Origin of the sequence: Bacillus sp. FSL E2-0195, assembly GCF_038003645.1 — a bacterium.
In the GTDB taxonomy this organism is placed as follows: Bacteria; Bacillota; Bacilli; order Bacillales; family Bacillaceae_G; genus Bacillus_A; species Bacillus_A mycoides.
On sequence record NZ_JBBOPN010000002.1, the window covers coordinates 461371 to 576713 of the forward strand.

General features: G+C 34.9%; 71 protein-coding genes and 12 pseudogenes (1 of these 83 running past the window's edge). 20 read left to right on the top strand and 63 right to left on the bottom strand.

Translation table 11 applies throughout. The features are described from left to right. The 9 genes and pseudogenes from MHH59_RS29715 to MHH59_RS29750 form a co-directional block, all read right to left on the bottom strand. On the bottom strand, window positions 1-404 hold the 5' portion of the coding sequence (locus MHH59_RS29715) for a cysteine synthase family protein (protein ID WP_340853585.1). Its footprint begins 649 nt before the window's first position; 404 of the gene's 1053 nt are visible here — the first part of the coding sequence; its start codon is at window positions 402-404; its stop codon lies off the left edge, out of view. A gap of 19 nt (window positions 405-423) precedes the next feature. Continuing rightward, on the bottom strand, window positions 424-1329 hold the full coding sequence (locus tag MHH59_RS29720; protein WP_340853586.1) for a GHMP family kinase ATP-binding protein: 906 nt from the start codon (window positions 1327-1329) through the stop codon (window positions 424-426). A gap of 6 nt (window positions 1330-1335) precedes the next feature. Next, window positions 1336-2844 carry an argininosuccinate lyase gene (locus MHH59_RS29725; RefSeq protein ID WP_340853588.1) on the bottom strand — a complete coding sequence of 503 codons (1509 nt, stop codon included), beginning with the start codon at window positions 2842-2844 and terminating at the stop codon, window positions 1336-1338. A gap of 69 nt (window positions 2845-2913) precedes the next feature. After that, window positions 2914-6972 carry a non-ribosomal peptide synthetase gene (locus MHH59_RS29730; RefSeq protein ID WP_340853589.1) on the bottom strand — a complete coding sequence of 1353 codons (4059 nt, stop codon included), beginning with the start codon at window positions 6970-6972 and terminating at the stop codon, window positions 2914-2916. Further along, a complete protein-coding gene (locus MHH59_RS30950) occupies window positions 6969-8897 on the bottom strand; it encodes a non-ribosomal peptide synthetase (RefSeq protein WP_445290628.1) in 1929 nt (642 codons plus the stop codon). The genes MHH59_RS29730 and MHH59_RS30950 overlap by 4 nt, the downstream gene beginning before the upstream one ends. A gap of 66 nt (window positions 8898-8963) precedes the next feature. After that, window positions 8964-13969 (bottom strand): annotated as a pseudogene (locus MHH59_RS30955) (amino acid adenylation domain-containing protein); the annotation flags it as partial. Between the two features lie 36 nt (window positions 13970-14005). Next, window positions 14006-20071 (bottom strand): annotated as a pseudogene (locus MHH59_RS29740) (amino acid adenylation domain-containing protein); the annotation flags it as partial. 19 nt (window positions 20072-20090) lie between these two features. Then, a pseudogene (locus tag MHH59_RS29745) lies at window positions 20091-26297 on the bottom strand (amino acid adenylation domain-containing protein); the annotation flags it as partial. A 1282-nt stretch (window positions 26298-27579) separates the two neighbouring features. Continuing rightward, complete coding sequence (locus tag MHH59_RS29750; protein ID WP_340853596.1) at window positions 27580-28275, bottom strand: thioesterase II family protein; 696 nt, start codon at window positions 28273-28275, stop codon at window positions 27580-27582. Between the two features lie 247 nt (window positions 28276-28522). Between MHH59_RS29750 and MHH59_RS29755 the strand changes: the two are divergent. Continuing rightward, window positions 28523-28660: pseudogene (locus tag MHH59_RS29755) on the top strand (transcriptional regulator); the annotation flags it as partial. A 92-nt stretch (window positions 28661-28752) separates the two neighbouring features. Next, window positions 28753-29460 (top strand): IS6 family transposase, encoded by a 708-nt coding sequence (locus tag MHH59_RS29760; protein WP_340853598.1) that lies wholly within the window; start codon window positions 28753-28755, stop codon window positions 29458-29460. A gap of 103 nt (window positions 29461-29563) precedes the next feature. Here MHH59_RS29760 and MHH59_RS29765 read toward each other — a convergent pair whose 3' ends face one another. The 9 genes from MHH59_RS29765 to MHH59_RS29805 all read right to left on the bottom strand — a co-directional run bounded on the left by MHH59_RS29765 (window position 29564) and on the right by MHH59_RS29805 (window position 34679). Next, the gene (locus MHH59_RS29765) at window positions 29564-29746 is read right to left on the bottom strand and encodes a hypothetical protein (protein ID WP_340853600.1); all 183 of its coding nucleotides are present in this window, start codon (window positions 29744-29746) and stop codon (window positions 29564-29566) included. Between the two features lie 220 nt (window positions 29747-29966). Further along, window positions 29967-30242 carry a hypothetical protein gene (locus MHH59_RS29770; protein ID WP_340853602.1) on the bottom strand — a complete coding sequence of 92 codons (276 nt, stop codon included), beginning with the start codon at window positions 30240-30242 and terminating at the stop codon, window positions 29967-29969. A 375-nt stretch (window positions 30243-30617) separates the two neighbouring features. Next, window positions 30618-31571, bottom strand: coding sequence for a nucleoside 2-deoxyribosyltransferase (locus MHH59_RS29775; RefSeq protein WP_016093785.1), 954 nt, complete (start codon window positions 31569-31571; stop codon window positions 30618-30620). Between the two features lie 362 nt (window positions 31572-31933). Then, the gene (locus MHH59_RS29780) at window positions 31934-32401 is read right to left on the bottom strand and encodes a GNAT family N-acetyltransferase (protein ID WP_340853604.1); all 468 of its coding nucleotides are present in this window, start codon (window positions 32399-32401) and stop codon (window positions 31934-31936) included. 38 nt (window positions 32402-32439) lie between these two features. Beyond that, the gene (locus MHH59_RS29785) at window positions 32440-32904 is read right to left on the bottom strand and encodes a VOC family protein (protein WP_340853606.1); all 465 of its coding nucleotides are present in this window, start codon (window positions 32902-32904) and stop codon (window positions 32440-32442) included. Between the two features lie 316 nt (window positions 32905-33220). Next, window positions 33221-33763, bottom strand: coding sequence for a site-specific integrase (locus tag MHH59_RS29790; protein ID WP_149191216.1), 543 nt, complete (start codon window positions 33761-33763; stop codon window positions 33221-33223). Then, window positions 33763-34245, bottom strand: a complete 483-nt coding sequence (locus MHH59_RS29795; protein WP_033729031.1) for an ArpU family phage packaging/lysis transcriptional regulator — start codon at window positions 34243-34245, stop codon at window positions 33763-33765. Before MHH59_RS29795 ends, MHH59_RS29790 begins: the two co-directional genes overlap by 1 nt. 27 nt (window positions 34246-34272) lie before the next feature. Then, window positions 34273-34443 (bottom strand): hypothetical protein, encoded by a 171-nt coding sequence (locus MHH59_RS29800; RefSeq protein WP_033729033.1) that lies wholly within the window; start codon window positions 34441-34443, stop codon window positions 34273-34275. Window positions 34444-34556: 113 nt separating this feature from the next. After that, a complete protein-coding gene (locus MHH59_RS29805) occupies window positions 34557-34679 on the bottom strand; it encodes a DUF3983 domain-containing protein (protein ID WP_085960919.1) in 123 nt (40 codons plus the stop codon). A gap of 252 nt (window positions 34680-34931) precedes the next feature. Between MHH59_RS29805 and MHH59_RS29810 the strand changes: the two are divergent. Together MHH59_RS29810 and MHH59_RS29815 are read left to right on the top strand one after the other, a co-directional pair. Further along, window positions 34932-35217: pseudogene (locus tag MHH59_RS29810) on the top strand (hypothetical protein). A gap of 422 nt (window positions 35218-35639) precedes the next feature. Further along, entirely contained in the window at window positions 35640-35855 is a 216-nt protein-coding gene (locus MHH59_RS29815) for a spore germination protein (protein ID WP_033729037.1), read from the top strand. A gap of 936 nt (window positions 35856-36791) precedes the next feature. Here the strand turns inward: MHH59_RS29815 and MHH59_RS30960 are convergent. Further along, a pseudogene (locus MHH59_RS30960) lies at window positions 36792-36980 on the bottom strand (hypothetical protein); the annotation flags it as partial. 1501 nt (window positions 36981-38481) lie between these two features. On the opposite strand from MHH59_RS30960, the pseudogene MHH59_RS29825 reads away from it, so the two are divergent. Beyond that, window positions 38482-38637: pseudogene (locus tag MHH59_RS29825) on the top strand (spore germination protein); the annotation flags it as partial. 87 nt (window positions 38638-38724) lie between these two features. Here the strand turns inward: MHH59_RS29825 and MHH59_RS29830 are convergent. The 9 genes from MHH59_RS29830 to MHH59_RS30965 all read right to left on the bottom strand — a co-directional run bounded on the left by MHH59_RS29830 (window position 38725) and on the right by MHH59_RS30965 (window position 69212). After that, on the bottom strand, window positions 38725-39003 hold the full coding sequence (locus MHH59_RS29830; protein WP_215553215.1) for an AbrB/MazE/SpoVT family DNA-binding domain-containing protein: 279 nt from the start codon (window positions 39001-39003) through the stop codon (window positions 38725-38727). Between the two features lie 607 nt (window positions 39004-39610). Then, window positions 39611-39985, bottom strand: coding sequence for a putative mucin/carbohydrate-binding domain-containing protein (locus MHH59_RS29835; RefSeq protein ID WP_258550635.1), 375 nt, complete (start codon window positions 39983-39985; stop codon window positions 39611-39613). Between the two features lie 30 nt (window positions 39986-40015). Next, window positions 40016-40738, bottom strand: a complete 723-nt coding sequence (locus MHH59_RS29840) for a thioesterase II family protein (RefSeq protein WP_144513558.1) — start codon at window positions 40736-40738, stop codon at window positions 40016-40018. A 16-nt stretch (window positions 40739-40754) separates the two neighbouring features. After that, complete coding sequence (locus MHH59_RS29845) at window positions 40755-41429, bottom strand: 4'-phosphopantetheinyl transferase family protein (RefSeq protein ID WP_003192751.1); 675 nt, start codon at window positions 41427-41429, stop codon at window positions 40755-40757. Between the two features lie 416 nt (window positions 41430-41845). Then, window positions 41846-56755, bottom strand: a complete 14910-nt coding sequence (locus MHH59_RS29850) for a non-ribosomal peptide synthetase (RefSeq protein WP_340853616.1) — start codon at window positions 56753-56755, stop codon at window positions 41846-41848. Continuing rightward, window positions 56752-63222: an amino acid adenylation domain-containing protein gene (locus MHH59_RS29855; protein WP_340853618.1), complete on the bottom strand. Its 6471-nt coding sequence runs from the start codon at window positions 63220-63222 to the stop codon at window positions 56752-56754. The genes MHH59_RS29850 and MHH59_RS29855 overlap by 4 nt, the downstream gene beginning before the upstream one ends. Before the next feature lie 2 nt (window positions 63223-63224). Further along, window positions 63225-67781, bottom strand: coding sequence for an amino acid adenylation domain-containing protein (locus MHH59_RS29860; protein WP_340853619.1), 4557 nt, complete (start codon window positions 67779-67781; stop codon window positions 63225-63227). Window positions 67782-67795: 14 nt separating this feature from the next. Further along, window positions 67796-69058: an MFS transporter gene (locus tag MHH59_RS29865; RefSeq protein ID WP_078204138.1), complete on the bottom strand. Its 1263-nt coding sequence runs from the start codon at window positions 69056-69058 to the stop codon at window positions 67796-67798. Window positions 69059-69080: 22 nt separating this feature from the next. Further along, window positions 69081-69212: a DnaB-like helicase N-terminal domain-containing protein gene (locus tag MHH59_RS30965; RefSeq protein WP_003192741.1), complete on the bottom strand. Its 132-nt coding sequence runs from the start codon at window positions 69210-69212 to the stop codon at window positions 69081-69083. 555 nt (window positions 69213-69767) lie between these two features. Here MHH59_RS30965 and MHH59_RS29870 point away from each other — a divergent pair. Beyond that, window positions 69768-70928, top strand: coding sequence for a serine hydrolase domain-containing protein (locus tag MHH59_RS29870; protein ID WP_340853622.1), 1161 nt, complete (start codon window positions 69768-69770; stop codon window positions 70926-70928). A 649-nt stretch (window positions 70929-71577) separates the two neighbouring features. Here MHH59_RS29870 and MHH59_RS29875 read toward each other — a convergent pair. Next, window positions 71578-71847: pseudogene (locus tag MHH59_RS29875) on the bottom strand (serine hydrolase); the annotation flags it as partial. Here MHH59_RS29875 and MHH59_RS29880 point away from each other — a divergent pair. Next, window positions 71771-72250, top strand: coding sequence for a TetR family transcriptional regulator (locus MHH59_RS29880; protein ID WP_308027096.1), 480 nt, complete (start codon window positions 71771-71773; stop codon window positions 72248-72250). The pseudogene MHH59_RS29875 and the gene MHH59_RS29880 overlap by 77 nt on opposite strands. Before the next feature lie 253 nt (window positions 72251-72503). On the opposite strand, the gene MHH59_RS29885 is transcribed toward MHH59_RS29880, so the two are convergent. From MHH59_RS29885 to MHH59_RS29920, 8 genes are all read right to left on the bottom strand, one after another. Further along, window positions 72504-72626 (bottom strand): hypothetical protein, encoded by a 123-nt coding sequence (locus MHH59_RS29885; protein ID WP_003192791.1) that lies wholly within the window; start codon window positions 72624-72626, stop codon window positions 72504-72506. Window positions 72627-72920: 294 nt separating this feature from the next. Beyond that, window positions 72921-73964: a methyltransferase gene (locus MHH59_RS29890; RefSeq protein WP_002203968.1), complete on the bottom strand. Its 1044-nt coding sequence runs from the start codon at window positions 73962-73964 to the stop codon at window positions 72921-72923. A 68-nt stretch (window positions 73965-74032) separates the two neighbouring features. Beyond that, on the bottom strand, window positions 74033-75253 hold the full coding sequence (locus MHH59_RS29895) for a hypothetical protein (protein ID WP_002203967.1): 1221 nt from the start codon (window positions 75251-75253) through the stop codon (window positions 74033-74035). Between the two features lie 376 nt (window positions 75254-75629). Further along, window positions 75630-75836: a hypothetical protein gene (locus MHH59_RS29900; protein ID WP_033713875.1), complete on the bottom strand. Its 207-nt coding sequence runs from the start codon at window positions 75834-75836 to the stop codon at window positions 75630-75632. A gap of 174 nt (window positions 75837-76010) precedes the next feature. Next, on the bottom strand, window positions 76011-76127 hold the full coding sequence (locus MHH59_RS29905) for a DNA topoisomerase I (RefSeq protein WP_002203966.1): 117 nt from the start codon (window positions 76125-76127) through the stop codon (window positions 76011-76013). A gap of 1068 nt (window positions 76128-77195) precedes the next feature. Next, window positions 77196-79442 (bottom strand): putative mucin/carbohydrate-binding domain-containing protein, encoded by a 2247-nt coding sequence (locus tag MHH59_RS29910; protein ID WP_340853624.1) that lies wholly within the window; start codon window positions 79440-79442, stop codon window positions 77196-77198. Between the two features lie 238 nt (window positions 79443-79680). Continuing rightward, a complete protein-coding gene (locus tag MHH59_RS29915) occupies window positions 79681-81672 on the bottom strand; it encodes a DUF3472 domain-containing protein (RefSeq protein WP_340853626.1) in 1992 nt (663 codons plus the stop codon). A gap of 140 nt (window positions 81673-81812) precedes the next feature. Beyond that, window positions 81813-84059: a M60 family metallopeptidase gene (locus tag MHH59_RS29920; RefSeq protein ID WP_340853628.1), complete on the bottom strand. Its 2247-nt coding sequence runs from the start codon at window positions 84057-84059 to the stop codon at window positions 81813-81815. Between the two features lie 487 nt (window positions 84060-84546). Between MHH59_RS29920 and tnpA the strand changes: the two genes are divergently transcribed. Both tnpA and MHH59_RS29930 read left to right on the top strand, forming a co-directional pair. After that, window positions 84547-84945, top strand: a complete 399-nt coding sequence (gene tnpA, locus MHH59_RS29925; RefSeq protein WP_201054944.1) for an IS200/IS605 family transposase — start codon at window positions 84547-84549, stop codon at window positions 84943-84945. An 11-nt stretch (window positions 84946-84956) separates the two neighbouring features. Further along, on the top strand, window positions 84957-86069 hold the full coding sequence (locus MHH59_RS29930) for an RNA-guided endonuclease TnpB family protein (protein WP_340853630.1): 1113 nt from the start codon (window positions 84957-84959) through the stop codon (window positions 86067-86069). Window positions 86070-86688: 619 nt separating this feature from the next. Here the strand turns inward: MHH59_RS29930 and hfq are convergent. The 7 genes and pseudogenes from hfq to MHH59_RS29965 all read right to left on the bottom strand — a co-directional run bounded on the left by hfq (window position 86689) and on the right by MHH59_RS29965 (window position 91970). Continuing rightward, the gene (gene hfq, locus MHH59_RS29935) at window positions 86689-86877 is read right to left on the bottom strand and encodes an RNA chaperone Hfq (protein WP_002203963.1); all 189 of its coding nucleotides are present in this window, start codon (window positions 86875-86877) and stop codon (window positions 86689-86691) included. A gap of 39 nt (window positions 86878-86916) precedes the next feature. Then, on the bottom strand, window positions 86917-87240 hold the full coding sequence (locus tag MHH59_RS29940) for a hypothetical protein (protein ID WP_033729070.1): 324 nt from the start codon (window positions 87238-87240) through the stop codon (window positions 86917-86919). Between the two features lie 248 nt (window positions 87241-87488). Next, window positions 87489-87767, bottom strand: a complete 279-nt coding sequence (locus tag MHH59_RS29945; protein ID WP_033729075.1) for an AbrB/MazE/SpoVT family DNA-binding domain-containing protein — start codon at window positions 87765-87767, stop codon at window positions 87489-87491. A 190-nt stretch (window positions 87768-87957) separates the two neighbouring features. Beyond that, window positions 87958-88356 (bottom strand): annotated as a pseudogene (locus MHH59_RS29950) (alpha/beta fold hydrolase); the annotation flags it as partial. Between the two features lie 440 nt (window positions 88357-88796). Next, window positions 88797-89540, bottom strand: coding sequence for a type I methionyl aminopeptidase (gene map / locus MHH59_RS29955; protein ID WP_201054948.1), 744 nt, complete (start codon window positions 89538-89540; stop codon window positions 88797-88799). A 613-nt stretch (window positions 89541-90153) separates the two neighbouring features. Then, a complete protein-coding gene (locus MHH59_RS29960; RefSeq protein ID WP_340853634.1) occupies window positions 90154-91518 on the bottom strand; it encodes a collagen-like repeat preface domain-containing protein in 1365 nt (454 codons plus the stop codon). Window positions 91519-91739: 221 nt separating this feature from the next. Then, window positions 91740-91970, bottom strand: coding sequence for a CGEA protein (locus MHH59_RS29965; RefSeq protein WP_201054950.1), 231 nt, complete (start codon window positions 91968-91970; stop codon window positions 91740-91742). A 212-nt stretch (window positions 91971-92182) separates the two neighbouring features. Here MHH59_RS29965 and MHH59_RS29970 point away from each other — a divergent pair. Beyond that, window positions 92183-92391 (top strand): annotated as a pseudogene (locus tag MHH59_RS29970) (dUTP diphosphatase); the annotation flags it as partial. Window position 92392: 1 nt separating this feature from the next. Further along, the gene (locus tag MHH59_RS29975) at window positions 92393-92590 is read left to right on the top strand and encodes a hypothetical protein (protein ID WP_330548270.1); all 198 of its coding nucleotides are present in this window, start codon (window positions 92393-92395) and stop codon (window positions 92588-92590) included. Between the two features lie 65 nt (window positions 92591-92655). Here MHH59_RS29975 and MHH59_RS29980 read toward each other — a convergent pair. After that, window positions 92656-93064: pseudogene (locus MHH59_RS29980) on the bottom strand (DUF4870 domain-containing protein). Between the two features lie 647 nt (window positions 93065-93711). On the opposite strand from MHH59_RS29980, the gene MHH59_RS29985 reads away from it, so the two are divergent. Then, complete coding sequence (locus MHH59_RS29985; protein WP_201054954.1) at window positions 93712-93882, top strand: hypothetical protein; 171 nt, start codon at window positions 93712-93714, stop codon at window positions 93880-93882. A 638-nt stretch (window positions 93883-94520) separates the two neighbouring features. Here the strand turns inward: MHH59_RS29985 and MHH59_RS29990 are convergent. Continuing rightward, window positions 94521-94808, bottom strand: coding sequence for a DUF4183 domain-containing protein (locus MHH59_RS29990; RefSeq protein WP_016079318.1), 288 nt, complete (start codon window positions 94806-94808; stop codon window positions 94521-94523). A gap of 402 nt (window positions 94809-95210) precedes the next feature. On the opposite strand from MHH59_RS29990, the gene MHH59_RS29995 reads away from it, so the two are divergent. Next, the gene (locus MHH59_RS29995; RefSeq protein WP_340853641.1) at window positions 95211-96095 is read left to right on the top strand and encodes a DUF4183 domain-containing protein; all 885 of its coding nucleotides are present in this window, start codon (window positions 95211-95213) and stop codon (window positions 96093-96095) included. Between the two features lie 53 nt (window positions 96096-96148). On the opposite strand, the gene MHH59_RS30000 is transcribed toward MHH59_RS29995, so the two are convergent. Both MHH59_RS30000 and MHH59_RS30005 read right to left on the bottom strand, forming a co-directional pair. Continuing rightward, window positions 96149-96340, bottom strand: coding sequence for a hypothetical protein (locus tag MHH59_RS30000; protein WP_252195855.1), 192 nt, complete (start codon window positions 96338-96340; stop codon window positions 96149-96151). Window positions 96341-96570: 230 nt separating this feature from the next. Continuing rightward, window positions 96571-97674, bottom strand: a complete 1104-nt coding sequence (locus tag MHH59_RS30005) for a BclA C-terminal domain-containing protein (RefSeq protein ID WP_340853643.1) — start codon at window positions 97672-97674, stop codon at window positions 96571-96573. 716 nt (window positions 97675-98390) lie between these two features. On the opposite strand from MHH59_RS30005, the gene MHH59_RS30010 reads away from it, so the two are divergent. The 3 genes from MHH59_RS30010 to MHH59_RS30020 all read left to right on the top strand — a co-directional run bounded on the left by MHH59_RS30010 (window position 98391) and on the right by MHH59_RS30020 (window position 99910). Further along, a complete protein-coding gene (locus MHH59_RS30010) occupies window positions 98391-98696 on the top strand; it encodes a PEP/pyruvate-binding domain-containing protein (RefSeq protein ID WP_340853645.1) in 306 nt (101 codons plus the stop codon). Between the two features lie 182 nt (window positions 98697-98878). Beyond that, window positions 98879-99313, top strand: coding sequence for a hypothetical protein (locus MHH59_RS30015; protein ID WP_340853647.1), 435 nt, complete (start codon window positions 98879-98881; stop codon window positions 99311-99313). A 213-nt stretch (window positions 99314-99526) separates the two neighbouring features. After that, window positions 99527-99910 carry an S-Ena type endospore appendage gene (locus tag MHH59_RS30020; RefSeq protein WP_252195854.1) on the top strand — a complete coding sequence of 128 codons (384 nt, stop codon included), beginning with the start codon at window positions 99527-99529 and terminating at the stop codon, window positions 99908-99910. Here MHH59_RS30020 and MHH59_RS30025 read toward each other — a convergent pair. The 3 genes and pseudogenes from MHH59_RS30025 to MHH59_RS30035 all read right to left on the bottom strand — a co-directional run. Continuing rightward, window positions 99895-100239, bottom strand: a complete 345-nt coding sequence (locus tag MHH59_RS30025) for a DUF3992 domain-containing protein (RefSeq protein WP_201055261.1) — start codon at window positions 100237-100239, stop codon at window positions 99895-99897. The two genes, MHH59_RS30020 and MHH59_RS30025, sit on opposite strands and share 16 nt — an antisense overlap. Window positions 100240-100253: 14 nt before the next feature. Beyond that, window positions 100254-100622, bottom strand: coding sequence for a DUF3992 domain-containing protein (locus MHH59_RS30030; protein WP_201054963.1), 369 nt, complete (start codon window positions 100620-100622; stop codon window positions 100254-100256). 164 nt (window positions 100623-100786) lie between these two features. Continuing rightward, window positions 100787-101127: pseudogene (locus MHH59_RS30035) on the bottom strand (DDE-type integrase/transposase/recombinase); the annotation flags it as partial. A gap of 137 nt (window positions 101128-101264) precedes the next feature. On the opposite strand from MHH59_RS30035, the gene opuD reads away from it, so the two are divergent. Then, window positions 101265-102815: a glycine betaine transporter OpuD gene (opuD, locus tag MHH59_RS30040; RefSeq protein ID WP_016096749.1), complete on the top strand. Its 1551-nt coding sequence runs from the start codon at window positions 101265-101267 to the stop codon at window positions 102813-102815. A gap of 285 nt (window positions 102816-103100) precedes the next feature. Here opuD and MHH59_RS30045 read toward each other — a convergent pair whose 3' ends face one another. The 8 genes from MHH59_RS30045 to MHH59_RS30080 all read right to left on the bottom strand — a co-directional run bounded on the left by MHH59_RS30045 (window position 103101) and on the right by MHH59_RS30080 (window position 109540). Then, a complete protein-coding gene (locus tag MHH59_RS30045) occupies window positions 103101-104531 on the bottom strand; it encodes an IS4 family transposase (protein ID WP_340853648.1) in 1431 nt (476 codons plus the stop codon). Window positions 104532-104644: 113 nt separating this feature from the next. Further along, window positions 104645-104863, bottom strand: coding sequence for a hypothetical protein (locus MHH59_RS30050; protein ID WP_002090568.1), 219 nt, complete (start codon window positions 104861-104863; stop codon window positions 104645-104647). Between the two features lie 238 nt (window positions 104864-105101). Beyond that, the gene (locus MHH59_RS30055) at window positions 105102-105350 is read right to left on the bottom strand and encodes a DUF4318 domain-containing protein (RefSeq protein ID WP_445290625.1); all 249 of its coding nucleotides are present in this window, start codon (window positions 105348-105350) and stop codon (window positions 105102-105104) included. 344 nt (window positions 105351-105694) lie between these two features. After that, window positions 105695-106021, bottom strand: coding sequence for a hypothetical protein (locus MHH59_RS30060; protein ID WP_340853650.1), 327 nt, complete (start codon window positions 106019-106021; stop codon window positions 105695-105697). A 26-nt stretch (window positions 106022-106047) separates the two neighbouring features. Further along, entirely contained in the window at window positions 106048-106245 is a 198-nt protein-coding gene (locus MHH59_RS30065) for a helix-turn-helix transcriptional regulator (RefSeq protein WP_002204018.1), read from the bottom strand. A gap of 337 nt (window positions 106246-106582) precedes the next feature. Then, window positions 106583-107149, bottom strand: coding sequence for a DUF2812 domain-containing protein (locus MHH59_RS30070; RefSeq protein ID WP_340853653.1), 567 nt, complete (start codon window positions 107147-107149; stop codon window positions 106583-106585). Further along, window positions 107136-107453, bottom strand: a complete 318-nt coding sequence (locus tag MHH59_RS30075; RefSeq protein ID WP_340853655.1) for a PadR family transcriptional regulator — start codon at window positions 107451-107453, stop codon at window positions 107136-107138. Before MHH59_RS30075 ends, MHH59_RS30070 begins: the two co-directional genes overlap by 14 nt. 203 nt (window positions 107454-107656) lie before the next feature. Continuing rightward, window positions 107657-109540 (bottom strand): zinc-ribbon domain-containing protein, encoded by a 1884-nt coding sequence (locus MHH59_RS30080; RefSeq protein WP_340853657.1) that lies wholly within the window; start codon window positions 109538-109540, stop codon window positions 107657-107659. A gap of 260 nt (window positions 109541-109800) precedes the next feature. On the opposite strand from MHH59_RS30080, the gene MHH59_RS30085 reads away from it, so the two are divergent. Both MHH59_RS30085 and MHH59_RS30090 read left to right on the top strand, forming a co-directional pair. Beyond that, window positions 109801-110745: a tyrosine-type recombinase/integrase gene (locus MHH59_RS30085; RefSeq protein ID WP_340853660.1), complete on the top strand. Its 945-nt coding sequence runs from the start codon at window positions 109801-109803 to the stop codon at window positions 110743-110745. Between the two features lie 20 nt (window positions 110746-110765). After that, window positions 110766-110945: a hypothetical protein gene (locus MHH59_RS30090; protein ID WP_340853662.1), complete on the top strand. Its 180-nt coding sequence runs from the start codon at window positions 110766-110768 to the stop codon at window positions 110943-110945. 71 nt (window positions 110946-111016) lie between these two features. On the opposite strand, the gene MHH59_RS30095 is transcribed toward MHH59_RS30090, so the two are convergent. The 4 genes from MHH59_RS30095 to MHH59_RS30110 form a co-directional block, all read right to left on the bottom strand. Further along, on the bottom strand, window positions 111017-111424 hold the full coding sequence (locus MHH59_RS30095) for a hypothetical protein (RefSeq protein ID WP_340853664.1): 408 nt from the start codon (window positions 111422-111424) through the stop codon (window positions 111017-111019). Window positions 111425-112715: 1291 nt separating this feature from the next. Then, the gene (locus MHH59_RS30100) at window positions 112716-113024 is read right to left on the bottom strand and encodes a carboxymuconolactone decarboxylase family protein (protein WP_340853666.1); all 309 of its coding nucleotides are present in this window, start codon (window positions 113022-113024) and stop codon (window positions 112716-112718) included. Then, a complete protein-coding gene (locus MHH59_RS30105; RefSeq protein WP_340853668.1) occupies window positions 113024-113437 on the bottom strand; it encodes a tautomerase family protein in 414 nt (137 codons plus the stop codon). The genes MHH59_RS30100 and MHH59_RS30105 overlap by 1 nt, the downstream gene beginning before the upstream one ends. Window positions 113438-113481: 44 nt before the next feature. After that, complete coding sequence (locus tag MHH59_RS30110; RefSeq protein ID WP_340853669.1) at window positions 113482-114030, bottom strand: DUF4865 family protein; 549 nt, start codon at window positions 114028-114030, stop codon at window positions 113482-113484. A gap of 235 nt (window positions 114031-114265) precedes the next feature. Between MHH59_RS30110 and MHH59_RS30115 the strand changes: the two genes are divergently transcribed. Then, complete coding sequence (locus MHH59_RS30115; protein WP_016093926.1) at window positions 114266-115090, top strand: MBL fold metallo-hydrolase; 825 nt, start codon at window positions 114266-114268, stop codon at window positions 115088-115090. Window positions 115091-115343: the final 253 nt, after the last annotated feature.

A 115343-nucleotide genomic window follows, 5' to 3' on the forward strand; every position in this document is an offset into this window, starting at 1 on the left:
TCTTTCATGAGTTCTTTTAATTTTTCTAAACGGGCACTTTGCCAGCCTTGACTGGTCATTTTTTCTACAATATGTACCTTACACCCCATTGCATTTAATTTCGATAAAGTAATTGGATCAATACGTGGGTCAGTAACAATATGAACTGGATGACCTAAATATGTACCAACTAAAGCAACCCCCAGCGCCATCGTTCCCGAAGAACTTTCAATAATAGGGACACCATCAGGTAATATCCCTTGTTTTTTTGCCTTAATGATTATTTGTTTTGCAACACGATCCTTCATTCCAAATGGATTCATCGACTCAAGTTTGGCATATACTGATCCTATCGAGTCTTGATCTAATTGAAGTTTAACTAACGGTGTCTTACCAATTGCTTGAATAATATTTTCAGCTAGCATACTTTTACCTTCCCTTCTCTTAGTTCCACGATTGGTAAATTGTGAATTTTTTAAATCTTTTACTTATACGTTCAGAAACAGTGTGCAACTGCTCTTTGTACTTCTCATTATCCGGTGAAAGCAGTATCCCTAAGCACGTTCCACTATGTGCCACAACAACTCCAAGGCCACCAACTTCTTCACATATGGAAATCAATTCATTAAGGGACTGTTTAGGTCTGAGTTTTTGATTAAGTATGGCACTTCGAGAAGCTACCTCACCAATAGTAAAGACATCTTGATTTTGAATTGCAGTAGAAATTGTACTTAATAATTCACGATATTCCATTTTATCTTCTGCTGTAAAAGGCTTAACAATTTTATTAAATTCTATAGTGTCTACTTCTCCCCCCTCATCAGTACTTACAATCGTCAGCGGTGGTAAGTTACCAAGGAATTTATGTAACTGTACTTTTTTATGATAAAAAGAAACTGTACCTTCATACATCACACCATCCGATGGTTCAATTTCAGACATAAATATTTGAAGTTGAGCAATAGGAATTTTAATGTCATAACAATCCTCTATTGCTCTAGCAACTGCTACAAGATCAGCTGAAGAGCTTGCTAGCCCTTTACCAGAAGGTATCTCGCAATTAATTACTAAAGTTCCACCCTTGGGAAGGTTATAATAATCAAGAATTCGATTAGCTAACTTCTTAGCCTTAATTTTAAATACAGGAAAAACCTCTATTGTCGATTCCTTTGTTCGAACTGTAAATTTAGCATAAGAAAAGCGAGAAATAGGGAGTGTGACAAGAAAATCTACATCCCCCTCGGGAAGAACACCTTGAAGCAATTCACCAAATGTTCCAAAGGCTATCCCCTCTCCACTTAGGACAGTTTTTATTGTTTTTTCAAGATTATCGCAGACTTTAACAGCCATCACTTCTCACCCTTTACTACAAAAATAGGAATCAATTCTTTCATACGCTTCCTTAATTTGTTTCTGTTGTAGACACCATTGTTTACGTATTTGTTTAATTTGTTCTTCTTGTACTTTAATTAATTTCATGACTTCCTTTGGACTAGTTGCCCCAGCTGTATTCTTTCCAATTAAATTTTGTTGAGGATCGAACGCCTCTCTTATTAAATTTTCAGGAATACCAATCTTATAACCTTGCTCCTGACAAACTTGCTCAAGCAGTTTATAGTTTACTTCTGATGGTTTCAATTGCTCATCCATAACCAGTACAATATAACGCCCCACTATAGCCTGTGCTTCTCGATAAGGAATTCCCTCATGTAGTGTTAAACAATTAGCTAGAGCAAAACCGCCAAAGTAATCATTTATACAAATTTCTTTCATTCGTTCTTCTTTGAATTCTATATTTTCCATTACTGTGGTAAAAATCTTTAATATTGAACGTGTTGTTTTAAATAATGTAATTAGATTACTATTAGCCTCTTTAGAGACTTCGACTAAGTTTGTAAAAGCCGTATTCCTTTGTCCCATAATTAAATCTAAGTAATAAGTAGAAATATGAGCAGTTTTACCACGTATTCTTTCCAGAATAGTGAAATTTTTCTTTTGAGGCATTGCTGATGATATGCCCGAAAGCTGATCCGGAAGATCAATAAATCCATATTCTCCACTGCCCCATTGAATTAAATCTGTTACAAACCTGCTTAAAAAAACACTAAATGTGGAGAGTTCTCCCGCTATTCGTAGGGCCCACTCTCTTGAAGCAACTGATATCAATGCATGATTTTGTATATTATCAAAACCTAGCATTTTGGCCATAGTTTGGCGATCCCAATCAAGTTCTAATCCGGACATCGCACCAGTTCCTAGCGGACTCTTGTTAATTCTATTGTAAATAAATAAGAGATTCTTTAATAATTCAATAACTTGTTCAGTGACTGCCGAAAGATAGAATCCCGGGCTAATTATTTGAGCAGCTTGATAATGAGTATAACCTGGCATTAACATTGAGCTGGTAAGCTCCGATACGTGATGCACAACATCTATAAATTCAAATAAATCTTCAATAATTAAAAATACTTGTTCTCGTGCAAACATTAACTGAGCACATGCCTGAAAATCATTACGACTACGATCCATATGCCAAGCTGGCACTGGTTCTGATATCCTTTGGTTTACAAATTGTTCTATAGCAAATGCTATATCAGACATATTATTAGTTAAATCTGCACATAATGTCTCCTGATTGATTTGATTCAGTAAAGTAAATATTTCATCCACAGATTTTTTTTTTATTAATTTCATACGTTGATATTCTAGCAGCATTACTTTTTCAATTAGTATATATCCATTTAAAAAGTAGTTAATTTCGTAATTAAATTGAGGCTCTAGAATTTCCTTATGTAACAACATACTTGGGTTGCTTTTTATTCTACCTGTAAAGGTATTTTTTTTAAAATTCTCTTGCATCTGCATATCTACCAACCTTCCTAAAATTAATTGAGACCGATATAAGAATTAGCTGCTGTAAGACCATATCGCGAATTACACCGTTAAGTAATTTAATGCTTTCTTTATACTTTCTGCTAAGGTAATAACATGTGGTGGAGTATTTAAATTATGATGGTTTCCTGTTATTTCAAATACATGTAACTTACCTAATGTACGATTAGACCAATCTTGCGATTTAACCAAAGGAAGTGGATCTACAGATGAAGTCTCTGATACCTTATATAAACAAATATCAGAATGTATTTTTCCGATATAAGTATAATTGTCCTTTGCATATGCATTAGATACTGCAACTTGCATCTTTCTTTGAAACGTGATTGGATTCTCTCCTCTTGGTAATTGATTAAGCTCCTGAGCTCGATTCAAAATTAGAGATAATAGTTTTTCTTCATCATAATTTTGAGATACTACATCTTCCAATCCAATTGATGATGCTACCTGACTCAAAACTCGGATATGTGGTGGTTTATTACTAGTACTTATAGTAGTTGGAATAGTATCAATCAAACCTAAAAACTCAACTTTTTCTCCTATCATTTCAAGCTGTCGAGTCATTTCATATGCTACATTACCACCAAATGACCAGCCCGCTAATCGATATGGCCCATGCGGAACAACTTTTTTGATTTCTTTAATATAATGTGTTGCCATAGTTTCAATGCTTTGTAATGGTGTTTCATCAGATTCGTATCCTACTGACTGTAAACCATAAACTTTTTCTTTTTCCCCTAAAGATTTTACCAAGTGAAAATAACCGAATATGCCACCTCCACCGGGATGTATTAGGAAAAGCGGTCTACTTCCCTCTTGTCCCTCTTGAATTGGAACCATACAACTACTATGCGCTATTACTGTTTTACCTCTAAGAAAATCGCATAGCTCTATCACAGTAGGTTTTTTGAATAATATAGCTAGTGGTAAATCAATATCAAAATACTCATTAAATGTAGCTAATAATTCTAAAGCTTTTAAAGAATGTCCACCAAGCTCAAAAAAATTATCAAATATACCTATATTTTTTCTCTGTAATATTTCTTCCCACAGATTAACCATTTTTAACTCTACCTGATCTCGTGGAGCTGCGTAACTATCATTAAGTTCTAGTTTATTGATATTAGTCTTTTTTAATAATCCTCTATCTATTTTCCCATTTATAGTGAGTGGCATAGTATCCAGTTTTTCGAATACAGAAGGTATCATATACTCCGGTAAATATCCCCTTAAATATTCACGCAGCTCATTACTTGATAACACTTGATTTTCTTTAAATGTTATATATGCCACTAAACGTTTATCTTTCGTTTTATCTTCTTGAATTAATACCGCTGTTGAATCTACTACAGGATGTTGAGACAATAATGTCTCAATTTCTCCTAATTCTATTCGATACCCTCTAACCTTAACTTGATCATCCATTCGGCCTAAAAATTCTATATTTCCATCTCCTAAATAACGACCTAAATCTCCTGTTTTATATAACCTTGCTCCTTGTCTTCCACTAAAAGAATCTATAATAAATTTTTCTGTAGTCAATTCAGGCTGATTCAAATATCCACGTGCTACTCCTTCTCCTCCAATATAAATCTCACCTTTTACACCAACTGGTACTTGTTGTAGGTTTTTATCTAATATATAAATTTGCGCATTAGATATAGGACGTCCTATTGGAACTTGTCCACTTATAGACGTATCCGATGAAACTTCGTATGTAGAACATCCAACTACAGTTTCTGTTGGACCATACTCATTTATTAATCGGGTGTTAGGTGCATACTTTCTCCATAATGCAGTATTCTCTTCAAAAAGTGGCTCGCCACCAATTACAATTGTATGTGCCTTTCCAGCAAACTCTTCTGGCTTAAGTTGCTGACTTAAAAGTTTTAAATGTGCTGGTGTTATTTTAAGTAAACTCAAGGACTTACTCCCCTTAATAATTTCACCAAATGCTTCAATATCAGCTGATTCTGGTATTAACATAACCTCTTTCCCTACTAATAATGATGGGAATATACTTGTGATGGTTAAATCAAAGCTAAGAGAAGAATGAACAATCGTTCCTACGCCATGTGTGACGTCATATTCTTTAATACACCAAACAAGATAGTTAGTGAGACTATAGTGTTGTATCATGACACCTTTCGGTCTTCCCGTTGAGCCAGAAGTATAAATAACATATGCCAAATTATTAGATGTTACTCTACTTACAAAGTTATTTTTACTTTCTTGTGAAATTTCTTCCCACTGTCTGTCTAAACAAATTACATTTTCATTCAATTGAGAAAATAAGGGAATTAACTTTTGTTGCGTTAATAAAAGTGACACTTGAGAATCCTTAAGCATATAGGCAATCCGATCCTTCGGATAAGTAGGATCAATTGGGACATACGCTCCACCTACTTTATGAATACCTAAAATCCCAATAATCATCTCACAAGAACGCTCTAAACAAATTCCAACTAAAACTTCAGGACCAATCCCCTGTTTCTTTAAATAATGAGCTAACTGATTAGCACGGTTATTTAACTCTCTATATGTCAATTTTTCCTCTTCAAAAGACACGGCAATTGCATCTGGAGTCTTCTCTACTTGTTCCTCAAATAATTCATGGAAACATTTTTCTTTTGGATATGGTGTCAAAGTATTATTCCAATTAAGTAAAGTATCATTTTCATGCTCACTCAATAAAGATAATTTAGCAATTAGTTGGTCTGGGTTATTTACTATCCCTAATAGTAGAATACAAAAATGTTCTATCATTCGTTCAATGGTTTTCAGATCAAATAAATCCATATTGTATTCAAGATACCCGATTAAACTATCAGTCTCTTCTTCATCCATAAAAGTTAGAGTTAAATCAAATTTTGCCGCCTCTCTATAAATAGATATCGATTCAACTGTTAAATCTGACATCGTTGCAGGTTTTATTGGTGCATTTTGATACTGAAACATTACTCTAAATAATGGAGATTGACTCATTCCCCTATCAGGCTTTAGCTCTTCAACTAACCTATCAAAAGGGTAATCCTGATGAGTGTAGGATTCTAATGCCGCTTCACGAACTTGCCTTAACAGCTGTCGAAAAGTAAGATTTCCTGAAAAATTTGTTCTTAATACTAGGGTGTTTACAAAAAATCCAATTAAATTCTCAACTTCTTCTCTATCTCGATTTGCAATTGGCGTTCCTACTAGAATATCATCCTGCCCAGAATAACGATGAAGAAGGACATTATATGCTGCAAGTAATAACATATACAAAGTGCTACCTTCTTCTTTACATAATGACTTCAACTTTTCATTCAAATCTTTTGGGATTTTAAATTCGTATAAAGACCCCCTAAGGGATGGGCTATTAGATGGCGGTCGATCTGTTGGTAGTTCTAAAATCGGCAAGTCTCCTCCCAATTTCCCCTTCCAATATGCACCTTGTTTCTCTAATACTTCACCTTCTAGCCACTCACGTTGCCAAACTGCAAAATCTGTATATTGGATCGGGAGTTTAGGTAAAGGAGAATTTAGTCCCTTATTAATCGCTTCATATAATACGGTGAGTTCTTTTATTAATACCCCCATTGACCATCCATCTGAAATAATATGATGCGTGTTGACTACTAAGATGTGCTCAAGTGGATTTAATTTGATTAAAGTAAATCTAATCAACGGTCCCTTTGATAACATAAATGGTTTCTGAACTTCCTGTTTAGCTTTTTCAATTGCTAGATTTTCTCGTTCATCTTCCATTAAATCTGACAAATCAATTATTGGAATAGTTAACTTTTTATATGGATTAACATTTTGAACAGCTTTTCCTTTTTCACTGGAAATGGAGATTCGTAGAATATCATGTCGACGTAAAATCTCATTGAGACTTTTCTCTAAAACTTTAACATTCAGTAAACCGCATAACCGTAAAACAAGGGGGTAATTATACACAGGACTTCCCGGCATAAATTGTTCTAAAAACCACAATCTTTGTTGAGAAAAAGAAAGAGGGAAAGTGTTAAATCCCTCTGATTCATTTAGCAGTATCTTCTCTAAAAGCTTTCTACGCTCATCATGTGAAAGAGAGTCAATATTATTATCAATGCTACTCATTTTTTGTCTCCTTTGTTTGCTAATAAATTTTGTAATAAAATCGTTACTTCTTCATCAGACATATTATCAATTTTTTTTAACATATGCCCATTTCTTTTTGGGATAATGTTTTCTATAGAATCTATTCTTTTCTCTTGATCTTTTTTCTCAATAACTAATTTTGCTAAACCTGCAATTGTAGGTTCTTCAAATAGGCTCCTTACAGATAGTTCAATATTAAAACTTTTACGTAATCGAGAAATTACTTGCGTACCCAACAATGAATGACCTCCCAATTCAAAGAAGTTACTATGAATTCCGATCTCATTTAGCTCAAGAATTTCACACCAAATCTTAGAAATTCTCTCTTCTACTTTATTACGAGGCGCTTCATACTCTTCTACTTCCTTACTTATTGACGGTAACTGCGGTAACTGCTTCCGATTTACTTTTCCATTTGGAGTCAATGGTAAATGTTCTAAATAGGTAATGTGTGTAGGAATCATTACAGCAGGTAAAAACTTAGATATATAATTTTTTAATTCTTTTTTTGAAACTAAATTATCTTTCACAGGTACAACATACGCAGCTATGTTATCGTCTTTTTTATCATTTTTAAGATTAATTACTACACTAGACTTTACAGATGGATGTTGAGATATAATCGCATTTATTTCGTTTAAATCAATACGTACACCACGTATCTTGATTTGATCATCGTTTCTACCAATAATCTGAAGATTGTTATCCCATCGATAGTATCCTCTATCCCCCGTATAATACAGCAAATCTTCTTGATCATCCCTAAAGATATTTTTAATAAATCTTTTATTATTTCCTTCTATATCATTAATGTATCCCAACGTACGGAATGGCGTACGAATTACAATCTCACCCGGTTCATTTATACCGCAATTCATTCCATTTTCTGATAAAACGAGCACCTGAGTTTCAGGCATTGGTATACCAATCGGCTGAATACCAGGTAAAGGATTTTTAGGAACTATATAAAAACATTTTGCTAAGGTTGTTTCTGTTGGACCGTATAAATTCACAATATTACCGATTTTATCTGATGAATTGCGCAATCTTTTTACAAGAACATCGCTCAATGGTTCTCCTGCAAAAAATATCCATCGTAAAACATGCAAGCCTATATTGAAATCTGAATCTAAAAGCCATGATTGTGCTAACGATGGTACAGTATGAAGTATTGTTATTTTTTCACGTTCTAACCATGGCAATATATAGTCTGAACCCAAATCGTCAATTTTATCAGGTAAACAAAGAGTTGCACCTGATGTTAACGGTAAGAGAATATCTCTTAGTACTACATCAAAAGATAAATTAGTCAATTGAGCAATTCGATCCCTTGGCACAATATTAAACGTATGCATTTGCCAGTTTAGAAAATGACTTAGCCCTTTATGATTACCTAATACACCTTTAGGAATACCTGTTGTCCCAGAAGTGAAAAATATGTAAGCTGTATCTGTAGCGGATAATTTAGGAAGCTGAACTTTTTTATAGTCACATTTAATCTCTGTACCTATAAATTCATCCATTCCAGTTTTAATACTTATTACATTTAAACTTGGAATAAATTTCTCGAATTCCTCCGTATATTCAGATTGATTTACATTCAAAATGGTTTGACATTTCGCTTTTTTCATCATACTTAATTTACGATTCATAGGTAGATTTTTATCGATAAGGAGTAATACTCCTCCACTCATAAAAACTCCCAGTATAGATGCAACCACCTCAAAACTCCGTGAACCAACTACTCCTACTACTTCTCCTCGTTTAACTCCTTGTTCCACCAGTTTTTTTGCAATTAATATTGCCCTTGAATTTAGATTCTTATAAGTTAACACCTGTTTTCCCTGTGATAAAGCAGTGTGTTCTGGTTTTTTTTCTGCCCAAGATTGAAAATATTCCGACACCAATGGATAAGTTTCCTCTGGTAAACATTGTGTAATATCAGAACGAATTGATTCCGATTGTGATGTTATAAGTGAATAATTAATTATAGATTTTTCGGCATTTTCAACAAATTGTTTTATTAGATATTCCAGTTGCTTTAACATAATATTGATGAGTTCTTCTGAAAACAAATCCTCTTGATATACTAAATCGAATCGTACTCTATCTTGTTCTTCACCTATGTAAAGTGTAATTGGAAATTTAGCTAATGGCTTCTCCTCTTCAAGATAGCCTAGTATTAAATCTGAATTTCTCCATGAATTTTGCTCTATATGTGAAAAATTATTATAATTAACTATTATTTCAAACATTGAATTTCGATTTATCATTCGATCTGGATGTATTTCTTCCACTAATTTCTCGAATGGGACATCCTGATGAGCGTAAGCTTCTAAAGAAGTTTCTCGTATAAGCTTTAAAACCTCTCTAAATGTCTTATCTCCTGATAACTTCGTACGTAAAGGTAATGTATTGACAAAAAAACCTACTAAACCTTCAATTTCACTTCTATTACGGTTTGCTATTGGTGAACCAACTATGATATCCTCTTGTCCTGTATATCGATAAAGCAGCGTTTTAAATGCGGCTAGTAAGGTCATAAATAATGTTGTGCCTTCCTGTTTGCTTAAACTTCTTACTTTCTGAGTAAGTTGTTTCGAAAGGACGAGCTGTTGAACTGACCCTTGATATGTTTGTTTTACTGTCCTAGGACGATCGATCGGTAAATTTAGTACGGGAAGTTCCCCACTTAGCTGTTCTTTCCAATAAGCAAGCTGTTTTTCCAAAGTCCCTGCCTGTAACCAATCACGTTGCCATACCGCGAAGTCTGCGTATTGAATTGATAATTCTGATAAAGATGAAGGTCCTCCAGAACAAAAATCTTCATATAGTGTTGATAGTTCTTTTATAATTACATCCATTGACCAGCCATCTGAAATAATATGATGCATATTTAACATCAATATATGTTCTAATTCATCCATCTTTATTAGACATTCACGGATTAACGGGCCTTTATTTAAATCAAACGCCCGATGGGTTTCTTTCTTTATCAATTCATTTTTTTGGTATTCCTTTTTCTCTTTTACTAATTTTGTTAGATCAATGACCTCAATATTTTTTTGTTGAAATGGCGTAACCACTTGAACTGGTTTGCCTTCAACCTCCTTAAATACAGTTCTAAGGATTTCATGTCGACGAATAATTTCATTTATACTCTCATTTAATGCCTGTACATTTAATGATCCTTTAAAGAATATAGCTGCAGGAATATTATAAGAAACATTTCCTGGCTCTAACTGATCTAAAAACCATAGTCGTTGTTGCGCAAATGATAAAGGTAAGTTTTCCTCTCTCGTTACAGGTTGGATAGATAAATCCTGAGAATATGAACTATCTCTTTTCATTTTTTCTATATTATTCAGGATTCCTGCTACAGTTGGATTTTCAAAAAATGTTCGAAGAGGTAATTCTATTTGTAACACATCACGTATTCTTGATGTCACTTGTGTCGCTAATAATGAATGCCCCCCTAAGTCGAAAAAGTTATCATAAATACCAATTTTCTCAATTTTTAAAATCCCACTCCATATATCTACTAAAAGTTCTTCAATTGGACTGCGTGGTCCAACATATGTTACTTCTAATTCTAGGTTTATTTGGTCAGGCTCTGGTAATAACTTTTTGTCGACTTTCCCATTAGAATTCAATGGGAAAGAGTCCATCAATACAAATGCAGTGGGAATCATATATGCAGGTAATTTTTCTTTCAGATAATTCCTTAGTTCAAACACAGATAACTCATATTCCCGTTTTAAAATTACATAACCTACCAAATATTTATCCCTAGTTTCCTTATCAATGCGTGCCATAACCACTGTTTCCTGAACAGCTTGATGTTCTCCTAATACGCTTTCTATTTCCCCAAGTTCAATTCGAACCCCTCTAACCTTCACTTGATTATCCATTCTTTCTAGATAGTCTATATTACCGTCAGGAAGATATCTCACGAGATCTCCCGTTCTATATAACCTCTCGCCTTCTTTGAATGGATGGGAAATAAATCGTTCGGACGTTAATTCTGGACGATTCAAGTATCCCCTCGCTAGGCCTGCTCCTCCGATATAAAGTTCACCCATCACACCAACTGGAACTGGTAACCGATTTCTATCCAATACATAAGTTTGAACGTTCGGCAACGGACGACCAATTGTTACTCTCTTACTATCTTTTTTAATATGATAGCATGTTGCATCAACGGTACATTCTGTAGGGCCATATACATTATAAAAATCAATTTTATCAGCCTCTATTAGCTGTCCCCATAATGACGGCATAATCGCTTCACCGCCGACCAATACCTTACTTGGAACATGAACGCCATCGTACGTTTCTAATAATCCGACATCTATAAGTAATTGAAGTAATGAAGGTGTTATATCAAAGATTTCTAATTTGTTCTTCCGAATATAAGCTACAAACCGTTCCGGATCACTTCGAACTTCATTTGGAATAATATACAAACTTGAACCATACAACAGCATTTGTAATTGCTGAATAGATGCATCAAAGGCGACTGACGCATTTAAACCGACATGCATGTTAGATGGTATCTCATATTCGAAAATCTCTTTTTGTAAACCATGCGACAAGTTTATTACAGAATGATGCTGTATCAAGACACCCTTTGGATTTCCTGTCGATCCCGAAGTATAAATAACATACGCTAAGTTTTCTCCTGTTACTTCACATTTTGGTGAAAAAATGCTTTCTTGTGAAATCGTTGCTTGATCTCTATCTAGACAAACTATCTTGATTTCTTTAGGTATCCAGTCTTCTAATGACTCGTTCGTAACTAATACTTGAATTCCAGTGTCCTCCAAAATATATCGTAGGCGACTTTCTGGATATGATGGGTCCAATGGAACATATGCTGCTCCAGCCTTCCAAATCCCTATAATACCAACAATCATCTCAACTGAACGCTCGAAGCAAAGTCCAACCAATGATTCAGTCCCAATCCCACATTGCTGAAGATAGTGGGCCAATTGATTAGCACGGTTATTTAACTCTCTAAATGATATTGTTTCCTCTTCAAAAGCCACCGCAATTGCATCTGGAGTCTTCTCTACTTGTTTCTCAAATAATTCATGGAAACATTTATCTTTTGGATATTCTGTTTCTGTCTCATTCCATTCCAACAACATTTGTTGTTCGTGATCTGTTAAAAGAGGAAGCTCACTCAAACATTGATTTGGATTTTCTACAATCCCCTCTAATAACAAAGTAAAGTGCTCAATCATTTTTTCAATTGTATCTTGATTAAAGAGCTCTGTATTATATTCTATTGAACCCGAGAGTATCGTCTCTTCTTCTATCATAGATAAAGTTAAATCAAATTTGGATGTACCACTATGAATCTCAAGTTGTTCAATCTTTATTCCTGACATTTCTAAATTCTTCATAGAAGCATTCTGTAACACAAACATAACTTGAAATATTGGTGAAGTACTCATATCTCGATTAGGCTGCAAAACTTCAACTAGCTTCTCAAAAGGAAAATCTTGATGACTATAGCTTTCTAGTGACTCCTCACGTATGTTAGCTAACAGTTCTCTAAATTTCATATTTCCATTTATAGGCGTACGTATCACAAGTGTATTAACAAAAAAACCAATTAAATTTTCAATTTCTTCATAATTTCGATTAGCAATTGGAGACCCCACTAAAATATCTTCTTGACCCGTATAACGATAAATTAATGTCTTAAACACTGCTAACAGAGTCATGAATTCAGTTGCCCCTTCTTGTTGACTTAAGTTTCTAACTTTTTCAGCTAAGTCTTTAGAAAGTGCAAAATCTATAAATGCTCCTTTATATGTTTGCTTAGCGGACCTTGGTCTATCCGTTGGTAAATTTAGTATCGGTAAATCTCCATTTAGTTGTTTTTTCCAATATGAAAGCTGCTTCTCCAGAACCTCTCCTTGTAACCATTCTCTTTGCCAGACTGCAAAATCTGCATATTGAATTGGCAATTCTGGTAAAGATGAGGATCTCCGATTGGAGAAATCCTCATATAATATAGATAACTCTTTCGTAAATATGCCTGTTGACCAGCCGTCTGAAATAATATGATGCATATTTAACATTAAAACGTATTCATATGAGTTTATCTTTAATAGATTAACTCGAAATAGAGGGCCCTGTTTTAAATTAAAGGGTTTGCATGCCTCTTCTCTAATCAGAATATCCATTTGAAGTTTCTTTACTTCATCTCGATATTCTGTTAAATCTGAACAAGGAATACTTCTTTTCTGAAACCCGTTAATCACCTGTACAGGTTTATTTTCTACTTCATCAAAAGTAGTTCTAAGTATCTCATGCCTTCTTATAATTTCATTTATACTTTGTTCCAACACTTTTATATCGAGATTACCGGTTAGATGTAGTGTAATTGGAATATTATACAATGCACTCTCTTTTTCCAATTGATCAAAAAACCATAATCGATTCTGAGCAAAAGATAAAGGAATAGCTTCCTGGTGTACACGCTTAGGAATAATTGGATCATTATTTATTTTTTTCCCACGTAATCTTTTTTTTAACAAAGCTCGTTTTGCTTCTGAAAGATTTATCTGATTTGTTACCATGCCATCTCCCATGTTTCTATTCCCCTTTTTTATTATTTAAGTAACTTATTAGTCTCTTCTTCAGTTAATTGGTCTATTTCTTGAATAATATACTCTACAATTTCCTTACCTAACTCTAATATGGTAGGTTTTTCAAAAATTGCTCTTACCGGAATATTAACTTCAAATATTTTACGAATTTTAGAGATTACTTGTGTAGCTAATAAAGAATGTCCCCCAAGTTCAAAAAAGTTATCATGTATGCCAATCTTCTCAATACCAAGAACTTGTTTCCAGATATCTACCAATAAAATTTCCTCTTCATTACTAGGAGCCACATACTTTTGTTCTGTTTCTATTTTACTTAGGTCAGGAACTGGTAAATATTTACGATCAACTTTTCCACTCGTTGTTAATGGGAATGAATCTAGAAATACATATGCGGAAGGATGCATATATTCAGGTAATTTTTCTTTCAAGAAACTCCTTAATTCTTGTCGAGTAGGGCTATTCTCCTGTTTTATAACCAAATATGCCACAAGGCGTTTTTCACCTACACTATTACTAATTGCTATAACTGTTGCCTCTCTTACTGCTAAATGTTCCATAAGAACAGTTTCGATTTCACCTAATTCTATACGAATACCTCTAATTTTCACTTGATTATCTAAACGTCCTAAAAATACGATAGCTCCATCTGATCGATAGTATCCTTTATCTCCTGTTTTATACATAAGGGTATTAGATACAAATGGATTTGAAATAAAAGCTTCATTAGTACGTTTAGGATCATTGAGGTATCCTCTTGCCAATCCAACTCCACTTAAATATAAATCTCCCGCAACACCTATTGGAACCGGTTGTAAATGTTTGTCTAATATATAAACTTGATTATTGTCAATCGGACGACCAACAGGCACAGTAACCTCTTGATTTGCTTCACTAAGGGAACATACATGGGCAGTAGAATCAATTGAAACTTCTGTAGCTCCCCACTGATTGTACAAATTACATCTAATTCGTTCAAAAAACATTTTTACAACTTCTGGATGAAGCGCTTCACCACTTGATATTACATGTCGAAGAGAAGTTAATTTAATTTGACTTTTTTGATCTACACTATCAAGAAAGGCCGTTAACATACTAGGAACAAATTGTAATACCGCTACCTCATAATTAACCGCTGCATTTAAAATGGCTTGAGGGTCTTTATGAAGCTCTGGTTCAAGCATTGCAATTCTTCCCCCCACCATCAAAGGCCAGAAAAACTCTACTGCAGCATCATCAAAAGTCAAAGTAGTTTTTTGTAAAACCGTTTCGGTTTCCTTCAACTGATATCTACGTTGCATCCAATTCATACGGTTAACCCATCCCCTATGAATATTTGCAACTCCTTTTGGCTTACCGGTAGATCCTGATGTGTAATAAATTGAAACTAAATGTTCAGCCGTAACATTAGTTTCAGGTGAATACTCTGGATAATCCTCTATTTCTTTTGAATCTTTATCAATACAAACTACAATAACTTCATTCGGAAAAACATCATTCAAATGCCTCTGAGTAAGACATACCTTTGACTTCGAATCTTCTAATATTTGAGCTATTCGAGCAGATGGAGCATCGATTTCTAAAGGTACATACGCTCCACCTGCCTTTAGAACCCCTAATATGGAAATTACTAAGTCTAAAGACCGTTCTACACGTACACCTACTGGAATGTCTGGACCTACACCCTTCATTTTTAAGTAATGAGCTAGTTGATTTGCTTTTTTATTCAATTCATCATAGGTTAGCGTTTTATCTTGATAAACTACCGCTATATTTTCAGGTGTCTTTATAACCTGTTCTTCAAATAAATGGTGTAAACAATGATTATCTTGGTAGGTGACTTCAGTATTGTTCCATTCAGTTAATAATTGATATCTTTCCTTCTCCGTTAATATTGATAGAGTTGAAATTGATTGATTAGGATTTTCTAAAAAAGCTTGTATCAAATTATTAAAGTGATTTATCATTCTTTTTATCGTGTCTGCAAAAAATAAATTAGTATTATATTCAATTTCTACTATGAGCCCTTCCGTGTCTTCATGTACACATAATGTCATATCAAACTTTGCTGTTTCAGTTTGAATTTCAAATGGTACTAAATTCACATCCGAACTCTTTACTATTTTTGTAGAATCATTTTGAACAACAAACATTACGTTAAATAAAGGTGAATACCCCATCTCTCTCTCCGGATGTATTTCTTCCACTAATTTCTCGAATGGGACATCCTGATGAGAGTAAGCTTCTAAAGAAGTCTCTCGTATAAGCTTTAAAACCTCTCTAAATGTCTTATCTCCTGATAACTTCGTACGTAAAGGTAATGTATTGACAAAAAAACCTACTAAACCTTCAATTTCACTTCTATTACGGTTTGCGATTGGTGAACCAATTATGATATCCTCTTGTCCTGTATATCGATAAAGCAGCGTTTTAAATGCGGCTAGTAAGGTCATAAATAATGTTGTGCCTTCTTGTTTGCTTAAACTTCTTACTTTTTGAGTAAGTTGTTTCGAAAGGACGAGCTGTTCAACTGATCCTTGATATGTTTGTTTTACTGTCCTAGGACGATCGGTCGGTAAATTTAGTACGGGAAGTTCCCCACCTAGCTGCTCTTTCCAATAAGCAAGCTGTTTTTCCAAAGTCCCTGCCTGTAACCAATCACGTTGCCATACCGCGAAGTCTGCGTATTGAATTGATAATTCTGATAAAGATGAAGGTCCTCCAGAACAAAAATCTTCATATAGTGTTGATAGTTCTTTTATAATTACATCCATTGACCAGCCATCTGAAATAATATGATGCATATTTAACATCAATATATGTTCTAATTCATCCAGCTTTATTAGATATTCACGGATTAACGGGCCTTTATTTAAATCAAACGCCCGATGGGCTTCTTTCTTTATCAATTCATTTTTTTGGTATTCCTTTTTTTCTTTTACTAATTTTGTTAGATCAATGACCTCAATATTCTTTTGTTGAAATGGCGTAACCACTTGAACTGGCTTTCCTTCAACCTCCTTAAATACAGTTCTAAGGATTTCATGTCGACGAATAATTTCATTTATACTCTCATTTAATGCCTGTACATTTAATGTTCCTTTAAAGAATATAGCTACAGGAATATTATAAGAAACATTTCCTGGCTCTAACTGATCCAAAAACCATAGTCGTTGTTGCGCAAATGATAAAGGTAAGTTTTCCTCTCTCGTTACAGGTTGGATAGGTAAATTCTGAGAATATGAACTATCTCTTTTCATTTTTTCTATATTATTCAGGATTCCCGCTACAGTTGGATTTTCAAAAAATGTTCGAAGAGGTAATTCTATTTGTAACACATCACGTATTCTTGATGTCACTTGTGTCGCTAGTAAAGAATGCCCTCCTAAATCGAAAAAGTTATCATAAATACCAATTTTCTCAATTTTTAAAATCCCACTCCATATATCTACTAAAAGTTCTTCAATTGGACTACGTGGTCCAACATATGTTACTTCTAATTCTAGGTTTATTTGGTCAGGCTCTGGTAATAACTTTTTGTCGACTTTCCCATTAGAATTCAATGGGAAAGAGTCCATCAATACAAATGCAGTGGGAATCATATATTCAGGTAATTTTTCTTTCAGATAATTCCTTAGTTCAAACACAGATAACTCATATTCCTGTTTTAAAATTACATAACCTACCAAATATTTATCTTTAGTTTCCTTATCAATGCGTGCCATAACCACTGTTTCCTGAACAGCTTGATGTTCTCCTAATACGCTTTCTATTTCAAAAAGTTCGATTCGAAAACCTCGGATTTTCACTTGATTGTCAATTCGGCCCAAAAATTCAATATTTCCATCTGGTAAATAGCGAACTAAGTCCCCAGTCTTATACAAACGGGCTTTCGAACCTGAAACAAAAGGATTAAGAATAAACTTTTCTTCTGTTAACTCTGGTTGATTTAAATATCCACGTGCTACTCCCTCTCCTCCAACATATAATTCTCCCGGAATTCCTATCGGAACTAATTGTAATTTATTATCCAAAATATATGTTTGAGTATTAGAAATAGGTCGACCAATAGGGATTGTTTTTCCCTCTTCCAATGTTTCTTGTATTGAATACCATGTAGAGAAGGTTGTATTCTCTGTAGGACCATATCCATTCAACAGATTTTCAGGTGAGCCATACTTAAATACCTGCTTTACCGCCTTTGGATCAATAACATCACCACCCAATACTACATATTGTATAGACTGGAATGCCGTTGGCACCTCACTCACAATTTGATTAAACAGAGCGGGTGTTAAAAACAATATATTTATTCCTTGATTTTTAATCTCCTCCGCGAAACTTCTTGGAGAAAGTATGATATCTTTTGTGATTCCTATCAACTCAGCCCCATTTAATAGAGCACCCCAAATTTCAAAAGTTGCCGCGTCAAAAGAAGTATTTGAAGCTTGAGCCACTTTGTCGGAATATTGGAAAGTTACATAGTTTGTATTACAAACTAATCGATTAATTGCTTTATGAGGAACACATACCCCTTTTGGTCTACCTGTAGATCCTGAAGTATAGATAATATAAGCTAAATTTTCTGGAGTAGTATTAACATCTAAGTTTCTAATACTTTCTTTGGATATATTTATCCAATCTGTATCTATAGAAACTATCTTACTATTATGTTCAGGAAGCCCTTCTACTAATCGCTCTTGTGTGAGTAAAATTGGCACCTTCGAGTCTTCTAACATAAACGCCAATCGCTCTTTTGGATATGTCGTATCTAGAGGAACATACGCTCCGCCAGCTTTTAAAATTCCTAGTAACCCAATTATCATATCTACAGAGCGTTCCATATGAATTCCAACTAATACATCTGGACCTACGCCAAATCTTTTTAAATAATGAGCCAATTGATTTGCCTTATAATTCAGTTCACTGTACGATATATGCTTATCTTCATAGGTTACGGCAATTGTATCCGGATACAATTCTACTTGTCCCTGGAATAATTGATGTACACATTTATCTTTTGGATATTCTGTTTCTGTCTTATTCCACTCCAACAACATTTGTTGTTCGTAATCTGTTAAAAGAGGAAGCTCACTCAAGCATTGATTTGGATTTTCTATAATCCCTTCTAATAATGTAATAAAATTGCTAATCATATTTTGAATTGTTATTTTATCAAATAAATCAATACTATATTCAAATATTCCCACCAATTCATCAACATTCTCTTCCATAGAAAGTGTCAAATCAAACTTTGCTACTTCTGTATGAATCTCTACAGGATTAACAATTAGTTCCGGTAATTCTATAGAATTGTATGAGTTATTTTGTAGCACAAACATTGTTTGTGCTACAGGTGAATAACTTATATTTCGCTCAGGTTGTAGTTCCTGAACTATTTTTTCGAAGGGAAGATCTTGATGTGCATGAGCCTCAATTGATAAATTACACACCTTGGCTAATAAATCCTTAAACGTCATATTCTCAGATAAATCTGTACGAATAATTAAAGTATTAACAAAGAAACCAATTAATTCTTCAAGTTCTCTCGCATTTCGATTACTAACAGCTGTCCCTACTAAGATATCTAATTGGCCAGTATAACGATAAAGTAATGTTTTAAATCCAGCAAGCAAAGTCATATATAAAGTACTTCCCTCTTGCTGACCTAATTTTTTTATTCCTTGGGTAAGACTTTTAGAAAGTTTAAATTTTTCGACTCCCCCCTTAAATGATTGTTTAGCTGGTCTTGGTCGATCTGTTGGTAAATTAAGTATCGGTAAATCTCCACCTAATTGCTTTTTCCAATATGAAAGTTGCTTCTCTAAAACCTCGCCTTGTAAGCATTCTCTCTGCCATACCGCAAAATCTGCATATTGAATTGATAATTCTGATAAAGAACACGTTCCTCCACTACAAAACTCTTTATAAAATGAGGCAATATTTTTCGCAAGAATTTCCATCGACCAACCATCTGAAATAATATGATGCATATTTAACATTAGTACATATTCAGATTCACATTTTTTTAATAAATTAACTCTAAAAAGTGGACCTCGGTTTAAGTTAAACGGTCGGTGAGCCTCTTCTTTAAGCCATTTATTAGTTTGAAATTCTTTTTCAGATTTCGAATATTTAGTCATATCTACGACTGGGATGACTATTTCTTTATATTTATCAACAATTTGAACAGGCTTTCCATCAATCTCATTAAAAGTAGTACGTAAAATTTCATGACGTTTTAAAATCTCATTAACACTTTTATTAATAGCTTCAACATTCAGATAACCTTTCATATAAAGAGCGATTGGTAAATTATAAACACTACTCTCTGGTTGAAATTTGTCTATAAACCATAGTCTTTGCTGGGAATATGAACAAGGGAAGACAAATACCTCCTCCTCTTCAAATTTCTTCACTTCATTATCTAAGTAGAAATCCGTTGAATTTTGTTTCATCTTTTCACTCCTCTTTTAATTAAATATTAGGTCGTTTTTGAAGGTAGGTTTCTCGAGAAATTGGCTTAATGCTGTTTTTAATAATTTTATTATTCATTCTTTTTATTTTTTCAGACATTTCAAAGATTGTAGGTGCTTTAAAGAAGTCCATTAATTGAATTTCTACTTGCAGTGTATTACGCAACCTAGATGTAACCTGCATTGCCAATAAAGAATGACCTCCTAATACAAAGAAGTTATCATATATACCTATTTTTTCAATTTCAAGTACTTCACTCCAAGCACTTGCTATTTTTTCTTCTATTTCATTACTTGGTTTTACATAATTCACCTCTAAATCTGGTCGTTCCACCCTTGCTTTCGGCAAGCGTTTCCTATCTATTTTCCCATTTATAGTGAGTGGCATAGTATCCAGTTTTTCGAATACAGAAGGTATCATATACTCCGGTAAATATCCCCTTAAATATTCACGCAGCTCATTACTTGATAACACTTGATTTTCTTTAAATGTTATATATGCCACTAAACGTTTATCTTTCGTTTTATCTTCTTGAATTAATACCGCTGTTGAATCTACTACAGGATGTTGAGACAATAATGTCTCAATTTCTCCTAATTCTATTCGATACCCTCTAACCTTAACTTGATCATCCATTCGGCCTAAAAATTCTATATTTCCATCTCCTAAATAACGACCTAAATCTCCTGTTTTATATAACCTTGCTCCTTGTCTTCCACTAAAAGAATCTATAATAAATTTTTCTGTAGTCAATTCAGGCTGATTCAAATATCCACGTGCTACTCCTTCTCCTCCAATATAAATCTCACCTTTTACACCAACTGGTACTTGTTGTAGGTTTTTATCTAATATATAAATTTGCGCATTAGATATAGGACGTCCTATTGGAACTTGTCCACTTATAGACGTATCCGATGAAACTTCGTATGTAGAACATCCAACTACAGTTTCTGTTGGACCATACTCATTTATTAATCGGGTGTTAGGTGCATACTTTCTCCATAATGCAGTATTCTCTTCAAAAAGTGGCTCGCCACCAATTACAATTGTATGTGCCTTTCCAGCAAACTCTTCTGGCTTAAGTTGCTGACTTAAAAGTTTTAAATGTGCTGGTGTTATTTTAAGCAAACTCAAGGACTTACTCCCCTTAATAATTTCACCAAATGCTTCAATATCAGCTGATTCTGGTATTAACATAACCTCTTTCCCTACTAATAATGATGGGAATATACTTGTGATGGTTAAATCAAAGCTAAGAGAAGAATGAACAATCGTTCCTACGCCATGTGTGACGTCATATTCTTTAATACACCAAACAAGATAGTTAGTGAGACTATAGTGTTGTATCATGACACCTTTCGGTCTTCCCGTTGAGCCAGAAGTATAAATAACATATGCCAAATTATTAGATGTTACTCTACTTACAAAGTTATTTTTACTTTCTTGTGAAATTTCTTCCCACTGTCTGTCTAAACAAATTACATTTTCATTCAGTTGAGAAAATAAGGGAATTAACTTTTGTTGCGTTAATAAAAGTGACACTTGAGAATCCTTAAGCATATAGGCAATCCGATCCTTCGGATAAGTAGGATCAATTGGGACATACGCTCCACCTACTTTATGAATACCTAAAATCCCAATAATCATCTCACAAGAACGCTCTAAACAAATTCCAACTAAAACTTCAGGACCAATCCCCTGTTTCTTTAAATAATGAGCTAACTGATTAGCACGGTTATTTAACTCTCTATATGTCAATTTTTCCTCTTCAAAAGACACGGCAATTGCATCTGGAGTCTTCTCTACTTGTTCCTCAAATAATTCATGGAAACATTTTTCTTTTGGATATGGTGTCAAAGTATTATTCCAATTAAGTAAAGTATCATTTTCATGCTCACTCAATAAAGGTATATCCTTAATTGCTTGAGAAGGGTTACATACTATTCCTTCTAACAATATTTCGAAATGTTTAATTATTTGTTTAATACGTATTAAACTAAATACATCCGAATTGTACTCCAGTCTACCCACTAATTGATTTCCTTCTTCTGTCATCGGGAGATATAAATCAAACTTTGCCGTTTCTGTGTGAACCTCTAGAGAATCTACAGTTAAATTTGATAATTTAAAATTATACTCTGGAGTAAGTTGGAACATTACCTGAAATAATGGCGATTGATTTATATTTCTCTCTGGCTGCAACTCTTCTACTACTTTTTCAAAAGGTACATCCTGATTCGCATAGGCATCTAAAGAAACTTCACGCACTCGTTTCATTAGTTCAATAAACGTTAAATCATCTGATAATTTTGTTCTTAGGGTTAATGTATTAACAAAAAATCCAATTAGTTTTTCAATCTCTCCCCAGTTACGGTTCGCTATAGGTGCACCTATTGATATATCCTCCTCACTTGTGTAACGATATATCAATGCTTTAAATGCCGCTAATAATGTCATAAATAAAGTAGTTCCCTCTTGTCTACTTAATTTTTTAAGATCTTCGGTTAGTTTCTCAGATAAAATAAATTTTTCAACTTTCCCTCTAAATGTTGCGGTTATCGGCCGCGTAAGATTTGTAGATAAATCTAAAATCGGAAGTTCTCCACTTAGTTGCTTTTTCCAATAAGCAAGCTGATGCTCCAATACCTCTTCTTTTAACCATTCTCTTTGCCAAACAGCATAGTCCACATACTGAATTGGCAAATCAGGTAAAGGCGATTCATCCCCTATAGAAAATGCTTCATAAAGGGTAAATAATTCTTTTGCAAGTACTCCCATAGACCAACCATCAGAAATGATATGATGCATGTTCAATAGCAACACATACTCTGTTTTATCTACATAAATTAAATAAGTTCTAAAAAGTGGGCCCTGAACTAAATCAAAAGGTCGAATAACTTCACTCTTTATAAATTGTTTAACTAGTAAATCCCTTTGCTCTTTTGGATATTCTGTAAAATCTTTAATTGATAAATTAAAACCCTGATGTGGCTTAATAATTTGTACTTGCTCTCCTTTTATATTATCAAAGACCGTTCGAAGAGCTTGGTGCCTTCTTGTAATTTCATTTAAGGATTGCTGTAATACTTTAACATTAAGAGGCCCTTTTAAACGCAATGCTACTGGAATACTATATAATGATTTTCCAGAAGTAAATTCCTCAAGAAATAATAATCGTTGTTGAGCAAAAGATAGTGGTCTTTTTATCTCTGTTTCATTAATAGTTGTTTGTGGAATCTGATTTTTATATTCTACTCCCATAAGTGCATAAATTTTTTCACTAAGTCCAGCAATTGAAGGGGCATCAAATATACTTCTTACAGGTACTTCTATCTGTAAAATGTTACGTAACCTAGATACAATTTGTGTAGCCAATAAAGAATGTCCGCCTAAGTCAAAAAAGTTCTCATAAATCCCAATTTTATTTACATTAAGTAACTCTGCCCAAATACCTGCAACTAATTCTTCAATCGGGTTACGCGGCATACAATAATCTGTAGATTCTGAATCTATCCGTTCTCGAGAAGGTATAGGTAACTTACTTCGATCTACTTTACCATTAGGTGTCAGTGAGAACCTATCCATTAATACAAAATAAGTCGGAATCATATAATCTGGTAATTTTGATTTTAAGTAACTTTTAATCTCTGGCACTACTGTGTTAACAAACTTTTTTTGAAGAGGATTATTTGAATATATTTTCCAAGATTTAACCTCTCTCTTTATATTATTAGTTCTTATCTGATCTTGATTTAAAGGTTCTATTAAGCCCTGGCGCTTAAATATTATATTAAAACGTCCAGAAATTACTGGTTCACTCAATTTTATTTCTACATCATAAGACAATTCTGCTGCCATTCTCCAAAAGTCCTCTGGGTTTAATCCAATATCCTCATTTTCTTTTTCCAATAAAGTTCTCAAATCAGCTACTGTTTTAATTTCTAAATTATTTTTTAATAAATCAATTAATAGAATGTCTTTATTCACTCGAGCATCTTTTATATTATTAACTTCTAGGATCCTAGTTTCTTCGTTTTCTAATTGTTTACGAATTAAAGGTAAAGATAAATTATCCTTATTCCAATCTAAACTAGGATAATTGGTTTTCAATACAGGTTCTGTACCTATCTTTAAAACTACATCGTATCGAAAACTTGTTAATTCGTTAGCAAACTCTCCCATCTTAGGAAGTATAACTACATCATTAATTTCTGGTATATGCCTTTGCAATGCGTAGAAAAATTCTGGATCAATTACTAATTCATTATCTTGCTTAATTCGATTTTCTACATTTTTCTTAAACTGTTCTATTGTTACATTTGTTTTGGAATGATGCATTTCCACTTTTGTATGAAACGCTTCTACTAATGGTAAACTTCTTATATCACCTAAAAAAATCGATCCTTTAGAATCAATTAGTTTCACAGATTCTTCTAAAACACGAACTAAATACTCTATACTAGGAAAATATTGAATTACAGAATTCATTATAATTGAATCAAATTCCCCATCATGCAAGTCTTGAAAATTATCAGCTGATTGATGAAGGAGTTTAACATTAGCAGATAATTTCCCACGTTCAATTATCTGCTTTTGAATATAATTTAATGCTTTATTTGAAATGTCTGTTCCATAATAATGCTTACATTTAGGGGCAATTCGATTCAATATCATTCCTGTCCCACAGCCAATTTCTAATGCAACTTGTGGTTTTAAGTCAAGAATTCTTTCGACCGTCGTTTTTAGCCAATACTGCATTTCACCCTCGGGAATTGGTTCTCCAGTATAACTACTATTCCAACCGATTATATTAAATGTTGGATCAGATGTTCTAGGAGATTGAGTATAAAAATTATCAAAAATCATTTCCCATTGTTCAGTTTGCTCCCCTTGTAATTCTTTTCCCTCTTCCCCACTTTCATAATGAGGATTTTGAACTACATATGCCACAAGAGATTTATTATTAGATTCCTGTTCCTGTTCCTGCTCCTGAGCCAATACAACCGTTTTTAGAATAGCTGGATGTTGTCCAATTATCGTCTCTATTTCACCTAATTCAATTCGGAATCCCCTAATTTTCACTTGATTATCTATTCGACCTAAAAATTCAATATTTCCATCTGGTAAATAGCGAACTAAGTCCCCAGTCTTATACAAACGGGCTTTCGAATCTGAAACAAAAGGATTAAGAATAAACTTTTCTTCTGTTAACTCTGGTTGATTTAAATATCCACGTGCTACTCCCTCTCCTCCAATATACAGTTCACCAGGAACTCCTATTGACAGAGGCTGAAGGTTTTGATTCAATACATATATTTCTGTGTTAGCAATTGGACGTCCAATCGGTATGTTTGTTGCATCCTCAGGAACATTTTCAACTAAATACCAAGTTGTAAACGTAGTACTCTCAGTTGGTCCATACACATGTAATAACCGCTTAGGCTTTCCCTTTTTTATTACTTCTCTAACAGACTTTGAATCTACAGCTTCTCCTCCAAATAAAACTGTCATTGAATTGAAAATTGATGGTAATTCCCTAGAAAATTGATTAAACAATGCAGTTGTTAAAAACATTATATTAATTTCGCATTTTTTTATAATTGTTGCGAATTCTCTAGGGGCTAGTAATACATCTTTAGAAATAATAACCATACCAGCTCCATTTAACAGGGCACCCCAAATTTCAAAAGTTGCCGCGTCAAAAGAAGTATTTGAAGCTTGAGCCACTTTGTCGGAATATTGGAAAGTTACATAGTTTGTATTACAAACTAATCGATTAATTGCTTTATGAGGAACACATACCCCTTTTGGTCTACCTGTAGATCCTGAAGTATAGATAATATAAGCTAAATTTTCTGGAGTAGTATTAACATCTAAGTTTCTAATACTTTCTTTGGATATATTTATCCAATCTGTATCTATAGAAACTATCTTACTATTATGTTCAGGAAGCCCTTCTACTAATCGCTCTTGTGTGAGTAAAATTGGCACCTTCGAGTCTTCTAACATAAACGCCAATCGCTCTTTTGGATATGTCGTATCTAGAGGAACATACGCTCCGCCAGCTTTTAAAATTCCTAGTAACCCAATTATCATATCTACAGAGCGTTCCATATGAATTCCAACTAATACATCTGGACCTACGCCAAATCTTTTTAAATAATGAGCCAATTGATTTGCCTTATAATTCAGTTCACTGTACGATATATGCTTATCTTCATAGGTTACGGCAATTGTATCCGGATACAATTCTACTTGTCCCTGGAATAATTGATGTACACATTTATCTTTTGGATATTCTGTTTCTGTCTTATTCCACTCCAGCAACATTTGTTGTTCGTAATTTGTTAATAAGGAAAACTCACCTAAACATTGATCTGAGTTTAAAACAATATTACTTAATAAAGCATTAAAGCTCTCCAATATACCACTGTTTTTTTGTGAATTAACTTGATTTTTATCATACTCCAAAGAAACTTTTAATCTATTTGTATTTTCAGAAATTTTTATTTGAAAATCGAATTGACCATTATTATTCTCTAATCCTAAGATTTTAGAATTAGAAACATACATTGAATCATTTACTTTAACTATAAAACGAGTTCCCAATAAAAAATCAAATTCACCATTTAATTTCTTATTATTTTTTTGATAATTATGACCAGAAAAATATTCACAAATTTCAAAATTTATTTTCTGAAGAAAATCATGAAATTTCATTATTTTTGATACTTTTGTATTGATTATTGTACTATCAGTAATTTCCCCATTTTCCTTATATCCCTGTTGATTACTGTCTAACATCATTTCTATTTCAACATCTTCTTCAGAATTATTACATAAAAATAATATATGTAAGCTTGCAAGTATTGTTGTTAACAACGTCACTTTTTTCTGTTCACTTAGCAGTTTAACAGAATTACTTAATGTAGTTGAAAGAAGCAATTCTTCAGTGTTTTTCACATAACCATAATCTACTTTCCACGAATAATCTGTGCTTGATATTTTGTCTGTTACATCCTGTTTACAATTACCTTCTACAGACATGTCATTTAAATTATTAGTACTGTATAATACACTTTTATGTTCCATATAAAGTAACTCCTCCTGATTTCACTTTTTATATTGAACAAAACTTAAGTCTATATTTTTAGTGAATTTTCTGTTTTTTGTTTTTATAAATTTAATTTTTTATTATTCTATATTAATTTAGAAATAACTATCATCCTACTTCTTTAAAATTATTATTCTTTTATATTAAAATCACTAATTTATTAACTATTTTTAAATCAATAATGTTAAACTTTGCTGAACATTTCCCTATGTTAAAACATAAAGTATATGTTATTTTATTTAAAATATACCATATAATTCTATAATATATACAAAAAATACCAAAGTCAATATTCTAAATAATGAAATTAGTTAATATTTTAATTAAAAGAAATATATTAAAAAGTTTTTTATCACTTCATAAAGGTTCATTCTGCTATAATTTGCTAACAAGAAGTTGATTCAATAAATCTATTACTAGTGATTCTTTTTGTTTTATAAAAAAATGCCCTCCATCAAATTCATAAAAATTACATGTTTTGCTGGTATGATCTTTCCATAACAAAATTTCACTTAGTAAAACATTATCTTGGCTTCCATAAAACACATGAAATGGAACATCTAGTACTTGACGTTGATCTGATAAACTGTAAGTTTCTACAATCTTATAATCTGCCCTTATAATAGGCAAATATATATCTAACAATTCTTTATTATCAAGTAGTTCAGCCGGAGTTCCACCTAACCTCAAAATTTTTTCACAAAGTTGTTCATCATTATATTTATGGACGACCTCTTTACTCTTAAATTGAGGAGCTGATCTTCCAGAAAAAACAAACAATTCCGGCATACGCCGTCCCTCTTCTTGTATTTTGTGTCCCAATTCATATGCAATTAGCCCACCCATACTATGCCCAAAAATGGAATACGGATTATTATCTATTTTCTGATAAATCGCATTATAAATATCTTCTACTACATCCATTATATGAATGCTTAATTCCTCTTGAAATCTTCGCCCTCTTCCTGCTAACTCAATACCACAAACATTAATTTCTGGGGATAAGAGCTCAGTCCATGTATTAAAAACACTTGCTGAACCACCTGCATACGGTAAACATATTAAATTCATAATTTCCCCTTCCTTCTTATTTTTAAAATTATTTTTCTGTAATATTAAAATATAATTTTCTCTACATATATTACTACAAATATTTCCAAATAAATGTTGATAAATATTAGTTTGAAAATACCGAAAAATTAAAATATTTGTTTTCATCTTATTTTAATAAGTAGTTTCTACATTCAAAAAGGTCCTTAAATACAATAAGAATAAGACGGTTAATCTTTTTACGATACTGGTGCATTTATATAACAAAGAGCAAGGAAGAGATATAAAGGTTTCTACACTCGTACTTGATTGTATTTCTAAAACTTTGCAATTAAATAATGATGAAACAGACTACTTATATGACCTGGCATTTGAAACAAATCCAGAAATTACAAGTCAAAAAAAGGGTTCTGGTGCAAAAACTTAAGGACAATTGCAATGAATCTATAAATCTTGGACATACTGTTACTATTACTTTAGAAAGGGTGCGTGATTGGTATGGAAAAGGAAAATGTATTCAAATGGAAGCATTATCAGCCTGATATTATTTTGTTAACGGTAAGATGGTACCTACGGTACAACCTTAGTTTTCGTGATTTGGTGGAAATGCTAGAAGAACGGGGTTTATCCATTTCTCATACAACGATTATGCGTTGGGTTCATCAGTATGGTCCTGAATTGGACAAACGAATCCGTCGTCACCTCAAACAAACAAATGACTCTTGGAGAGTCGATGAAACATATATCAAAGTAAAAGGTCAATGGATGTATTTGTATCGTGCTGTTGATTCGAAAGGAAGCACAATTGATTTTTCCCTAAACAAAACAAGAGGCCAGAAGGCTGCAAAGCGCTTTTTCAAGAAAGCCTTGCGGTCTTTTCATGTTTCAAAGCCACGTGTTATAACAGTCGATAAGAACCCAGCTTATCCTATAGCAATTGAACAGTTGAAAAAAGAAAAAAGCATAACTGATGGTATGCAACTTAGACAACAAAAGTACTTGAATAACATAGTAGAACAAGATCATCGCTTTATAAAGAAGCGAATCCGTTCTATGCTAAGGTTCAAATGTTTTGACAAAGCTACATCCATTCTTTCTGGAGTAGAAGCCATGCATATGATTAAAAAAGAACAGCTTGATTTACGGGACCAGTCTGTCCAAAATCAGAAAGAATTCATCCATCAATTGTTTGGACTTGCAGCATAAGATACGATTACGTTAGGAATATATGCGCGTTATTCTCTTTTATTTTATTTTTGCACCAGAACCAAAAAGAGTGCTGTAAAGAAGCACTCTCATTCAAAGGACTTTACCAATCTCGACGATTATCACGATCATGATTACGTCTGCGACGACATTCATCACAATCGCAGTCACGGTCACGTCTACAACGACGGTCATCACAATCTCTATGTCTGCGTCTGCAAAACATTAAATCATCCCAAAATCTATTACAATCTCTGCAATGTCTGAAATTACCATTACATCCCATAAATATGATTACCTCCTCTTAACAATAGAATTCCTCATATTCTATGATTTAAAGTTAAAAACAGCTTGTTTATTAGTCTACTTTCTGCATTTTAAAGTAATAATATTATTATCTAATCTTCAAATTGCAAGTCTATTTCAGCCCTTATCATCCCTTAACAACAAACAAGACGCCACCCAGATCACGGCAGCGCCTACGATAATTGCTATTGGTTTAATCATTATTCCGCTAATAATCCTAATTCGTGTTGAATCCCTGAGAACGAATAGCCATATGCAAATCCAACAATACGAATACCTGGAGCGTATCTATATTCTAAATCCTCGTTGTACGTTTTCCTATAATACTCTAACTTAGTATCAATATTTTGCTTATGATTAATAATTACTTCATCACTAGGGAATCCGTCCAGTTCGATTTGAACAGCTAAATACTCTGCACATTCATTTACAGCCTCATTAAAACACCGCTCTAATCCATCTAATGTTAAATCCATTATTCATCCTCCTCCAAAATAAAAAGCACCCGAATGGATGCTTTTATAGCAATTATTGATTTGTGTTTTAATTACGGTAAATGAAGTTTTATTCTTCTTCCAATCACCAAATGTCGCTACACTATTCCAACAATATTAAGTAACTGGAAGAAGAGCAAAAGCTCTCCTTAATAACGGTATCATTCAATCACTACCATCTGCTGGTTTCGGATTTTATGTGCCGTCATTATGAAACCGTTTAGACAACATATAGATTATAAAGGAATCTTTATGAGTTGTGTTTTAAGCCACTTCTCACAATACAAATATATCACGTTAACTCCAAAACAACCGGCACATTTACTGCCAAAAAGCGGTCACGACTCTGCCATGTTTTTAATTAATTGTTGCTTTAATTCTGTTTAATAATTTTTGGTATAATTCGTTTTCTGTTGACCACTTAATATGACTAAATTGTCTAGTATCAAAATGAATATCTTTAAAATCGTCATCTTTACATGTCCATATAACAGTCTTACCTAGTCCCATCGCATAACCAGCTTCGAAATAAACTCCACCTCTGTGTCCGGTAAAATCTGCAATTACAAATTTACTTTGTCTTATTTTGACTATAATTTCATCAGTTATGTCATTATTATGTTCCGCTTCTTCAATTCTGATAGGCTGGTATCCTGCCTCTTTTATAGCTTTTGTGATTGCATTCTTATATGGACCATCCATTTTTGGACTAAACGACATTGCGACAAATGCCTGCTTATTATCCGCTTCTCTTCCTTTTTCTAATTCTGCAATACGATTCCACCCTTTCGCTGTAACTGTAATATGTGCAGGGAAATCTGCTGCCGATAGCTTAGATATCTCAATCAGTTCGTCCTGAAATAGTTGGGTCGCTATATATTTCATTTCCAACAAGTGAACACTCTGTACAAAAAATAGAGATTTATCTGATTCACGAATATATACTGGGTCACCTGGAAATTTGGACAATTTAGCTAAGTTTATTAATGACTCATCCAACCTATCAGAAGCACTATCTGGATATTCACTTAATAGATCCTCTAAAAGATAAATAGGATACGGAAATTCTGAAAGATTTTTATCTGGTCGATTAAGAAAAATCATTATTTTCCCCATCCCTCTAATGGTTCTCTTTCTTAAAATTGCAGAAAGTTTTCTCTTCTGCTCTACATTTAATTCAAATCTCGCTTCTTCAGCCATGGAAAATGTACCACAATTCTCACATTTATATTGCTCTACACGTCCTCCTCCCACTCCCACTAATTGTTGTTCCTCAATAGAGTTTTGACAAACCGGACATCTTTCACTCATCACAATCACTACTTTCTTTTTTATAGTATAATCTTAACATATAAATAATCGACTTACCCATATCTTATATTGTGTGTAACTGCCCCCTTCGCTGAATCCCTTGGTATCATTGATTTCATTTAACTTTCTCTTTTGAGTTACACAGTACGAAAATTATGAGTAACTGTATAGGGATACCACCAGCATTTTGCAAAACAACCTACGCTATGCGGAAAAATAAAATAAGCTGCCCATGTGGACAGCTTATTTACATAATTATCGTTATTGGAAGTCATTTTTGTTGTGTTACTTTGAATCAACATATCAAAAAAATAGATAATGATGTTTTTAATTCAGTTGTTGAATCTTTCACAATAACTAATTTATAAATAAAAGCTCATTATAATAAGTTGGCCTTTTTTTCCTATTTTTCGTACACCTTCGTCAATAAAGCCGCATTTTTTATATAGCGATTGTGCACTAATGTTTTTTATATTTACCGCTAATACTATTTCATTTATATGTGGATATTTTTTACGAATAAAATCAGGTAGGAACAATAATGATTGTTTCGCATACCCTTTTCCTTGATAATAATAATCCGTTGAAAACGCTCGTAATAACATAGCTTTTGGATTTTCAGAGTAAGGCTTTACCCCTTCATTTTCATGAAGCACGAAAAATGTTACAAGTTCATCATTTACAAGAAATAATATAGAATGTCTGTCAGTATCGGCTATTGATAATTCTATACATTTCTTTGGTGTACCTGTAAATTGTAACTGTTCCTCAGATAATTTATAGTTTTCTACTTGTTCCTTAAATCGTTCTTCATATTCAAATAATTCCATAATGTCCTCCCATTAATTTTGCCCGTTTGTGGATTGTCTCATCGTAGTTCTCTTCCATGTATAAATTCCCACTCTTTCCAAGACATAATTTCAAGTTCCGGTCTGGGTTTATCTTCTAACATGGAAATAAACTCAACCGAGTGGCCATCTGGATCTGTAAAATAAATTGACACAGCAGGCATAAAAGGAAAGACCATTAATTCTTCGGAATTTCCACCAAAAAAATTTTCAGATTCAATCCCTAATTTATTTAAATAATCTCTCGCTTTAATAATATCCGTCATATCTACTTTGAAAGCAAAATGTTGACGCTGAATCTCCTGTGATGGATAGTTTTCTCTAATCCCAAACATGGCTTCTCCAGAACTTCCAATCCAATAGAATTTAGATTTCCGATTAGTATCTTCATATAAAGGAATGATATTGAGTAATTTTTCATAGAATTCAGCGGATATTTTATAATTACTTACATTTATATGTGTTTCAAAAATCCCTTTTATCATTTGAATCCCCCTTTTTCCATATTATACTATCTAGCAGAAATGATGTATTATGTAATGTGGGTTGTATATGATATTCATAGAGGGTTAACATAACGTCCTATTATCGGTAGCAAGGAAAAGGGAGGAAACCGTACTCTCACCAAGGAACCTTCTTTTTTTGTTCTATGAATCTATGCATTTTTTTATACATTCCTATCTTAGCGCGGTTTTAGGGTTCTTGTTTGTTACTGGAACTGTATAAAATCTTGCATACTCTTAGCGTGTTTTTTTCCAAAATGCTGCGCTACCCCTAGATTTAAAAAGAAATAAGCAGTGATTAGATTTTAAACCTAGTCATTGCTTTATCCATTGCATCTTGGTTTACACCTATATAACGTAACGTGACCTTCTCTGATGAGTGATTGAATATCTCCATGAGTAATGCTATGTTTTTCGTTTGCATGTACATGTGATACCCGTATGTTTTTCTTAACGTATGCGTCCCTATCTCATCTAATCCAAACTCTGCTGCAGCTCCGCTTAATATCTTATATGCCATGCTACGACCAATTGGACGATTCTTACCTTGTCTGCTCTGCAATAAATACTCATTGTCTTCTCTTTCTACAATAAACCATTTAAGTTCTCTTTTCAGTGCTGCAGTAATTTGTATTCGTTTCTGTTTCCCTGTTTTCTTTTCCCGCATAGATATATGACTGCCTTTAACATCCTCTACTTTCAATTTCAAAACATCTGAGATTCTGAGGCCTGTATTAATACCCATAATGAAGAGAATGTAATTACGTAAGCTCTTTTCCTTAAAATACTCTTTTAACTGCTGTATTTGCTCTGGATTACGTATTGGTTGAACAAAATTCATTATTCATTACCTCCAGTCTCTTCTGTCTCGTAAACTTCTAATCCAAGTGCAAAAGCTAGTTTATAAAATGCTTTAGACTTCCAACGGCGGTAAGTACGCTCTGACATTCCGATTTCGTTATAAACCATGTAATCACATACATCCTCTTCTTCTAAATAACGTTTACAAATAATATCCCTTTGGATACTTCCTGCACGTCCGTTTCCTAATCGATTTAGAAATTGATCAATACGTAATGACATTCTTTCGAGCCATTCTTCACGTTTACTTTGTTGAATATTCGCTATGGCAACATCTTCTAATGGCTTACCAACTACATGTGTAGGACCGTGCTCGCGCATTTCATAAGAAGGAGTGACTTTCATTTCTTTACGCATCATCCCAAATTGTCTATGTATACGTACACTTTCCAACACGCCTTCTAATTCCTCTTGTGTTGCCGTTCTATCGATTTTTGGTAAGAAAGATAATTGTTTAGTCATGTAAGACCACCCCTTTTTATTTTTTAATTACTTTTGTCTTAAAGCTCCACGTCTACGTTCATAACTTGGTCCACGAATCCCCATTAAATCTTCAATGTCACGAGTGCTTAATTTCTCTTTTTGTTTTTTCTTGTTTTTCTTCTTCGCTTGTTTTGATTGCTTATTCCACTCACGCAATTGATCCCTTAGCACATTCATTTCTCCATCTCCCTTTTCAAAATAAAAAGGACACCATTTCTTAAAACAGCTCTATTGCTGCTCTAAAAATTGGTATCCTCTAGTTTTCTAGCCGGACTGTATTCTGTTTTCATTTATTTGATAATACCAGCCTGCACAAAGATGTTTCTCCAAGCTTTGTTAACTTGGTATTTATCAACGTCTATCGCACGACGAGCGATAGCTTTTCTTATTTTCTTTTTCTTTGCATTTGCCATTCCTCTCATCCCTTTCATGCAAACGTCTCTCATTTCCATTTTGGAGCGTTTCACTCCTCTTGATACCTATATTACATTCAAAAATAATCTAAACGTGAATTGTACCTATTTTATAAAGTCCTTTTTCCCACAAAAAGATTATTTTGTTAAAAAAATTCATTTTAATTTATAACCACTATCTTTTTCTTATATTTTCCATTAAAATTCAATAGAAATATTTCGATAACAAAGGAGCAACCTATGTAGCATAATATAAATTTATGGTCCTTTATTTTTTCATTCGTTTGCATTGCTTTTTTCTTTTATATCTTGAAGTATGCACACCTGAAATGAATGCATCTTTTATAAACGTCGTTTATTTTCACCCTTTATTTTTTGTACTCATTTTTCAATAGGAACTTTTTTTGCTGGTATGAAAGGATTCTCTAAAGTAGATAATTGGATTTCAATGCTTAGAAGCATAGTAACAGTTCTACTAACACTTTTATTATCAGTGTTTTTAACACTAACTTTAATTGTGGGCTATGCATTAAGTTAAACGTATTTCTTCACGAATAAAACTCGATATTCCGTCAATACTGTAGATAACCTAGTTGGAACAAGACCTCCATTAGGTGAGCAGTTAGCTTTTGCTAGCTGTTATACCATTACCCTAGGAAACTAGGGTTTTTATTTATACAAAATGAAATTTTTATTAGAATATTTTTCTTTATTTCTCAATATAAAGAGCCTAGGATTTTCATTAACAATCCTGTAGTATATGAACAAAGAGTAAGGTAAGAGTTACTCTTTGCCATTTTAAGAAAGGTTCTGTTGGAGACAACAGGACCTTTTTTCGTAAAAGGATTATTTTATTGAGTTTTCATCAACTATACCCTTGAATTTTCAAACTCAAATGAACCTCTAGACACATACACCATATACTAATTTAAATATTTCATAAGAAAGCAGGTGAAAAATATGCCATCTATTCTCGGGAGCCTTGTCGTACAAAATAGTAATGGTTCTTTCAACTTAGGTGATTTTTATAACGTTTCTCCAAAAGAAAATACAAAAGCTTATAATGGCTCGGGCGGTTCCAATGTCGCTTTTATCGTTAATAATTTTAATGGTGTTAGTGCAACAAACACATTCGATGCTGATGTTGCCGATCAAGACCAAATTGTGTCAAATTAGGCTACTCCTGAATAAAACCCAATATTCTGTTAATAATGTATATACAGTTTCAGATTTCCCTTCATACCCGAAGGCTTAGCAGCTAGCTTTTACTAGCTGCCCTTTTTATGTTTTACACGAATAAAATTCTAAACATTGTCTAACAATGTAGTTAAGGCTTAAAAAAGTCGATTTTCCCCACTCTAGCTTTCTTGGTCGAGAGCCGAGCAGTTAGCTTTTGCTAGCTGCTCTTATTCTGTAAGTAATTCCTCCTTGAATAAATTCCTAAATATTGTCCATACTATAAATACACTTAATTTTTGAACTTCCTTCTTAAATTTTCTTTAGGAGAGCAGTTAGCTTTTGCTAGCTGCTCTTTTTTTTGGTTACTGCTTCTGTTTCTTAAAGAAATTCTTTAACTATATTTCCCTAATAAGGACAAATTCTTTAATCCGTCTCGAATAAAATAAATAATTTGGCATATAATATCTATGCATCTAGATTATTACCTCTGTATGGAGCAGTTTGGCTGGGCTAACTGCTCTTTTATTGAATAAATTTCTAAAAAGTGTTAACAATATAAGTACACCAAGGTTGAATACGAATGACCATTTCGTTCTTCTTATTCACCAGGGCAGTTAGCTCTTGCTAGCTGCCTTTTTTTAGTTTACCCGAATAAAGTTTCAAATTATGTCCCATACTATAAATGAGCTGATACAGCTTGAATTCACAGTGACCTCTGTAATGTTCTTTCCCTTTCTCTGAGGGATGAGCAGTTAGCGCTTGTTAACTGCTCTTTTGTATTGAGCAAATAATAAAATTTTGTTCTTATTTCTTTTTCAAATCATATACTTCTAAACTAGTCGTTACGCTCATAAGAGTTACCTCTTATCTGAAAAAGCACTGATGCATGGTGCTCTTTTTTAATTTCCTTATTTCTACAAAATGAAATTTCCATTCGATTTCTGCATCTAGACCATCATCAATTAAGAAGTCACATAGTATATCTAAATCACCGCTTGCCACAACCATTTCCCATGCTTCACCTCCATAACCATATTCCTCTGAAAGAGCATTAACAGCAAGGTTAAAATCTGTAAAATTAAATTCTCCGTAATTAACAACCAAACTTCGACTATTATCCACTTCTTCCGTTTGATCTAGTTTTAGCTCATCAATAGTTATGTCCTTTTCAACTAGTACCTCTTCTTCTACATATCCATCACGAACACGATCAGCTGCTTGTTCTAATGTTTCCGCTTCTACAATTCCCTCGTACACCTTAGTTTCCGTAAACGTTACAGTAAAAGTTTTCATTATCTATTCTCCTTTTCTACTAAAATGAAGTTTTTATTAAAATTTTTATCAACAATTAACACATAGAAAACACACTCCATTTTTGGTAATATATAGTTAATCCTTGAATGCTTAGTTTTTAAAAGGACCCACCCCCTCACTGTGGGTCCTTTTAAATGTTTTCTATTAAAATAGCGTTTTTAATAAAAACTTCTCACATTTAAACCGGACAAGCATATGTTATTGTATGGAATCTTTCCATTCATAGCATTCTACCTTTCTCATTTGAGAGCACACTTATATGTGTGCTCTTTTTTATTTAAGATAAAATAACGATTTTGTAGAATTTATATATACTTATAATCAACAATTGGTTATACTGTTAAAGTTCCTAACAGTCATTAATATGGAATCGACAATTGCAACAACTTTACTTCCCTAAGTCCCAGCATTTAAAGCTGGGATTTTTATTTTTGTAAGTTCATTTCTTTTTCTTCTTTAATACGTTTTCGATTACACCATTAGCAAAGATTAGGCCCTTTATGTTTCATTGATGGTCTATACAAAGTTTTAACTGGCTTGCTACATTGCGGACATTCTTGTTTATCATATTTCACGATATTTTTCCCCTTTCAAATAAGGATTTTATTAAAAAACTGCACATACATTAATCATGGTAGGCTTTTCGATATGAGTCTTGGTCATAGGGCACCTTAAAAAGCGCTCTTTATTTTTATAGTGACAGGCTCAATAACTCCAAGTAACAAATACAATATAAAAAATTCACTCATGAAAATCTGATTACGATTTTTTGAATTTTTTATATCTCATGAGACATTCACCTATCTTACTAAGAGTGCATATAAAAATGTGCTCTTTTTATTTGTTGTTAAATAAGAATTTTGTTTAATTACTTCTAGATTCCACTTGACCATTTTCTTCAGTGACAGGCTCAATAGATCCAAGTAAGGAATACAATATTAAAAATTTAATCATAAAAATCTGATTACAATTTTTATGATTCTTTCTATTTCATGAGACATTCACCTACCTTACTAAGAGTGCATATAAAAATGTGCTCTTTTTATTAACCATTTCTATTACTTCGAATACATTATTATCAAACCAAGAAATATATAGGTTTCTCTGGACCAGTTACCTTGTATTCCTTGCATTCCTTGTACACAGAATCCGTTTATAACAAACGGGTTCTTTTATTTATTCATCATAAAATAACTATTTTATTAAAATCTTCACGAGCAATAACTTCGAATTCTTAGATCAAAATGAACCTCTAGATGATTACAACATATGCTAATTTAAATACTTTCTAGGAAATTAGGTGCGTACTATGCCCTCAGTTGTAGCAAACCTTGTCGTACAAAATAGTACTGGTTCTTTCAACTTAGGCGATTTTTATAATATTTCTCCAAAAGAGAATACAAAATCTTATAATGGTTCAGGATCATCAAATGTTGGTTTTGTTATCAATACCTTTAGCGGTGTTAGGTTCGTTGTGTTATTATTTTTTATAATAAATACGGTACATGAAATTATTTTATTGATTTTAAAAAAAGCCCCTTGTAAGGGCCACTTATTTTACAAGGTACTGTTTTACTTCTTTTATTAATAGTTCCGCACCTTCTGGATTTAATGTTATCTTACCATTTGCTAATACTATGTTACGATTTGACACCTCTTCTGTTAATGCACAAACACCACCAGGCTGATACTTCTGTAAAACAATGTCTTCACCTTCTACAAAGATCTCTAATGGTGATTTTTCTTTAATACCTAGCGTATTTCTAAGTTCCTTTGGAATTACCACACGCCCTAACTCATCTACTTTTCTAGTTAATCCGGTTGCTTTCATCTAATATCTTTCCCCATACATGAAAATTTAGTTTCATTTACAAAAGAACAAGTAAAATAAATAGAGGATTTTTGGCACGATAACAAGATAAGTAATTGAAATGAAGCAATTCGTCAGCTAGTAGAAAAGGGTTAAGTCTTAAATAATGACTAGCCTTTTTATTCCCCCTAAAAACCCCAAAAACACATTTAAAGTCCTTATCTGTCTTTACATATGTTTTTAAAATGAACAAGACCTATTTTAACTTGTCCATCGAAACGCAAAATAAACAAACCTGAAAAGTCGTTTTTAAATTAAACTTCCTTCTTTTAATACACTCTTTAAAAAATTGAAAAAGAGCTGAATTTTTATCACAGCTCATGTATTTATTAGCTCTGTATGCGTACATGTAGAGTGTTGAGAATATCCAAAAATCTTGCTTCCTGTTTTATTTGATTTACAAAATCAGTCTTTCCTAAATCAGAAAGATTTCATTAACAGAATTTTCGGACTTATAGTATAAAATACGATTCCGTTAAAAATCTACTATCGTTCCTCTTCATATATTGGCACCAGAACCTCCTTTTTAACCAAAAAAGTTGAGGATTCCCCCAACTTTTTGATTCATCTATTGTCTTATTAGTCCTGTAGATGTAACCTGATATATTCTCTTCTTACCCATATATTCCTGTTTGCCATTCTCAAGATTAGTTAAAGTTGCTCGTATCTTTTCCTTTTCTGCTTCCCCTTCTATATGGGTAAGTTCAATGTAATCCCCAACTTTTACAGGAACGGTTTGGGTTTCAGCAGTTCGTTGTCTATTTCCCACAATTTCTTTATTGTACACAACGCTACCCGATGAGTTCTGTACTTTTATACTTGCATACGTACTATTAAAGTAGGAATGTGGTATACCAGCTTCTAATTGTATCTGCATTTTTTCTATCTCTTTATTCAATGATGTTTCAACAGAACCTGTATTTTTCACCTTTAATATTTTTATTTTTCAACCATAAGTATACCTAGAAATATTCTAAAAACTAGTTGAAAATCTTTTAGATTCTAACTTTCTTATAATACCACTTGCTATTTCTTCAATATTTTCATTTAGAAAGAAATGATTACCTTCAAATAAATTGAAGGTACACGATTTACTTGTGTATTGTTTCCATTTTTTTACCTCATCATATGTAGTTAATTCATCTTTTTTTCCGTTCAATACAAGAAAATCAATGTCACATGCTCGTATATTGTTGTTATGGATATATGTCTCTACAATTTTAAAATCTGCTCTTAGAATGGGGAGAAAAATTCCCATTAATTCTTCTGATTGTAGTACCTCGGTTGATGTTCCCCCCATTGCAATAACTTCATTTTTGAATTGTTCATCGGGTAGGTTATGTCGAATATTTTTTATCTTACTATTAGGATGATTTCTACCGGATAAAACAAGAAATTCAGGCAATACATTATTAGAATCCTGTATTTTTCTAGCTAATTCATAGGCAATCAAGCTTCCCATGCTATGCCCATATAAAATATAGGGCGAATTATCTAGTTGCTTGACTATACTATTGTAGACATCATTTACAGCCTCTTCCATACTCTGGTACAGGCTTTCTTCAATTCTATATCCTCTACCGGCTAACTCTATTGGAACTACTTCAATATGTGGATTAAAGTAATTTTTCCATTTTGAGTAACTAAACGCAGAGCCACCAGCATGTGGAAAGCAAAAAAGTTTAGTCTTATTCATAGATTTTCTCCTTACTTTAAAATTTGTTTATATTTTGGCCAATTGTATAAAAGTCTTTAATTATTATCTCATTCGGTAATTCATCACGTGTTGCACAAGCAGATATCTTATAATTTGGATCAATATTATATTGTCTAAAGTAAAAGTTTTGAGGTATATTCGTGTATGAAATTAAAGTTCGTGACTCTTTTTTTACAGAGAATGAATTTAACGGGATATAAAGTCCTTTACCAATCATTTTTATATGGCTTTCTTTTAATGTCCATAAATCAAAAAAATAATTGATTTGTTCATCAGAATTCATATTAGATAAATCATAAAATTCTTCCTCTGAAAAAAATTCATTTGCTAATTTAAGAGCCTCTATGTCTGAAACTCTTTCAATATCAATACCTACATTAGAATTAGCAGTGGCACAGACCACCCATTCTCCTGAATGCGAAATATTAAAGTGAAAGTCAGAAAAATTTTGAACAAAAGGTTTTCCGTACTCATTATATATAAATTTAATTTCTTCATTATTCATTTTATATTTTTGGCAAACTAGGGAACGGATTAATAAATCTCCTATCAAAGTCCTATTAATATCACATAAATTTAATAAACGCTTCATTCGTTCTCTCTTCTCATTTGAAATCAAGTTACTAAATTGATTAAACAAATGATTTTCAATATTTTTTGGTATTTTCACAGCATGAATTTGTATGATAAATCACTTCCTTTTTAAAAGGATTTCTTCCTATGTATACGTTATAGAAATTCAATTTCATTTTCTAACTTGCATTTATTCAAGTGCAAATATAATAGAAAAGGTGCATATTTACATATCAATGAAAATATACACCTTTCCTCAGCAATATCATCAAAGCATTCGCTTCTGGTACAAAAACTTCAGAGAATTTACAGCATACTATGAACAACTCATATATGTTTCTATGTCCCTATCAAGCAAGCCCCTTAAAAAGTAATGCTCTTGATATATATATACATAATCTCCTACACTTGATGTGCAGTTATTGGACTGCTCTCTTTATTTACACTACTACTCACAAATAACAACTTTAATAATAACAATGTTTGTTTATAAAGTTGCCTCTTTTGTGCTCTCTACTTTTCCGTTAGCGAAAGGGATGTCTCTTTTATTCCTTCTAATTCATTTAGTAGATACTTAGCTAACTTTTCAACTGCGGGGGAAGCTACTATTTCTTCGTGTGATCCAGGGACCGAATACATATTCACTCTTCCTTTTAATAAAGGCTTCCAATCCGTAAACAATTCTTTACCTTCCTCAGCACTAAAGTAAATAACTTCCCCAAAATATGGTGTTAAATCATGCTCTGCCATTAAATTCAGACATTTCCTGTGAGCATTGATAATTTGCTTCAAATTCGTAAGATTTGCATCAGGCGGGAGCACTCCTTCCACAATTAATTGTTCAACAAGCATGTCCTGTTGATGAACAAGCTCTTCTTCCTGGTCCACTAGCTCTATATGGATGAAATGCTCCAATATATAAGATAGCATTTCATCCTCTGTCTTGTAATCCCGTTCTGAAGGCACCTTGGTATCCAATAGTACCAACACCTCAACTTCTTCTCCCTGGTTCCGTAGCATAGTTGCGATTTCATAGGCGATGGCACCGCCCAGAGACCATCCTCCCAGACGATACGGCCCCTCTGGCTGAGCCCGCTTCATTTCCTCGATGTAGAGTTGCACTACTTCCGATAAAATCAACCCGTTCATTCCTTCTTTCTCTACGAGAGGATTCTGTAGACCATAAAATGAGCAGTGATCCTTGAGTAACCTTGCTAGCTGAATGTAACAGAGTACATTACCCATAAATGGGTGAACACAGAAGAAAGGTCTTTTCTCTGATTCTTGTAATGGAACCAGAACCGATAATGATTCTTCCATACGATGATTCTCACGGATGAGACAAGCGATTCCTTCCACTGTCGGATTCTTAATTAGTGCGGGCACCTTAATCTCTTTTCCAAATTTCTCTCTGACCTTTGAAATCAATTTGATTACAAGGAGAGAGTGACCTCCTATATTGAAGAAATCATCGTTTACATGGATATCTTCTAACTGTAGCAAATCCTGCCAGATTGTAATCAGCTGATACTCGATTTCATCCCGTGGGATGATTGGTGTAGAAAAGGTACTTTCTCTTTGAATCGTTAAGCTGTTCAGTGCCTTTCGATCAACCTTCCCATTTGTTGTAAGCGGAATCGCATCCACCTCAATAAAGTGTGCAGGAATCATATAATTCGGTACTTGCCTCTTGAGATGCTCACGCCATTCATGCATACTTCCTTCACCCACCACATAGGCAACCATTCTCCGATCTCCTGGTTGGTCCTCTCTTATCAAGACTATAGCCTCTTTCACCGATGGATGACTTTCTAAATTCGCTTCAATCTCTCCAAGCTCAATCCGGAATCCTCGAATTTTCACTTGATTATCGATTCTTCCCAGATAATCCAAATGGCCATCAGCTAAATAGCGGACTAGATCTCCCGTCCGGTATAACCGTTCCCCTTCATTAAATGGATGAGGAATAAAACGTTCTAACGTTAACTCTGGACGATTCAAGTATCCTCTCGCTAGGCCTGCTCCACCGATATAAAGTTCACCCGTTACACCAACTGGAACAGGTAACAACTTCTCATCCAATACATAGGCTTGAACATTTGGCAACGGACGCCCAATGGTTACTCTCTTACTATCTTTTTTGATACGATAGCATGTCGCATCAACCGTACATTCCGTAGGACCATATACATTATAAAAATGGATATGGTCATTCTCTACTAGTTGTTCCCACAGTGATGGCATAATCGCTTCTCCACCGACCAGTACCTTGCTTGGAACATGAACACTATCGTTTTTTTCTAACAACCCCTCATCTATGAGTAATTGGAGTAGTGAAGGTGTTATATCAAACATTTCCAACTTATTCTCCCGAATATAAGATACAAACTTTTGAGGATCACTGCGAACTTCTGTTGAAATAATATATAAACTAGAACCATACAAAAGCATTTGTAATTGTTTAACGGATGAATCAAAGGCGATTGAGGCATTTAGACCAACGCGCATGTTATCATGTGCCCGATGTGAAAAAACCTCTTTCTGTAAACCATAGGATAGATTTAATACCGAATGATGCTGCACCATAACCCCTTTTGGATTCCCGGTCGAACCTGAAGTGTAGATAACATACGCCAAGTTTTCTCCTGTTACTTTACATATTGGTGAAAGGGTGTTTTCTTGCGAAATCATTGCTTGATCTCGGTCCAAACAAACTGTTTCAACTTCTTCAGGTATCCAACCTTGTGATACTTTGTTCGTAACCAATATTTGAATTCCTGTGTCCTCCAGAATATATCGTAGGTGACTTTCTGGATACGATGGATCCAGCGGAACATAGGCTGATCCAGCTTTCAAGATTCCCATGAGACCGACAATCATCTCAACTGAACGTTGGAAACAAAGCCCGACCAATGACTCCGTCCCAATCCCACATTTCTGAAGATAATGGGCCAATTGGTTTGCTTTCTCATTCAGCTCTCGATACGTCAACTGCTGATTTTCATCTACCACTGCCACCGCATCAGGTGTACGATCCACTTGATCTTCAAACAGTTTGTGGATCACACTCTCACGTGGATACGCTGCTGCATTATCATTCCATTCTTCCAGTAGTTGTTTCTGTTCTATTTCCGTAACATACACCAGCTCCGACAGAGTTTGATCAACGTTCTCGATCATTTGCTTAAACACCTGGCTTAAATGCCCCAGCATCCGTTCAATAGTGAGACCATTAAACTTGCTACGATCATACTTCAACTTTAACAACAACTGGCTTTCTGGGACAACTGTCAATCCTAATGGATAATGAGTTTGCTCTACTCCTTCCAACTCACCAATTTCTAGATTTCCTGAGGACTCCTCTTTCACTGGGTAGTTTTCAAACACATACAAGCTATGGAACAGTGGGGTTCCTCTAGGAACTTCACTCCATCCTTGAATCTCTGTCAAAGAAGCATATTCATATTGTCTTCTTTCTATCTCTTCCTCTTGTATCTTCTGCAACCAATCCATTATTTTTATATTATCTATCAACTGAATTCGCGTCGGTGATGTGGCAATAAAAGGACCTACAATGTTTTCAACATCAATAATCTCAGTAGGGCGTCCTGAGCTAGTTACACCATAGACAATGTCATCTTCTCCACTATACCGGCCCATGAGATACGCCCACGCACCTTGAATTACCGTATTCAAAGTGAGCCTATTGCGCTTCGCCCAGTTTTGTAACGCTTGGGTTTGCTCTTCTGATAAATAAGTTACCTTCTCTGTGTAACCTTTTTCTTGCTCTTTACTTTCTAAACCCAGCAGAGTTGGAGCTGTAAAACCTTTAAGTTTCTCTCTCCAGAATTGCTCCGCCTGATCCTGATTCTGCTCTCTTAGCCATTGAATATATTTCTTGTATGGCGATGACTTAGGTAAATGCACGGCTTCTCCATTCATTCTCTTCTGGTACACTGTAAGCAATTCGTTAAAGACCAGTGGTAGGCTCCATCCATCCAACAGAATATGGTGATGTGTCCAAACAATCCGATATTCTTCCTCACCTTCTTGAATGACAGTCACCCGCATCAATGGCGCTTCATCAAAAAGAAAGGCTTGTTTTCGATCCAATGCCAAAAAGGCTTTTCTTTTCTCCTCTTTTTCTTCAGCAGTCAGCGTACGCCAATCTTCTACATTCACCTTAAATGGAACACTCTCATACACCACTTGTAAAGGCTCTTCAACTTCATCCCAAAGGAAAGATGAGCGGAAAATTTCATGCTGCTGAATTACCGATTTCCACGCCTGTTCGAAAGTTACAATATCCAATTCTCCTCTAATCATGAAACTTAATTGCACTATATACGGCGCTACATGTTCATCCCCTTGGTCATGCAATGTATGGAAAATCATACCTTCTTGCAAAGGCGATAGTGGATATAAATCGGTAATCTGATAATTATTTCCACAATTCATCTTGGATAATACTTTTGTCAAACTGGCTTGGTCAAGATTAGCCATCACAAAATCTGAAACGGTCAGTGCAGATTCTCCATCCGCAGATTGAATCAATTTACTTAGTTGATGGAGCATATTCTCTGCAATACTTTTTATCGTTGATTTCGCGAATTGTCCTACATTGTATACCCAAGTGAACTGAAGTTTCCCATCCGTTACAATTCCAATTACATCGATTAAATGCAAGCGCTTGGAACCAGAAGCATGATCTAAGCGCTTAAATCCGTTCTCCGGAATAAGCATTGCATCGTCAGAAAACATTTGGTCAAATTGTCCAAGATAGTTAAAACTAATAGACGGTGTATGTTGAGACCCCCATTTCTCACACATTGTTGTGTTCAGATACCGCAAAATTCCATGGTCAACACCCTTATTAGGAATTTTACGCACTTGTTCTTTAACTAATTTTAATGCTGCAATTGGCGTGTCGGCACCGGTAATATTTAAGTGAACAGGATAAATACTTGTAAACCACCCCACAGTTCTAGATAGGTCAACGTCTTCGATAATCTCTTCCCGACCATGCCCCTCCAAATCCACGGTCAGCGCCGGATGACCTGTCCATGCTGCCGTAGCCTGTACCAATGCTGTCAATAGTACCTCATTGATTTGGACACGATGAGTGCTTGAAATTTCTTTCAATAACGTACGGGTCTCTTTCTCATCCAGCACCACGGTAATCTCCTCGGTTCCTGTGTTTGCTGGAACTTCGAGGGTGGTATCCACTGGTAGCATAGCCACTTCTTGTTCGGATTGCTGCTCCCAATAATCACGCACTTCTTGCACAATCCCAGCTTCAGCGTAATGATGCAATTTCTCCGACCACGCTTTAAAGGATGTACTCTTTGTAGGTAATTGGATCATCTGATCCTGGCTCGCTTGATTATACGCCGTTTGCAGATCCTCCAGTAAAATCCGCCAAGAAACACCATCCACTGCTAAGTGATGAATCACCCAGAATAATCGGCCGGCTCTTTTCTCACCTTCATCAAAATACACCATTCTCATTAGCGGTCCTGCGTGTAAGTGCAAGCTTGCTTGTGCAGTGTCAATCTCCGTTTGAATCACTTGATGCCATTCTGCTTGCGGCACTTCTTCTAATGAAATAACGGTCAGCGTCGATTGTTCTTCGATTCCTTCGTTCCGCTGTTTCCAAGCTCCATTCGGTAACCGTTCATATCTTAAACGCAAGGCATCATGATGGATTAGAAGGGTACGCACAGCTTTCTCCAGTAATACTATATCCAGTCGCTCTTTTGTTCTAAAAAACATGGATTGATTCCAATGGTGTGGGTTTGGATGATCTTGTGCAAAAAACCATTGCTGGATTGGTGTAAGGATCAGTTCTCCAGTTACAACTCCCTGCTCTGCTTGTACACCCCGTTCTTCATTGACTACTTGCGCCAACTCAGCAATCGTTTGGTGTTCAAACATTTGCTTTGGCGTCAATTGCAAACCTGCTTGCTTCGCACGAGAGACAATCTGAATGCTGAGAATCGAGTCTCCACCAATTTCAAAGAAGTTATCATGGATTCCCACCTTTTTAATCCCTAATACTTGCTTCCAAATGGTGGCCAGTGTTTCTTCGTTACCATTCCGCGTGGCAACACATTCACTTTCGATTTTCCTCTCCTCTGGTACAGGTAAGGCCTTACGATCAACTTTTCCGTTAGCAGTTAGTGGAATGGCTTCCATCATCACAAATCCTGAAGGAACCATATGGCTTGGTAGTTCCGCCTTGAGATAATCTCTCCACTCGCCTACATTCTCATCACCCACGACATATGCCACCAACCGTTTATCACCCGGCTGATCTTCTCGAACAATTACAACAGCCTCTTTTATGGAGACATGTGCGTTTAAAGCAGATTCAATTTCTCCGAGCTCAATTCGGAAACCACGGATTTTCACCTGGTGATCAATCCGCCCAAGATAATCCAGATTTCCATCAGGTAAGTATCTCGCTAAGTCTCCTGTCCGATATAATCGCGCTCCTGGGTCACTACTGAATGGATGAGGAATGAAACGCTCTGCAGTCAATTCGGGTCTGTTTAAATATCCACGTGCAAGTCCTGCTCCACCAATATATAGTTCGCCAGCTACGCCAATAGGCACAGGTTGTTGACAAGCGTCTAGTACATACACTTCTAAATCTGGAATCTGTTTTCCTATATTACTTCTTGAAGCATACTGCACATCATCTTGAGTAATTGGATAATACGTAACATGAACGGTAGTTTCTGTAATTCCATACATATTAATTAACTGTGGTTTCTGCCCTCCATACCTTTGAAACCATGGTACCAAGCTGGTAGGATCGAGTGCTTCCCCACCAAATATGACATAGCGCAGATGCAAGTCTTTCTTCTCATCTTCTTGTTCACACACTTGTATCAATTGTCGAAATGCGGATGGTGTCTGATTAAGAACCGTAACCTTTTCCTTTACTAACAGTTGATAGAAATCCTTGGGCGATCGACTAATCCAGTAAGGAACAACAATCAATCTTCCGCCATGGAGTAATGCCCCCCAAATCTCCCATACCGAGAAGTCAAACGCATAAGAATGGAAAAGCGTCCAAGTATCTTTTTCATCAAACTGATACCAACATTCCGTCGATTTAAATAAACGAATCACATTGTGATGCTCTACCATAACTCCCTTTGGATTCCCTGTTGATCCCGAAGTATAGATTACATACGCCAAGTTTTCTCCTGTCACTTCACATATTGGTGAAAGGGTGCTTTCTCGCGAAATCATCGCTTTATCCCGATCCAAACAAACTGTTTTGATTTCTTCAGTTATCCAACCTTCTAATGCTTCGTTCGTGACCAATACTTGAATCCCTGTGTCCTCCAGAATATATCGTAGGCGACTTTCTGGATACGATGGATCCAATGGAACATAGGCTGCCCCAGCTTTCAAGATCCCCATGAGACCGACAATCATCTCAACTGAACGCTGGAAGCAGAGACCAACCAATGACTCGCTCCCAATCCCACATTTCTGGAGATAATGTGCCAATTGGTTTGCTTTTTCATTCAGCTCTCGATAGGTTAACTGCTGTTTTTCATCTACCACTGCCACCGCGTCAGGTGTACGATTTACTTGCTCTTCATACAGCTGATGAATCCCAAATTCCTGTGGATATGCTACAGCATTATTATTCCACTCTTCTAACTGTTTTTGCTGTAATCCTGACAGTATCGGCAACTTAGCTAATGATTTATCAGGATGTTCCACGATTAAATTCAACCAGTTTCCAAAATTTTCGGCTATGGATTCAATAGTTAAACTGTCAAATAAATCAGTCCTATAAACAAAAGTAAGCAATAAGCCCTCTTCCACTTCTGCGGCAGTTAAACTTAAATCAAATTTGGCGATTGAAGCGTGGCTGTCCATTACTTCTATATTTCGTCCATGTAGCTGTGGTAGCTCTTGTCCCGTATTTTGCAAAGTAAACATGGTTTGGAAAATCGGAGAATGACTTGTACTTCGTTCAGGTTGGATAACCTCCACAATTTTCTCAAACGGAACATCTTGGTACTCATATGCCTTCAATGCTTTTATCCGCACTTGAGACAACAACTCTTTAAATGCCGGTGCGCCACTTAAATCAGCCCGATAGACTAACGTATTGACAAAGAAACCAATCAATCCTTCAATCTCTCGATAATTTCGATTCGCAATTGGGCTTCCAACAAGAATATCTGATTGTCCTGTATAACGGGCAAGGAAACTTTGATAAGATGCCAATAAGGTCATGAAAAGCGTTGCCCCTTCTTGACGACTAAGTTCGTTTAATTTATCCAGTAATGAGCGTGACAACAACACATTATGAGTTAATCCATGGTGGGTTTGTACCGGAGGACGGGGACGATCCATCGGCAACATTAAGACTGGTAACTCACCAGACAGTTCTTCCTTCCAATATGCAAGCTGTTGATTTAGTACTTCCTCTTTTAACCAATCCCTTTGCCATTGAGCAAAATCGGCATATTGAACTGGTAATGGTGCGAGCTCTGCTGGTTTTTCGCCAATCGCCTCCTCATAAAATACCATCCATTCTTGGAGCAAGATTTCCATCGACCATCCATCCGAGATAATATGATGCATATTACACAGAAGAACCCATTCTTCTTCTGAAATTTTCACGATTTGTCCACGGAACAATGGCCCTTGCTCTAAGTCAAATGGGGATTCCACTTCAGTTTGAATCCATTGCTCCACTTCTCTTTCTCTCTCTTCTGGAGAAATCTTAGTTAAATCAATTTGTGGAAGGGAACGGAAAGTATACGGTTGAATCTTCTGCACAGGATGACCGTCCACTTCATGAAATACTGTCCGCAATGATTCATGACGCTCTATCAACTGATTCCATCCCAACTCCAATGCTTCTAGTAACCAATTTCCTGTAAGACGGCATACCATCGGCATATTATAAAGTGCACTATTAGGTGTAAATTGATCGATAAACCATAAGCGCTGTTGAGCATAAGAAAGTGGAATGGCATTTCCTCGTTCCATCGGCATCAATGGTGGAGTTTCTCGTTTTTTGCCTCCCTTACGTAACTGATCTAATCGCTTCGCCAGTGCCTCCACCGTTGAATACTCGAACAGTTCACGCACCAGTAGTTTTATTTGAAAGACTTCTTGTAAACGTGAAACCACTTGAGTAGCAAGTAGAGAATGACCACCAAGTTCAAAGAAAGAATCCTGAACACCTATATTTTCTATTCCTAGCACTTGACTCCACACTGAAGCGATAAGTTCTTCTAGCGGAGTTCGTGCGTGAACGGTATTTTCAGTAGATAATTTGCTAGGTATTGGCAATGCCTTTAAATCAAGTTTTCCATTCGGTGTAAGTGGTAAAAATTCCATCTCAATAAAGTTTGTTGGGACCATATAATTTGGTAAATGTGTTTGTAGATGCTCTCGCCATTCTTGGACACTTCCTTCACCAACTACATAAGCTACTAATCTCTTGTCGCCTGGATCATCCTCTCGTACCAATACAACCGCTTCTTTCACAGAAGAATGTGCCTGCAAAACTGCTTCTATTTCTCCCAATTCAATCCGGAAACCACGAATTTTCACTTGGTCATCTATACGACCATGGAACTGGAGAGCACCATCAGAAAGATAACTTGCTTTGTCTCCGGTGTAATAGAGACGCTCTCCTGACTTGAATGGATGCGAAATAAATTTTTCCTTTGTAAGGTCCGGACGATTAGCATATCCACGAGCAAGACTCTTCCCTCCAATATAGAGATCTCCAATCACACCACTTGGTACTAGCTGAAGATGAGAATCTAACACATAAACTTCTGTATTCGCAATCGGTCGACCAATCGATGGCGTACCTGTTGTCACTCCTACAGGTACATAACAATCCGTGGTAACAACGGTATTTTCCGATGGACCATACTGATTGATTACCGCAAAAGGAATATCGTTAGATGGATACTGCGTTAATTGATCCCCGCCGGTAATGATAAAACGAAGATCCGTTTTACCTGGCCAAGATAATTTCAAGAGTCTTTCCAGAATAGGCGTAGGTGCAAAACTAGCTGTTATTCGCGAATCAATGAGCCAGTCTCTTAGTGCTTCTGGATTAATTCTCAGTTCCTCTGTTGACAAGTAGAGTGCTGCACCAGCAGTTAGATACGGCCAAATCTCCTGGACAGCCGAATCAAAAGCAATCCCTGCAATCTGAGTCGCACGATCCTCTGCTGTAATACGATAAACTTCTTGATGCCAAGAAACCATATTCATTAATGAGCGATATTCAATCATGACACCCTTTGGCTTTCCTGTAGAACCAGAGGTATAGACAATGTAAGCTAAGTTCTCTGGATTTATCTGCCGTGTAGGTGCGATTACGCTTTCCACTGTTAACTCTTCTAACCTCACCATTTCGACCTGTTCGAAAAGGCCTTCTTGTCCTTCCGCCGTCACTACGAATTGAATTCCTGCATCTTCAATCATGTATTCTAACCTTGATTTTGGATACAACGGATCTAAAACGACATAAGCTCCACCAGCTTTTAATATGCCTAGTAAACTTACCATGAGCTCAGCCGACCTCGGAAGATAAACTCCAACGACTGACTCTGGAGCAACTCCTTTTCGCTGTAAAACATTTGCCAACTGATTTGCTTGTGCATCCAGTTCACCGTAAGTCCAATCTTTTGTTTGATCAACTACCGCAATCGCTTCAGGACGCTTTGCTACTTGTTCCTCAAATCTGTCGCAAATAAGACCCTGTGGGGGCATTTCCATTACAGTGTCATTCCATGTTTCTAATAACAAAGTACGCTCAGGTTCCGATAGCATGCTCAGACTATGCAACGGATTTTGCGGGTAATGGGAAACTTCGTGTAGCCATTTCTCAAAGTGCCCTGCCATCCGTTCAATAGTTGTGGCATTGAATAAATCCTTATTGTATTCAAAAGTAAAAAGTAATCCCTCTTCCGTCTCAGCTACCATTACGCTTAAATCAAACTTTGCGATTGGACTATGGCTTTCTATCATTTCAATACTTCTACCAGATAACACCGGGAACTCTTGTTTCATATTTTGCAAGATGAACATAGTCTGGAAGATTGGCGAATGACTTGTACTCCGCTCTGGTTGTACAACTTCCACAATTTTTTCAAAAGGGATATCTTGATACTCGTACGCCTTCAATGCTTTTTGACGAACCTGAGACAGAACATCCTGAAATGTCGGTCTACCACTTAGATTAGCCCGATATACCAAGGTGTTGACGAAGAAACCAATAAGTCCTTCAATTTCTCTATAATTTCGATTAGCAATTGGACTTCCGACCAGAATATCTTCTTGTCCCGTATAGCGGGATAGAAAACTTTGATATGCAGCTAACAGGGTCATGAAGAGTGTAGCCCCTTCTTGACGACTAAATTCATTTAATTTGTCATGTAGCGTGCTTGGCAGAACCAGGGTGTATGTCGACCCGTGATGAGTTTGTATTGCGGGACGCGGGCGATCCATAGGAAGTTGGAGTACAGGAAGCTCCCCAGACAATTCTTCCCTCCAATATTGGAGTTGTTGATCAAGCACTTCCGCCTTCAGCCATCCTTTTTGCCACTGAGCGAAGTCGGCATATTGAACCGGTAATGGTTCAAGTTCTGCTATCTTTCCATCCGTAGCTTTCTCATAGAATGCCATCCATTCTTCAAGTAGGACTCCCATTGACCATCCATCTGAAATGATATGATGTAAAGTACAAAGGAGAATCCATTCTTCCTCTCCCACTTGCAAAATACTTGTCCTGATTAGTGGGCCCTCTGTTAAATCAAATGGCACTTCTGTTTCTTGTTGAATCAAACGTTTAACTTCTTCTTCTCGGTCTTCTGGAGAAAGCATAGTTAAATCCGTTTTCGGAATTGATCGAAAAGCATACGGTTCAATTTGCTGCACGGGCTGACCGTTCACTTCATGAAAGACCGTCCGCAATGATTCATGACGCTCTATGAGCTGATTCCATCCCTTTTCCAATGCCTCAGGTAGCCAGCTCCCTGTAAGGCGGCATACCATTGGCATATTGTAAAGGGCGCTATTAGGTGTAAATTGATCGATAAACCATAAGCGCTGTTGGGCATAAGAGAGCGGAATAGTTTCCCCTCTTTCCATCGGCATTAGTGGCGGAATCTCTCGTTTTCTATCTCCTTTACGTAACTGATCTAATCGCTTTGCCAGTGACTCCACCGTTGCATACTCAAATAGTTCACGTACCGGTAATTCGATTTGAAAGATTTTTTGTAAGCGTGAAACTACTTGAGTAGCTAGCAGCGAGTGACCACCAATCTCAAAAAAAGAATCCTGAACACTTATATTTTTTATACCTAACACTTGGCCCCATACGGAAACAATGAGCTCCTCTACTGGTGTTCGTGATGAAGTAGTAATATCTTCACTTATGAACTGTGCCTCCAATTCCAATAAAGCTTTCCGATTCACCTTACCATTTGGAGTGAGTGGCATCCCTTCAACTTGGAAGAAGTATGCCGGAACCATATAATGTGGCAATTGCTTCTTAAGATATTCACGCCACTCTCCAGTATCCCCTTCACCCACTACATAGGCTACTAACTGCTTATCTCCTGGTCGATCTTCCTTCACCAACACGACAGCCTCTTTTACAGATGAGTGATCATGTAAAGCTGCTTCGATTTCTCCCAGTTCAATTCGGAATCCTCTGATTTTGACTTGGTTATCTATTCTTCCAATATACTCCAAGTTACGATCATTCATATATCTCACCAGGTCACCCGTTCGATATAATCGTTCCCCTTCCTTAAAGGGATGCGGAATAAAACGCTCAGTAGTTAACTCTGGTCGATTGAAGTAGCCACGTGCCAATCCTACTCCTCCAAGGTAAAGTTCCCCCGCCACACCAATCGGTACCACCTGTTGATGTTGATCTAACACATACAACTCTGTATTATCAATTGGACGACCAATTGGAATAAGCATAGGTTCTTTTTCTAAATCACAATTATAATAAGTCACATCCACAGTCGCTTCGGTAGGACCATACAAGTTAATTAACTTTGTTTGCTGAACATCGTAAAATACCCCCTTAAAGCGGCGAACCTGTTCAGTATTTAATGCTTCTCCACTAGTAAAAACCTGATTTAAAGACGCTACATCCCTTTTCGAATTATATTGTTCCATATAATCCAAGAAAGTAGATAACATCGACGGAACAAAGTGAATGGTGTTCACACGATATCGTTCGATATACTCCTCAATCACCGCAGGATCTTTCTCTCCTCCTGGTGGAAGCAAACAAACACGTGCTCCTACAAATGACCACCAAAATAATTCCCAGACAGAAACATCAAACGAAAACGGTGTCTTTTGTAGAATTGTATCCTCCTCAGATAATGGATATTTTTTCTGCATCCACTGTAGGCGGTTGATAACCGAATGGTGTTCAATCATTACTCCCTTCGGATTTCCCGTCGAACCCGAAGTGTATATGATATAGGCTAAGTTATTTGCAGTTACTCCACTTACCGGAGCCAAATTACTCTCTTTAGAAATCATTACTTGATCCCGGTCTAAACAAATTGCTTGAATATCTTTAGGTAACCAGTCCTGTAGTGCCTCGTTTGTTAACAGCACTTGAATTTGTGAATTCTCTAAAATGTATCTCAGGCGGTTTTCGGGATAACTTGGGTCCAGTGGGACATAAGCCCCTCCTGCTTTCAAAATCCCAAAGAGACCAATAATCATATCAGGAGAGCGTTCAACACATATACCAACCAATGATTCAGGTCCTATACCTTGTTTTTGTAGATAATGTGCCAATTGGTTCGATTTTTCATTGAGTTCTTGATACGTTAACTTTCCACCCTCATAAACTACCGCCACTGCATCAGGTGTACGTGCCACTTGCTGCTCAAATAGCTCATGAATCATACACTCATGACCATAAACTATGTCAGTATCATTCCATTCTTCTAGGAGTTGTTTCTGCTCTGTGTCCGATAACATTGACAGCTTTGTATATGATTCATCTGGATGATACGCGATTTCATTTAACCAGTTCTCAAAATGGCCTGCCATACGTGCAACGGTACTACTATCAAATAAATCCGTGTTGTATTCAAATGAGACAAATAGACCTTCTTCCACTTCGTAGGCAGTTAAACTCAGATCAAATTTTACAATAGACATATTACTTTCTACCATTTCGATACTTCTACCAGACAAATCTAGTCGTTCTTGTTTTATATTCTGTAGTGTAAACATGGTCTGAAAGATAGGAGAATGACTCATACTTCGTTCAGGTTGCACAGCTTCTACCACTTTTTCAAATGGTATATCTTGATATTCGTAAGCTTTTAACGCCTTTTTCTTTGTTTGGTTCAAAATCTCCCGAAAAGTAGGGGTGCCACTCAAATCTGATCGGTAAACCAACGTATTAACAAAGAAACCGATTAATCCTTCTACTCCCTTATGATTCCGATTTGCAATCGGACTTCCGACTAGAATATCTTTTTGCCCCGTATAACGAGCAAGAAAGCTCTGGTATGCAGCCATTAAAGTCATAAATAAGGTAGATCCTTCTTGTCGACTTATATCCTTTAATTGATTGAGTAATCTATAAGGAAAAATCACGTGATGCGTATCCCCAGAGTAAGTTTGCGTAACCGGTCGAGGTCGGTCCACTGGCAGTTGTAATATAGGAAGCTCCCCAGACAATTCTTCCTCCCAATACGTGAGTTGACGATTTAACACATCACCTTGCAACCACTCCTTTTGCCACTTCGCAAAGTCTGCATATTGAATGGATAGTGAACTTAATTTAGCAGGATTCCCGCCCGTTTCTTCTTCATAGAAAGTAAGTAATTCATTCATGAGTATACCGATGGACCAAGCATCAGAAATAATATGATGCATCGTACATAGTAATAACCATTCATCCTTTCCTAATTGAACAAGCTGATTACGAATTAAAGGGCCATTCATTAAATCAAATGGTTCTTGCGCTTCTCTCGCAATTAAACTATCTACCTCTTTTTCTTTTACTTCTAGAGGAAGTTGCGAGTAATCCCTTACGGGTAATGCTCTAGGAAGGAATTCGACAATTTGTTGTACAGGTTGTTCTCCTACTTCTTTAAAAACGGTTCGTAATGATTCATGACGTTCAATGAGTCGATTGAATCCCTTTTCTAATGCTTCAGGAATCCAATTTCCTTTTAGATGCCATACAGTTGGAATATTATATAAAGAACTGTTTGGGTTAAATCTGTCCATAAACCACAAACGTTGTTGTGCATAAGACAACGGAAGTGCTTCTTTATTCTCCTTTTTTTGCATTTTCTTCTGAAGCCAAGCTCTTTTCTCAGGAGAAAGTGAACTCAGCTTTGCATGTAAATCACTTCTCATTTTTTTACCCCTTCCTCAACTAAATTACTCTCGAATATTCCTTGTGCTTCTTCCTCTGATAGCTCTTCTAATTGCTTAAGTAGTTCAAGTAATTCTTCATCATTACTCACTTCTGCTTCTTTTTGAATATAGTCTTGAAGACTTACATTCTCCTTACTATCATTCTGTATTTCTTGATTTTTGTTATAGAACAATTGATCAATCTGTTTTGCCAATTGTTGCACCGTATGAAACGTAAATAGATCATGCAATGGTAACTCGATTCCAAAAGCCTCTTTAAGATTGGAAACAGCTTGTGTAGCAAGTAATGAATGCCCACCTATTTCAAAAAACGAATCCTGCACTCCAATATTTTCTACTCCTAAAACTTGATGCCATATTGAAACGATTGTTTTTTCCGTAGGTGTACGGGGAGCAATATACCCCCTCACTATCTCCTGTCTCTCTGGTACTGGTAAGGCCTTCCTATCAATCTTTCCATTTGGAGTGAGTGGAAATGCATTCAATCCGACAAAATAGGCTGGAATCATGTAATTTGGTAGCTGGTCCTTGAGATAATCACGCCACTTATGAGCATCCCCATCTCCCACAACATAGGCAATCAAACGTGGATCACCAAGATAATCTTCCCGCACCATCACAAGAACTTCGTTAACTAATGTATGCTTTTGCAATGTCGCTTCAATTTCTCCTAGTTCAATCCGGAACCCACGAATTTTTACCTGATGATCGATTCGGCCAAGATACTCCAAATTTCCATCTGGCAGATACCTTACTAGGTCTCCAGTCCGGTATACTCGCTCTCCTTCTTTAAACGGATGCGGTATAAAACAATCTTGCGTTAAGTCAGGACGGTTTAAGTATCCACGTGCTAATCCTGATCCACCAATGTAAAGCTCACCAACTACACCAATTGGAACCATTTTTTGTTCAGCACTCAGTACATATACTTCTGCATTGAAGACTGGTTTACCAATTGGTGGTACCCTATACATGACACCCTTTTCTAATTCCATATATGTGGAATACGTAGTATCTTCGGACGGTCCATATAGGTTGTACACCTTCTCAACCGTACTTCTCTCGTATAAATCTTGAACGAGTGAATATGGTAATGGTTCTCCAGCCAAATTCATCACCTTTACCGAAGAAGGAATTGTTTTTAAGCGAACCAGTTCCTTCGCTGCCGATGGCACAGTATTGACCAAAGTCACACCCTTGGTAGACAACTTGTCTAGATGTAGAGCATTTTCAGCGACAATCACCTTACCACCCATCGTTAAGGGAACAAACACTTCAAAAACGGATAGATCAAAGGATAGCGAAGTTGAAGCTAATACTCCCGCTAATTCCTTTTGGGAATATGTGTGATGCGCCCAATGAATCATTGTTACTGTATTCCTGTGCTCAATCATTACCCCCTTTGGATTTCCAGTGGAACCTGAAGTATAGATAATATAGGCTAAATTATCGCCCGTCACTTCACTGGTACACACTGTAGTTACTTCTTGTTCTATTTCTTCTCGATCACGATCAATACAAATCACGGCAACGGATTTAGTTATAACCATTTTTTGTTGTAACTTTTCCTGTGTCACCAGTACCTTTATTTGAGCATCCTCTAAAATGTATTGCAGTCGACTTTCCGGATACGCTGGATCAATTGGGACATATGCTCCTCCTGCCTTCATAATTCCTAAGAGGCCGACAATCATCTCGGATGAACGTGTAACGCAAATCCCAACCAATGATTCGCATGCAACACCATTTTTCTGTAAATAATGTGCCAGCTGATTCGAGCGTTCGTCCAACTCTCGATATGTTAGTTCTTCATCTTCGCACACTACTGCAATTGCTTCTGGTGTTTTTTTCACTTGTTCTTCAAACAATGTATGAATCGTGCTTTCTTGTATATCTACAACACCTGATTCATTCCATTCCTCTAGTAATTGCTTATATTCTGCTTTCGATAACATATTCAGTTCAGATAATAAATATTTTGGATGAGAGACAATTTGATTTAACCAATGTTCAAAATGACTTGCCATGCGTTCAATGGTTGTATCATTAAACAAATCAGTATTGTATTCAAAGGTTAGCGATAATCCTTCTTCCGTCTCAGAAGCAAATAAACTCAAATCAAATTTCGCAACAGAAGCATGACTTTCCATGAGTTCCATGTTTCTTTCAGATAGCTGAGGAAACGCTTGTTTCGTATTCTGTAAAGTAAACATGGTTTGAAATATAGGTGAATGACTTGTATTCCGTTCCGGTTTTACAGATTCCACCACTTTCTCAAATGGAATGTCCTGATACTCGTAGGCTTTTAGTGCTTTTTTTCGTACCTGCGACAAAAGTTCTTGGAACGTCGGATTTTCACTGAAATCTGCTCGATAAACCAACGTATTTGCAAAGAAACCTATTAATCCCTCAATCTCTTTAACATTTCGATTTGCAATTGGGCTTCCAACCAAGATGTCGTCTTGTCCTGTATAACGAGAAAGGAAGCTTTGATACGCTGCCATCAATGTCATAAATAAAGTGCATCCTTCTTGCAGACTTAAATCTTTGAGCTTTTCCTGTAGGGAATTCGCCACCGTTAAGGACTGACTTGCACCACGGTGGGTTTGAACCGCAGGTCGAGGACGATCCATCGGTAATTGTAAAACCGGTAGCTCCCCAGATAATTCTTCCTTCCAATATTGAAGGTGCTGATCCAAATTCTCTTCTTTTTGCCATTCCTTCTGCCACATGACAAAGTCTGCATATTGGATAGATAACTCCTTCAATTCGACCGGTTTTCCGCTTAGTGCTCCTTCATAAAAAGCCATCCATTCTTCAAGTAAGATTCCCATTGACCATCCATCTGAAATAATATGATGCATCGTACAAAGGAGAACCCATTCTTCCCTGTCCACTTTCAATATTCGTGCTCGAATTAGAGGACCTTGTCCAAAATGAAATGGTTCCTCCGCTTCGTTTTGAATGAGCCGTTTCATTTCTCTTTCCCTATCTTCTAAAGAGAGATCTGTTAGATCCGTTTGAGAGATATGTCTGAATACATGAGATTGAACCTGTTGAAAAGGTTCACCCTCTTGTTTTAGAATTATCGTTCGTAATGATTCATGACGCTCAAACAACTGATTCCATCCGGATTCCAATGCTTCAATTGACCATTTACCTGTTAAGCGACACGCTGCATGAATATTGTACATCGCACTATTTGGCATTAATTGTTCAATAAACCATAGACGTTTCTGCGCATAGGAAAGTGGAATAGATTCTTCTCGTGTCATAGGTACAAGGGGTGGAACCTCTCGTTTTTTATCTTCTTTGCGCAACTGATCTACTCGTTTCGCTAATGCTTCCACTGTATCGTGCTTGAAAAGTTCACGTAATGGGATTTTGATTTGGAACAATTCTTGCAATCGAGAGACGATTTGAGTAGCAAGTAGTGAGTGCCCACCACTTTCAAAGAAGGAATCCTGAATACCAATATTTTCTGTCCCTAACACTTGACCCCAAACCGAGGCAATAAGCTCTTCCGATGGCGTCCGAGGTAGAACATTTAAATCTCCAATAGCTTGCTCATCAGGTGCTGGCAAGGCCTTTCGGTCAATTTTCCCATTCGGAGTAAGCGGGAAGTGTTCTAACTCTACAAAGTGAGCTGGAATCATATGATTCGGTAATTGGTTTTGTAAATACTCTCTCCACTCTTGGGTATTTCCATCGCTTATTACATATGCAACCAATCGTTGATCACCTGGACGGTCTTCTCTAACTAATACGACAGCCTCTTTAATAAACGAACATTTTTCTAAAGTCGCTTCAATTTCTCCTAATTCAATCCTAAAACCGCGCATTTTTACTTGATGGTCCATTCTACCTATAAATTCTATATTTCCATCAGTTAGATATCTTACTGAATCTCCTGTTCGATATAGTCGTTCCCCCAATCGAAATGGATGCGAAACGAATTTTTCAGCAGTAAGATTCGGACGATTTAAGTATCCACGTGCTAAACCAGCACCACCAATATATAACTCACCCTCAATTCCTATTGATTGCAAGCGTTGATTTTGGTCTAATACATATAATTGCGTGTTCTGTATTGGCTGCCCAATAGAAACAAATTCTTGATTAGGCTGAATATCAAATGCATTTACATAAATAGTGGCTTCAGTTGGTCCATAAAAGTTGGTTAATTTCACTTGTCCACTATAATTCCATTTCTGTTGAAATCGTCTAACTAACCCTGAACTTAGTTCTTCTCCACCAGAAAATACATGGCGTACGGACGAACAATTCATGTTCAATTCAATATGATTGAAGTGATCTAAGAAAACAGATAACATCGAAGGTACAAATTGAACTATAGTAACCTGATGTTTTTTAATCACTTCAGCTATAATAGAAGGATCTTTTTCTCCACCTCGAGGTAGGAAAGATACACTTGCTCCAACGTGAATACCCCAAAATAACTCCCAAACAGATACATCAAATGAGAATGGGGTTTTCTGCAAGACCACATCCTTTTCAGAAAGTGGATATTTATGTTGCATCCATTCTAGGTAATTGATTACTGAATGATGCTCAATCATCACTCCCTTTGGATTACCTGTAGATCCTGAAGTATACATAACATACGCTAAACTTCTCCCTGTTACACCACTTATACATGGGATTGATTCTTCTTTTTTAATTGCAGTATAATCTTTATTCATACAAATCGTTTCAACATATTCAGATATATATAAATTTTTTGAATTTTCTTCCGTCACTAGTACTTCGATTCCAGCATCCTCTAATATATAACGAAGCCGACTCTCTGGATAAGTAGGATCAAGTGGAACATACGCCCCTCCTGATTTTAGAATACCTAATAACGCTATCATCATTTGTAATGAACGTTCCATATATACCCCGACTAGAGACTCTGAACCTACACCACGCTTTTGTAAATAATGTGCTAGCTGATTCGCACGCTCATCCAACTCTCTATAGGTAATTTGTTCATTTTCGTACATTGCTGCGATTGCTTCTGGATTTTTCTTGACTTGCTCCTCAAACACCGTATGAATCATGCCTTCAGCTGAATATTTTACTTGAATATTATTCCATTCCTCTAGTAACTGTGTCTGCTCTTCCACTGTTAAATGAGTAATTTCAAAGAGTTTTGAATCTAAGCTCTTCGTCATCTGAATTAATATTTGCAATAAGTGACCCTGAATCCGATTTATTGTTTTTTCATTAAAATAGCTTCGATCATACATCAACTTTAAAGTAATTTTCTTACCGGGCATTACAATGAGTGTTAAAGGATAATTTGTTTGTTCCGCGCTTTTAACATCTAGTAATCTTAAATCATCATTTCTCTTACCTTGAATTGGATAATTTTCAAACACATACAAGGTATGAAATAAGGAACTATTCCGCGGAACCTCACTCCACCCTTGAATATCAACCAACGAATTATGCTCATATTGTCTTCGTTCCATTTCTTTCATCTGTATTTTACGAAGCCAATCTACTACTGATGTATCATCCGTTAATTGAATTCTCGTAGGTAATGTGTTAATAAATAGACCTACCATATTCTCTGCTCCTATCAAATCAGTAGGACGTCCAGAGCTAGTTATGCCAAATACGATGTCACTTTCACCGCTATACCTACTCATCAAATAGGCCCATGCGCCTTGTACTAACGTATTCAATGTTAATCGACTATTTCGTACCCACTCTTGTAAATTCTCAGTGAGTTCCTCAGATATCTGATAAACACACTCTCCATAGCCCTTCTCCTGTTCTTGATCCTTTCTTTCCATCGCTAATGGCGTAGGTGCATAAAACCCCTTTAATTCTTCTGTCCAAAATTCCTCTGCTTGACTTTGATCTTGTTTATTTATCCACTGGATATATTTTTTATAAGGAAGAGATTTAGGAAGATTCAACAATTCTCCCTTTATCATCTTGAGATAAACTTCCATCACTTCACTAAAGACCAATGACACACTCCACCCATCTAGCAAAATATGATGATGTGTCCAAATGATTCTCGTTTCCTCTTCTGCTTCTTTAATCGCAGTGACTCTCATCAACGGTGCTTCATCCAATAAAAATCCTTTTCTACGATCTGCAGTCAAAAACTGGTGTAATTTCTTCTCCCTCTCCTCATGCGAATGGGCACTCCAATCCTCTTGATGAATAGTAAAAGGAAGACGTTGGTAAACTGCTTGCAGAGGTTTTTCTACTTCCTCCCACACAAATACTGAGCGTAGAACTTCATGTCGATGAATAACATATTCCCAAGCCTTTTCAAAAGTAGCAACATCCAATTGCCCCCCGAGCAAGAAGCCTACTTGTACAATGTAGGAAAAAGAATGTTCATCATCTTGATCGTATAAAGTATGAAACAATATTCCTTTTTGCAAAGGTGATAATCCATATATATCTATAACGTCTCCCATCTTTACACCCTCTTCTTTGTTAATTTAAGTAATACTTTGCTCAAGTTTTCTTCCGTAAGATCCTCAGCATCAGCAAAATCTGATACTGTAAAAGCTGACTCTGTTGTTGGTTTATTAATAAGTTGAAGAAGATGCCTCAACATACCATCTGCTATCGCTTGAATTTTTAATCTAGAAAACTGTTCTCTACTATATATCCAAACAAAATGTAACTTCTCATCTTTTACCATACCGATAACCTCAATTAGATGAGATGGCTTGGAATCTGGAGCATGATCTAAAAATGTAAACCCTGTCTCTTGCATAAACAAAGATTCTTTTGAAAACACTTGATCAAATTGGCCCAAATAGTTAAAGCTTATTGAAGGCTTTTGCTGATAAAACGGAAGTAATTCTTTTTTCAAGTAACGTAAAATACCATAATCAACTCCGCGATTCGGAATTTGACGCAATTGATCTTTTACAGCCTTTAATCCTTCAATAGGTGTTTTAGTTCCTTGAAAATTCAGATGAACAGGATAAATACTCGTGAACCAGCCCACTGTCCGTGATAGATCAATACCTTCAACCATCTCTTCTCTCCCGTGTCCTTCTAGATGAATAGAAACCGTTTGCTGATTTGTAAAATCGACGATAGCTTGTCCTAATGCCGCCAATAGTACCTCATTTATCCTTGTCTTATGAGTCACTGGAACTTCTTGTAACAATGCATGTGTTTCTTCTACGCCTAAAGTCCTCGTCACTTGATCAATCGATTCTTCTGTTGTTTCTTGCATTGGATAGTCCATTGAAATTTTCATCGTTTCTTTTTCTACCCGTTCATTCCAATAATCTTGTACTTCTTTTGAAACACCCGAATCACTGTATGCCTGCAGGCGTTCCGACCACTCTTTAAAAGATGTACTTTTCGCAGGTAGGCGAACTCCTTGACCTTGTTTCATCTGGTTATATACCACCTGTAAATCTTCCAATAGAATTCTCCACGATACTCCATCTACTACTAAATGATGAATCACCCAGAATATTCGATCATTTCCAGACAAGGTGTCCTCAAAGTAAACTACTCTCATTAACGGACCTGTAACTAAATTGAAACTAGTTTGAGTAATGTTCATCTCTTCTTGTATTACTTTATTCCACGCTTGTTCATTAGCTTTGTTCCGTTTTACCACATGAAGTACAGAATGCTCATCAGTCCTTTCATTTCTCTGCCTCCACGTTCCATTTGGTAACTGTTCGTACCGGAAACGTAAAGCATCATGATGTTTTAGTAAGTTTAAGATCGCTCCTTCTAGTAACTTCACGTCCAATCTCTCTTTTACTCTTAAAAGCATTGATTGATTCCAATGCTCCGGACGTGAATGTTCTTGCTCGAAGAACCAGTACTGAATTGGAGTAAGGGGCACTTCTCCTGTCACAATTCCCTGCTCCGCTTGCACTCCCTGCGTTTCTATAGCCACTTGTGCCAACTCGGCAATGGTTGGGCATTCAAACATTTGCTTTGGAGTAAGTTTTAACCCCACTTGACTTGCTTGAGATATGATTTGAATACTGAGAATCGAGTCACCACCAATTTCAAAGAAATTATCATAGATTCCCACCTTTTTAACACCTAACACATGCTTCCAGATGGTAGCCAGTATCTGTTCGTTACTATTCCGAGGGGCAACAGCTTCACTTTTAATCTGCTTTTCCTCCGGCACAGGTAAGGCCTCACGATCAACTTTACCGTTAGCTGTAAGTGGAATAGCTTCCATCGTCACAAATCCCGAAGGGACCATATAGCTCGGTAGTTTCGCTTTAAGGTACTCTCTCCACGCACCTACATTTCCATCTCCTACAACATATGCTACTAATCGTTTATCACCCGGTTGATCTTCTCTTACAATTACAACTGCCTCTTTTATAGATGCATATGCATTTAAAGTAGACTCAATCTCCCCAATCTCAATTCGGAAACCACGTATTTTAACCTGATGATCAATTCTTCCACGATAATCCAGATTCCCATCCGGCAAATACCTCGCTAAGTCTCCTGTCCGGTATAATCTTGCTTTCGAATCACTACTAAATGGATGAGATATAAAGCGCTCTGCTGTTAATTCAGGTCTATTTAAATACCCACGTGCAAGCCCTGCCCCGCCAATATAAAGCTCACCATCTACACCTATAGGAACAGGTTGTTGATAGGCGTCTAGTATATACACTTCTAAATCTGGAATTCGTTTTCCGATATTACTTCTTGAAGCATGCTGCACATCATCTAGAGTAATCGGATAATATGTAACATGAACTGTAGTTTCTGTAATTCCATACATGTTAATTAACTGCGGTTCTTTCTCACCATATCTTTGAAACCATGGTAACAAGCTAATAGGTTCTAACGCTTCTCCACCAAATATCACATAACGCAGCTGCAAGTTTTTATTCTCATCTTCTTGTTCACACACCTGTATTAATTGTCGAAATGCGGAAGGCGTCTGATTTAGAACCGTGACTTCTTCCTCTACCAATAGTTGATAGAAATCCTTAGGCGATCGACTAATCCAGTAAGGAACAACAACCAGTTTTCCACCATACAATAATGCTCCCCAAATTTCCCATACTGAGAAATCAAATGCATAAGAATGAAAAAGCGTCCAAGTATCTTTTTCATTAAACTGATACCAACATTCCGTTGATTTAAATAAACGAATAACATTGTGATGCTCTACCATGACGCCCTTCGGATTCCCTGTTGATCCCGAAGTATAGATTACGTAAGCTAGGTGTTGAGGATTTACATTAGAAATCGGTAAAGTCTTACTTTCTTGCTCAATCTCATCTCGATCACGATCAAGACAAATCGATTTTATATTTTCTGGTAACCATTTCAATCCTTTTAAACTTTCTTGCGTTACAACTAATTGAATGCTAGCATCTTCTAAAATATACTGAAGTCGCTGCTCTGGATATGTTGGATCAAGTGGAACATAAGCTCCACCAGCCTTCAAAATCCCCAAAATGCCTACAATCATTCCCAGAGAACGTTCAACACAAAGGCCCACCAAAGAATCGGGTCCTATTCCTTTTTTCTGTAGATAATGTGCTAACTGATTTGCACGTTCATTTAGCTCTCTATAGGTAATCCTCTCCTTTTCATACATAACTGCAATAGCATTTGGATAAATCATCGCTTGCTGTTCAAACAATTCATGAATGGTTGCATGATATGGAAAGTCAAGCTTTGGTTCATTGAACTCTACTAAACTTTTTCTTTTATCTTCTTCTGAAATAATTTCAATCTCAAAAACTTTTTGCTTTGGGTTTTTAAATGTATTTTCTATTATTGCTAACATGGTTTTAAAAAAGCGGTTTATCTCTTCTTTAGAAAATAGCTCTTTACGATAGTCAATATGTACTTGTAAAGAGTCTATATCAGTCAAATTCTCAATATGTACTGCAAAATCTTGCATTTCTTCACCATTTGGAATCCAAAGTGAGTCACCACTTTCATCACGATCTCTATAATCAATCGTAGTTCCGAAAAGTCTAACATTGCTGTTGTTCTCTTTATTAATCTGCTTTAATAACAAATCAAATGGAAATTTCTGATGTCGTAATGATTTACTTTGTTTTCTGGACACTCGACCAATAAATGAAAGCACTTCTTCTTCAGGGGCGATATCCATTCTTAGAGGAACTGTACTCACCATCATTCCAATTAATTCCCGCTCCATTTTAGTCATACGATTGCCATAAGCCATTCCTAATGCAATATCAAGCGACGAGGTCCACCGATAAATCGACAACGAAAACGCAGCAACAAAAAGAGAATATACACTTAATTTATAATCTTCAGAAAATAACTCTATCTTTTTCTTCAAATGCTCCGATAATATAAACGTTTCACGTGATGCTTTGGTACTAACTTGGTACGTATTATAAGGCTTCAATCCCGTCACAGATGGAATTGTTTTAAATTCCTCTAACCAGAATTTTTGATCTTTTTGAAAGCGAATACTATTCAAGTATGTTTGTTCATTGGCCAGAAATTGAACATATGAATTTCTAATTTCGCCTTCCTCAGTCTCGTTATGCATCTCATAATAATATTTTGCAATCTGACTGGTAAATATTTGGATTGATAAACCATCCATGATAATATGATGAACATTCCCAAAGACTGCACATTCATTATCGTTTAATTTTATTAAAGCGAAATAGTATAAATCTGAATTAAATAATGTAAACGTTTCTTTTGTTTTCTGCTCAATCCATTTCTCAAGCAAATCTGAATCCTCCACGGAACTGAAATCGAAAAACTCAAATTCTTGTTCTTCATGTTTAATAAAATATTGTTCAGGTTCCTGATGCCCATTTTCTTTTAATCTGATGCAAAGACCATCATTTTCACTAATAACACGATTCACAACTCGATTTAATTTTGAATAATCCATTTTTCTATGAAGTTTAAACAAAAACCTTAAATTACATATCCCTTTACCCGAATGAATAACTTCTGTATACCATATTCTCCTCTGTGGATGACTTAACGGATAACATTCCTCATTGGCCATAAAAAATCTTCCCTTCAAAAATTATTTACTCTTACAGGTTCTTGTTTATGTGTAACCCATAAATATTTCTGTAGTGCAACCCCAATTACTGCAATGATGATGAGCCCAATACCCACATAAAAATAGAGTTCAATTACTCCGAAAAAGTGAACCAGTGGACCGCTCATAGCAGGAGAAATAATGAGGGCTGCATTTGCTAAACTGCTTTGAATCCCAAATACTCTTCCGACCTGTTCTTGATGAGATTCTATTTGTAGAATGACTTGATTGGATACAAACATAAGTCCACTTCCAATACCAGCTATAAAACTGATCAGATAGGCAAAAATGAGGGATGCATCAGGACTTATCAGAGTTATCAGACTTATTCCCCCAAAGCCAATTCCCATTAAAGCAATACCTCCACATATTACCCAACCATATTGAAAATGTTTTAATTTCTGAGTTAAGAATGCGCCAATTATTCCCCCAAGACCAATAATAGAAATGATGTATCCCATTTTACTCTTATCATTTGGGAACAAGCTCTTAAATAAAGTAGGGAACTGTGAGTCTACTAATTGTAATACTGCCATAGCTATTGTAAAGAAAATCATGGTTGATAATATCATCCGATTGGATAATACATAACCCCAGCCTTGTAACCAAGCAGTCCAAGTACTTTGCTTTTTCTTTTCTATATGTTCTCTTGACAGAGATTCCTGTAACCTTATTGTGGGCAACAGAACCAAAGCAGCTAGTAAACAGCATATTGCCCTTATAATCAGACAAAACTCTGGCTGAAACCAGCTCAGCAACATTCCTCCTATAAGTGGGCCCAGTATCTTGGTTCCTTGCTCAACTATCCCATTGATACTTACTGCTTTGGTAAGCAGATCAGGAGAAACAATCTGTCGTGTTAGTGTTTGCTGTGCAGGATAGTAAAAAACGGTGAAAATGGAACGAACCATTAATGCTAACAAAAGCCAATGAATATTTTGGACAAATAAAAGAACAATTGTTAATAAACCAACCATTAGATTACAAAACATCATAATTGGAATTTTTCTAAAGCGATCAGCAATCACGCCTGCCCATGAACTAAATATAATCCCAGGAAGTGCATACGCAACAGGAATTAATCCAATCATGGTGGGGTCTACTTCCCATTCAAAACTAACAATGGTCATAATGGCTAACATGTCAATAAATACTCCGAGCATAAGCAGTGAATACGCAGAGAAAACTTGTAAATAAATTGTATTTCCCCATAGACTTTTTGATTCGGTAATTTTCATAAAAACGAGCTCCTTAAGTTTACTAAATAGGGACGATAGAAACTAATTGGGTGGAATAAGAGACTTCTCCCGCCTCTTCAACCCTATTCTTTTTTTGCAGTTCGTTTGTGATGGTAATGAAATCAATAGCTTGCTTTGACTTTCTCAAAGACACTAACGCTCTAAAAGTGAGATATTGACTAACAATTAAATCATAACACTCCTATTAATGGGATTATTTTCTAAAAATAATATAGAAAACAATGAATATTCCGATTATTCTTTTCTGAAAACCAGAAATATTTCTATAAAACAACTAAATTAAGATTAAATCGTATCGCAGATTTTAAATAATATTAATAAATAGAATCTATTTTAAACGTAAGAAATTTGTAAGGAATGGGTAAGGAAAAAGAGAGTTTCATTGTATAGGATAAAAATATTACGAGGCGTGAAAGGCGGAACAGATATGACTTATATATGAAAAACAAACTAGTAACAAAAGTGTTTCAAGGAAAAGAAGTAATTTCTGTGGTTTACAAACATGTGAAAAAAGAGAGATTTACCGTTTGTTAGGGCAGAATGGCGTTGATAAAATAATACTTATGAAGATAATTACAAATTCAATGTTGACCTTTTGTAATCGGTGAAGATGATAGCTGTGTGGTTAGTATGAAACAGCAAGCAACCACCTATACAATATGAATAGAGGAGAGGAGAGGAATGCCTTATGAAAACACGTAGTCAAATTACATGTGCAAGTCTGGCCCTTTTAATAGCTGGAAGTTCTCTATTATATACAACACCAACCTCAATTGTAAAAGCAGAGCCCACTCAGAATGTATCTAGTTCGTTACAAACAAATACTCAACGAGATCGTACTTCCGTCAAGCAAGCAATGCGGGATACATTGCAACTTGGATACCCGGGGATACTTGCTAAAACTTCTGAGGGTGGAAAAACGTGGGGGTATGCCGCTGGGATAGCGAATCTAAGCACCAAGCAATCAATGAAAACAGATTTTCGCTTTCGCATTGGCAGCGTGACGAAGACGTTCACCGCAACGGTTGTACTTCAATTGGCTGGAGAGAACCGCTTGAATCTAGACGACTACATCGAAAAATGGTTGCCTGGTGTCATTCAAGGAAACGGATATGATGGTAACCAGATTACTATCCGGCAGATATTGAACCATACAAGTGGTATCGCTGAATACTCAAGGTCAAAAGACGCTGATTTTATGGATACAAAAAAATCGTATATGGCTGAAGAGTTAGTGAAGATGGGGATTTCTCTGCCCCCAGACTTTGCCCCAGGAAAGGGTTGGTCTTATTCAAACACAGGATACGTATTACTGGGCATTCTTATTGAAAAAGTAACCGGAAACAGCTATGCGGTAGAGATTGAAAATCGGATTATTGAACCGCTTGAATTATCGAATACATTCCTACCTGGCAATTCAAGCGTTATTCCAGGCATCAATCATGCCCGTGGATATGTCCAACCAGACGGAACAAGTGAGCTAAAAGACGTTACTTATTATAACCCAAGTGTAGCTAGCTCAGCTGGAGATATGATTTCTACTGCTGACGACTTAAATAAATTCTTCTCTTACTTGCTCAGTGGCAAATTAATGAAAGACCAGCAACTAAAACAAATGCTTACTACAGTTCCTACAGGAAAAGAAGGAATCGATGGATATGGTCTTGGAATCTATGAAACTAAGCTTCCAAGCGGTGTCTCGATATGGGGACACACAGGTGGGTTTACTACTCTTGTTGGAGGTACACTTGGAGGCAAGCATACGTTGGTCGTCAATTGGAATAGTTTGGGTAGAACTGACAGTCCTAATCCTTTTAAAAATATTTTACTTGCTGAATTTAGCAAGTAGGAAAAAAGGAAAAATTTATCGTAGTTTTCATAGTTAAAAATATACTTTTCTGGTTCAAGAGCCCTAATTTATTTTCAGGAAAAATTTGGGACTTTTTTTGTTTTGGTGGCGTTTATTCTTCTTAAGTTGATGGATGTACGGTGCTACCCCATGCCCATCAACTTAAGAAGTTGGTTGTTCCCCAAAATGAAAAAATGAATTGAACTTTCATAAATAACTGTAGGGATATAAAATTTTCGTTTTGGGGGTTATTTCAAAATCTTAGGTTGATGGGTATGTGGTAGGGCCCTGTATTTGACTCTTTTTCTACACCTAGATATTCTAGTGTTCGTTCTAACATAAGTGCAGCCTGTTGATGTGTGAGTGTGCCATGTTGGTTAAACTTAGTAGCCGAAACACCTCGGATAATTCCTGCATCGTATAGGGCTTGTACATCATAATGCCGGCTGCGAACGTATTTACACCGAGAAGATGAGTGGGGCAAAAGTTGATTGCCCAGAACTGGTATGCTAGCTATTCTTGCAGAGTTTGAGCGTGATATTATTCGTGGAAAGCCTCTTCGTAAAGATCATACGTAAATACAAACAAAACCAGCAAAACACCTCTTCTGTGTCGTACTGGTTTTGTTGAAGTCCATCTAGAATTGTAGCTAGTTCAACGTGATTGCAAATTCCGAGGTCGGCGCGCCAGCAAATACAACCGTTCCGTTCTTCGGCAGTTTTACTTTGTTATTGCCGCTCACAACGGTAAAATTGACACATACTCCCTTCTCATCATACACCGCGAACGAACTCTTCGATGGCAAAGCCACGGTCATCGTTTTCCCCGCTGCCGCTTGTGGGATCGTAAACCATTTCGCATACCCATTTGCTTGCAGCGTAACTTTGGATGATTGGCCTGCATCAAGCGGTTTTACATTGCGTGACTGCTATATGCGTTATATTCAGCTTAAACGCTCACAATTATTTAACTTATATAAAGCGGAAAAAGATGTTTTACTTCGAATACAAAAGGTCCTTCATTATATTAGTACAGAATATCATCAAGATCCTTTTGTTTCTACACTCTTTCAAGAATATAAAGAGTACCATTCACCTGAAATCACAGCTTGTTTTAAAGAATCTGAAGAAGAGGCAATTAAAATGATAAGTGATTTACTTGAAAAAGGTTATCAGCAAGGAGCTTTGCATAACGTACCGTTACCGCTAACAGCTTTTATGTTAGTACGAATGATTTTTGACTATGAACTGGATTATATAAAAAGTGAGAAAAGCGATAAAGAATTTTTACAATTGCTAAAGCATATGCTTCTTAAAAACTAGTTTTAATAACATACAAAAAACAACATAATCTGCTTTATGTAGAAAATATAAATCTAGCCAAGTGATTGGTAACAAGTGTTATTATAGTTTTAACAGAATATTGATAGTTGTATTTTGGACGATAGGAATAGGATATGTGAACTCCCCCGACTTAGTGGCTCTTACGAGCTTTCTTAAAGTGGTGCTTCTCGGTTAGTCGTTACTTTTGTTAGCTAACGAATTCGTCCTAATATAGCTGAGTTATTGTAGCTGCTTACAATTGACTACATAATCGAACGAGATAATCACTCGCTGTACGTTGACTTACCCAAATACAGAGGATAGCTACTTCACTTTCAGAAAATAGTTGTAATTCATCTTGAATCGAAAGATTCATAAAAAAACGTTATTTATTCTATATAGCTTTTTAGAAAAAATAACGTTTTTTACACTCGGGTGATGTGAAAATTCTTAAACTGTCGGGCATGTGACAGAAAACCTAGAAGAAATTAGCTGAAAAATCAAATAAATAACTTCCTTATTAATACCAAATCCATTGATTATTATTAAATGTAAGTTATCATCAATCGATATGTATACAAAAAAACCTTTCTTACGAAAGGTTGAGCAGAATAATTCATTTCCTACTTATCACTGAGCTTTTCCCTTTACAATCTCGAAGTAAGAGTTTTTAGGGCTTTCGAGCGACTAATATACCATTAGCCCCTGGGGAATGAAATGTAATTCTTTGGATATCTATAAATCCAATATTTTTTAACCAACCCTCATATTCTGACCAACTGTAGTTTCGGCCTTTTATTGTTTCAATAAGCATATTTAATGACATGAGAGCCGCGGATATAGGTCCAGTTTTATCATCATCAATCATTAGTTCACTTATAATAATACTTCCACCTTCAGGAAGTACATTATAACATTTTTGTAAAATCTCATGATTTTCCTCAGGTGACCAATTTTGAAGAAGCATTGAAAGAAGAATAACATCTGATCCTTTAGGTAACTCCTCTTTAAAAAAATCTCCAGTATGCGTTTTAATTCGATGAGATAATTCTGCCTGTTCAATTTTTTCTTTAGCAATTTTTAATGCAGGTGCTAAATCGAAAACTACTGCATGTAAATCAGGGTATTTTTGTACTGCTTCTATACAATATGCCCCAGAACATCCACCGACATCAAGAAGTTGCGTATTTTGGGAGAAATCAAAAACCTTAGTAAGCTCTTTCCCTGTTTGAATACTCCAGCTATGCATACCCTCTGTAAAAATCCGCTGTTCTTCAGGGTTAACAGAAATAGACTCAAAAATCCCTAGAGAATCATCTTTTAATACTTGCATCTGATCGGTTTTAATAGCTTCTGTGAGCTTACTCCAGGGGATATATTCTCTTTTATCCAACATAGTTATAACTCCACCGAAGTAATAAGGTTCACCTTTAACTAAAAATTTATTTGATAAAGGGGAATTATAATACAATTCTCCTTTCTTTGTAAGTAAACCTAAAGCAGTACATGCAGTTAATAACATTTCGGCAGGACGCATCTGAATTTCTAGTTCCTTTGTTACTTCTTTTATATTTATACCTTGTTTGGGCATTATATTAAAAATCTCTAATTCTACAGCTGATGCAAGTGCTTTAGAAGCCCAAAACCCAGTTGCAATATTCAGTAAATTATTAGCTGATATATCTTCTATTTTATTTTTAATCTGACTATTCATTTCTCCCACTCCTTATTATAGATAGTTATACATATTACAAGTTCAAAAGAATAAGAATATAGTATCAATCATAAATGATACAAGCGCGATGTAGAAGTCTCTTCTATGATTTCATCAAGTTGGATACGAAGTTGCTGTAATCGGTCTTCTCCTTCTATAGTCATTCCTGTAGAAAGATACTCCTTTTGTGGAATGTTTTTTTCAGATAAAGTGAATACAGCTCTCGATTTATGCATGATTCGCCAACGTTTTACTGTATCTATACATACATTAAATTTGTTAATTAATTCTTCATTGGTAACTATTATAGGTTGTATTTCTTTAGCTAGTTTTTCGATTAACTCTATGATGCTTCTTTGTTCATATGTCATATACATACGAGATTCTTGTAATAAGATTCTCATAGAAGATTTACCAGAAATCTGTAGTATAGCATCAACAATGTGAACAATTGGGGACATTGGACCACTTGCTCCTGTTAGTATCTTTCCGGATTTTGAAGCGAGGCCCCAAATCATGAATGGTTGAATAGATGATAAAAAACTTTCTCCGCTAAAACTTCCCTTTTTCAAAGTGCTTGCAAACATTTTTGTTATATTTATTACTATCTTATGAAGTTCATCAAGTAGGATAGTAATAGATTCTGTTGTGAGTCCACTTAAAATTACATTCTTGATTACTGGAAATATGGATGCACCGATAGCTTCCATTCGAACAATGGTCATTGAAAAGTTTTTATGATGTTCTCTGTGCTCTTCAGTTGCCCAACAGAATATCGGTTGTAACCCTTCACCTTTAATTACATTTTCTATATTATAAATTTGATTAGAACCAATGTTATCGACCTTCCAGTTATAGAGCATTAAATTGTGAAGAGTACCGACTGGTGGCATTCCAAGTTTCTCATTAATATATTGCCAGTATTCCAAGCAATATTCCGGAATATCTAGTGTTTTTCTAGCATATTCGCCGGATTTAGGTGGAATAGTATCCCATCTGAAACTATGAAATATAATTGCTAATCGAGTACTTAGATTATTAAGTTCATAGTTATTTAATGATTTTACATTATTTACATCAAAAAGTTTCTTATGCTTTGCAAGAAACTCTTTCACTAAATTTCGCGCACCTAGATAATGTAATTCCTGTATACATTGATTTGCTAAAATATCAAATTCCGATAAGTAATTAGGAAGTTGATGTAATTGTAATGGTGTAGTATTAGGTAAAAAACCATGAGAATATTTATCTAATTTTTGAATATCTAACTCATTAAAAGCTTTTGACATTATGATTCCTCCATAAATTGATTCGAAATGTTTTATTAAAACTTTTTGGGATTTCTATAAATAGTTGGTATAGTATATATTTTCTTATTGGAGATTACTTGTCTGTAAACAGAGCGAACTTGCTTTATAAGTGTTAAGGGGACTTCCTTACTTTTGAATCGATATAGAAAATATGATATTCTCAGGACTTAGTATAATTTGATAATCATACTTTCACAATATAATAATTGGAATTAATTAGAATCTGTGTATTGAGAAAGTTTTTATGTATATTTTGATCCCTCCTTTTCCTAAAATAAAAAAAGGTTATGTTGGAGACAACAGGGCCTTTTTTTCGTAAAATGATTATCCCATTAAATTCCCACAATCTACTTAATCAAAAAAATGGACTATATGCTGGATTCACTTCTTCATAATCACAACACAAGCAAAATCGAACCCACTTTGGATGTTCGTTAAACGTATCCCTGAATGATTGCTTTTTACATTTGGGACATGCTGATATTTCATTCCCCTTATTACGCTTCTGACTCTCCACATTCTCAAAAGATACATTTGTAGTTGGTATTTCATTCGTACACAATATACCTTCCCCCTCTCTTTTTTCAGGAATTTATAGACAACGAAAAAAGGACACACCTATGGCATATGTATGCGTAGGTGTGTCCTTTTGCAAGATAGATTTAGAGGTATTTTGTTACTTTCATCACATCATATTTCTTATTAATTTATATACAGAATTTAAGATTTTATGATATTATTTCTTTTTCTCATATACAAAAGTAATCCTCTTCTGTTCGGAGTCATATGTTAATTTCGCACCAAACATTTTTCCTGTTTTCTTCGATACAAATCCTTTAATTGTATCCATCATATGTATCAAACCTTTCTTTTTTGGTGTAAAAAGGGTTTTATTACATGATAAAAAGCACCCTACACAAGGATGCTCTTAATGCGATAAGGAGTTAGATATGAGTGAATAAGGAACAACGCAGGGTTGTACCTATACTTGTCCTTATCAAAAGGTGACATAATAACAGCACCCGTTTCCACGAGTACTTTGGTAAAAAAGGGATTAGATGAAATATAACTTGTTTTATACTATATGCTTGTCTCTTTTAAAGTGTGAAAATGAAAAAGAGCACTCTCCTTAAGTGCTCTCTCGCAAAGAATATCGGTAATTATATTTGCAACCGTTCTATATAAGTGTATGCTTCTCAATTATCTTTATGTCTGAAATTGCTATTATATAATCCATTACGGTATGTCATATTTCGTATAAAAAAGAGTAACCATACATCACTTGCTCTCATATTGTTTACTTTTAATATATATTATTATATTTTAGTAAGCATAACTACTAAAGGAGGAAATCTATGATTAACGCAATAGGTATAGCTTTCATTATTTCCTACGATTTGGCTAATACTGATAGTTTTTAAATCGAACAAAGTAATGCGCTTATTGAATCCATCAGTTCTCGAAAAATGATAAATAATGAAGGAAAGCCTGTATTAGAAATAACATGTAAATATAACATTCTAATGAATGAAGATACTGAATGCATAACTATTAATAATTACACAGGAAAGATATCACCTTTTCTTCGTTCAATAGTAGGACCAGGTCTTGTCATAACTGAAAATTATTATTTAAACCATGTTGATAAGCCCACTAAGCATATAAAAGAAATTATAAAGGAACTTTTAGAATAATAAGGGCAACCATGCATTCGTTGCCCTTTCGTCAAATGTCTATGTTATTACTATAAATCATTTTTTCAATAGGTAACATTCACGGAACCCAACATTGGAAAACCACTTTATTTTATTGGCTGTAATTTCCGTTTTGTAGGCACTTCAAAATGTTAGCTTAATGGGAATGAGGGAAACCCCATAATTACCATCAACATTTTGGCGTATTTTCAATATATATTAGACCCCTATGTTAGTGGCTTCCATAATGCCAAAGCGAATATCCAATTTGGGTCACCATTTCCTTGATGATTTTGAACAGCTTCATACACTTTCCCTTGATGCTCTACTTTGTCCCCCTTTGTATATGCCTTCCTCGGATCCCATTTTTCATAAGATACATTTTGATCTTTTGTTTTTATCAGAAGAATGTTACTTTGATTTGATGTATTTCCAGCTGCATCTACAGCCTTCACTGCATATTTATATTCCTTACTAACTTTTAGGTTTTGATCAGTAAACGTCGTTCCTTGTACCGTTTGAATCAATTGTCCATCACGTAATACCTGATATTCTTTTACACTTACATTATCTGAAGAAGGATTCCATTTTAGCTCTACACTGTTAGAAGTAACATTGCTTGCATATAATCCTTGTGGCTGTGTTGGAGCCTCTGTATCTGGCTTAGGAGTAACAATTTGATTTACTTTCTTCAAGCCATCCTTTGTAACCTCATACATTACCTTTTTATCAAAGCTTTCGTGCTTATTATTATCTAAATTTATTAACGTTGCTCTCTCTTCACCTTCTAGGTGTGTAAGTTCAATAAAATCGCCCACTTTTACTGGGACTGTTTTTGATTCAGCATTTTGCTGTTTATTCCCATAAACCTCTTTGTTATAGACCAATTTACCTGATGTGTTTTGCACTTTAATACTTGCATATGTGCCATCAAAGTAATGGTGTGGTACACCTGCTTTTAGGTCAATTTGCATTTCTTCTGTTGATTTATTTAAATTTACTTTTGCGAATTCAAAATCTCCAATCCCTTTCAGTGACCATGAAAACTGTTTTCCTTCCAAGATATCATCTGTATTTGGTACATGGCTTTTTATTTGAGTAAGAAGATCCATCATCGGTCGCGGTTCATTCGCAAAAACAGAAATGATACTGTTATTTAATTCTTTCCACTCAGCATTTGTTACATTTGGATTTTGTAACATAAGAGAAACGTAATCTTTCCATACTAAAAAATTGATTGGTAAAATATTGGTGGATATTTTATAAATTGCAATTTTATTATCTGCTGAAGTGATCGCTTTCGCTAACCAGCGTAATCGCTCTGATTGATCTAGTTTTACTGGGTCACGTTCAGCATTTTCAAATAGTAGCATATACGGTACTTGATTTGTCGGGCTATTATCTGACCAAGGAATAACAGTTGCATCATGACGGCTCGATTCACCCCATCCGGATATATCATTTCCTAAATTCCAAGAAGATGGTTTGTTATTCCATATGAGTGCACAATGTCCAGGTTGTCCAACAGGCATAGCTGCCACTCCAAAGGCTTGGCTTACTTGCGTACCAAACTTCGAAATATTACCGCATACCCCGCCAAATCTGTAAATGGAAGAAAGATTCCAACCTAAACCGTAGAATGCATCATTTCCAGCGTGAATGCTAACTCCATCTTTGTTATGGGTTGTATATTTAATCAAATATGCACTTTCCCCTACCTTATCTTGACTTTTAAGTTCTGGATGTTCCGTATTAATCATATTTCTTGCCCAAGTTAAATCTTCTTCTGGTGACCAAGTATTCACTACTAATCTTAAATGCCAAACATCATATGTTCTAAAGCAAGGAAGTAACTCGTTATTTTGATCTGCTGATTTATAATGTTGGTACCTTGTTAATGGATTAATAGGTTTATTGTTTGTCCAATATTTTATAGGTTCAGCATGAGCTAACGATGTGGATATCGCTAATTTTAAATACAATCCTTTGTGAGAATCTGCATCCGCATTCCAAATTGTATGCCATATCTCAAGTGCATTTACAGGATTTTTTCCAGTTGGACTACCACCTTCAAGATAGGTATTCATCACATCTGTATTTTTCATAGCCCAGCTAAGAAATTTTTGATGGTCAGCATCTTTTTTAGCAAATGCATCCATTGTTGCAGCACCTGTTTGTGATATGAATTGCCACTGAGCCAAAGCTGCTGCAAATACTGGATCTACAAGCTTCTTTTTTAAATTCTCTTCAGTAATACCCCCAATATTTCCATTCAGATATGCTGTGAGATTATTCAAATGAGCTTCAAAATTACCATTTGCAATTGCTTGATCCGTCTGTTGGTCCAATGTTTCTAAAGTGAATGTCTCTTGATTGAATGACATTGTTTCAGCTGAAACCTTTGTATGCGGAATCGTAGCAATACTTCCTAAAATAATCGGCATTGTTAATAATAAAGATGAAATCCTTTTCAAAATAATTCCCCCTTTTTTGTTTTTGACCTTTGACTGCTGCATGATTCTCGTTTATATAAAATAATTTCCATACTTAAAGGCATGAGGAATTAAACAGCCAACATGAATATAATTTGGTAGTTTCCTAACCTTTCGCAACTGGCTGACATAGTGGAATGCATCTTAGTCCCTATAACTTTCACTAATTTTACCTTTATCGAATTTCATTTTATAACGTGGTATTCCCACGCCCATCAACTTAAAAATTCAAAGTAAGTGGTTTCCATAACGATAAGGCAAATATCCAATTCGGATCACCATTTCCTTGATGATTTTGAACAGCTTCATACACTTTCCCTTGATGTTCTACTTTGTCGCCCTTTGTATATGCCTTCCTCGGATCCCATTTTTCATAAGATACATTTTGATCTTTTATTTTTATCAGAAGAATGTTACTTTGATTTGATGTATTCCCAGCTGCATCTACAGCCTTTACTGCGTATTTATATTCCTTATTAGCTGTTAGATTTTGATCAATAAACGTCGTACCTTGTATTGTTTGAATTAGTTGTCCATCACGTAATACCTGATATTCTTTTACACCTACATTATCTGTAGAAGAATTCCATTTTAGCTCTACACTGTTAGAAGTAACGTTACTTGCATATAATCCTTGTGGTTGTGTGGGAGCTTCTGTATCTGGTTTCGGATTAACAATTTTATCTACTTTCTTCAATCCCTCTTTTGTAATCTCATAGACCGCTTTATTCCCAAAACTTTCCTGAATGTTCTTTTCCATATTTGTAATAGTAGCTCGGTTCGCTCCTTCTAAATGTGTGAATTCGATAAAATCGCCTACTTTTACCGGAACTTTGGCTTGCTCAGCATTTTGTTGCTTATTTCCATAAATCTCTTTGTTATATACTACTTTACCTGATGTGTTTTGCACTTTAATACTTGCATATGTACTATCAAAGTAGTTATGTGGTACACCTGCTTTTAAATCAATTTGCATTTCTTCTGTTGATTTATTTAAATTTACTTTCGCAAATTCAAAATCTCCAATCCCTTTTAGCGACCATGCAAATTCGTTACCTTCTAAAATGTTTGGAGATTCATTTTTGATTTGTACCTTTTTCTCAACAGTTTGATCAAATAAATCTGTTAATATAATTTTTGCATAAGCATTTGTAGATAATAGTATAGATTGACTAATCTCACTTTGATAAGATTTAATATTATCAATTATCTCGATTGGTTGTCCTGTCATATTTTCATCATTATAAATTTCAATTTTACCTTTAAATTGTGGTGTGCTATTTTCTTTTAGTTTCCAGGATACATTTAATTTTTCATTTTCATAATATATAGATTGTATATCAAAATCTAGTTTTCCTATTTCAGGTTGAGTAGGTTGATTTAGTGTGAATATTTTTCCTGTTCCAATGGTAGATTGAGTATTACCTCCTGCTTTGACCCATACATATTCTGAAGTCGCTCCTCCATCATATTGATAAGAAGTATCATGCTGTCCAGAAATACTTTGATTATTCCAAGAATTCCATTGTTTATCTAATAACTTTCGACTATAACCATTTTTTAGGCGTGCTTCTCGAACATCCTGTCCATTACCAGCCCAGTCTTCTTGAAACATTCCTAATCCATGATTAAATGCAACATTAGCAACCGGAAAGTCCATAATTGCAATTAGATGCCATTTATTCTTTGTTACATCTTTCATCCATTGTCCAAATTTAGTATGACCATTTTCTTGCCATGAACGCATTGTCATTCTGTACCAATTGTGGTCTTTCCAACCATAAGTTGTTTGAACCTTCAGTCCTGTTCCTTCTCCTCCAAAGAGTCCAGCTTGTGAATTCGGAGATAAGTATTCGGCCTTTATTGCTTCTTTAGAGGCAATTGGATCCCATAAGGCAAAATGTAAAGTACGTTTTCCATTTTCATCAAACCCACTTTGTTGTTGAAAACCAGCATATCCTCCAGCTTCACCACCTGCATTCCAGTTGTGTACAGCCCAATACGTATAAGGTGCAGTCTGAACTGGTGACCAGTCTATACTAATAATATCTGAGGAAGCTGTATTTTGTGGACTCACATAAACTGAAGGAGCAGCTGAACGTGTTACTGCTTTAGTGTGCGAAATAGACGTTCCAAACATAGAAAACATGCTACATGCTGCGGTAATTATAATAACTTTATTAAATCTTTTTTTCGTTTTCTGACTAATCACTAATCTACTTCCTTTTCTAATTTTTATTTTTAAATAATAACTTAGTAGAGAAATCTATCAAAATTCAAGCAACATCCAGTAATTCTTTAAAATACTGACCCAATCTATGATGTTCTATATTCACATCTGATTCTTACATATTAATCGATTGTAAGTGGTTTCCATAAAGATAACGCAAATATCCAATTCGGGTCACCATTTCCTTGATGATTTTGAACAGCCTCATACACCTTCCCTTGATGTTCTACTTTGTCTCCCTTTGTATATGCCTTCTTCGGATTCCATTTTTCATAAGATACATTTTGATCTTTTGTTTTTATCGGAAGAATGTTACTTTGAATTGATGTATTTCCAGCTGCATCTACAGCCTTCACTGCATATTTATATTCCTTGTTAGCTGTTAAGTTTTGATCAGTAAACGTCGTTCCTTGTACCGTTTGAATTAGTTGTCCATCACGTAATACCTGATATTCTTTTACACCCACATTATCTGTAGAAGAATTCCATTTTAGCTCTACACTGTTAGAAGTAACGTTACTTGCATATAATCCTTGTGGCTGTGTGGGAGCTTCTGTATCTGGTTTCGGATTAACAATGTTATCTACTTTCTTCAATCCCTCTTTTGTAATCTCATAGACCGCTTTATTCCCAAAACTTTCCTGAATGTTTTTTTCCATATTTGTAATAGTAGCTCTGTTCGCACCTTCTAAATGTGTGAATTCAATAAAATTGCCTACTTTTACCGGAACTTTTGCTTGCTCAGCATTTTGTTGCTTATTTCCATAAATCTCTTTGTTATATACCACTTTACCTGATGTGTTTTGCACTTTAATACTTGCATATGTACTATCAAAGTAGTTATGTGGTACACCTGCTTTTAGATTAATTTGCATTTCTTCTGTTGATTTATTTAAATTTACTTTCACAAATTCAAAATCTCCAATCCCTTTTAGCGACCATGCAAACTGGTTTCCTTCTAAAATATTCGAAAAATTCGGTGTATCCGGTTTAACCGGATTAGAATCTGTACTTTTCCAAATTTCAGCCGTTAAATTTGGATACCCTAGTGCCGCTACTTTTTGGATTGTATCATTATTTGGGCGTAATCCCCATTTCTCAAAAAACGGAATTAAATTTTGTTTTGCTGCCTTTGATGCTGAAATCATAAATAATTGTTTTTTCGTTTCATCAGTTTGTGGAATCTCATTTGAAGGCATGTCTCTATACAGCTGATGCAACTTAGGATAGAAGTCTTCTCCGTACGCTAGTTGTAATTGCCAAAGCATTACAACTTTAACAAAAAGGTCACTAATGTCATCATAATTTTTATTAGGTTGTTCTAAGTATTGAAATGCCTTAGTATAAGCGCCCTCTTGTTGCAATCTAAAAGGTTGATTAGATGTAAATGCTTTTTCTACAGCAAGGCTGTAAAGATTGACTTGTACCTCTGTCATATTTTTAAAGTTCCAAGGCGTTTGTTGTCTCATATGTCCTGCCTCATGCCAAGGTCCCCATCCATCATTTGTAAATTTATTAATGTCTAATACATGTTGGATTGCATCTCCTACATATGCAGTTCTGTGAGGATATGCATACATATAATAATCCAGAGAATGGTTATCCTCCACATAATGCAGATAATGTTTATCTACTTGTTCTTCAGATAATCCAGATATTTTATCTTGAATTCTAGTAGCCTCATCCATTTTTTTTAAGAGTTGTACAGGATCTGTGTTAGAGTCTATCAAATATTTTTTAACACGAACTGGGCTAGCAGTAATCAATACGCGCTCCCCTTTTAATTCCACCGCATGTGCATTTGGATATTGATTGAGCATATTTATTAAATCTTGTTTCGTATGCTTTCCAAGTTCAAAGAGAGGAGTAGCCGTTCCGCCTGTTATTACTGTTGTTTGAATGGTACCACCTTGTTGTTTATTATAAAAATAAATCATTCCTCCATTTGGAGATTGAATTGTGTTTGTACCTGGATTTAAAGTAAATGATTTAATTTTGGAATCTTCCCTCCAAGAAGCATCGAACGAGAAAGTTCCAATATATGCTTGTATACTTTGATTTCCTTGTACCTGAATTGTTATTTGTTCATTTGGCTTAGCATATAACCCTGTTGGCTCGTATGCACTAAAATTTCTTTCCCTTCTTTCAATATTTTGAAGTTGGGAGACATCTCCTTTTCCTGGAACTGCAAATACTCGATTTTCCACATTAACAGAATTTTCATTCTGTAACGTTGTAGATACTTTCTTTTGCTGTGCTTGTTCTTCCGCAAAGACTTCTAATGAAGGCGTTATTCCAGTAGCAAACATAGATAATGTGGCAGTTATCATCACTAAATTTTTTGTTTTTTGTTGCTGTCCCCTTTTCATAATATCCCTCCGCTATATTTCCAAATACTTATAATATGAATATATAAGTAATAGATATTACTTATATATTCATATTATCTATTGACACATATTTACACAATTTAACATAAATATACTCATTTATATAAGATAATGAACATATTTCAATTCACTTGATAAGAAGAATAATCAAATGAATGTATGAGAAAAAGAAGGATTTTAATACGTTTATTATTAAAAACGTATTAAAATATTTAAAAATGTCAAAATATTAATACATTATGTTTTGGTACAAAAACTTCCAAGCAGTTGTAACTAATCACCTAAACCCGGATATACAAGTACTTTTAACGAATTCCTCGAAAGAATTCTCCTTCCTCAAGCGCGTGAAGGGCGTAGCCCAGCGGTAGGTGGGTGATGAATTTCGGTTTGGCGTAGCCAAAAGGCTTTGCTTTTTATTTTGCCTCTGATATAATCAGTCTTATAAAGTATAAGGATTGGTATATCAATGAAATTAGATAGCAATAATCATTCAGTGTTCTTATTGTATTATCATCTGGTGTTGGTCGTAAAATACAGAAGAAATGTGTTTGATGATGATATGTCAGATTATGCAAAAGACATGTTTATCAGGTTATCCGAGAATTACAACATAACACTGGTAGAGTGGCATTATGATGTTGACCATGTACATATCTTGTTCAAGGCACATCCGAATACAAAAATGACAAAATTCATTAATGCTTATAAAAGTGCAAGTTCTCGACTAATCAAGAGAGACTTTCCACAAGTGAAAAAGAAACTCTGGAAAGAAATGTTTTGGTCAAGAAGTTTTTGTTTACTAACTACTGGTGGTTCGCCAATAGACGTAGTAAAGGAATATATTGAAAATCAAGGTGAAAAGTGAGGTGAAATGATATGACAAAGCATAATAAAGCATATAAATTCCGTTTGTATCCAACAGAAGAACAAGCATATCTTATGCGTAAAACCTTCGGTTGTGTACGTTTCGTGTATAATAGAATGTTAGCTGAACGAAAAGAAGCGTACGAAAAATACAAAGATGATAAGGAACAACTAAGGAAACAAAAGCCTCCAACTCCGGCGAAATATAAAGCAGAATTTGAGTGGTTAAAAGAAGTTGATTCATTAGCTTTGGCAAATGCTCAACTAAACTTGCAAACTACCTATAAGAATTTCTTTAGTGGTCAAAATGACTTCCCAACATTCAAAAGTAAAAAAGACAGAAAGTCTTATACAACGAATGTAGTAAACGGAAATATTATGTTGCTTAATGGTCATATCAAATTGCCAAAACTGAAAATGGTACGTATCAAACAGCATAGAGAGATACCACAAGATTATATGATCAAGTCATGTACGATTTCTATGACACCTACTGGTAAATACTATGTGTCCATCTTGACTGAATACGAAAAAGAGATTGTACAAAAAGAAGTAGAAACAGTTGTTGGATTAGACTTTGCGATGGATGGATTATACGTTAGTTCTGAGGATGAGAGAGCCAATTATCCTAAGTTCTATCGTGAAATGTTAGACCGATTAGCAAAGGCACAACGAGTATTAGCAAGACGCAATAAAGGTTCTGAGCGTTGGAATAAACAACGTATTCGTGTAGCTAAGTTACATGAGAAGGTAGCTAACCAACGTAAGAATTTCCTTCATCATGAGTCTAAAGAGTTGGCTACTCATTTTGATGTTGTAGCTATTGAAGACCTAAACATGAAAGGAATGTCGCAAGCACTTCATTTTGGACAAAGTGTCGCTGACAATAGTTGGGGAATGTTCACTTCTTTTTTAGCTTATAAACTATACGAACAAGGAAAACAACTTATGAAAATAGACAGATGGTTTCCTTCCACAAAAGCATGTAGTAGTTGTGGAAATGTGAAAAATATGACATTGTCTGAACGAGTATATTCTTGCATATGCGGTGTAAATCTCGATAGAGATTATAACGCAGCTATCAATATCAAAAATGAAGCAATACGCCTATTAGCGTTAGCATAAATAGCAATAAAATAACCTTTGGAACAAGGGAGTTAGCTCGGCTGTCTTAAGACGAATTCGTTAGCTATCAAAAGTAACGACTAACCGAGAAGCCCCCACTTCAAACAGTCCGTTAGGACGTTAAGTGGCGGGGAGTTCACAAGAACGTAATCCTAATTGGGGTCACCATATCATTTCGATAAATTTGTACGCTAAGAAATTTATAAAGGTTGTAGATGTTTAATAAACGTTTAAAAATATTTTATAACACATCTTTAAACATGATAATCCTTGACTATATAAGTAATGTCTTTAAAGGTATACTTCTATAAAAATTTTTGAGGGAAATGAATAAGTTGTGATAAACCTAATTAAATAAATGATTTGAAAGTAAACTAAACGGTTAAAAGTTTACTTTCATTTTTATTAAAAAAAGAACATGTAGAAATTACTACATGTTCTTTTTGAGTTGATGGCAATATTACAACTTGTTTATATTAGTTTGCTACTTTCATACTTTTGTAAAACTCGTTTTCACTATATGGTGCCCCTAATATCCTGTTTACATTTGTACATATTAACAGATTGGTATTGCATAGATCGTAAAATTTGCCTAGGTAGAGCTAAATACTTTATGGTATTACTTAATGATTGTAGAGATGGCTTGTTTGTATACCAGTTGTTGTTTACCATGAACCATCATTAAGACAGTAAATTTATCTGTTGCAAGGATCTGCCCACGTACTGGAACGCCATTCTTTAAAAATACAGTAACTTCCCCTTTTTTCTCTTTCAATTGTTCATACATATCTTCTTGTAAATTAAACATGAAATGCGCCCCCTGGTTTGTTTGTATTTACTTTTCTTCTCATACCTGCTGCTTTTCACTGTTGGATATATGTGATTCCCATTCACTTTCTATTTTTCTAAACCATTTTCCTATTTCGCTTAGATAATATCTTTTTACTTCACCATAAAGAATCCAAATTTCACGTTCCTGCATTTGAATCATCACTTCATGAAGAATCTCATCATGTTCATACTTTCTAGGTTTTCTATGATGTGTTTTTAAAAACTGTGTATATTCTCTACGTAACCAATTAGAAATATGTTCTTTTTGTTTTCGCTTGAGATGTGACCATTTTTTATTTGTTTGAAGGATTTTTCCATTTACTTTTTTGTGGTTTTTCATCGAAACTCATCTCCTTTTACTAGCAAAACGAATATATAACTATCGTATCACATTTAAATTGAAATACTGCTTTAGGGACATATTTCGCAAGAAATCTATGCAAAATAAACAATACATGATCCATTTAGCGGATTAATTCATCATAAAAGTAAATGTAGACTATTTGTGTGGTGTTTTATCTTTTATTAATTATTACGGTACGTGAAATTATAATGTTAAACCTAAAAAAGCCCCTTGAAAGGAGCTTCTTATTTTACAAGGTATTGTTCTATTTCTTTTATTAATAATTCTGCACCTTCTGGACTTAATGCTATCTTACCATTTGCTAATGATATGTTACGATTTGACACTTCTTCTGTTAACGCACAAACACCACCAGGCTGATACCTCTGTAAAACAATGTCTTCACCTTCTACAAAGATCTCTAATGGTGATTTTTCTTTCATACCTAGCGTATTTCTAAGTTCCTTTGGAATTACCACACGCCCTAATTCATCTATTTTTCTAGTTACTCCGGTTGCTTTCATCTAATATCTTTCCCCATTTCATTATCAATTGTACCCAAGTTATTCTTTACTATTGTAACAAGCTTTTCCCATACATGAAAATTTATTTGCATTTACAAAAGAACAAGTAAAATAAATAGAGGATTTTTGGCACGATAACAAGATAAGTAATTGAAATGAAGCAATTCGTCAGCTCGTAGAGAAAGCGTTAAGTCGTAAAATATTCTCTTGCAGATGCTCCAACAATTATATTGTATCTCAAGCTACTTGAAAAATAGATTCCATAAATAATCCCTAACATTCCCCCAGTCGAGTGACCTGCAAACCCCCATTGATTCAAACCCAAAGCTTCACGAATAGCTTCCAAATCAAAAATCGTTTCCAGCATACTTAATTGATAAGGCTCTAAAGCTCCTTCTGAATTACCGGTTTCTCTTAAATTCACTAAATATACTCTATGAGTTTTTGTAAAAGTTTCTGCAAAGTAATCTCCTGTTTCATTAAATTCAGAATAGTGGTGGGTCACACAAAGTGGCTCACCTTCTCCTTTTACGAATACTTCAAAATTTCCACGAGATGTGCTGATTAAATTTTCACGCCATCTATTCATAAAGTTCTCCAATTCATTTTATTTATTAATCTTTTATTCAATTAACTGAGATGAAGTACCTTTAAAAACAAAAACCCTTCAAAAAATCGTCAAAAAAGTTATATTTTGTTAAACTCTACTGCCCTTTAGCTTAAGAAGAAAATCAATAACATTCTTAACAGAACTAAAAAACCTACATATATGATGTAGGTTAACATAACCCCTCATTATCGTAGTAGACAATAGAGCTGAATTCTCATAAAAAACTGTAAAAAGATAAAATTTTCGTTTTGGGGGTAATTCAAAATACTAGCTTGATGGGCATGGGGTACCGTCAGGAAAATGCGGATTTACAACGTTAAGGAAATTTCAATATTAAAAAGCCTAATTTCTCAGCATAAAAATGAAAAATTAGGCTTTTCATTGCTCCATTAAAGCGCCCTATTGTGGTATTAGTGCTCTTACAATGTAGTAATAATCGGTCCTTCCTTGGTAAGGATAATCGTATGTTCGTATTGAGCCACAAAGCTTTCATCGGTTAGGCAGGTCCATCCATCTTCGGATTGGAAAACTTCCTCTTCAAATGTAGAGATCATAGGCTCAAAGGCAATTACCATACCATCCTTTAAAATTTCGTCATCACAGTGAGAGAAGTAATTGAAAATGTGTTTTGGTTCTTCATGAATCGAACGCCCAACACCGTGTCCAGTAAGATTTTTTATGACTGTTAAGCCATGCTGTTTCGCTACATTGTGTGCAGCTTTTCCGAGCGCGCTTTTTTTTGAACCTGGCTTTGCCTTCTTAAGTCCAGCATAGAATGCTTCTTTAGCTACGTCACATATTTTCTGTAAAGTTGGCTCTCCTTCCCCTACTACAAAGGAAATTCCGGTATCTGCGAAATACCCGTTTTTTGAACCTGAAACATCAATATTTACTAGGTCCCCTTCTTGAATGGTCCGTGTCCTCTTCGGAATCCCGTGCGCTACTTCTTTATTTATGCTAATGCACGTATATCCAGGAAAATTGTATTCTCCTTTTGGGGCAGATTGAGCTCCTGCTTTTTCAAACATCTCTCTCGCAATTTCATCGAGTTCTTTTGTGGTAATTCCAGGTTTCGTACTATGGACTAATTCATCTCGAATCGCCCCACAGATTTCACCAATTACTTTTAAGCCATTAAAATCCTCTTTATTCTTTACAACCATTGATATCCCCACTTTTTAAAGTATTTTATGATTAGTATTCCATGTAGTTTATAGCATAAACGGGTTTTCTTCAACAATCTGGCCCGTTTGTGAAACAAGAAGAAATCCTGCATATTAACACAGAATTTTTAATCAATCTTTATTTTAAATAATCAAACTTTGTTTTATATGATCAATCTTTTTTATTTAACTACAGAGGGAAAAGAAACAGAAGGACACAACTATACACTAAGAAAAGTCTATAATATACGGAATATTTAAAAATTAATTATCTCAAAAAGAACATGTAGTAAATTCTACATGTTCTTTTTTTCTTATTAACCGACCAAGGTTATATTGTAAATGTTCATAGCATTGTAGGTTGAATTTCAATTGTAAGTTCTAATGTAAACTTTTTATCATTAGTTTACATTCAAAATATGAAAAATAAAGAGATTAGAACATCTAAAAAAACTAGATCTATGCTAGCTTTTTTTACATAGTTTCCTTTAGAAAAAATCACTATATCTAAAAACCTATAAAAATCCCCTCAAAAGATTTAAAGGGACTTTTATAACATTTCCCTTAACTTCATAGTTATAGCCTACAACCTATGCAATTCTATTTTTCGCTTTTATCTAAGTCGCGTAATAACAAGATGTGCTGAAACAGACTCTGTCCCTCCAGCCAGAGGAGTAATGGTTAGTGCTGTGGATTCGCTAGCAGGATTACGTACAGTAAGTATTGAATTGATGACTGATGTTTGCACAAGAGCCATTCCTACTATCTGAGAAGTACCAGTTGCTCGACCAACTACCGTATAAGCTAATTCAACAGCTCCTGCTCCGGAATTAAGAGTTAAAACTAGTTGACCCGCTTCGGTCACACTCACCTGAAACAAGACCTGATAACTACCGATTGCAGACAAATTAAATGTATCAGCACCAGTACGTGTAATCCCCACCCCACTAAAAGGTCCGTCTCTTGGAAAATCTACGTCTCCACCGACTGCAACTGTTGCAGCATTATCAGGGGGCATCAACGCATAAAAATCCGCAAAATCTAATACTCCTCCTGTCGAGCCTGTTGGTCCTTGTAACCCAGTAGCTCCTGTCGGTCCTTGTAATCCAGTAGCTCCTGTTGGTCCTTGTAACCCAGTAGCTCCTGTCGGTCCTTGTAATCCAGTAGCTCCTGTCGGTCCTTGTAATCCAGTAGCTCCTGTTGGTCCTTGTAACCCAGTAGCTCCTGTCGGTCCTTGTAATCCAGTAGCTCCTGTCGGTCCTTGTAATCCAGTAGCTCCTGTTGGTCCTTGTAACCCAGTAGCTCCTGTCGGTCCTTGTAATCCAGTAGCCCCTGTTGGTCCTTGTAACCCAGTAGCTCCTGTCGGTCCTTGTAACCCAGTAGCTCCTGTCGGTCCTTGTAATCCAGTAGCTCCTGTTGGTCCTTGTAACCCAGTAGCTCCTGTCAGTCCTTGTAATCCAGTAGCTCCTGTCGGTCCTTGTAATCCAGTAGCCCCTGTTGGTCCTTGTAGTCCAGTAGCTCCTGTTGGTCCTTGTAACCCAGTAGCTCCTGTCGGTCCTTGTAATCCAGTAGCCCCTGTTGGTCCTTGTAGTCCAGTAGCTCCTGTTGGTCCTAACTGAGCTAAAGGTAAAACAATATTTTGTATTAATTGTGTTTGCACCTGTCTTGTAGTGTTATCAATAACAAATAAATTAATAAGGGATAATAAATTATTTACTAATGTTTGTAATTCAGTCGTTAAAACAATAAAATTAAGTGGAATTATAGTTAAAATAGTATTTAAGTTCTTAATAATAGATATAAGATCTGCTTGTTGTTGTTGATTTAAAAATCCAGTTCTTGCAAATGCTAATAATCGACTCAGAATAGAAATTAATCCTCCTATATTTTGATGTGTAGGTGCTGTAAGTACTGCTGGTATGGATACAATGAACCCATTAAGAATATTGGTCCAATCAGTCAGTGCTGTTGATGTCAATGGAATTATATCCTGTCTTTGAATTGGAGGACAATTACAAAAGTTAGGTTGGCAACCCCTCCTGCAATTTAGCATATTTATCACGTCCTTTAAATTTATACATACATATACAATATATTTAATGAATCAATAATTTCTTTTGAACCTATACAAACATCTATAAATTTAAAAAAAGGCTCACTCCTTATCTATTTTTATATAGGAGTGAACCTTTTTTATTATTAAGTATTTAATGTAACACTTTCTATATCTTCACAACTTATGAAGATAAAACTAGAAGATGCCGGTGTTATTATACCTTCCTCCTCTAATATAACTATACAAAGTGTTGAAATGAATTGTTGTAATATAGCAGGTCCAATAATTTGACCAGATCTAGTTGTAATTGTAACCACAGTTCCCAATGGCCAATAAGTGAATAAATAACAAGCTATACCTGTACAATTTGCCATTTTTCTCCCTCACAATTTAAAATAATATTAAAAATAAAAAAATCCAATTTATGTATTCATAGTATATGAAATTAAATTCCTAAAGGTTGGACAAATTGTAAATAAAAACTTAGATTTTTCCCTAATCAGGGTTACCCCATATGCGCTATGAGCCCCACTTCTAATTTACACGTAATTACAGCAGAAAAAACACAGCAAACATTTGATATAGGCTCTTTGAATGTTACATGCAAGACATTTTAACAGCTAAACGTGCATGCTTTATGCAAATGATTTAAGTGTGACATTAAATCATTTGCATAAAGCATGCGGCATTTTCTTCCGCCTTTGCTATTTATATGGATATAAATTTAAAAATGTTGTTCGTGCTTATAAAGAGAAGAATAAAGAAAAATTTGTACGCCAAGCGAGTGGGTATTAAGATGCATAAATTTGTAGTTACATATGAAATCCCTCCTATGATCGGTGAGCTAACAGTAGATATAAAAGCGAAAGATGAAGATGAAGCGTTATACATTGCTAGATACTTTCTGCCGCGTGCTGCTAAGGTGTGCGGTGCTAGATTAAAATATTTATCCAATTTGAATTTTATTGAAAATAAGGAACGGAGGAATATGTAAAAAGACTTTGAAAGGTCCATTAAAAAAAGAATTCAGTAAAACTCTGAATTCTTCTACAAGTATTTTTATTTGTTAATCCATTTAGAAATAATAGGATAATGAAAGTCTTTTTCTTGTAACACATATAAAATTCCTTTTATAGGTCCGAAAATTAACAAAAGAAACAGTATTAGATATAAAGGAGCTACCCCGAAAATAATCCAAGTGTTATTTGAAGCCAAGTCTAAATTAGACAAAGATAGCATTAAGATTCTTATTATAAAAAGATTCCAAATCATTGTAATTATCCAAATGAATAGTTGGTAAAAAAACAGCTTCAAGGATATTTTTTCGAATGTTTTGTGATTTGTATATAAAATAAAAAATCAATGGTATATAAAAAATTGTAACGCTAAAGAAAATAAGAATAAAAAAAGATAATAATGTAAGAAAATGCATAATTAATTTTATGTTCTTTTCTTGAGTTAGGATCATTAAGGTCCTCCTACATTTATGAGATTTGTTGTGTCTATTAAAAATATGTGCTGTAAGTAATTATAACATGAAAATTAATTGTAATAGAATAATGCATCGAAAATAACACGTATTAAATTAAACAAAAGCGTTAATTGAAAACAAAAAAAGAGCGTACAAATGAGTAGGCTCTTAGAAAGATAGGTTTTATGAGTATTGGATTACCATATACTTTATGTTTCTTTTGCATAATCGTTTAAACAAAATTAAATAAAAGAGCACACATTAAAATGTGCTCCTTAAAAGGTGTCAGCTAACAAGGCCTAATTTGTAAGCTGAATACATGTGCAGCCGATATTAATATATGTATTTTCTCATGAAGGGTGAAAAGAGAGCACCTTTTCAAAGTGCTCTTTGTAAGGAGATCCCTATAAGTGAAAAGCTTCCATATCAATAATATATGCTTGTCTTATCAAAAGGTGAAAGCTTTTATATAAATGTTTTTCATGATGACAAACCTAAGAGCACGCAGTTAATGATGCTCTTGGAAAAGAAAGATTGATATTTATGAGTGGAGTCTTCTTCATACAATACTATATGCTTGTCCAGTTAAAACGTGAAAAGTTATTAACAAAATAGTTATTTGAGAGAAATGGAGTGAAGTTCCAATGATTGTTACGGCAACAATAAAACTTGAATTAGATGATTCGCATAAAAACTGGGTTCATTATGTTAGAGAACAAGGTGGAGAAGATGCGGTGTTCCACTATCTGAAAGAAGAAGTACAGAAGAAAATTGAAGTTGCTGAATTTGTGAAGATTAAATACAGAGAAAAATAGTCTTAACAAAATCCTTATTTAAATAAAAAGAGCGTTTTTTAAGGCGCTCTATGACCAAGATTTATATATAAAGGTGAATATGATTATTGTATGTATGTGTTTAATATATGTGAAGTTTTTAAACAAAATCGTTATTTAAATAGAATGCGGACAGCTGAAGCGTTTAGTGGATGTACTCAGCGTTTCAGCCAGTTCCAATAATTTTAGTTTATTGTTTCTAATTTTTCTGCTTTCTATCAAAAATAGAGATAAGGATTTTTAATATAACAAGGCAAGACCAAATTTCATCTGACATATAGAGTCCTTCTTTTAATATGTTTGTTCTATATTTATACTTTGAAATATAGAACAATAAAAAAGAAGAATTTATAACAAAAATGCTATTTTAATTTCAAACAAAAGAACAATCAGCAAAAGCTAACTGCCCTGTTTTGGAGGAAAATCAATTGTTATAGATTGGCGTATTCAAAGTATGTACAGAAATTGGAGATTTATTTAGACAAAACTTACTAAGAGAGGAGTGTAGCGCACATGATAATATATGCGAGTTATTCATTGAGTTGCAAATATCTAATAAAAACTTCATTTTAGTGGAAAAACACAGGTTTTCTTATTAGGAAAACCTGTCCAAAAATAGATTAAGTTACAATAAACTCGACTGTAACTGGAGTCGCTGGATCAAGTGCATCTCCACCAGGGATGGTAATTGAAGAAGGACCAACAGTAATAGTTGAGGTATTGCCTACTTGAAGTATGCCATTGATGTAGAGATTATAATATGTGAACGAATTCGGGAATGTTGAAGTTCCACCTGTATCATTAGTGAAAGCTGTAGCAACAATCGCAAACGTAGCACCTGTACCTGTACCCGCAGCTATTGTAGAAATAAATCTTCTGGAGGCTATAAATGGTGGTATTATTGCCATTTGTAATTCACCCCTTTCTTATTTTTACTAGAACTAATTTGTTAGAAAATTCGTTCTACATTGTATTCTATGAAGTTCTTTAATATTAGAAACGGCTTAAGTACTAGTACTTAAGTGTTATTTTTATTTCATTATGTATAGATATATTGATTCCAAACAGAAATCTTATTTTAGTAGTAAAGGGAATAATGCAAAAGAGCACCGTATAAAAGTTCTCCTTGGACCAAAACTATAAAGTGATTAGGTGTATGGTATTATATTCGGATTTTTTAAAAATGTAAGTTGTCTACTGAAATTTTCATTTTATGAAAAGAAAAAGTAATAAAGTTCGAGGAAGGAAGTCAAGTTTAACAATTCCTTTAATTTTACATTTAATAAATATGAAAGGAAGGAGTTTTTTATATGAATCGATTTAGAAGGTTGTCTGAAACTCAAGGTTTTATAGATCCCGCAACTATAGGCCCAACTCTCCCGCCACTCCCATCTATTACTTTCCCAACTGGAACCACAGGCCAAACTGGAGCAACGGGTCCAACTGGAGTAACGGGTCCAACTGGTGCAACGGGTTCAACTGGAGCAACGGGTTCAACTGGAGTAACGGGTCCAACCGGAGTAACGGGTCCAACCGGAGTAACGGGTCCAACCGGAGTAACGGGTCCAACCGGAGTAACGGGTCCAACTGGAGTAACGGGTCCAACCGGAGTAACGGGTCCAACTGGAGTAACGGGTCCAACTGGAGCAACGGGTTCAACTGGAGCAACGGGTCCAACGGGTCCAACGGGTCCAACTGGAGCAACGGGTTCAACTGGAGCAACGGGTCCAACCGGAGTGACGGGTCCAACTGGAGTAACGGGTCCAACTGGTGCAACGGGTTCAACTGGAGCAACGGGTTCAACTGGAGTAACGGGTCCAACCGGAGTAACGGGTCCAACTGGAGTAACGGGTCCAACTGGAGTAACGGGTCCAACTGGAGTAACGGGTCCAACTGGAGTAACGGGTCCAACTGGAGTAACGGGTCCAACTGGAGCAATACAAACGACAAATATATTGTATTTTACATTTTCAGATGGACAAAAACTCATATATACAAATGCTGATGGCTTACCTCAATATGGAACAACGCAGATATTGTCACCAAGTGATGTTTCCTATATTAATTTATTCATAAATGGAATTCTTCAGCCACTAACTTCATACCAGGTTGTAACGGGACAGTTAACTTTGTTAGCCCCCGAGGCTCCAGTACAAGGAGCTTCAATTATTCTGCAATTCATTACTATTAGTTAAAAAAAGGACAGATTTCCTAATAAAGAAATCTGTCCAAAAGCAAAAGATGTGGATTAAGTTACGATAAATTCAACAGTAATTGGAATTCCTGGATCCACTGTGTCTCCTCCTGGAATTGTGATTGCACCAGCATCATTTAAACAAGCCGTAGCAGCAATTGCAAACGTAGCGCCGGTCCCTGTTCCTGAACCTAGTGTGGATGTAAATCTTCTAGAAGCTATAAATGGAGGTACGAAGTTTTGAATTTCTTGAGCAAATAGTTGTAATTCGTCATACACAGAAACAGACATAAAAAACGCCATCCTTTCCTATGATTCTACAGAAAGAATAGCGTATTTTTTCATTTTAAGGGGGATTTTGTTTTGTTAGCTTGATAGCAATGTGGTGCTACCTCAACTTGATGATATCATGGTCTCAGCCAACTGCCCATGATATCATCAAGATTATTCAAAAATTATGCATTCAAAACAGCATTTCAACTTACACGAATGATTGTTAGAGCAGCTCCTGTTGAGCCACCACCAAGTAAGACCGCAGTTCCTACTAAACCAAATAACTGAAGGGTAATTGTATTACCTGCTGTTAAAGATACAATTACATCATTGTTATAACTTGCAGTGGATACAATAGGAGATAATATAGAACCAGGAATTGAAGTAGCACCATTTAGTAATAGTCGTGAGCTAATTAATAGTGCGACTGTTGTATTAATTTGGTATGTGATGTAATAACGCCCTGTCGCTGGAACTGTAAACGTATCATTGGCACCATTGGCTGTAAAGCCATCCAAACTTTGATCATTAGGAAGTGGAATATTAGTACCACCTAACAAAACAACAATTGTACTTCCAACTGTATTTGCAGCAAACATTGAGTTAGTGGTTACATCCGTTCCAGTTGGTCCAGTAGCTCCGGTTACTCCCGTTGGTCCTGTAACTCCGGTAGGTCCTGTAACTCCCGTTGGTCCGGTTACTCCTGTAGGCCCAGTAACTCCCGTTGGTCCAGTAGCTCCAGTAACTCCGGTAGCTCCAGTAACTCCGGTAGCTCCAGTAGGTCCAGTAGGTCCGGTAGCTCCCGTTGGTCCGGTTACTCCGGTAACTCCCGTTGGTCCTGTAGGTCCTGTAACTCCCGTAGGCCCTGTAACTCCCGTTGGTCCAGTAGCTCCAGTAGCTCCAGTAACTCCCGTTGTTCCTGTAACTCCAGTAGGTCCTGTAACTCCAGTAGGCCCTGTAACTCCCGTTGGTCCGGTTACTCCCGTTGGTCCGGTTACTCCCGTTGGTCCTGTAACTCCGGTAGGTCCAGTAGCTCCGGTTACTCCCGTTGGTCCTGTAACTCCGGTAGGTCCAGTAGCTCCGGTTACTCCCGTTGGTCCTGTAACTCCGGTAGGTCCTGTAACTCCCGTTGGTCCGGTTACTCCTGTAGGCCCTGTAACTCCCGTAGGTCCAGTAGCTCCAGTAACTCCGGTAGCTCCAGTAACTCCGGTAGCTCCAGTAGGTCCGGTAGCTCCCGTGACTCCAGTTGCCCCGGTAGGGCCCAATCTGCTCCTACCGTCGCAACTAAAACAATTATACTGAAACATTATTATTTTCTCTCCTCTACATTCTATAAATATAAAACATTGCATATAAGTAGCCCGAAAATAAAACAGTCTCCTTGAAAATAATTAATTTATATTCCCTACATACCAAATTCGTTTTTTAGATTCATAATATAGTGATGTTCATTTTGATGTTGTATCATATTTTAAGCCAATAGCACTAAGAGACAGTATAAGTTGTTCATAAATTTCCAGACAACTTTGTCTGAACGTACACGTTTTATAAGGAGAAAAACATTATTGAATAGGAAAAATGGATAGCTTGCTCCTCTAGGCATAATTTCCAACTATACATCCCATTCTAGCAGAGGGATGTATGGTTGAACTCATATCAAGTAATGTATCCATATCAACAAATTGCAAAGGCATTCAATATCAACTGTCACACCAGTAGCAATCAAATCACACTATGAACTACACACTCTATCTTGTACAAATTTTTATCTACACATTAACTCAATGTATTTACATTACACTTACATGACATAGTTTTTCTCCTTTTATTTATCACACAGTACATCTCTTATATATTTATGACTCAATCATTACCTTGCTTGTACAATATTATATAAATCAATTTAATAATTCTGATTATTATTAAAAACAAATTACTATTCTCTTATGTCTTTTCTAAGAATATCTAACAGAATGTGTACTTAATTTATTTGTTTATCCTAGTTTTCTCAGGTAAGTGTATTATGTTTACTGCTGACGCTATTACAGAGAATTGTAATGTTATTTTTATTAATGCGAGTTTCGGATTAGGAAAAGCTCTTGTATCTAGACTAGTTTCTGTTGAATTATATAAAGTAAAGAAAGGAAATGAAATGTCATTGCTAAAAACATCTCGGAGAAGAAACTGGATTTTTTTGTTACCGGAAGGAGGTAACGTAGAACAACCTTTACCTACTGATCAAGAGACCAAGCAAGTACTAACTGATAGTCAAATCATTACTTTAGCCGAAATGGGGGGAATTGAGGGGGAATTTTCCACAAGATATTGAGTTCTGTATAGAAAATGGAGGGATTTTCATTATAAAAAGTCGGCCAATCACGTCCTTGTATCCCTTTCTGGATATACCACAAGAACCATTGCATGTAATGTTATTGGACATATGCAAGTTATGATAGATACAATAAAGCCAGGTCTTTCTATATTACGGGCACTTTTCGAGGTGGAGGCACAGTGATAAGAGAAGGAGGAATATATATTGATTCTACGGAAGTACTTCTAATTACCTTAGGAAAAAAACTTTTCTCTAAGCTGATTAGAAATATTGATGAAATAACTAGTAAGACTATTCGAAAATTTATTCAAAGAACCGATTTCTCAAGTGTCCCACCTAAACCTGGAATAATGAAACCTACCTGGAAAGAGACCTTTAAATATATTCGTAAAACGAATCCAACAATAGCAAGAAAACAAGTGGAATCTTTTATGGGTAATACGAGAAAACAAGTTCATCAAGATATGAACCTGCTACAAGGAGAAGAAAGTTTAGAAAAGAAACAATATCATTTGGATACCATAGGTATTGAAATCATTCGAAACATAATTCCAAAACTGTTAGCTTTTATGATCTCCTCTGTATTTTTAAAAAAGCTCTTGTCCTCTGGTTAGGTGACGACAAAGAAATTCATCAATTAATTTCTTTTATATAAATAAAATTATTATCAGATTCAAGCCTATTAAACAATCCTTCGTTGAATTTTTTGTCTATTATTAACACAACAATTGTTTTACAGCATTTAATAGTAATAAAAGAGACTATACAGGGAGGAATGAGCAATGACCTCTAAAAAAAATATTGGCTGTTTTGCCCCTCTATCTATCATCTGCCCTCCATACACTCCGCCCACTCCACCAAGCTGTGAATTAGTAACAAATGAGTTTGCTGGTAATTTTTTCATAACAAAAGAAATCCCCTTCCCAACAAATACAAATGATCTTCGAACATTACCAATATGGGAAGGTGATGGAGTGTTAAATATCTCAGGTACTATCTCTATATACAATAGCACCAGTAGTACAGAAGAAATCACTGTTCAAATTGTCAGCCAAGTTACAAATACTTTTACTGTTTTTCCTGGAAATACGATGTCATATACAGGTAAATCATTACAATCTGTTACGATCATTAATATTTTAAACAACCATTCTCCATATATAGAAGGGAAATATTGTTGCCAATTTTCATTTTGTTATGAAATTGGATAACGTACTGTAAGGCACAATTGTCCTTGGCTCGTTCCCGTTCCAGTTGTTACAATTTGAATTGTTGTAAAATATCTCACTGTAAACGACCCGCTACTTTGCGGTTGTACAGTAATTGTATTTACTATTGCTGTTCCTACTAAAAAGTTCACTGTAATTGGATTTACACCTATATCATATTTTACATAACCTGATGCATACAAATCTTGTGTAATATTATTCGTATATACCGTTTCAGTTACCGCACCAGTTGCGGACCAATCTATACAAACTTGATCTTGAACAAGTTTGTTATTGGAACAACATGATAAACTGGAATTTCCCATTTTGATCTTCTCCTATTCTTCTATGAAATTGGATAACGTGTTGTAATACAAAATTCCCCTTGATATGTTCCAGCTGTTGCAGCAGGTAAAGTCACTTCAATCGTTTCAAAACGACGATACGTAAAAGCAATACTTGTTCCTGGATTTAATGTTTGTGTATCAAGTGTATTTCCTGCAGAATCAAGGACTGTCATCGTTATTGCAGCAGGTCCTACATCATATTGAACAAATCCTGTTCCAATTACATTTTGATTAATATTGTTGTTATAAAGTACATTCGTAATTGCAGTAGCAACTACAGTTCCTGACCATGGACTACACACTTTATCTTGAACATAATTTTTATCTGGACAACAAGTTAACGCTGTCCCTGAGCATTCACAAGACATAATTGTTTTCCCCTCTCTCTATTTTATTCCTTATATGTGTATGTCCTTAAGAATCTTTTGCCTGTATGATTCATCTATTTTCACAAAAATCATTCACTGTGGGTTCTACTGCAAAGGTTACATCCATTTGAAAGAGGTATATAGATTCCTAATGGAATCTGATCTTATGCTGCTATTCTAAAGAGTTGGTGAATGAATTTCATTTGATTTTGAACAGACCGGTCCCCTAAAGTAAGTTGTCCTTTTTAATGATATGCATCGCTTCCATTCCGAAAAGAATAGATTGGATTGTACGAAAAGATTTCAATCCTAACATCGAGCCAACTCTCTTTTTAATAAAACGGGGATCTTATTTCACAATGATATTCAGATATTTTATCTGTCTGGTTTGGATACCTACGGGCATCTTTTTCTCTTTCTTAAATTCAGCAATTGCTATCGAATAATCTAGGTTTTTGTTTACTGTGATAACACGAGGCTTTGAAACATGAAAAGACCGCAAATAATTCTTAACGTGGGTTTTATGTTAGTACGTTGGCTGTACCCAATATCACCTATGAAAAACGAATTTTTTGACAATTAATTCTATCATTGTTATTATTAATATAATTTTTAACTTTATTAAATAAAAGGTGGGATTCTATGATAAAAAAAGAAAACAGTGTATTCTATATCTCCATCTTGCTTACAACCTTATTTATTATATGGGGTGTAATTCCAGCAAGTTGGATACAAGGCTATGATTTACAAAGTGTTACCTCTTCTTTAAACGCATTTATTCTCAATAAGTTTGGATGGTTTTACTCTCTACTTATGACCACAATGATTGTTTTAGCTGGTTATTTAGCATTTTCAAAGTATGGCTCCATTCGTCTTGGTAAAGATGATGAAAAACCGCAATATAGTTACCTCTCTTGGCTTTCCATGTTATTTGGAGCAGGAATGGGCATCGGACTTCTCTTTTATGGAATTACTGAACCCATTTCACACTTTGGAGCACCGCTTACTGGTGAACCTGGAACTGAGGAAAGCGCTAAACTTGCTATGCAATATTCATTTTTCCACTGGGGTCTCTTCCCTTGGTCACTTTATGCAATGGTCGCTCTAACAATTGCATATTTTACATTCCGAAAACAAAAAGGTAGTACAATTGGCGCTACAGTTACTCCATTATTTAATCGATCGAAACATTCTCCTATTGGAAAAACAGTAGATATTTTGGCTGTTTTAGCAACTGTATTTGGAATCGTACCATCCGTAGGAATCGGTGCACAACAAATCGCTGGAGGATTAAGCTATTTATTCCCTTCTATTAATAATACAATTGGTACACAACTCGTACTTATTGCCATTTTCACTGTACTCTATTTAACAAGTGCACAAACTGGCTTAGATCGTGGGATTAAATATTTGAGTAACTTAAACTTCTCCCTCGCTGGAATATTACTCGTTTCCTTTTTAATTTTAGGGCCAACTGTCTTTATCATGAAGTATTTTACTTCCACACTAGGCTCTTATATTGGAGCATTACCAAGCATGGGATTAAATTTAGGTGCTTTTAGCAAAGAATCCTCTTCTTGGATTGAAAATTGGACTATTTTTTACTGGGGTTGGTGGATTTCTTGGTCTCCATTCGTCGGTACATTCATTGCCCGTGTTTCTCGCGGACGTACAATTCGTGAATTTATTATCGGCGTCGTATTAATCCCAACATTCATTTGTACATTTTGGTTCGCTGTCTTTGGCGGTACAGCTATTCATATGGAAATGTTCCAATCACTTGGAATTGCTGATGAAATTGCGAAAAATGGTACCGAAATTGGGTTATTCGCTGTCATTTCGCATTTACCATTCTCAACATTTTTGACCATTATTGGACTAATTTTAGTCGCAACATTCTTCGTTACCTCTGCTGACTCCGCAACATTTGTTGTTGCTATGCAAACAAGCAATGGTAACTTATCACCGAAAAACAGTTTGAAGCTTATTTGGGGATTAACAATTGCAGCTATTGCAGCCATTCTCTTGCAAGCTGGTGGGTTAAATGCACTGCAAATTGCAGCGATCATAGCAGCTTTACCATTCTCTATTGTAGTCGTTCTTATGGTCACGTCGCTCTTTAAAGAATTACGAAAAGAGAATATCATTACTCAAACGAAACAATCACCGCAAAAAATAAAAAAAGTTATATAAGGGGTAGCACCACATCACTATCAACCTAACAAAATAAAATACCCCCTAAAATAAAAAAATACGCTATTCTTTCTGTAGACTTATAGGAAAGGATGGCGTTTTTTTAACACTTGGGGGTAAAGAAAATTCTTAAGTTGATGGATATGTGGCGGTACCCCATCGCTATCAAGCTAAGCTCATACAACGTCAATTATAGTAAAGGTTGTTTCTTTTTATAAAGGCTAGGTGTAGGGAATTGAAAGATTTGCATACGAAATAAACCCTAATGGGTTTCATTTTTTTGATTTAAGCCGCTTGATTATTAGACATGGTACAATTGTAAACGACACCTAATATATCAAAGACTGTTTTCTTCTCATACCTATGAGATTTTCGCCCGTTTTGCTGTAGGAGGTTGAACAAGCGAATTAGAATCTTTGATAGCTCTTGGGTGTCTTTCTGTATAGCTTGGAAAAGAAGAAGAAAGTAATCTTTAATCATATATACGGCCTTATATTCACTCAGTTCTCGTTTCTTTTTTATAAGAAGTAATTGCCGCATTTGAAACATGGTAGAAGAACAGAGTAGAATGGCAATCAGTTGTCCATACAAATGGCATTCTAATCTTTCTCGTTTTATCTTTTTACAATGATGAATATGAAAGAATGATTTCCATGTTTTAAATATAATCTCGATTTGCCAACGTAAAGAGTACCAATCATGTACTTGTCCCATCGGGACAATATCTGTAGGGGTGTTTGTCATATATACATTGATACCACTGAGACGTTTACTACGAGGAGAATACTTCATTCCTTTCTTTTTTTCTCTTACAGCTTGATCTTGTAATCGTTTTTGTTGTTGTTCTTTTGTTAGCCGATGAACAATCACACGAGTTGATACTTTATCAATCATTCCTACATAAGCTTCAGATATTTCATATGTTTGTCCTGGTTGAAGAGAGTTCATTACAACCTCCATATCTATCTGTATATACTCTGTACCTTTCTTTATTCTTCCATCTTGAAAATAATCAGGGTTGGGATTTTTTTGATAAATACATGTATTTGATTTAATACGAGAGATATAGTAAGCCTCTTTATCTTGTATGTGTTGAAGATCTTTCAAATGAAAATACCCTAAATCTCGGATACATAAATCATTCGCTTTCACAGTTGGAACACACAGAGAACCGTAGGTTCGATCATGTTGTTTCCCTGGACCCGTATGAATATGAAGGAACTGTCCACTTAATAAATCATACTCAAGCTGAATCTTTACTCCCGCTGTATGGCTGCATCCCCCTGCACCTGGATAAACGGATGAAAAAGGATCTGGAAGTTGAAATGCAGTTGAATCTAAAATACGAATACGCTTGAAAACAGAAGTATATGGAGAAGAAATCGGCATATATGAGGTCAATTTTTTGCTTAATAGTTCGGCTAGTAGGTGTTGTAAAAGTTGGACGGCCGCCTTATTAAATCGTTGATTCAGTCCCTCAGGACTGATAAGTACTGCTGTTGATGCTTCTAAACAGCTAGATAATTGAGTTAAAGAAGTCATAGCTACATTTTGGCTCACCCATACACATAAAGCTATTAAATCTTTTGCTTGGTACTTACTGGTTCGTTGTACGAAACCAACATCTCTAGCAAGATTCCGTAAGGTATTTGGAGATAAAAAACTTTGAATCTCTTGAGCAAATAGTTGTAATTCATCAGACACAGAAACAGACATAAAAAACGCCATCCTTTCCTATGATTCTACAGAAAGAATAGCGTATTTTTTCTTTTTATGGATACATTTTTTTAGCTCGATAGCGATGTGGTGTTACCTCAAATATAATTATTTTATTTGAAGGTCTCTTTTAAATTTGTTTCAAATCTTTTCATAGGTTGGTATACAAGAACGTGTAGTGATAAACCTATCACTGCAGTAATGTTTAAAATAATACTTATAATCATTAAAGACCATTCTATAACTGGAGAAAAGTATCCATTCATACTTAATGTAGAAGAACTTACACCAAGTATTAAAATAACTATTAGTAAAGGTAAGTTTTTAACCAATTTGAATCCCCCCTTTAAACATGATATCCTTATATTATTATATCATAAAATAATTATATTATTAATTATAAGATAGTTATCTATGGGAATTTAACTTATTTTTTCGTTTTTGGGGGTATTTTGTCTTGTTAGTTTGATCACGATGTGGTGCTAGCCCTAAATAAATCTTAGATACTAGTACTAATTAGTCTGTTCATTTTGCTTAACCAATACAGATAATCATATTAACTCAAGCCCTCTATACTTCTCGACAAAGTATATAATATCCTCCACGATCCATACGTACATCTGCACTATACAATGTATCTTCTAAATAAAATGTAATCGGTTTTGTTTTATTTTCAAACCTTAATTTCTCCTTAGACTGTATAGTATAGGTTTCAACAGCTGAACAGATTGTTTTAACAGATGGATAATGAAGAGAATCATCTAGTTCAATATAAAAGCTTTTTCTTAATAGTTTTTTTAAAAATCTTTGCTTTTTCATCCTAATTTACTCCCCCTTCAACCTTAATATAAATCAACATTCTAAAACATCCATATTATACCATAAAATAACCCTTTGTTTTTGAGTATAAGTACTGGCAGGGATTTGGTTAGCCTCCAGAAACTTAACATAATTGAATATAGAAAAGTGGATTAATATAAGATAGTTTTCTATGAGAATTTAACATGTTTTCTCTTTTTGGGGTGATCTATTTTTTTAGCTTGATAGCAATGGGGTACCGCCAGCATTTTGGAAAAACCCCACGCTAAGCAAAAAATACAATACGCTGCCCATATGGACAGCGTATTTACATAATTATCGTTCTCGGAAGTTACTTTTTCCTTTTACTTTGTAAGTAATCCAATAACAGTTATAACAATTAAGATAACTGCCCATATAATAAAATGTTTGTTTCTTTTTACAAATTTTATTGTTGTATCAGAGTCATCTGTTTCTTCAAAGCGTTCTATTTTTCTTTTTTGTACAACGAGTGTCCAAAAATACACTGCATTCCCTATTGATAAAATCAAAAAAGCATTTCCTAAATACCCATTTCTAAAGTTGTCGTATAACGACCAAATGAGTAATAAAACAGTATAGACCATGAACGCATTTCTACTGGCTTTTGCTACATGATATTGTTCCATTTCGTCTTGTTTTTGTATCTGCATTGTTCTCTCGCTTCCTTATTTCAAGATTATTCAAGTGTAAAAATGTCCTCCATTTTTAGATTGAAGTAATGAGCTATTTTTAGTGCTAATTCTAAACTTGGATTGTAGTGATTATTTTCAATGGCTACAATCGTTTGTCTTGTAACCTGTAAGTCCTTCGCCATTTGAATTTGTGTAATTTCATGTTGTACTCGTAGTTCTTTAATTTTATTTTTTACAGCCATCGTTTCACCTGCAATGTAAAGATATCTTTACTAATAGATTATATAAAAACACCATAAATGTAAAGATATATTTACACCTTATCTTGGAAAAACAAAACCCAAAGCATATTTTAATTACTTTGGATTCATGAATATGTAAAATGATAATAAAGTTATTTAATTTTAAAAACTCAACCAAGCATAACCCCGTTCTAAATTTAGGACGGGGTTAAAAATATAGTTGTTTAATTTTTAAAGTAAGGTATTTCACTACACTAAAAAATATAATAATAAAGTCGTTTAAAAATCTAATTTTTATTCAACAATAGCGCCCGATTCTGGAAGATTTCAAAAACGTTTATTTTTCTTTTAACATTGAATACTTTTGATAAACTTTATAGAAAATGCTACCCAAAAAAACAAACAGAAGTGTGGGAGACAACTTCACAAGGACAAATGGAGTTTCAAATAAAAATGCCTTCCAAAATAATGAATCTTTCATACTCCAAAGACCTTCATGATATAATCGCGAATCCTTGTAAAATATATAAGAATAAGCTAAACACAGCGTACCCAACCAAAATGAATAACCCATTAATCTTTTATAATAATTATCCTTTGATTGGCGATCCGAGAAGATTTCATTTTGATCATCATCTTCTTTTTGCCAATACCGTATTCCGCTAAGCCAGGGCCCCTTTATATAGTTCCAACCGAAATCCTTATATATCCCTTTGTATTCAACCAACTTTTTCTTAGGTAAATAATCTTGATAATCAAGTCGCATAACATATCTCTTGTCAGTTTTTTTGAAAGTGTATATTCCTAATCCACTAATATTTGTACAACGATAGCCTTTTTGTAATTGCTCGTTCAGCCATTGTTCCTCTTTTTCAATATCAAAAAACATCTTAAATTTCTTCATTGGATTCACTTCCTTCGTACAGGGATAAAATATGCAATAACCTGTTTTGTTCCATTTTCAAAATGGCGCTTCCTTCTGCAGTTATCATATAAACTTTTCTTCGACCTAACTCTCCAACAGGTTCAATCCAACCATGCTTATTCAAGTTTTCAATCGCACCGTATAATGTACCAGCTGCTAAAATAACAGTACCGTTACTTATCTTTTCTATCTTCTGCATTACGGCATAGCCATGGAGTGGCTCACGCATAGCTAATAAAATATAATGCATGGTTTCAGACAACGGTAATAATTTATGTTTCATATCCTCACCCTTTATTCAGTTCGACTATATAGTTCAACTTAATAATAACGTAATACAGTTCAACTGAATAGTCAACAACATTTTCAAAATTAGTCAAAGGAACTTAAAGTAAATAGCTTGATAACAAAGGGGAAATCAATCTAAAAAGTCACTTTCCTTACGTAAGGGAAAGCGACTTTATTTTAAATTAAACAACTTTTTTGTCACTTTACACCTAACTTATTTTTCCTTGAGCAATAAAGACAGCCACTACCATAGGCACGATTATTAACTGAAGTTTCCCATTCATGTCCTTCATTGCATTTCCACCATACTCTTTTACTTGAACTCCTCGTGACATCATAAGGAGTTAATGTTCCATTTTTAGTGGGATGCCATTCTTTAGCTAGCTCTGAATTTAATGTAGCTAGACAATTATCAATACATATTTTTCTGTTAGTACAATAAGGACAGCCACTACCTTTTGTACGATTATGTACATTAGTTTCCCATTCGTGTCCTTTCTCACACATCCACCATACTTTTGTATAACTTCCTACAACTACATCATAAGGAGTCAATATTCCATTTTTAGTAGGGTGCCATTGTTTAGCTATTTCTGGATTCAATGTAGCTAAACAATTATCTATACATACTCTTTTGTTAGCACAATAAGGACAGCCTACTCCAGTTGTTCTGGAATATATAGCACTTTCCCATTCATGCCCTTTTTCACATTTCCACCATACCTTTAAGTGAGCCCCTTTTTTAAAATGTTCTGGTTTTAACTCGTTGTTTTTAATGGGATGCCATTCTTTGACTAGTTGAGGATAATGAAATGCTATAGAGTTTTCAATATTTTTTTTCTTAAATAATTTAGTGATCTCATATTTTTTATTTTCAGTATCAATATTCACTTTTTCACAACAGAGGTTATTATGTTGAAAAATAAGCTTGAATATTTCAGGAATTATATTGTTTAATTCATTAAAACTTGGAGGATTTCCAACGGAAATATTTATTGTGGAATTATTGTTTATTCTTTGTAAGCCTTCTTCCCTAACTCGTATTAGCAAAAACCCTTTTTGAGCAACATATTCACTTTTCTTTACATCTTGTTCATAGCGATTCCTATGCCAATAGTATCCATCGTATTCAATTACAAACGATAGCTCACTATTAAAGATATCAAATTCTACACCATCTTCTGTAAGGTGTTGACTTAATGTATTTTTAAATCTGTTGTTTATGAAATAGAAAATTGTTTGTTCTGGAAAAGAAGTTCTAGGTTTGCAAAAAGGGCAATTTGTTCCAAAGCCTCTTTGGTGAACTGTTGTTTGCCATTCATGCCCTTTTTCACATATCCACCATACTCTTCTCCCTGATTTTGGAGTAACATCATTTGGAGTAAGCAATCCATTTTTAATTGGATGCCATTCTTTTGATATTTCCGGATATACTTTAGCTAAACAGTTATCAATAGTAGCATTACGTCCTGAACAGTATGGACAGCCAGAACCGTTTTTTGTGCGATCATATAATCTAGTTTCCCATTCATGTCCTTGTTTACACATCCACCAAATTTTCTTATCTGAACCAAAAGAAATTGTTGAAGGATCTACAGATGTATTCTTAAATGGATGCCATTCTTTTAATAAATTAGGATGTGTAACTACAATAGACTTCTCAAAGAGAGTCTTTTGTCCACAACAATAAAGACAGCTAGAGCCGTGCTTTGCACGACGATATACTTTAGTTTCCCATTCGTGTCCTTCCTCACACATCCACCATACTTTTTTATAACTTCCTACAACTACATCGTATGGAGTCAATGTTCCATTTTTAGTAGGATGCCATTGTCTAGCTATCTCTGGATTCAATGTAGCAAGACAATTATCTATACAAACTTTTTTATTTGCACAATAAGGACATCCTCTTCCTTTATGACGATTCCATGTAGACGCTTCCCATTCATGTTCTTTCTCACATTTCCACCATGCTTTTTTATTGGAACCAAATGTAACATGAAAAGGAGTTAATTTTCCATTTTTAGTTTCATGCCACTGTTTAGCTAGTTCGGGGTTTCTTATTGCTAAGCTATTATCCATAAGGTGTTACCTCCTCTCTAGGGGGATATGCCATATAATTTGTTTACACATTATAGCTATTTGATATACCTATATGCTTTAAAAAGACATTTTTTGTCTTTTCCCTAGTGAAAATTCAAAAAACTGAATCATTATCCTATTTATTAAATTCATCATGTATTTTTTTAGGATTTGATTTTTAAAGGACTATAGAAGAGCATGTATACTTTAAGTTATTTTAAATTTGATATACTAAAAGAAAAAATTAGGATGATAAGGTTATGCCAACAAAAGAGTTCCAAGATACAGTACAGTATTTTTCTTCTTTCTTATTAGATAAAGGAAGAAAACCTTCTACAATTAAACGCTATGCCTATGATATTGAAAATTTTGGTCAGTGGTTGCAAAAATCTAAAAAGCTTCCATTCCACAATATATGGTTGACACTTAATACAGAGGATTATGAAGAGTATTTTAATGATTTAAAGAAGCAACGAAATTACTCGGATAAAACGATACATCGTGTTTATATTGTTTTAAGTAGACTTTATCAATATTTAGACATACCCAATCCAATGGAAGATATAAATCTTGTAGTTCAGCCTAATCGTGCGTTACGTGATGAAGACTTTATTTCTAAAGCGGAAGAAAAAAGGTTAAAGTGCATTTTAACCTCATTAGAAGGATTAACAGAAAAACAACGATCTGTTCGCCCAGTACTTATGGAGCGTAACATTGCTGTTGTGCATTTACTCATTAATAATGGATTGTCCTTACAAGAACTTGTAGGTTTACAGATGAAGCACGTCCATTTTGAAAACAACACGATCTCAGTACCAGGAATAGTGGGTATAGAGAGAGTAATTCTTTTAACTGAAGATGATAAAAAGATATTATTTAACTATTATAGAACTATTCCTGAACCTGTTCGTCCAAAATATCATAGCAATGATCCACTATTCGTAGCATTCGATTTTACTCGAAAAACTTATCATTGGTCATATGACAACGATGCTCCCAAGGCTTTAACAGAAATTGCTGTTCAAAAAATGATTCGACTTGAAGTTGAAAGAGCGAATTTAAGAAAAGGAATTTCAGCACAACATCTACGGAATACATTTATCTTACGGCTAATCGAAAATGAAGTCTTAGAGGTAGAAATTATAAAACAAGTAGGTTTTAAATCTAAGCTTTCGTTAAAAAGATATTATGATTACATCCATTAATAATAACGGAGGAAGATTATTTGAAGAAAAATAAAACAAAAAATTCATATTATATAAAAGAATATACTTTGCGGTATAAAAGTATAAAATCCATTAAAGTGGAACCCTGGCGTTCGTTTAAAGAGGAAATGAAGGTGCTTGGCATTAATGACAGTGACATTTTTCAAATTCAACTGATTGAAAAAACGAGTGTGAATTAAAAACCTTGATAATATCAAATAACCATAAAAAGAAGAATCCATAATTCGCTGGATTCTTTTTTATTATTATTTTACTTGCTAATCCATTTCGAGATAATAGGATAATGAAAATCTTTCCCTTGTAATACATATAAAATTCCTTTAAGGGGCCCGAAACCTAATAAAATAGTTAGGATTATATAAATTGGGGCTGTCCACAATATCATGGACATATCACTCACATTCATGTCGGAATGGAACATAGAAAGCATTAAAGTCCTCATTACAAAAGTATTCCATATCAATACAATAATCCAAGTGAATAACTGATAAACAACTGTTTCAATAGCAATTATACGAAGTTTTTTTGATTTGAATATGAAATAAAAAATTAAGGGTATATAAAAAATTGTAATGCTAAAAAGAGTGAGAATGATGAAAGATAATAAAGTAATAATATGCATCATAAGTTCTAAGTTTTTTTCCTGAGATAAATTCATTTAGACTCCTCCTATATGTAGATTTGATTCTCTTAAAGTTAACGATAACTCAATATAACACGTCACCTAATGTAACAAAATATAATTTTCTTGTTAGGTTTTGTTACATTTTGTATTTGGAAATATGAAATATCCTAACTGTTAAATTTATTGTAACAAAATACTGTATCAAAAATAATCCACAACATTATTACTACAATCCCTTTTTATTGCACGATAATCGGATAATGGAGATAAAATACAAACTATGACTCAAAATTACATATATCTCGGATGAACCCCGTATAGAGAGTTTATCAAACTAATAAGGTGAATCAAAAAGAGTTCAAAAAACATGTTGAAGACGGTGTAATAACAAATTTCCTCAATTAATATATTTAGTTTCTTTTAAAGTTCAATTCTAGGTTATTTAAAATGAAAAACAAAAAGAACTTGTAGGGATTCCTACAAGTTCTTTTTCAGATAATGTATAAAAGGTGAATCAAACTATCTCATTACTCGTAACGGGGAAACCATCTTACATATGGCTTGATTTCATTATATAACAAACCTTAACATATGCCCTTTAGATATTTGGAAATTATGTGAATTTTAAAAAAGAGAACAAATAACTGTTTTAAGCCCCTAAAAATTCCAATTGAACATTTTGAACAAAATATTTTAAATCAATATATATTTCATAATAAATTATAAAAAATGTAGATATAGGTAAATAGAGAAGAATGTATCATTATTACAGAAAGGTATATATTAAGATTCAGGATTAATAAACTATAAGAAAATGAAGTTCATGTTATCGATACATATAATTCGTGAACATATTGAGAGTGATGTGATTCTGGCAGTGTATTTTGAGAAGAAGTAAATTTGTATATTTTTCACAAGAAATCATAAAAAAGACTTAGTTCTTGTGAGGAAAAAAACTTTTTACTATAGAGCCATTATCTTGTATTTTATTCATCATAAGCGATGCCGTTATCGCAACGTCTATTTTATTGCTAAGAAAAGATAAGGGGAAAGGATTTGCTGCAAGGCTTACTAAAGAATAGATTGTACTTTTCCCTTATTCCCCCTTTTTCGGAACAAAGACACCTAGCTTTGGAATAAATCTCTTACAAATCCGCATTCTATGATAAACAAAAAAATCTATTTTGAAAAATAGATTGATCAAAATGGATTTTTTCTTTGTGATTAGATGTTCAGTTTTTATAAAAGTTTGCTCATTTTTATATCATTTGTTTAAAAATGCTCTAAAGAAAAACAGTGTTAGCGGAAAATTAAGTCTTCATATTTAATTTATTATTATATTTAATGCAGAGGCAGCTTTAGGCCATCCAACGTAAAAGGCCATATGTGTTATCAAAGCAATAATTTCCTTTTCGTTAATTCCATTCTTTTCAGCTAGTTGTAGATGAAATGGTAGTTGTTCAGTATTGCCGATACTAATTAGGGCAGCTAGTGTACATAAACTTCTTTCTTTAGATGTTAAAGTAGGGTCTCTCCATATTTTCTCGAATAATATGTTTTCACTATAATCAACAAAATCGGGAGCCATATCTCTCATTTTCTTTGGTATATGGGATTCGATACGATTATTCACTATTCTTTTCCCTCCCTCATATTAACCATTTGTGCTACTCCTTGACCAAATGACCAGTTTTCAGCAGATGTCTCGTTTAATGTAATAAAAATATCGGCTGTAGAGATGTTTAAATGATTAGAAATAGCTTTTGATAGGGATTGATACAAACTCTTTTTCTGATTTATTGTTCTTCCTGGCCCACATGTAATAGATACGTACATTATTTTTTCTGTTCTCTTTTTTTCTCCTTCTAACAAGTAATACGGATCGTAAAAAAAATGGTTAGATGGATAGGGAAAAAACATTTGAAAGTAATCATTTTCAGGTACTTCAAAATGTTCAATTAAAGAAAGGTGAATACTAGTGCTTACCTTTTTTAATTCTTCTTTATTCGATAGACCTTCAGGGTAATAAACGTTAACAAAAGGCATATACTCTCATTCCCTTTCTTGTTGTGTGGTTTTGAGATTAATTGTTATTTTGAAATATGCAAAACCTCATATACTATAAGGTGGTCTGATGAGTTAACTTTTGGTTTTTCTTGATAAAAACTGAATTGGCTATATCCCCATTTATCTGGATTATAAACTAATAAATTCCCCAAACTTATTTCTGCATTTTCCACATAGTGATTAATAGTATTAAATGGCGTATTGGTTAATGATTTGCTTTCGGTAATATTCCCTGCATATTCAACAACATATTTACTTTTAATAAAATCTTTTTCTAAGTCAATAGACAAAGGAACACCGATATTGATTTGTTGCCATCCGAAGGATTCTAAAATATTGTCATAAAAACCATCAAAGATAAATTTGTTCATTCCTTGATAGTTATCCCAAATATATAACGGGGCATAGGAATTGTATGAACTTTCATTCTTTTCTGCCTCAGTGATTAAATACGCTTTAAAGTTAAGCCCTGGAAAACTGTCCGTCTTATGTCCATTGTCTTGCACCCTTTTTTGAATAATCCCCATATCATAATCTTTTGGCAAAATGACCTTATATTGCATTCCAATCATGTTCATCACTCACTTTCAATATTATATAAATTATGATAAAACGATATTAAATAAATGTAAAATAGGTATAAATTATACCCGCTATCATTTATAATGATACCCAATAAGGGGTGTTATGTTAATTAAAGTAAGTATATATAATCGTTTTTGAAGATTCTCAATATACAAATAGATTAATTGTAGTTTAAAGTTTATAATTAATTTGTGAAAAAGTTTATAACAAAGGGGCATACATATGTTAAATTACATCTGCACTACATGCGGCGTTCAATATTCTAAAAGTCAAGAAGTTCCTTCTGATTGTATAATTTGTAATGAAGAAAGGCAGTATATTAATCCATCTGGACAATCATGGACTACTCTTGAAAAAATGCAAAAAAGTAAATTATATAAAAATGAAATTTTAAAAGAAGAAACTGGTTTATATAGCATTAATACAAAACCTGAATTTGCAATTGGGCAGACAGCTTATTTAATACAAAGTCAAAATTTTAATGTTTTGTGGGATTGTATTACTTATTTAGATGAAAATACAATACAAGAGATACATAAATTGGGAGGTATACAAGCAATTGTACTTTCCCATCCTCACTATTATTCTACACAAGTAGAATGGGCAGAAACATTTAATGTTCCAATTTATATTCATGAAGATGATAAAGAGTGGGTAAATCGTTCAAGTAGACAAATTATTTTCTGGTCTGGAGAATCTTTGGTATTAACTGATGAGATTACAATTTATCGTTTGGGAGGGCATTTTAAAGGTGGAGCTATTTTACATTGGAAAGATGGCAGTGATAAAAAAGGGCTTCTTCTGACAGGCGATATCATTCAAGTTGTTGCAGATCGTCAGTGGGTAAGTTTTATGTATAGTTATCCAAATTTGATTCCGTTACCAGCTAATAAAGTAAAAGAAATGGTAGATAAGATTAAAGACTTACCTTTTAATCGTTTGTATAATGCATTTCATAGAGTAATAATCGAGGATGCAAATGAAGCTGTTCAAAGATCTGCTGATCGCTATGTAAAAGCTTTACAAGGAACACTTTTTCATACTTAAATCTTAAAAATAAAGAATGACTGTTAAAACAGTCATTCTTTATTTTTAGATTTATATAGGGGTACAGCCGCATGCCCATCAACTTAAGAATTTTATAATGCCCCATTGCTATCAAGCTAATATTTTATAGTACCCCCAGAACGAAATTTTGTATTAACTTGTAACAAAAAAGCTTATTTTTTTGTTTTGAGGTATTTGCTTTTCTTAGCTTGATGGTGATGTGGTGATCCCTAAAAACAAGGACAATAAAAAA

Coding starts and splice junctions, on each gene's coding strand:
- MHH59_RS29720 (WP_340853586.1), bottom strand. CDS start 1,329: ATGGCTGTTAAAGTCTGCGATAATCTTGAAAAAACAATAAAAACTGTC.
- MHH59_RS29725 (WP_340853588.1), bottom strand. CDS start 2,844: ATGCAGATGCAAGAGAATTTTAAAAAAAATACCTTTACAGGTAGAATA.
- MHH59_RS29730 (WP_340853589.1), bottom strand. CDS start 6,972: ATGAGTAGCATTGATAATAATATTGACTCTCTTTCACATGATGAGCGT.
- MHH59_RS29750 (WP_340853596.1), bottom strand. CDS start 28,275: ATGAATTTAATATGTTTACCGTATGCAGGTGGTTCAGCAAGTGTTTTT.
- MHH59_RS29760 (WP_340853598.1), top strand. CDS start 28,753: ATGGAAAAGGAAAATGTATTCAAATGGAAGCATTATCAGCCTGATATT.
- MHH59_RS29765 (WP_340853600.1), bottom strand. CDS start 29,746: ATGGGATGTAATGGTAATTTCAGACATTGCAGAGATTGTAATAGATTT.
- MHH59_RS29770 (WP_340853602.1), bottom strand. CDS start 30,242: ATGGATTTAACATTAGATGGATTAGAGCGGTGTTTTAATGAGGCTGTA.
- MHH59_RS29775 (WP_016093785.1), bottom strand. CDS start 31,571: ATGAGTGAAAGATGTCCGGTTTGTCAAAACTCTATTGAGGAACAACAA.
- MHH59_RS29780 (WP_340853604.1), bottom strand. CDS start 32,401: ATGGAATTATTTGAATATGAAGAACGATTTAAGGAACAAGTAGAAAAC.
- MHH59_RS29785 (WP_340853606.1), bottom strand. CDS start 32,904: ATGATAAAAGGGATTTTTGAAACACATATAAATGTAAGTAATTATAAA.
- MHH59_RS29790 (WP_149191216.1), bottom strand. CDS start 33,763: ATGAATTTTGTTCAACCAATACGTAATCCAGAGCAAATACAGCAGTTA.
- MHH59_RS29795 (WP_033729031.1), bottom strand. CDS start 34,245: ATGACTAAACAATTATCTTTCTTACCAAAAATCGATAGAACGGCAACA.
- MHH59_RS29800 (WP_033729033.1), bottom strand. CDS start 34,443: ATGAATGTGCTAAGGGATCAATTGCGTGAGTGGAATAAGCAATCAAAA.
- MHH59_RS29805 (WP_085960919.1), bottom strand. CDS start 34,679: ATGGCAAATGCAAAGAAAAAGAAAATAAGAAAAGCTATCGCTCGTCGT.
- MHH59_RS29815 (WP_033729037.1), top strand. CDS start 35,640: ATGCCATCTATTCTCGGGAGCCTTGTCGTACAAAATAGTAATGGTTCT.
- MHH59_RS29830 (WP_215553215.1), bottom strand. CDS start 39,003: ATGAAAGCAACCGGATTAACTAGAAAAGTAGATGAGTTAGGGCGTGTG.
- MHH59_RS29840 (WP_144513558.1), bottom strand. CDS start 40,738: ATGAATAAGACTAAACTTTTTTGCTTTCCACATGCTGGTGGCTCTGCG.
- MHH59_RS29850 (WP_340853616.1), bottom strand. CDS start 56,755: ATGAGAAGTGATTTACATGCAAAGCTGAGTTCACTTTCTCCTGAGAAA.
- MHH59_RS29855 (WP_340853618.1), bottom strand. CDS start 63,222: ATGGGAGACGTTATAGATATATATGGATTATCACCTTTGCAAAAAGGA.
- MHH59_RS29860 (WP_340853619.1), bottom strand. CDS start 67,781: ATGGCCAATGAGGAATGTTATCCGTTAAGTCATCCACAGAGGAGAATA.
- MHH59_RS29865 (WP_078204138.1), bottom strand. CDS start 69,058: ATGAAAATTACCGAATCAAAAAGTCTATGGGGAAATACAATTTATTTA.
- MHH59_RS29870 (WP_340853622.1), top strand. CDS start 69,768: ATGAAAACACGTAGTCAAATTACATGTGCAAGTCTGGCCCTTTTAATA.
- MHH59_RS29885 (WP_003192791.1), bottom strand. CDS start 72,626: ATGAATCTTTCGATTCAAGATGAATTACAACTATTTTCTGAAAGTGAA.
- MHH59_RS29890 (WP_002203968.1), bottom strand. CDS start 73,964: ATGAATAGTCAGATTAAAAATAAAATAGAAGATATATCAGCTAATAAT.
- MHH59_RS29895 (WP_002203967.1), bottom strand. CDS start 75,253: ATGTCAAAAGCTTTTAATGAGTTAGATATTCAAAAATTAGATAAATAT.
- MHH59_RS29905 (WP_002203966.1), bottom strand. CDS start 76,127: ATGATGGATACAATTAAAGGATTTGTATCGAAGAAAACAGGAAAAATG.
- MHH59_RS29920 (WP_340853628.1), bottom strand. CDS start 84,059: ATGAAAAGGGGACAGCAACAAAAAACAAAAAATTTAGTGATGATAACT.
- tnpA (WP_201054944.1), top strand. CDS start 84,547: ATGAAATTAGATAGCAATAATCATTCAGTGTTCTTATTGTATTATCAT.
- MHH59_RS29930 (WP_340853630.1), top strand. CDS start 84,957: ATGACAAAGCATAATAAAGCATATAAATTCCGTTTGTATCCAACAGAA.
- hfq (WP_002203963.1), bottom strand. CDS start 86,877: ATGTTTAATTTACAAGAAGATATGTATGAACAATTGAAAGAGAAAAAA.
- MHH59_RS29940 (WP_033729070.1), bottom strand. CDS start 87,240: ATGAAAAACCACAAAAAAGTAAATGGAAAAATCCTTCAAACAAATAAA.
- MHH59_RS29945 (WP_033729075.1), bottom strand. CDS start 87,767: ATGAAAGCAACCGGAGTAACTAGAAAAATAGATGAATTAGGGCGTGTG.
- map (WP_201054948.1), bottom strand. CDS start 89,540: ATGGTTGTAAAGAATAAAGAGGATTTTAATGGCTTAAAAGTAATTGGT.
- MHH59_RS29965 (WP_201054950.1), bottom strand. CDS start 91,970: ATGGCAAATTGTACAGGTATAGCTTGTTATTTATTCACTTATTGGCCA.
- MHH59_RS29975 (WP_330548270.1), top strand. CDS start 92,393: ATGCATAAATTTGTAGTTACATATGAAATCCCTCCTATGATCGGTGAG.
- MHH59_RS29985 (WP_201054954.1), top strand. CDS start 93,712: ATGATTGTTACGGCAACAATAAAACTTGAATTAGATGATTCGCATAAA.
- MHH59_RS29990 (WP_016079318.1), bottom strand. CDS start 94,808: ATGGCAATAATACCACCATTTATAGCCTCCAGAAGATTTATTTCTACA.
- MHH59_RS29995 (WP_340853641.1), top strand. CDS start 95,211: ATGAATCGATTTAGAAGGTTGTCTGAAACTCAAGGTTTTATAGATCCC.
- MHH59_RS30005 (WP_340853643.1), bottom strand. CDS start 97,674: ATGTTTCAGTATAATTGTTTTAGTTGCGACGGTAGGAGCAGATTGGGC.
- MHH59_RS30010 (WP_340853645.1), top strand. CDS start 98,391: ATGTTTACTGCTGACGCTATTACAGAGAATTGTAATGTTATTTTTATT.
- MHH59_RS30030 (WP_201054963.1), bottom strand. CDS start 100,622: ATGTCTTGTGAATGCTCAGGGACAGCGTTAACTTGTTGTCCAGATAAA.
- opuD (WP_016096749.1), top strand. CDS start 101,265: ATGATAAAAAAAGAAAACAGTGTATTCTATATCTCCATCTTGCTTACA.
- MHH59_RS30045 (WP_340853648.1), bottom strand. CDS start 104,531: ATGTCTGTTTCTGTGTCTGATGAATTACAACTATTTGCTCAAGAGATT.
- MHH59_RS30055 (WP_445290625.1), bottom strand. CDS start 105,350: ATGAAAAAGCAAAGATTTTTAAAAAAACTATTAAGAAAAAGCTTTTAT.
- MHH59_RS30060 (WP_340853650.1), bottom strand. CDS start 106,021: ATGCAGATACAAAAACAAGACGAAATGGAACAATATCATGTAGCAAAA.
- MHH59_RS30065 (WP_002204018.1), bottom strand. CDS start 106,245: ATGGCTGTAAAAAATAAAATTAAAGAACTACGAGTACAACATGAAATT.
- MHH59_RS30070 (WP_340853653.1), bottom strand. CDS start 107,149: ATGAAGAAATTTAAGATGTTTTTTGATATTGAAAAAGAGGAACAATGG.
- MHH59_RS30075 (WP_340853655.1), bottom strand. CDS start 107,453: ATGAAACATAAATTATTACCGTTGTCTGAAACCATGCATTATATTTTA.
- MHH59_RS30080 (WP_340853657.1), bottom strand. CDS start 109,540: ATGGATAATAGCTTAGCAATAAGAAACCCCGAACTAGCTAAACAGTGG.
- MHH59_RS30085 (WP_340853660.1), top strand. CDS start 109,801: ATGCCAACAAAAGAGTTCCAAGATACAGTACAGTATTTTTCTTCTTTC.
- MHH59_RS30095 (WP_340853664.1), bottom strand. CDS start 111,424: ATGAATTTATCTCAGGAAAAAAACTTAGAACTTATGATGCATATTATT.
- MHH59_RS30105 (WP_340853668.1), bottom strand. CDS start 113,437: ATGCCTTTTGTTAACGTTTATTACCCTGAAGGTCTATCGAATAAAGAA.
- MHH59_RS30110 (WP_340853669.1), bottom strand. CDS start 114,030: ATGATTGGAATGCAATATAAGGTCATTTTGCCAAAAGATTATGATATG.
- MHH59_RS30115 (WP_016093926.1), top strand. CDS start 114,266: ATGTTAAATTACATCTGCACTACATGCGGCGTTCAATATTCTAAAAGT.